The sequence below is a fragment of the Streptomyces sp. V4I23 genome (genome assembly GCF_030817975.1).
Taxonomy (GTDB): Bacteria; Actinomycetota; Actinomycetes; order Streptomycetales; family Streptomycetaceae; genus Streptomyces.
In genome coordinates, this window is sequence record NZ_JAUSZW010000004.1 from 6,045,903 (window position 1) to 6,157,669 (window position 111,767).

Annotated in this window: 107 protein-coding genes, 1 pseudogene and 1 riboswitch (2 of these 109 cut by a window edge); of the genes and pseudogenes, 53 read left to right on the forward strand and 55 right to left on the reverse strand. The window is 72.0% G+C overall.

Going from position 1 to position 111,767, the window contains the following annotated elements; translation table 11 throughout:
• The 3 genes in view from pgi to QFZ82_RS29745 are tightly spaced (at most 4 nt apart) and all read left to right on the forward strand, a layout consistent with a single transcriptional unit that may run on beyond the window.
• Positions 1-1,194, forward strand: the 3' portion of a protein-coding gene (gene pgi / locus QFZ82_RS29735; protein ID WP_373429346.1) for a glucose-6-phosphate isomerase. It extends 468 nt beyond the left edge of the window; the window shows 1,194 of its 1,662 coding nt (coding positions 469-1,662); its start codon lies off the left edge, out of view; its stop codon occupies positions 1,192-1,194.
• 4 nt (positions 1,195-1,198) lie between these two features.
• Positions 1,199-1,699, forward strand: a complete 501-nt coding sequence (locus tag QFZ82_RS29740) for a PH domain-containing protein (protein WP_307716067.1) — start codon at positions 1,199-1,201, stop codon at positions 1,697-1,699.
• Positions 1,696-3,216 (forward strand): PH domain-containing protein, encoded by a 1,521-nt coding sequence (locus QFZ82_RS29745; protein ID WP_307716068.1) that lies wholly within the window; start codon positions 1,696-1,698, stop codon positions 3,214-3,216. The genes QFZ82_RS29740 and QFZ82_RS29745 overlap by 4 nt, the downstream gene beginning before the upstream one ends.
• 215 nt (positions 3,217-3,431) lie before the next feature.
• Here the strand turns inward: QFZ82_RS29745 and pgl are convergent, their stop codons facing one another.
• Genes pgl through tkt form a run of 5 tightly spaced genes read right to left on the reverse strand, consistent with a single transcriptional unit; the run spans position 3,432 to position 10,048 of the window.
• Positions 3,432-4,214, reverse strand: a complete 783-nt coding sequence (pgl, locus tag QFZ82_RS29750; protein WP_307716069.1) for a 6-phosphogluconolactonase — start codon at positions 4,212-4,214, stop codon at positions 3,432-3,434.
• Positions 4,211-5,272 carry a glucose-6-phosphate dehydrogenase assembly protein OpcA gene (gene opcA / locus QFZ82_RS29755; RefSeq protein ID WP_307716070.1) on the reverse strand — a complete coding sequence of 354 codons (1,062 nt, stop codon included), beginning with the start codon at positions 5,270-5,272 and terminating at the stop codon, positions 4,211-4,213. Before opcA ends, pgl begins: the two co-directional genes overlap by 4 nt.
• A complete protein-coding gene (gene zwf / locus QFZ82_RS29760) occupies positions 5,269-6,792 on the reverse strand; it encodes a glucose-6-phosphate dehydrogenase (protein ID WP_373429451.1) in 1,524 nt (507 codons plus the stop codon). Before zwf ends, opcA begins: the two co-directional genes overlap by 4 nt.
• A 15-nt stretch (positions 6,793-6,807) precedes the next feature.
• Entirely contained in the window at positions 6,808-7,926 is a 1,119-nt protein-coding gene (gene tal, locus QFZ82_RS29765) for a transaldolase (protein WP_307716072.1), read from the reverse strand.
• Positions 7,927-7,960: 34 nt separating this feature from the next.
• Positions 7,961-10,048, reverse strand: coding sequence for a transketolase (gene tkt, locus QFZ82_RS29770; RefSeq protein WP_307716073.1), 2,088 nt, complete (start codon positions 10,046-10,048; stop codon positions 7,961-7,963).
• A gap of 350 nt (positions 10,049-10,398) precedes the next feature.
• On the opposite strand from tkt, the gene QFZ82_RS29775 reads away from it, so the two are divergent.
• The 3 genes from QFZ82_RS29775 (at position 10,399) to QFZ82_RS29785 (ending at position 12,942) form a co-directional block, all read left to right on the forward strand.
• Positions 10,399-11,346, forward strand: coding sequence for a heme o synthase (locus QFZ82_RS29775; RefSeq protein ID WP_307716074.1), 948 nt, complete (start codon positions 10,399-10,401; stop codon positions 11,344-11,346).
• A gap of 78 nt (positions 11,347-11,424) precedes the next feature.
• The gene (locus QFZ82_RS29780) at positions 11,425-11,781 is read left to right on the forward strand and encodes a hypothetical protein (RefSeq protein ID WP_307716075.1); all 357 of its coding nucleotides are present in this window, start codon (positions 11,425-11,427) and stop codon (positions 11,779-11,781) included.
• A 66-nt stretch (positions 11,782-11,847) separates the two neighbouring features.
• Positions 11,848-12,942: an amidohydrolase family protein gene (locus QFZ82_RS29785; protein ID WP_307716076.1), complete on the forward strand. Its 1,095-nt coding sequence runs from the start codon at positions 11,848-11,850 to the stop codon at positions 12,940-12,942.
• Between the two features lie 21 nt (positions 12,943-12,963).
• Here QFZ82_RS29785 and QFZ82_RS29790 read toward each other — a convergent pair whose 3' ends face one another.
• Genes QFZ82_RS29790 through QFZ82_RS29805 form a run of 4 tightly spaced genes read right to left on the reverse strand, consistent with a single transcriptional unit; the run spans position 12,964 to position 16,813 of the window.
• Positions 12,964-13,953 carry a heme A synthase gene (locus QFZ82_RS29790; protein WP_307716077.1) on the reverse strand — a complete coding sequence of 330 codons (990 nt, stop codon included), beginning with the start codon at positions 13,951-13,953 and terminating at the stop codon, positions 12,964-12,966.
• 4 nt (positions 13,954-13,957) lie between these two features.
• On the reverse strand, positions 13,958-15,073 hold the full coding sequence (locus QFZ82_RS29795) for a hypothetical protein (protein WP_307716078.1): 1,116 nt from the start codon (positions 15,071-15,073) through the stop codon (positions 13,958-13,960).
• A 49-nt stretch (positions 15,074-15,122) separates the two neighbouring features.
• A complete protein-coding gene (locus QFZ82_RS29800) occupies positions 15,123-15,890 on the reverse strand; it encodes an ABC transporter permease (protein ID WP_307716079.1) in 768 nt (255 codons plus the stop codon).
• Positions 15,887-16,813, reverse strand: coding sequence for an ABC transporter ATP-binding protein (locus QFZ82_RS29805; protein WP_307716080.1), 927 nt, complete (start codon positions 16,811-16,813; stop codon positions 15,887-15,889). The genes QFZ82_RS29800 and QFZ82_RS29805 overlap by 4 nt, the downstream gene beginning before the upstream one ends.
• A gap of 162 nt (positions 16,814-16,975) precedes the next feature.
• Here QFZ82_RS29805 and QFZ82_RS29810 point away from each other — a divergent pair, with 162 nt between their 5' ends.
• The 10 genes from QFZ82_RS29810 (at position 16,976) to QFZ82_RS29855 (ending at position 24,992) form a co-directional block, all read left to right on the forward strand.
• Entirely contained in the window at positions 16,976-17,782 is an 807-nt protein-coding gene (locus QFZ82_RS29810; protein ID WP_307716081.1) for a DUF72 domain-containing protein, read from the forward strand.
• A gap of 104 nt (positions 17,783-17,886) precedes the next feature.
• Complete coding sequence (locus QFZ82_RS29815) at positions 17,887-18,630, forward strand: metalloregulator ArsR/SmtB family transcription factor (protein ID WP_177148859.1); 744 nt, start codon at positions 17,887-17,889, stop codon at positions 18,628-18,630.
• Positions 18,627-20,048 (forward strand): Fe-S cluster assembly protein SufB, encoded by a 1,422-nt coding sequence (sufB, locus tag QFZ82_RS29820; protein WP_307716082.1) that lies wholly within the window; start codon positions 18,627-18,629, stop codon positions 20,046-20,048. Before QFZ82_RS29815 ends, sufB begins: the two co-directional genes overlap by 4 nt.
• Positions 20,049-20,208: 160 nt before the next feature.
• Positions 20,209-21,390, forward strand: a complete 1,182-nt coding sequence (gene sufD, locus QFZ82_RS29825) for a Fe-S cluster assembly protein SufD (RefSeq protein ID WP_307716083.1) — start codon at positions 20,209-20,211, stop codon at positions 21,388-21,390.
• The gene (locus QFZ82_RS29830) at positions 21,390-21,707 is read left to right on the forward strand and encodes a non-heme iron oxygenase ferredoxin subunit (protein ID WP_177148862.1); all 318 of its coding nucleotides are present in this window, start codon (positions 21,390-21,392) and stop codon (positions 21,705-21,707) included. The genes sufD and QFZ82_RS29830 overlap by 1 nt, the downstream gene beginning before the upstream one ends.
• 7 nt (positions 21,708-21,714) lie before the next feature.
• Entirely contained in the window at positions 21,715-22,479 is a 765-nt protein-coding gene (gene sufC, locus QFZ82_RS29835) for a Fe-S cluster assembly ATPase SufC (RefSeq protein WP_307716084.1), read from the forward strand.
• The gene (locus tag QFZ82_RS29840; protein ID WP_307716085.1) at positions 22,476-23,732 is read left to right on the forward strand and encodes a cysteine desulfurase; all 1,257 of its coding nucleotides are present in this window, start codon (positions 22,476-22,478) and stop codon (positions 23,730-23,732) included. The genes sufC and QFZ82_RS29840 overlap by 4 nt, the downstream gene beginning before the upstream one ends.
• A gap of 9 nt (positions 23,733-23,741) precedes the next feature.
• Positions 23,742-24,212, forward strand: a complete 471-nt coding sequence (sufU, locus tag QFZ82_RS29845; protein ID WP_307716086.1) for a Fe-S cluster assembly sulfur transfer protein SufU — start codon at positions 23,742-23,744, stop codon at positions 24,210-24,212.
• Positions 24,209-24,547 (forward strand): metal-sulfur cluster assembly factor, encoded by a 339-nt coding sequence (locus tag QFZ82_RS29850; protein ID WP_177148866.1) that lies wholly within the window; start codon positions 24,209-24,211, stop codon positions 24,545-24,547. Before sufU ends, QFZ82_RS29850 begins: the two co-directional genes overlap by 4 nt.
• A 79-nt stretch (positions 24,548-24,626) precedes the next feature.
• Positions 24,627-24,992: a VOC family protein gene (locus QFZ82_RS29855; protein WP_307716087.1), complete on the forward strand. Its 366-nt coding sequence runs from the start codon at positions 24,627-24,629 to the stop codon at positions 24,990-24,992.
• Positions 24,993-25,007: 15 nt separating this feature from the next.
• On the opposite strand, the gene QFZ82_RS29860 is transcribed toward QFZ82_RS29855, so the two are convergent.
• Positions 25,008-26,324, reverse strand: coding sequence for a CdaR family transcriptional regulator (locus tag QFZ82_RS29860; protein WP_307716088.1), 1,317 nt, complete (start codon positions 26,322-26,324; stop codon positions 25,008-25,010).
• Positions 26,325-26,597: 273 nt separating this feature from the next.
• Between QFZ82_RS29860 and QFZ82_RS29865 the strand changes: the two genes are divergently transcribed.
• Positions 26,598-27,560 (forward strand): triacylglycerol lipase, encoded by a 963-nt coding sequence (locus QFZ82_RS29865; RefSeq protein WP_307716089.1) that lies wholly within the window; start codon positions 26,598-26,600, stop codon positions 27,558-27,560.
• A gap of 58 nt (positions 27,561-27,618) precedes the next feature.
• Here the strand turns inward: QFZ82_RS29865 and QFZ82_RS29870 are convergent, their stop codons facing one another.
• On the reverse strand, positions 27,619-28,638 hold the full coding sequence (locus QFZ82_RS29870) for a hypothetical protein (RefSeq protein ID WP_307716090.1): 1,020 nt from the start codon (positions 28,636-28,638) through the stop codon (positions 27,619-27,621).
• A 300-nt stretch (positions 28,639-28,938) separates the two neighbouring features.
• Here QFZ82_RS29870 and dapD point away from each other — a divergent pair, with 300 nt between their 5' ends.
• Positions 28,939-29,940, forward strand: a complete 1,002-nt coding sequence (dapD, locus tag QFZ82_RS29875; RefSeq protein ID WP_307716091.1) for a 2,3,4,5-tetrahydropyridine-2,6-dicarboxylate N-succinyltransferase — start codon at positions 28,939-28,941, stop codon at positions 29,938-29,940.
• Between the two features lie 56 nt (positions 29,941-29,996).
• Here the strand turns inward: dapD and dapA are convergent, their stop codons facing one another.
• Positions 29,997-30,905 carry a 4-hydroxy-tetrahydrodipicolinate synthase gene (gene dapA / locus QFZ82_RS29880; RefSeq protein ID WP_307716092.1) on the reverse strand — a complete coding sequence of 303 codons (909 nt, stop codon included), beginning with the start codon at positions 30,903-30,905 and terminating at the stop codon, positions 29,997-29,999.
• Positions 30,906-31,054: 149 nt separating this feature from the next.
• Positions 31,055-32,893: an endonuclease/exonuclease/phosphatase family protein gene (locus QFZ82_RS29885; RefSeq protein WP_307716093.1), complete on the reverse strand. Its 1,839-nt coding sequence runs from the start codon at positions 32,891-32,893 to the stop codon at positions 31,055-31,057.
• Between the two features lie 358 nt (positions 32,894-33,251).
• Here QFZ82_RS29885 and QFZ82_RS29890 point away from each other — a divergent pair, with 358 nt between their 5' ends.
• Positions 33,252-34,802, forward strand: coding sequence for a hypothetical protein (locus QFZ82_RS29890; RefSeq protein ID WP_307716094.1), 1,551 nt, complete (start codon positions 33,252-33,254; stop codon positions 34,800-34,802).
• Positions 34,803-35,510: 708 nt separating this feature from the next.
• Positions 35,511-37,139 carry a TROVE domain-containing protein gene (locus tag QFZ82_RS29895; RefSeq protein ID WP_307716095.1) on the forward strand — a complete coding sequence of 543 codons (1,629 nt, stop codon included), beginning with the start codon at positions 35,511-35,513 and terminating at the stop codon, positions 37,137-37,139.
• Positions 37,140-37,184: 45 nt separating this feature from the next.
• Here the strand turns inward: QFZ82_RS29895 and QFZ82_RS29900 are convergent, their stop codons facing one another.
• The 3 genes from QFZ82_RS29900 to QFZ82_RS29910 are packed head-to-tail and all read right to left on the reverse strand — an operon-like array spanning position 37,185 to position 39,556.
• Positions 37,185-38,423 carry a TerD family protein gene (locus QFZ82_RS29900; protein WP_307716096.1) on the reverse strand — a complete coding sequence of 413 codons (1,239 nt, stop codon included), beginning with the start codon at positions 38,421-38,423 and terminating at the stop codon, positions 37,185-37,187.
• 45 nt (positions 38,424-38,468) lie between these two features.
• Positions 38,469-38,687: a hypothetical protein gene (locus QFZ82_RS29905; protein WP_307716097.1), complete on the reverse strand. Its 219-nt coding sequence runs from the start codon at positions 38,685-38,687 to the stop codon at positions 38,469-38,471.
• Positions 38,688-38,731: 44 nt separating this feature from the next.
• Positions 38,732-39,556 carry an NAD(P)-dependent oxidoreductase gene (locus tag QFZ82_RS29910; protein WP_307716098.1) on the reverse strand — a complete coding sequence of 275 codons (825 nt, stop codon included), beginning with the start codon at positions 39,554-39,556 and terminating at the stop codon, positions 38,732-38,734.
• Between the two features lie 240 nt (positions 39,557-39,796).
• Here QFZ82_RS29910 and QFZ82_RS29915 point away from each other — a divergent pair, with 240 nt between their 5' ends.
• From QFZ82_RS29915 to QFZ82_RS29930, 4 genes are all read left to right on the forward strand, one after another.
• Complete coding sequence (locus QFZ82_RS29915) at positions 39,797-40,756, forward strand: 5-dehydro-4-deoxyglucarate dehydratase (RefSeq protein ID WP_307716099.1); 960 nt, start codon at positions 39,797-39,799, stop codon at positions 40,754-40,756.
• Positions 40,753-41,907 carry a hypothetical protein gene (locus QFZ82_RS29920; RefSeq protein ID WP_307716100.1) on the forward strand — a complete coding sequence of 385 codons (1,155 nt, stop codon included), beginning with the start codon at positions 40,753-40,755 and terminating at the stop codon, positions 41,905-41,907. The genes QFZ82_RS29915 and QFZ82_RS29920 overlap by 4 nt, the downstream gene beginning before the upstream one ends.
• 273 nt (positions 41,908-42,180) lie before the next feature.
• A complete protein-coding gene (locus QFZ82_RS29925) occupies positions 42,181-43,008 on the forward strand; it encodes an FAD binding domain-containing protein (protein WP_307716101.1) in 828 nt (275 codons plus the stop codon).
• Positions 43,005-45,731, forward strand: coding sequence for a molybdopterin-dependent oxidoreductase (locus tag QFZ82_RS29930; protein WP_307716102.1), 2,727 nt, complete (start codon positions 43,005-43,007; stop codon positions 45,729-45,731). Before QFZ82_RS29925 ends, QFZ82_RS29930 begins: the two co-directional genes overlap by 4 nt.
• Positions 45,732-45,887: 156 nt before the next feature.
• Here QFZ82_RS29930 and QFZ82_RS29935 read toward each other — a convergent pair whose 3' ends face one another.
• From QFZ82_RS29935 to QFZ82_RS29960, 6 genes are all read right to left on the reverse strand, one after another.
• Complete coding sequence (locus QFZ82_RS29935) at positions 45,888-47,081, reverse strand: MFS transporter (protein ID WP_307716103.1); 1,194 nt, start codon at positions 47,079-47,081, stop codon at positions 45,888-45,890.
• A gap of 211 nt (positions 47,082-47,292) precedes the next feature.
• On the reverse strand, positions 47,293-48,741 hold the full coding sequence (locus QFZ82_RS29940) for a penicillin-binding protein 2 (protein WP_307716104.1): 1,449 nt from the start codon (positions 48,739-48,741) through the stop codon (positions 47,293-47,295).
• 102 nt (positions 48,742-48,843) lie between these two features.
• The gene (locus QFZ82_RS29945; protein WP_307716105.1) at positions 48,844-49,500 is read right to left on the reverse strand and encodes a response regulator transcription factor; all 657 of its coding nucleotides are present in this window, start codon (positions 49,498-49,500) and stop codon (positions 48,844-48,846) included.
• Positions 49,497-50,741 carry a sensor histidine kinase gene (locus QFZ82_RS29950; RefSeq protein WP_307717888.1) on the reverse strand — a complete coding sequence of 415 codons (1,245 nt, stop codon included), beginning with the start codon at positions 50,739-50,741 and terminating at the stop codon, positions 49,497-49,499. Before QFZ82_RS29950 ends, QFZ82_RS29945 begins: the two co-directional genes overlap by 4 nt.
• Positions 50,742-50,797: 56 nt before the next feature.
• Positions 50,798-51,784, reverse strand: a complete 987-nt coding sequence (locus QFZ82_RS29955; protein WP_307716106.1) for a hypothetical protein — start codon at positions 51,782-51,784, stop codon at positions 50,798-50,800.
• A gap of 173 nt (positions 51,785-51,957) precedes the next feature.
• Positions 51,958-52,728, reverse strand: coding sequence for an IclR family transcriptional regulator (locus QFZ82_RS29960; protein ID WP_307716107.1), 771 nt, complete (start codon positions 52,726-52,728; stop codon positions 51,958-51,960).
• A gap of 169 nt (positions 52,729-52,897) precedes the next feature.
• Here QFZ82_RS29960 and QFZ82_RS29965 point away from each other — a divergent pair, with 169 nt between their 5' ends.
• Both QFZ82_RS29965 and QFZ82_RS29970 read left to right on the forward strand, forming a co-directional pair.
• On the forward strand, positions 52,898-54,427 hold the full coding sequence (locus tag QFZ82_RS29965; RefSeq protein ID WP_307716108.1) for an aldehyde dehydrogenase (NADP(+)): 1,530 nt from the start codon (positions 52,898-52,900) through the stop codon (positions 54,425-54,427).
• Between the two features lie 169 nt (positions 54,428-54,596).
• A complete protein-coding gene (locus QFZ82_RS29970) occupies positions 54,597-55,064 on the forward strand; it encodes a GNAT family N-acetyltransferase (RefSeq protein WP_307716109.1) in 468 nt (155 codons plus the stop codon).
• On the opposite strand, the gene QFZ82_RS29975 is transcribed toward QFZ82_RS29970, so the two are convergent.
• Together QFZ82_RS29975 and QFZ82_RS29980 are read right to left on the reverse strand one after the other, a co-directional pair.
• A complete protein-coding gene (locus QFZ82_RS29975; RefSeq protein ID WP_307716110.1) occupies positions 55,061-55,981 on the reverse strand; it encodes a ketopantoate reductase family protein in 921 nt (306 codons plus the stop codon). The genes QFZ82_RS29970 and QFZ82_RS29975 overlap by 4 nt on opposite strands.
• Positions 55,982-56,050: 69 nt before the next feature.
• Positions 56,051-57,028: a zinc-binding dehydrogenase gene (locus tag QFZ82_RS29980; RefSeq protein ID WP_307716111.1), complete on the reverse strand. Its 978-nt coding sequence runs from the start codon at positions 57,026-57,028 to the stop codon at positions 56,051-56,053.
• 103 nt (positions 57,029-57,131) lie between these two features.
• Here QFZ82_RS29980 and QFZ82_RS29985 point away from each other — a divergent pair, with 103 nt between their 5' ends.
• The gene (locus QFZ82_RS29985) at positions 57,132-57,476 is read left to right on the forward strand and encodes a helix-turn-helix transcriptional regulator (RefSeq protein WP_307716112.1); all 345 of its coding nucleotides are present in this window, start codon (positions 57,132-57,134) and stop codon (positions 57,474-57,476) included.
• 122 nt (positions 57,477-57,598) lie between these two features.
• The gene (locus QFZ82_RS29990; RefSeq protein WP_307716113.1) at positions 57,599-58,309 is read left to right on the forward strand and encodes a DsbA family oxidoreductase; all 711 of its coding nucleotides are present in this window, start codon (positions 57,599-57,601) and stop codon (positions 58,307-58,309) included.
• Between the two features lie 27 nt (positions 58,310-58,336).
• Here the strand turns inward: QFZ82_RS29990 and QFZ82_RS29995 are convergent, their stop codons facing one another.
• On the reverse strand, positions 58,337-58,828 hold the full coding sequence (locus tag QFZ82_RS29995) for a GNAT family N-acetyltransferase (RefSeq protein WP_307716114.1): 492 nt from the start codon (positions 58,826-58,828) through the stop codon (positions 58,337-58,339).
• Positions 58,829-58,903: 75 nt separating this feature from the next.
• Here QFZ82_RS29995 and QFZ82_RS30000 point away from each other — a divergent pair, with 75 nt between their 5' ends.
• Entirely contained in the window at positions 58,904-59,962 is a 1,059-nt protein-coding gene (locus QFZ82_RS30000) for an aminotransferase class V-fold PLP-dependent enzyme (RefSeq protein WP_307716115.1), read from the forward strand.
• Between the two features lie 10 nt (positions 59,963-59,972).
• Here QFZ82_RS30000 and QFZ82_RS30005 read toward each other — a convergent pair whose 3' ends face one another.
• Positions 59,973-60,482 carry a MarR family winged helix-turn-helix transcriptional regulator gene (locus QFZ82_RS30005; RefSeq protein WP_307716116.1) on the reverse strand — a complete coding sequence of 170 codons (510 nt, stop codon included), beginning with the start codon at positions 60,480-60,482 and terminating at the stop codon, positions 59,973-59,975.
• A gap of 156 nt (positions 60,483-60,638) precedes the next feature.
• On the opposite strand from QFZ82_RS30005, the gene QFZ82_RS30010 reads away from it, so the two are divergent.
• The gene (locus QFZ82_RS30010; RefSeq protein WP_307716117.1) at positions 60,639-61,709 is read left to right on the forward strand and encodes an alkene reductase; all 1,071 of its coding nucleotides are present in this window, start codon (positions 60,639-60,641) and stop codon (positions 61,707-61,709) included.
• Between the two features lie 74 nt (positions 61,710-61,783).
• Here QFZ82_RS30010 and thpD read toward each other — a convergent pair whose 3' ends face one another.
• The 5 genes from thpD to QFZ82_RS30035 form a co-directional block, all read right to left on the reverse strand.
• On the reverse strand, positions 61,784-62,680 hold the full coding sequence (gene thpD, locus QFZ82_RS30015; RefSeq protein ID WP_307716118.1) for an ectoine hydroxylase: 897 nt from the start codon (positions 62,678-62,680) through the stop codon (positions 61,784-61,786).
• A 3-nt stretch (positions 62,681-62,683) separates the two neighbouring features.
• Positions 62,684-63,082, reverse strand: coding sequence for an ectoine synthase (locus tag QFZ82_RS30020; protein ID WP_177148896.1), 399 nt, complete (start codon positions 63,080-63,082; stop codon positions 62,684-62,686).
• A 33-nt stretch (positions 63,083-63,115) separates the two neighbouring features.
• The gene (gene ectB, locus QFZ82_RS30025) at positions 63,116-64,384 is read right to left on the reverse strand and encodes a diaminobutyrate--2-oxoglutarate transaminase (protein ID WP_307717889.1); all 1,269 of its coding nucleotides are present in this window, start codon (positions 64,382-64,384) and stop codon (positions 63,116-63,118) included.
• Between the two features lie 23 nt (positions 64,385-64,407).
• Positions 64,408-64,956, reverse strand: a complete 549-nt coding sequence (gene ectA, locus QFZ82_RS30030) for a diaminobutyrate acetyltransferase (RefSeq protein WP_307716119.1) — start codon at positions 64,954-64,956, stop codon at positions 64,408-64,410.
• Positions 64,957-65,303: 347 nt separating this feature from the next.
• The gene (locus QFZ82_RS30035) at positions 65,304-66,401 is read right to left on the reverse strand and encodes an alanine--glyoxylate aminotransferase family protein (protein ID WP_307716120.1); all 1,098 of its coding nucleotides are present in this window, start codon (positions 66,399-66,401) and stop codon (positions 65,304-65,306) included.
• Between the two features lie 105 nt (positions 66,402-66,506).
• Here QFZ82_RS30035 and QFZ82_RS30040 point away from each other — a divergent pair, with 105 nt between their 5' ends.
• Complete coding sequence (locus QFZ82_RS30040; RefSeq protein WP_307716121.1) at positions 66,507-67,592, forward strand: amidohydrolase family protein; 1,086 nt, start codon at positions 66,507-66,509, stop codon at positions 67,590-67,592.
• Positions 67,593-67,907: 315 nt separating this feature from the next.
• The gene (locus QFZ82_RS30045; protein ID WP_307716122.1) at positions 67,908-68,876 is read left to right on the forward strand and encodes an SCO1860 family LAETG-anchored protein; all 969 of its coding nucleotides are present in this window, start codon (positions 67,908-67,910) and stop codon (positions 68,874-68,876) included.
• A gap of 69 nt (positions 68,877-68,945) precedes the next feature.
• On the opposite strand, the gene cobC is transcribed toward QFZ82_RS30045, so the two are convergent.
• Both cobC and QFZ82_RS30055 read right to left on the reverse strand, forming a co-directional pair.
• Positions 68,946-70,046, reverse strand: coding sequence for an Rv2231c family pyridoxal phosphate-dependent protein CobC (gene cobC, locus QFZ82_RS30050; protein ID WP_307716123.1), 1,101 nt, complete (start codon positions 70,044-70,046; stop codon positions 68,946-68,948).
• 98 nt (positions 70,047-70,144) lie between these two features.
• Positions 70,145-70,558: pseudogene (locus tag QFZ82_RS30055) on the reverse strand (cobalamin biosynthesis protein); the annotation flags it as partial.
• A gap of 107 nt (positions 70,559-70,665) precedes the next feature.
• On the opposite strand from QFZ82_RS30055, the gene QFZ82_RS30060 reads away from it, so the two are divergent.
• Positions 70,666-71,385, forward strand: coding sequence for a ZIP family metal transporter (locus QFZ82_RS30060; RefSeq protein WP_307716124.1), 720 nt, complete (start codon positions 70,666-70,668; stop codon positions 71,383-71,385).
• Positions 71,386-71,396: 11 nt separating this feature from the next.
• Here the strand turns inward: QFZ82_RS30060 and QFZ82_RS30065 are convergent, their stop codons facing one another.
• The 7 genes from QFZ82_RS30065 to QFZ82_RS30095 form a co-directional block, all read right to left on the reverse strand.
• Complete coding sequence (locus tag QFZ82_RS30065) at positions 71,397-72,788, reverse strand: cobyrinate a,c-diamide synthase (protein WP_307716125.1); 1,392 nt, start codon at positions 72,786-72,788, stop codon at positions 71,397-71,399.
• Positions 72,782-73,390 carry a cob(I)yrinic acid a,c-diamide adenosyltransferase gene (gene cobO / locus QFZ82_RS30070; RefSeq protein WP_307716126.1) on the reverse strand — a complete coding sequence of 203 codons (609 nt, stop codon included), beginning with the start codon at positions 73,388-73,390 and terminating at the stop codon, positions 72,782-72,784. Before cobO ends, QFZ82_RS30065 begins: the two co-directional genes overlap by 7 nt.
• Positions 73,390-75,426 (reverse strand): putative cobaltochelatase, encoded by a 2,037-nt coding sequence (locus tag QFZ82_RS30075; protein WP_307716127.1) that lies wholly within the window; start codon positions 75,424-75,426, stop codon positions 73,390-73,392. The genes cobO and QFZ82_RS30075 overlap by 1 nt, the downstream gene beginning before the upstream one ends.
• Positions 75,427-75,683: 257 nt before the next feature.
• The gene (locus QFZ82_RS30080; RefSeq protein ID WP_307716128.1) at positions 75,684-77,216 is read right to left on the reverse strand and encodes a cobyric acid synthase; all 1,533 of its coding nucleotides are present in this window, start codon (positions 77,214-77,216) and stop codon (positions 75,684-75,686) included.
• The gene (locus QFZ82_RS30085) at positions 77,213-78,163 is read right to left on the reverse strand and encodes a cobalamin biosynthesis protein (RefSeq protein ID WP_307716129.1); all 951 of its coding nucleotides are present in this window, start codon (positions 78,161-78,163) and stop codon (positions 77,213-77,215) included. The genes QFZ82_RS30080 and QFZ82_RS30085 overlap by 4 nt, the downstream gene beginning before the upstream one ends.
• A gap of 91 nt (positions 78,164-78,254) precedes the next feature.
• Positions 78,255-78,391, reverse strand: a riboswitch (cobalamin riboswitch).
• A gap of 156 nt (positions 78,392-78,547) precedes the next feature.
• On the reverse strand, positions 78,548-78,769 hold the full coding sequence (locus QFZ82_RS30090) for a hypothetical protein (protein WP_177148928.1): 222 nt from the start codon (positions 78,767-78,769) through the stop codon (positions 78,548-78,550).
• A gap of 12 nt (positions 78,770-78,781) precedes the next feature.
• A complete protein-coding gene (locus QFZ82_RS30095) occupies positions 78,782-80,008 on the reverse strand; it encodes an inorganic phosphate transporter (RefSeq protein WP_307716130.1) in 1,227 nt (408 codons plus the stop codon).
• Between the two features lie 210 nt (positions 80,009-80,218).
• Between QFZ82_RS30095 and QFZ82_RS30100 the strand changes: the two genes are divergently transcribed.
• From QFZ82_RS30100 to QFZ82_RS30110, 3 genes are all read left to right on the forward strand, one after another.
• Positions 80,219-80,893, forward strand: coding sequence for a class II aldolase/adducin family protein (locus tag QFZ82_RS30100; protein ID WP_307716131.1), 675 nt, complete (start codon positions 80,219-80,221; stop codon positions 80,891-80,893).
• 112 nt (positions 80,894-81,005) lie between these two features.
• Positions 81,006-82,127 carry an alpha/beta hydrolase gene (locus QFZ82_RS30105; RefSeq protein ID WP_307716132.1) on the forward strand — a complete coding sequence of 374 codons (1,122 nt, stop codon included), beginning with the start codon at positions 81,006-81,008 and terminating at the stop codon, positions 82,125-82,127.
• A gap of 80 nt (positions 82,128-82,207) precedes the next feature.
• The gene (locus tag QFZ82_RS30110) at positions 82,208-83,656 is read left to right on the forward strand and encodes a hypothetical protein (RefSeq protein WP_373429347.1); all 1,449 of its coding nucleotides are present in this window, start codon (positions 82,208-82,210) and stop codon (positions 83,654-83,656) included.
• A 34-nt stretch (positions 83,657-83,690) separates the two neighbouring features.
• On the opposite strand, the gene QFZ82_RS30115 is transcribed toward QFZ82_RS30110, so the two are convergent.
• Positions 83,691-84,098: a VOC family protein gene (locus QFZ82_RS30115; protein ID WP_307716134.1), complete on the reverse strand. Its 408-nt coding sequence runs from the start codon at positions 84,096-84,098 to the stop codon at positions 83,691-83,693.
• A 367-nt stretch (positions 84,099-84,465) separates the two neighbouring features.
• On the opposite strand from QFZ82_RS30115, the gene QFZ82_RS30120 reads away from it, so the two are divergent.
• The 3 genes from QFZ82_RS30120 to QFZ82_RS30130 all read left to right on the forward strand — a co-directional run bounded on the left by QFZ82_RS30120 (position 84,466) and on the right by QFZ82_RS30130 (position 87,605).
• Positions 84,466-86,064, forward strand: coding sequence for an ABC-F family ATP-binding cassette domain-containing protein (locus tag QFZ82_RS30120; RefSeq protein WP_307716135.1), 1,599 nt, complete (start codon positions 84,466-84,468; stop codon positions 86,062-86,064).
• A 392-nt stretch (positions 86,065-86,456) separates the two neighbouring features.
• Positions 86,457-86,678, forward strand: coding sequence for a helix-turn-helix domain-containing protein (locus tag QFZ82_RS30125; protein ID WP_005319113.1), 222 nt, complete (start codon positions 86,457-86,459; stop codon positions 86,676-86,678).
• A gap of 135 nt (positions 86,679-86,813) precedes the next feature.
• Positions 86,814-87,605 (forward strand): enoyl-CoA hydratase/isomerase family protein, encoded by a 792-nt coding sequence (locus QFZ82_RS30130; RefSeq protein WP_307716136.1) that lies wholly within the window; start codon positions 86,814-86,816, stop codon positions 87,603-87,605.
• Between the two features lie 77 nt (positions 87,606-87,682).
• On the opposite strand, the gene QFZ82_RS30135 is transcribed toward QFZ82_RS30130, so the two are convergent.
• A complete protein-coding gene (locus QFZ82_RS30135; RefSeq protein WP_307716137.1) occupies positions 87,683-88,351 on the reverse strand; it encodes a hypothetical protein in 669 nt (222 codons plus the stop codon).
• A 90-nt stretch (positions 88,352-88,441) separates the two neighbouring features.
• Here QFZ82_RS30135 and QFZ82_RS30140 point away from each other — a divergent pair, with 90 nt between their 5' ends.
• From QFZ82_RS30140 to amaP, 5 genes are read left to right on the forward strand one after another with little or no spacing between them, the layout of a single operon-like run.
• Positions 88,442-88,936 (forward strand): Asp23/Gls24 family envelope stress response protein, encoded by a 495-nt coding sequence (locus QFZ82_RS30140; RefSeq protein ID WP_307716138.1) that lies wholly within the window; start codon positions 88,442-88,444, stop codon positions 88,934-88,936.
• A gap of 11 nt (positions 88,937-88,947) precedes the next feature.
• A complete protein-coding gene (locus QFZ82_RS30145; RefSeq protein WP_307716139.1) occupies positions 88,948-89,139 on the forward strand; it encodes a hypothetical protein in 192 nt (63 codons plus the stop codon).
• A 6-nt stretch (positions 89,140-89,145) separates the two neighbouring features.
• Positions 89,146-89,478 carry a hypothetical protein gene (locus tag QFZ82_RS30150; protein WP_307716140.1) on the forward strand — a complete coding sequence of 111 codons (333 nt, stop codon included), beginning with the start codon at positions 89,146-89,148 and terminating at the stop codon, positions 89,476-89,478.
• Positions 89,475-90,125 (forward strand): DUF6286 domain-containing protein, encoded by a 651-nt coding sequence (locus tag QFZ82_RS30155; RefSeq protein ID WP_307716141.1) that lies wholly within the window; start codon positions 89,475-89,477, stop codon positions 90,123-90,125. Before QFZ82_RS30150 ends, QFZ82_RS30155 begins: the two co-directional genes overlap by 4 nt.
• A gap of 19 nt (positions 90,126-90,144) precedes the next feature.
• Positions 90,145-90,726 carry an alkaline shock response membrane anchor protein AmaP gene (gene amaP, locus QFZ82_RS30160; protein ID WP_307717890.1) on the forward strand — a complete coding sequence of 194 codons (582 nt, stop codon included), beginning with the start codon at positions 90,145-90,147 and terminating at the stop codon, positions 90,724-90,726.
• A gap of 51 nt (positions 90,727-90,777) precedes the next feature.
• Here amaP and QFZ82_RS30165 read toward each other — a convergent pair whose 3' ends face one another.
• From QFZ82_RS30165 to QFZ82_RS30185, 5 genes are all read right to left on the reverse strand, one after another.
• The gene (locus tag QFZ82_RS30165) at positions 90,778-91,533 is read right to left on the reverse strand and encodes an SDR family oxidoreductase (RefSeq protein ID WP_307716142.1); all 756 of its coding nucleotides are present in this window, start codon (positions 91,531-91,533) and stop codon (positions 90,778-90,780) included.
• Positions 91,534-91,538: 5 nt separating this feature from the next.
• Positions 91,539-93,323, reverse strand: coding sequence for a glycoside hydrolase family 15 protein (locus QFZ82_RS30170; RefSeq protein ID WP_307716143.1), 1,785 nt, complete (start codon positions 93,321-93,323; stop codon positions 91,539-91,541).
• 30 nt (positions 93,324-93,353) lie between these two features.
• Entirely contained in the window at positions 93,354-94,142 is a 789-nt protein-coding gene (locus QFZ82_RS30175) for an SURF1 family protein (protein WP_307716144.1), read from the reverse strand.
• An 80-nt stretch (positions 94,143-94,222) separates the two neighbouring features.
• On the reverse strand, positions 94,223-94,456 hold the full coding sequence (locus tag QFZ82_RS30180; protein WP_005319131.1) for a hypothetical protein: 234 nt from the start codon (positions 94,454-94,456) through the stop codon (positions 94,223-94,225).
• Between the two features lie 64 nt (positions 94,457-94,520).
• On the reverse strand, positions 94,521-95,651 hold the full coding sequence (locus QFZ82_RS30185) for a DEDDh family exonuclease (RefSeq protein WP_307716145.1): 1,131 nt from the start codon (positions 95,649-95,651) through the stop codon (positions 94,521-94,523).
• Positions 95,652-95,788: 137 nt separating this feature from the next.
• On the opposite strand from QFZ82_RS30185, the gene QFZ82_RS30190 reads away from it, so the two are divergent.
• Complete coding sequence (locus QFZ82_RS30190; RefSeq protein ID WP_307716146.1) at positions 95,789-96,511, forward strand: VIT family protein; 723 nt, start codon at positions 95,789-95,791, stop codon at positions 96,509-96,511.
• A gap of 3 nt (positions 96,512-96,514) precedes the next feature.
• Here the strand turns inward: QFZ82_RS30190 and QFZ82_RS30195 are convergent, their stop codons facing one another.
• Complete coding sequence (locus QFZ82_RS30195) at positions 96,515-97,897, reverse strand: CoA transferase (RefSeq protein WP_307716147.1); 1,383 nt, start codon at positions 97,895-97,897, stop codon at positions 96,515-96,517.
• Positions 97,898-97,983: 86 nt separating this feature from the next.
• Positions 97,984-99,516 carry a S8 family serine peptidase gene (locus QFZ82_RS30200; protein ID WP_307716148.1) on the reverse strand — a complete coding sequence of 511 codons (1,533 nt, stop codon included), beginning with the start codon at positions 99,514-99,516 and terminating at the stop codon, positions 97,984-97,986.
• Positions 99,517-99,792: 276 nt separating this feature from the next.
• On the opposite strand from QFZ82_RS30200, the gene QFZ82_RS30205 reads away from it, so the two are divergent.
• The 3 genes from QFZ82_RS30205 to moaA all read left to right on the forward strand — a co-directional run bounded on the left by QFZ82_RS30205 (position 99,793) and on the right by moaA (position 102,918).
• On the forward strand, positions 99,793-100,158 hold the full coding sequence (locus QFZ82_RS30205) for a DUF485 domain-containing protein (RefSeq protein ID WP_307716149.1): 366 nt from the start codon (positions 99,793-99,795) through the stop codon (positions 100,156-100,158).
• Positions 100,155-101,777 carry a cation acetate symporter gene (locus QFZ82_RS30210; protein ID WP_307716150.1) on the forward strand — a complete coding sequence of 541 codons (1,623 nt, stop codon included), beginning with the start codon at positions 100,155-100,157 and terminating at the stop codon, positions 101,775-101,777. The genes QFZ82_RS30205 and QFZ82_RS30210 overlap by 4 nt, the downstream gene beginning before the upstream one ends.
• Positions 101,778-101,928: 151 nt before the next feature.
• Positions 101,929-102,918, forward strand: a complete 990-nt coding sequence (gene moaA, locus QFZ82_RS30215; protein ID WP_307716151.1) for a GTP 3',8-cyclase MoaA — start codon at positions 101,929-101,931, stop codon at positions 102,916-102,918.
• Here moaA and QFZ82_RS30220 read toward each other — a convergent pair.
• Positions 102,901-103,143, reverse strand: coding sequence for a hypothetical protein (locus QFZ82_RS30220; protein ID WP_307716152.1), 243 nt, complete (start codon positions 103,141-103,143; stop codon positions 102,901-102,903). The genes moaA and QFZ82_RS30220 overlap by 18 nt on opposite strands.
• Positions 103,144-103,334: 191 nt before the next feature.
• The gene (locus QFZ82_RS30225) at positions 103,335-103,697 is read right to left on the reverse strand and encodes a DUF3099 domain-containing protein (protein WP_307717891.1); all 363 of its coding nucleotides are present in this window, start codon (positions 103,695-103,697) and stop codon (positions 103,335-103,337) included.
• A 223-nt stretch (positions 103,698-103,920) separates the two neighbouring features.
• Here QFZ82_RS30225 and QFZ82_RS30230 point away from each other — a divergent pair, with 223 nt between their 5' ends.
• Entirely contained in the window at positions 103,921-104,199 is a 279-nt protein-coding gene (locus tag QFZ82_RS30230; RefSeq protein WP_307716153.1) for a GlsB/YeaQ/YmgE family stress response membrane protein, read from the forward strand.
• Positions 104,200-104,298: 99 nt separating this feature from the next.
• Here the strand turns inward: QFZ82_RS30230 and tyrS are convergent, their stop codons facing one another.
• Genes tyrS through QFZ82_RS30245 form a run of 3 tightly spaced genes read right to left on the reverse strand, consistent with a single transcriptional unit; the run spans position 104,299 to position 108,542 of the window.
• A complete protein-coding gene (gene tyrS / locus QFZ82_RS30235; RefSeq protein ID WP_307716154.1) occupies positions 104,299-105,567 on the reverse strand; it encodes a tyrosine--tRNA ligase in 1,269 nt (422 codons plus the stop codon).
• 54 nt (positions 105,568-105,621) lie between these two features.
• The gene (locus QFZ82_RS30240; RefSeq protein ID WP_307716155.1) at positions 105,622-107,019 is read right to left on the reverse strand and encodes a TldD/PmbA family protein; all 1,398 of its coding nucleotides are present in this window, start codon (positions 107,017-107,019) and stop codon (positions 105,622-105,624) included.
• The gene (locus QFZ82_RS30245) at positions 107,019-108,542 is read right to left on the reverse strand and encodes a TldD/PmbA family protein (protein ID WP_307716156.1); all 1,524 of its coding nucleotides are present in this window, start codon (positions 108,540-108,542) and stop codon (positions 107,019-107,021) included. The genes QFZ82_RS30240 and QFZ82_RS30245 overlap by 1 nt, the downstream gene beginning before the upstream one ends.
• A 247-nt stretch (positions 108,543-108,789) precedes the next feature.
• On the opposite strand from QFZ82_RS30245, the gene fabG reads away from it, so the two are divergent.
• The 3 genes from fabG to QFZ82_RS30260 all read left to right on the forward strand — a co-directional run bounded on the left by fabG (position 108,790) and on the right by QFZ82_RS30260 (position 110,844).
• Positions 108,790-109,509 carry a 3-oxoacyl-[acyl-carrier-protein] reductase gene (gene fabG, locus QFZ82_RS30250; RefSeq protein WP_307716157.1) on the forward strand — a complete coding sequence of 240 codons (720 nt, stop codon included), beginning with the start codon at positions 108,790-108,792 and terminating at the stop codon, positions 109,507-109,509.
• Between the two features lie 4 nt (positions 109,510-109,513).
• Entirely contained in the window at positions 109,514-110,281 is a 768-nt protein-coding gene (gene fabI, locus QFZ82_RS30255; protein ID WP_307716158.1) for an enoyl-ACP reductase FabI, read from the forward strand.
• A gap of 179 nt (positions 110,282-110,460) precedes the next feature.
• The gene (locus QFZ82_RS30260) at positions 110,461-110,844 is read left to right on the forward strand and encodes a hypothetical protein (RefSeq protein WP_307716159.1); all 384 of its coding nucleotides are present in this window, start codon (positions 110,461-110,463) and stop codon (positions 110,842-110,844) included.
• Here the strand turns inward: QFZ82_RS30260 and QFZ82_RS30265 are convergent.
• On the reverse strand, positions 110,807-111,493 hold the full coding sequence (locus QFZ82_RS30265; RefSeq protein ID WP_307716160.1) for a FadR/GntR family transcriptional regulator: 687 nt from the start codon (positions 111,491-111,493) through the stop codon (positions 110,807-110,809). The genes QFZ82_RS30260 and QFZ82_RS30265 overlap by 38 nt on opposite strands.
• Positions 111,494-111,608: 115 nt before the next feature.
• Between QFZ82_RS30265 and QFZ82_RS30270 the strand changes: the two genes are divergently transcribed.
• Positions 111,609-111,767, forward strand: the 5' portion of a protein-coding gene (locus tag QFZ82_RS30270; RefSeq protein ID WP_307716161.1) for an MFS transporter. 1,143 nt of this gene lie beyond the right edge of the window; 159 of the gene's 1,302 nt are visible here — the first part of the coding sequence; the start codon lies at positions 111,609-111,611; its stop codon lies beyond the right edge, outside the window.

The following is a 111,767-nucleotide window of genomic DNA, read 5'->3' on the forward strand; positions in this document are numbered from 1 at the left end:
AACATCGGCATCGGCGGCTCCGACCTCGGTCCCGCGATGGCGTACGAGGCGCTCCGCTCCTACACCGCACGTGACCTGACGTTCCGTTTCGTCTCCAACGTCGACGGGGCCGACCTCCACGAGGCCGTGCGCGACCTCGACCCGGCCGAGACGCTGTTCATCGTCGCGTCCAAGACCTTCACCACGATCGAGACCATCACCAACGCCACCTCCGCGCGCAACTGGCTGCTCACCGAGCTGGGCGCCGGCCAGGAGGCCGTCGCCGAGCACTTCGCCGCCCTGTCGACGAACGCGGAGAAGGTCGCCGACTTCGGCATCGACACGGCGAACATGTTCGAGTTCTGGGACTGGGTCGGCGGCCGCTACTCGTACGACTCCGCCATCGGTCTCTCCCTCATGATCGCCATCGGCCCGGACCGCTTCCGGGAGATGCTGGACGGTTTCCGCCTCGTCGACGAGCACTTCCGCACCGCCCCCGCCGAGGCCAACGCGCCGCTGCTGCTCGGACTGTTGGGCGTCTGGTACGGGGCCTTCTTCGACGCCCAGTCGCACGCGGTCCTGCCGTACTCGCACTACCTGTCCAAGTTCACCGCGTACCTCCAGCAGCTGGACATGGAGTCCAACGGCAAGTCCGTCGACCGCGACGGCAACCCCGTCGACTGGCAGACCGGCCCCGTCGTCTGGGGCACGCCCGGCACCAATGGCCAGCACGCCTACTACCAGTTGATCCACCAGGGCACGAAGGTCATCCCGGCGGACTTCATCGGCTTCGCCCGGCCCGTCGGCGACCTGCAGCCCGGTCTGGTCGCGCAGCACGACCTGCTCATGGCCAACTTCTTCGCGCAGACGCAGGCCCTGGCCTTCGGCAAGACGCCCGAGGAGGTGCGGGCGGAGGGTGTCCCGGAGGAGCTGGTGCCGCACAAGACCTTCCGCGGCAACCACCCCACCACCACGATCCTCGCGGACGAGCTGACCCCCTCCGTGCTGGGCCAGCTCATCGCCCTGTACGAGCACAAGGTCTTCGTCCAGGGCGCCGTATGGAACATCGACTCCTTCGACCAGTGGGGTGTCGAACTCGGCAAGGTCCTCGCCAAGAAGATCGAGCCCGTCCTGACGGAGGGCAGGGGCGGCGAGCAGCTCGACAGTTCGACCGCCACGCTGGCCGCCCGGTACCGGGCACTGCGCGGCCGCTGAGCCGATGCGGGGGGAGAACGCGGTGCGGCTGCGGCCGCCGGAGAACCGGCTGAACGAACGCGTCGTCGGCTGGTGGCGTACGCAGTGCCTGCTGACGACGGCCGTCCCCGTGGCCGTCATGGGCGTCCTGGGCGCGGTCATCGAGCCCGCACGCGCCTGGCTGTGGGGACCGGCCGCCGCGGTGGCCGTCATGGGCCTCACCGGCACCGCGTTCCTCCCCGCCTGGTGGTACCGGGTGCATCGCTGGGAGGTCACCGACGAGGCGGTGTACGTGCGCACGGGCGCCCTGTGGCAGGAATGGCGGATCGCCCCGATGTCCCGTATCCAGACAGTGGACACGGTCCGTGGGCCGCTGGAACAGGCGTTCCGGCTCGCCACGGTGACCGTCACGACCGCCTCCTCCAAAGGGGCGATCAGGATCGAGGGGCTCGACCACGAGCTCGCCGCGGACCTCGCCGAGCGGCTGACCCGGATCACCCAGGCGACGCCCGGGGACGCGACATGAGCGAGCCCGGCGGGCCGGACGGCGAGTGGCGCCGGATGGACGGGCGTACGGTCCTCGTCAGCGCCCTGGTGACGGCGGGCGTCGCCGGCGGAGCCGCACTGCCCGCCCTGTTCGGCCTGCTGGGCGGCATACCGCTGTGGCAGGCCCTCGGCTGGGTGTTGGCCGGCGCCGTCCTGCTCGTCGCCGTCGCCACCGGCGCCGACTACGTCCGCTGGCGCCGGACCCGCTACCGCGTCGGACCCGAACGCGCCGAGCTCCACACCGGCCTGCTGCTCGTCAAACGACGCTCCCTGGCCCGCGAGCGCATCCGCAGCGTCGACCTCACCGCCGGCGTCCTGCTGCGCGTCCTCGGCCTCGTCCGGGTACGGATAGGCACGGGCGAACAGACCGGCGGCGGCGAGTCCACGCTGGAACTGGACGCCGTCTCCCGGGCGGAGGCCGAACGGCTGCGCACGCACCTGCTGGCCCGCACCGCCGCGCCGGCGGCGGACCCCTCGGCCGACGGCGTCCTCGCCGCCCTCGACCCCGCCTGGATCCGGTACGCGCCGGTCTCCTTCGTCGCCCCGCTGCTCGGCGGCGCGGCGGCCGGCGCCGTGTTGCAGGTCAGCGAGTGGTTCGGTGCCCAGGCCGAGGTCATCCACTGGATATGGGGACGCTTCCGGGACACCCCGCTGGTCTGGATGATCGTCGTGCTCGCCGGTGCGGCGATCGTCACGGGCGTCGTGGGCGCGCTGGGCCTCTGGACCGAGATGTGGTGGAACTACCGTCTGGAGCGCGAACCGGGCGGGACCCTGCACGTGCGGCGGGGCCTGCTCACCGCCCGCTCGACGTCGATCGAGGAACGGCGCCTGCGCGGGGTCGACCTCGTCGAGCCGCTGGGCGTGCGGCTGATCGGAGCGGCCCGCCTGGACGCGGTGGCCACCGGGCTCGTCAAGGACGGCGAGGACGAACACGCCGACCGCCGGACCCTGCTGCCGGCGGTGCCGCGGGCGCTCGCCGACGAGGTGGCGGCGCGCGTGCTGCGCGAGCCCGTCGTCCCGACCGCCGCGTCGCCGCTGACACCGCATCCCCCCGCCGCCCGCGGCAGGCGGCTGCGCTGGGCCCTGACAGGGGCGCTGCTCCCGGCCCTCGTCCTGGCGCTGCTGGGGTGGTGGCTCACGCCGGTGCTGGTGTGGATCGCGGCAGGCTGGACGGCTGCGGCGGTCCCGGTGTCGCTGCTGCTCGCGCTCGACGCGTACCGGAGCCTGGGCCACGGCATCGCGGGGGCGTACCTGCTGACCCGCTCGGGCACGGTACGGCGCAGCACGGTGGCGCTGCAGAGGTCGGGGGTGATCGGCTGGACCGTCCGGCAGTCCGTCTTCCAGCGTCGCGCGGGCCTGATCACGCTGACGGCGACGACGGCGGCGGGCGCGGGGGCGTACGACGTGCGGGACGCGGGGGAGGGGGAGGGGCTGGTGTTCGCGGCGGAGGCGGTGCCGGGGGTGCTGGAGCCGTTCCTGCGCGGCGGGCCGGGCTGACGGGGGCGCGGCCCGAGAGTGCGGCGTGCTTGCGGGGCTCTGCCCCGGCCCCGCGCCTCAATCGCCGGCGGGGCTGGAAGCGTCCGCCGTGCCGCGACGCCGACGGGGCTGAGGCGGGGCGACGGGCTGGACTTGCCGTGCTGCGGCGAATCCAGCCCGTCCGGGGGCTCTCCCATGGCCGCGACACCGCGCGAAGCGCGGTGCGGGGCCCGGGGCTAGGCCGAGGCCGGTGGGTACAGCGCGCGCGGTAGTTGGGACGCCGCCGCCGCGTCCAGCAGCCACAGCGTGCGGGCCCTGCCGTACGCTCCCGCCGCCGGCGCCTGGATCTCGCCCGCGCCCGACAGCGCGATCTGGACCGCCTTCGCCTTGTCCTCGCCCGCCGCGAGCAGCCACACCTCGCGCGCCGCGCGGATCGCGGGGAGCGTGAGCGAGACACGCGTCGGCGGCGGCTTCGGCGCCCCGTGGACGCCGACCACCGTGCGCTCCGTCTCGCGGACCGCGGGCAGTTCGGGGAACAGCGACGCCACGTGAGTGTCGGGTCCCACCCCCAGCATCAGCACGTCGAACGTCGGCACCGGTCCGTGGTCCTCCGGCCCGGCCGCCGAGGCCAGTTCGGCCGCGTAGGCCGCGGCCGCGGCGTCCACGTCCGAGCCGTACGGCCCGTCCGACGCCGGCATGGCGTGCACCCGCGCCGGGTCCACCGGGACCCTGTCCAGCAGGGCCTCACGGGCCTGCGTGACATTGCGCTCCGGGTCGCCGTCCGGCAGGAAGCGCTCGTCGCCCCACCACAGGTCGAGCCGCGACCAGTCGATCGCGTCCCGCGCGGGGGACGAACTCAGCGCGGCCAGCAGGCCGTTGCCGTTGCGGCCGCCCGTCAGGACCACCGACGCCGACCCGCGGGCGGCCTGGGCGTCCACGATCCTCGTGATCAGCCGGGCCGCCGCGGCCTGCGCCATCAGTTCCTTGTCGCGGTGCACGACCAGCTGCGGCGCGCTCACTTCGCCGCCGCCTTCTTCGCCGGAGCGGCCTTCTTCGAGGGCGCCGCCTTCTTCTCCGCCGGGGCGGCCTGCTCGGCCGGGGCGGCCTGCTCGGCCGGGGCGGCCTCGGCCGCCGAAGCCACCTCCGCCACCGGATCGCTCAGCCGGTGCACCCCGTACCGCAGCGCCGACGCGTACGTGTCGTCCGGGTCGAGCCGCCGCAGTTCCTCCGCGATCAGCTCTGCCGTCTCACGCCGCTTGAGCGCCACCGCGCGGTCGGGCTGGCCGTGGATGGACAGGGTCGCGAGCGACCCGTCCGGCCGGTCCAGCACGATCGGCCCGCAGGTGGATTCCATCCGGACCGAGGTGAGGCCGGGACCCGCCGAAAGCGACCGCTTCACCGGGACGTCCAGCCGGTCCGCGAGCCACATGGCCAGCAGTTCGCAGCTCGGGTTGAACTCCTCGCCCTCCACCTCGACCGACGTCACCTTGCAGGTGACCTGGTCCAGAGCGGCCGCGAGCATCGAGCGCCACGGCGTGATCCGGGTCCAGGACAGGTCGGTGTCACCGGGGCTGTACGCATCGGCGCGGGCGGTGAGCTCGTGCACCGGGTGCTCGGCCGCGTACGTGTCGGTCACGCGACGCTGAGCCAGCGCGCCCAGCGGGTCGGACGCCGGGTCGGTCGGCGCGTTCACCGGCCACCAGACGACGACGGGCGCGTCGGGCAGCAGCAGCGGGAGCACCACGGACTGCGCGTGGTCGGTCACCTCTCCGTACAGGCGGAGGATCACCGTCTCGCCGGTACCGGCGTCGGCGCCGACGCGGACCTCCGCGTCGAGCCGTGCCTTGGCGCGGTCGCGCGGGGAGCGCGAGACGCGCTTGATGACGACGAGGGTGCGCGAGGGGTGCTCACGCGACGCCTCGTTGGCGGCCTTGAGCGCGTCGTAGGCGTTCTCCTCGTCGGTGACGATGACGAGGGTGAGCACCATGCCGACGGCAGGAGTGCCGATCGCGCGACGACCCTGCACCAACGCCTTGTTGATCTTGCTGGCCGTGGTGTCCGTGAGGTCGATCTTCATGGCCGGCGCCAGCTCCGTCCGTCTCGTGCGAGCATCTCGTCCGCCTCGGTGGGCCCCCAGGTACCCGCGGGGTACTGCGCGGGCTTGCCATTCGTGTCCCAGAACTGCTCGATCGGGTCGAGGATCTTCCAGGACAGCTCGACCTCCTCGACCCGGGGGAAGAGGTTGGAGTCGCCGAGCAGGACGTCGAGAATGAGGCGTTCGTACGCCTCGGGGCTGGACTCGGTGAACGACTCGCCGTAGGCGAAGTCCATCGAGACGTCCCGTACCTCCATGGAGGTGCCGGGCACCTTGGAACCGAAGCGCAGGGTCACGCCCTCGTCCGGCTGCACGCGGATGACCAGGGCGTTCTGGCCCAGCTCCTCCGTGGCCGTGGAGTCGAACGGGGAGTGCGGGGCGCGCTGGAAGACGACCGCGATCTCGGTGACGCGGCGGCCCAGCCGCTTGCCGGTGCGCAGGTAGAAGGGGACGCCCGCCCAGCGGCGGTTGTCGATCTCCAGCTTGATCGCGGCGTACGTGTCGGTCTTCGACGCGGGGTCGATTCCGTCTTCCTGGAGGTAGCCGACGGCCTTCTCGCCGCCCTGCCAGCCGGCCGCGTACTGGGCGCGGACCGTGCTGGCGGCCAGGTCCTTGGGCAGCTTGACCGCGCCCAGCACCTTGGTCTTCTCGGCCGCGAGCGCGTCCGCGTCGAAGGAGGCGGGCTCCTCCATGGCGGTCAGCGCGAGCAGCTGGAGGAGGTGGTTCTGGATGACGTCACGGGCGGCGCCGATGCCGTCGTAGTAGCCGGCGCGGCCGCCGATGCCGATGTCCTCGGCCATCGTGATCTGCACGTGGTCCACGTACGAGCGGTTCCATATCGGCTCGAACAGCGTGTTCGCGAACCGCAGCGCCAGGATGTTCTGGACGGTCTCCTTGCCCAGGTAGTGGTCGATCCGGAAGACCTCGTTGGGCGGGAAGACCTCGTGGACGACCTGGTTGAGCTCCTTGGCGGAGGCCAGGTCGTGACCGAACGGCTTCTCGATGACCGCGCGGCGCCAGGAGCCTTCCGTCTGGTCCGCGAGGCCGTGCTTCTTCAGCTGCTGCACGACCTTGGGGAAGAACTTCGGCGGCACGGACAGGTAGAACGCGAAGTTCCCACCAGTGCCCTGCACCTTGTCCAAGTCCTCGATGGTCGACTTCAGCTGCTCGAAGGCGTCGTCGTCGTCGAAGGTGCCCTGCACGAAGCGCATGCCCTGGCTCAGCTGCTGCCAGACCTCCTCACGGAACGGCGTGCGCGCGTGCTCCTTGACCGCGTCGTGGACCTCCTGGGCGAAGTCCTCGTCCTGCCACTCGCGACGGGCGAAGCCGATGAGCGAGAAGCCCGGCGGCAGCAGCCCCCGGTTGGCGAGGTCGTAGACGGCGGGCATCAGCTTCTTGCGGGACAGGTCCCCGGTGACGCCGAAGATGACCAGGCCCGACGGCCCCGCGATACGCGGGAGCCGTCGGTCTGCAGCATCACGGAGCGGGTTGGCTCCGCCAATACCGGACAAGGTAGGTCAGCCCTCCGACGGTGCGAGGCGCTTGAGCTCGGCCTCGGTCGACTTCAGCAGGTCGTTCCAGGACGCCTCGAACTTGTCGACGCCCTCGTCCTCGAGGAGCTGGACGACGTCGTCGTAGGCGATGCCCAGCTTCTCGACCGCGTCGAGGTCGGCGCGGGCCTGCTCGTAGGTGCCGCGGACCGTGTCGCCGGTGATCTGGCCGTGGTCGGCCGTCGCGTCGAGCGTGGCCTCCGGCATGGTGTTGACCGTGCCGTGCGCGACCAGCTCGTCGACGTACAGCGTGTCCTTGTACGCCTTGTCCTTGACACCCGTCGAGGCCCACAGCGGACGCTGCTTGTTGGCCTGCGCCTTGTCGAGCGCGGCCCAGCGGTCGCTGCCGAACACCTCCTCGAACGCCTGGTAGGCGAGGCGGGCGTTGGCCAGAGCGGCCTTGCCGCGGGCATCCTTGGCCTCGGGGGTGCCCAGGGCGTCCAGGCGCTTGTCGATCTCGGTGTCCACGCGGGACACGAAGAAGGACGCCACCGAGTGGATCCTGGACAGGTCCAGGCCGCGCTCCTTGGCCTTCTCCAGACCGGCCAGGTAGGCGTCCATGACCTCGCGGTAACGCTCCAGCGAGAAGATCAGCGTCACGTTCACGCTGATGCCGAGGCCGATGACCTCGGTGATCGCCGGCAGACCCGCCTTGGTGGCCGGGATCTTGATGAGCGTGTTCGGGCGGTCCACCAGCCACGCCAGCTGCTTGGCCTCGGCCACCGTCGCCTTGGTGTTGTGCGCCAGGCGCGGGTCGACCTCGATGGAGACCCGGCCGTCCTGGCCGTCGGTCGCGTCGAAGACCGGGCGCAGGATGTCCGCCGCGTCGCGCACGTCCGCCGTGGTGATCATGCGGATGGCTTCCTCGACCGTCACCTTGCGGGCGGCGAGGTCCTCCAGCTGCTGGTCGTAGCCGTGACCCTCCGAGATCGCCTTCTGGAAGATCGACGGGTTGGTGGTGACACCGACGACGTGCTGCTGGTCGATCAGCTCGGCGAGGTTGCCGGAGGTGATCCGGGTGCGGGACAGGTCGTCCAGCCAGATCGCCACGCCTTCGTCGGAGAGGCGCTTGAGTGCGTCTGTCATGAGAGTTGCATCTCCTACTTGTCGTATACCGGCGTCAGCGCGCGGCGGCTTCGATCGATTCCCGCGCGGCGGCGGCGACCGCGTCCGCGGTGAAACCGAACTCGCGGAAGAGGACCTTGCCGTCGGCCGAGGCACCGAAGTGCTCCAGCGAGACGATGCGTCCTGCGTCGCCGACGTAGCGGTGCCAGGTCAGGCCGATACCGGCCTCGACCGCGACGCGCGCCTTGACCGACGGAGGAAGCACCGCGTCCCGGTACCCCTGGTCCTGCTCCTCGAACCACTCGACGGACGGCATCGAGACCACCCGGGTCGGCACACCGGCGGCCTGGAGCTGCTCGCGGGCCTCGACGGCCAGCTGCACCTCGGAGCCCGTACCGATCAGCACGACCTGCGGCTCGCCGCCGTCCGCCTCGAACAGCACATAGCCGCCCTTGGCCGCGTCCTCGTTGCGCTCGTACGTCGGCACGCCCTGGCGGGTCAGCGCGAGGCCGTGCGGGGCGCCGACGCCGAACTCCTTGGTGTACCGCCTGAGGATCTCGCGCCACGCGATCGCGGTCTCGTTGGCGTCGGCCGGGCGCACGATGTTCAGGCCCGGGATGGCGCGCAGCGAGGCCAGGTGCTCGACCGGCTGGTGGGTCGGGCCGTCCTCGCCGAGACCGATCGAGTCGTGCGTCCACACATAGGTGACCGGCAGGTGCATCAGCGCGGACAGGCGCACCGCGTTGCGCATGTAGTCGGAGAACACCAGGAAGGTGCCGCCGTAGATGCGGGTGTTGCCGTGCAGCGCGATGCCGTTCATGACCGCGGCCATGGCGTGCTCACGGATGCCGAAGTGCACGGTGCGGCCGTACGGGTCGGCCTCCGGCAGCGGGTTGTCCGCGGGCAGGAACGACGACGTCTTGTCGATGGTCGTGTTGTTCGAACCGGCCAGGTCGGCCGAGCCGCCCCACAGCTCGGGCACGACCGCGCCCAGCGCCTGGAGGATCTTGCCCGAGGCGGCGCGGGTGGCGACACCCTTGCCCGTCTCGAACTCGGGCAGCTTCTCCTCCCAGCCCTCGGGCAGCTCGCCGGCCCGGATGCGGTCGAACTCCGCGGCGCGCTGCGGGTTGGCAGTGCGCCACGCGGCGAACGCCTTCTCCCACTCGCCGCGCGCCTCGCGGCCGCGGTCGAGCGCGCCCCGGGTGTGCGCGATGACCTCGTCGGAGACCTCGAAGTGCTGCTCCGGGTCGAAGCCCATGACGCGCTTGGTGGCCGCGATCTCGTCCTCGCCCAGCGCCGAGCCGTGCGCGGCCTCGGTGTTCTGCGCGTTCGGGGCGGGCCAGGCGATGATCGAGCGCATCGCGATGAACGACGGCCGGTCCGTGACGGCCTTGGCGGCCTCGATCGCCGCGTACAGGGCGGCCGGGTCCAGGTCGCCGTTCTCCTTCGGCTCCACGCGCTGCACGTGCCAGCCGTAGGCCTCGTACCGCTTCATGGTGTCTTCGGAGATCGCGGTCTCGGTGTCGCCCTCGATCGAGATGTGGTTGTCGTCCCACAGCAGGATCAGGTTGCCGAGCCTCTGGTGACCCGCGAGCGAGGACGCCTCCGCCGAGATGCCCTCCTGGAGGCAGCCGTCACCGGCGATCGCGTACACGAAGTGGTCGAACGGCGAGGTGCCCGGGGCGGCCTCGGGGTCGAACAGACCACGCTCGTAGCGGGCGGCCATCGCCATGCCCACGGCGTTGGCGACACCCTGGCCGAGCGGGCCGGTCGTCGTCTCGACACCGGTGGTGTGCCCGTACTCCGGGTGGCCCGGGGTCTTGCTGCCCCAGGTGCGGAACGCCTTGAGGTCGTCCAGCTCCAGGCCGAAGCCGGCCAGGTACAGCTGGATGTAGAGGGTCAGGGACGAGTGGCCCGCGGACAGCACGAACCGGTCGCGCCCGGTCCAGTCGGCATCCGCCGGGTCGTGCCGCATCACCTTCTGGAAGAGGGTGTACGCGGCCGGCGCCAGGCTCATGGCCGTACCCGGATGGCCGTTGCCGACCTTCTGTACGGAATCCATGGCCAGGACGCGGACGGTGTCGACTGCCCGCTGGTCCACTGCGGTCCACTCGAGGTCTGTGGTGGTCGGCTTGGTGCTCACCCTGGGTCAGGGCTCCTCTCCACATGTCGAATCCCGGTGACGAGGGGTGCACCGGGCGCTGTCGAGCCTACCTTCGCAGCAATGCGCTCTTCTGCGAGAGCGCGTCTCACGAGATGGGTCGGACATTGTCAGAGTGCGGGTCCGGCATGCCGTTCGCCTGTCGGGCCTGTATACGCGAGGCGTCGGGGACGGACTCAACACGTGCCCACCCCGGCGAAGATCGGCCTGTGGGCAACGTCTAGAGTGGCGTGGTACGCGCAAGTCTTCACGGGTCTTCACGCCCCCATCGCCCTTCGGACATGGGAGGTCCTCCCGGAGGCTTGCTGGGATTTTCTCTGTCAGGGGTGTGCGTGACGGCCGTCGAGTCCCGACCCGCAGGGGTCGTCTTGACTCCCAGCCCGGGGGGCCATCGGCCGTTCGGTGCCCGCGTCAAGGCATTCGTGGCGCTGACCAAGCCGCGGATCATCGAGCTGCTGCTGATCACCACCGTGCCGGTGATGTTCCTGGCCGAGCAGGGTGTGCCGGACCTGTGGCTGGTGCTCGCGACCTGCCTCGGCGGTTACCTCTCCGCCGGTGGCGCCAACGCGCTCAACATGTACATCGACCGCGACATCGACGCCCTGATGGACCGCACGTCCCAGCGCCCGCTGGTCACCGGCATGGTGTCGCCGCGCGAGGGGCTGGTCTTCGGCCTCGCCCTCGCCGTGATCTCCACGCTCTGGTTCGGGCTGCTCGTCAACTGGCTGTCCGCCGCCCTGTCACTCGGCGCGCTGCTGTTCTACGTCGTCGTCTACACGATGATCCTCAAGCGCCGCACCGCGCAGAACATCGTCTGGGGCGGCATCGCCGGCTGCATGCCCGTGCTGATCGGCTGGTCCTCCGTGACCGACTCGATGTCGTGGGCCGCCGTCATCCTCTTCCTCGTCATCTTCTTCTGGACGCCGCCGCACTACTGGCCGCTGTCGATGAAGGTGAAGGAGGACTACGCCCGCGTCGGCGTCCCGATGCTCCCGGTCGTCGCCGGGAACAAGGTCGTCGCCCGGCAGATCGTGGTCTACAGCTGGGTGATGGTCGCCGTCTCGCTGCTGCTGACCCCGCTCGGCTACACCGGCTGGTTCTACACGGCCGTGGCGCTGGCGACCGGCGGCTGGTGGCTGTGGGAGGCCCACGCGCTGCAGAACCGCGCGAAGAGCGGGGCGACGGGCGGCAAGCTCAAGGAGATGCGGCTGTTCCACTGGTCGATCACCTATGTGTCGCTGCTCTTCGTGGCCGTGGCGGTGGACCCCTTCCTGCGCTAGGTCGCGTCCGCGCGGCGTGGGGCAGACCACGTCGCCCCGCAGTCGCCAAGCGATCTACCCGCCGGTAGCATCCTGGCCATGGCAGACACCCAGATTGACGAGAGCGCGCAGGACGCCAAGCAGGCCGCGAAGGCCGAGCGCAAGGCGGCGAAGCTCGCCAAGCAGATCCGGTCGTTCTCCGAGGCGCACGGCGGCGCCGAGGGCCAGCTCGCGTACATCGGGCAGATGGGCACCCGTATCGTGCTCGTCGGCGAGGACGGCGGCTGGGGCGACCTCGTCGCGCCGAGTCACGCCGTCGCCGTGAGCGCGGCCGAGAAGTCCGGGATCACGCTCCACGAGTCCTTCGACGGCGACTTCGCGGCGAAGGTCCGCACCGGCCCGTACGAGTGGACCCGCATGGCGGGCATCCAGGTCGGCGGCCCGTCCGGCCGCTGAGCAACACCTCGCACGGGGCTCACCCGTTAGGACTGTGGAAGCACGGTCCTAGACAGGGAGCTCCCGATGATCGACGCCGCGTCCTCAGTGCGTCTGGTCGACCAGTACTGCCACGGGGTGCTCCGTACGGAACTGGGCCTCGGCACCTTCGAGGCACTGCTCGGCCCCGGGGCCGGGACGCCGGCCGCGGGCACCACGTTCTTCGACAGCCAGACCGGCTTCGCCGTGCGGCGCTGGTGCCCGCCCCTGCTCGGGCTCGAGCCCCACTGCCCGCCCGCCCACTACCTGGCCCGCCGACGCGAGCTGGGAGCGATCGAGGCGGGCAGACGGCTGCTCCGGGGCACCGGCATCGACACCTACCTGGTCGACACCGGTCCTCCCGGGGACCTCGCCGGGCCGGGGGAGGTCGCCGCGGCTGGCGCGGCGGACGCCCGCGAGATCGTCCGCCTCGAACTGCTCGCCGAGCAGGTCGCCGACACCTCGGGCACGGTGGAGTCCTTCCTCGCGAACCTCGCCGAGGCGGTGCACGGGGCGGCCGGCTCCGCCGTCGCCTTCACCACCGTCGCCGCCGCGTCGGGCGGCGCCGCACGCGATCCGGAGCCGCCGGGGGCGGGGGAGGTGCGCGGGGCCGCGGACGCCTGGATCGCCGCCCGTCAGGCGGGCGACCCGCTGACCGACCCGGTGCTGCTGCGCCATCTCCTGTGGATCGCGATCGCGTCGGGCCTGCCGGTGCAGATGCACCTGGGCGTCGGCGACCCGGTGCTGCTCGCGGGGTTCGCGGCGGCGACAGCCGGTCTCGGCACCGATCTGGTGCTGCTGCACGGCTACCCGCACCACCGCAGCGCCGCCCGCCTGGCGAGCGAGTACCCGCACGTGTACGCCGATCTGGGGCCTGCCGTGACCCGCACGGGAGCGCGGGCGGCCGGGGTGCTGGCCGAGATCCTGGAGCTGGCCCCGTTCGGGAAACTGCTGTTCTCGAGCGGGGCGCGGGGCCTGCCGGAACTGCACGTGGTGGGCGCCCACATCTTCCGCGACGCGATGAGCCGGGTGCTCGGAGGCTGGGTGGAGGACGGCGCGTGGGCGCGGTCCGACGCGCAGCGCGTGGCGGGGATGCTCGCGGCGGGCAACGCGCGGCGGGTCTACGGGCTCACCGCCGGGTGACGCCCCCGCGGCGTCGGCGCGTCACACGGTGGACAGCGCGCCGTCCGGCCGGGACGGCGTCGCCGCGTCCGAGGACTCCCGCTCCCGCAGGCTCAGCGCCAGTCGCAGCACCGCGATCCACATCAGCGACGAGCCCAGCATGTGCACGCCCACCAGGATCTCGGGGACGTGGGTGAAGTACTGGACGTAACCGATCGCGCCCTGCGCCAGCACCACCAGGAGCAGGTCGCGTGCACGGGCCCTGAGGTCGTCCGGGGCGTCCACCACCCGCAGCACCAGCCACATCGCCACGGCGAGCGCGCACACCACCCACGCCGCGATCGCGTGGACGTGCGCGGCGTCCGCCCAGTCCCACGGCATACGCGGCACGTCGCTGCTGTCGCCCGCGTGCTTCCCGGAGCCCGTCACCAACGTGCCCAGCACGATCAGCACCGCGGAGACCGCGACGATCGCCCACGACAGCTTGCGCACCGGGCGCGGCACCCGAGGACGCGGCGCCGCGTCCCCCTCGCCGGTGCGCACCCAGGTGACGGTCGCGACCGTCAGGAGCGCGTTGGCCAGCAGGAAGTGCCCGGCGACGGACCACGGGTTCAGGCCGGCCCAGACCGTGATGCCGCCGATGACGGCGTTGCCCAGGACGATCCAGAACTGCAGCCACGCGAGCCGGGTCAGCCCCCGGCGCCGCGGCTTGACGGACCGCACCGCGATGATCGCCCAGCCCACCGCGGCCGACAGCACGTACGTCAGCATCCGGTTGCCGAACTCGATCGCGCCGTGGAGGCCTTGCTCGGGCGTGGCGAAGAGGCTGTCGTCCGTGCACTTGGGCCAGGTGTCGCAGCCCAGACCGGAGCCGGTCAGCCGGACGGCACCGCCCGTGACGACGATGAGCACGGTCATCAGGACGGCGGAGAGCGCCGCACGTCGCAGGATTGTGGGCGACGGTGTCCAGCGCTGGGCGATATAGGCGAGGGGGGTCTGCACGGGCCCTATCGTAGGCGGGGGCTTGTGCACCGATTCACGAGGGGTCGGGCGCGGGCGGGAACGTCATCCGCAAGCGTGCCCCGTCCAGGTGGTCCTCCTCCTCCCACCACAGGGCGAACCGCCACGGCACCCCGTCCGGCGGCCGGTCCGGCGAGTGCTGGAACGCATCGGTCAGATCGGCGGCGACCGCATCCGCCGTGCGGTCCGTCACCGCGTCCGTCCCGCGCCACGGACACGCCAACGGCGTCCACGTCCCGTCGTCCGCGCGCAGGTCGAACCGCCACACCGCCCGCCACGAGCGGGCCCGCAGGATGCGCCGCACCTCGGTCCGCTCCAGCGCCAGCCCCTCCGCGATCGCGTCCTTGGCCACGCCCTCGATCCGAGCGGCCAGGACCGCGAGCGGTACCAGCCGCTCGGGCAGCAGTTCGCGCTTGTGCAACTGCGTGAGTCCACCCTCGAAGGGGCAGCGCCGCAGCCTGCGCTCCAGCTGGTCCCCGAGATGGCCCAGCACGGCCGCGTGCGCGCGCTCGGCCGGCTCGGGCGTCCACACGGCGTGGAACGCCCGCTCGGCCCGTACCGCCCACTCCGCCGCGTCCACCGGCCGGCCGAGCTCCTCCAGCCGGTCGCCGAGAAAGGCGTACGCCTGGGCGAGCCCCTCCCGGTTGCGCGGCTCGTCCCGGTCGAGGCCCTCCCACACGGCGATGGCCCGGTGGGTGGCCTCGACGGCGGCGAGGCCCGCGAGCCGGTCCTCGGCCGGCGGCTGCTCACCGTGCGGACGGAAGGCGTAGCGCGGCAGCCCGAGCTCGTCGCTGAGCGGCTCCGCGAGGTAGACGGCCTGGCTGATGAGGGCCCTGGCGTACCAGCGGGCGTGCTCGTCGTCGTGCCGCGCGGGCTCCGCGCAGTGCCGTACGGCCTGGTCGACCGCGGCCAGCGCGTCCGTGCGGCTGCCGGTGTCGAAGTGGTGCCGCGCCAGATCGCCGTACCGAAGGCTCAGTCTGGCGGTCAGGGACAGATCGTCCGCCGCGTGCGGGGCGAGGGCGGCGATGAGATCCGTCAGCATGCGCTCGCGTGCGCGGGGCGAGGCGCCGGGCCGGCCGGCCCTGATCTTCGCCCACTCGGCATCCAGCCGCAGTGCGGCAGTCCGCTCCATCCAGACCTCCAGTCGTGCGGGTCCCGACGGGAGCATCCTGGCGCGCGCCTCACTCCCAGCGGAAGAGCCGGGCGGCCGCCCCGAGTCCGAGCAGTGCCCATACGGAGAGGATTCCTAGATCGCCCCAGGGCATGCCCGCGCCGTTCTGCAGAACGTCACGGAGTCCGTCGGACAGCGCCGAGATCGGCAGCAGGGCGAGGGCGGAGGCGACGGCGCCCGGGAACCTGTCCAGCGGAACGATCACGCCGCCGCCCACGAGGAGCAGCAGGAACACGAGGTTCGCGGCGGCCAGGGTCGCCTCCGCCCTGAGCGTCCCGGCCATCAGCAGCCCGAGCCCGGAGAAGGCCGCGGTGCCGAGGACGAGCAGCAGGAGCACGGCGAACGGGTTGCCGTGCGGGGACCAGCCGAGCGCGAAGGCGATCACGGTCAGCAGCACGATCTGCAGGATCTCGGTGACCAGGACCGAGAGCGTCTTGGCGCACATGAGCGCCCAGCGCGGCAGGGGCGAGGCGCCCAGCCGCTTGAGCACCCCGTACCGCCGCTCGAAACCGGTCGCGATCGCCTGGCCGGTGAAGGCCGTGGACATCACGGCGAGCGCGAGGACGCCGGGGGCGAGGAAGTCGACGGGCTCGCCGTCGCCGGTGTCGACGATGTCGACGGTCGAGAAGAGCACCAGCAGCAGCGACGGAATGACCACGGTGAGCAGCAGCTGTTCGCCGTTGCGCAGCAGCATCCTGGTCTCGAAGGCGGCCTGCGCCGCGATCATGCGGGTCAGCGGCGCCGCGCCCGGCCTCGGCGTGTACGTACCGGCGCTCATCCGCGCAGCTCCTTGCCCGTCAGCGTGAGGAAGACGTCCTCCAGCGTGTGGCGTTCGACCGAGATGCCGTCCGGCATCACGCCGTGCTGGGCGCACCAGGTCGTGACCGTCGCCAGCAGTTGCGGGTCGACCTGGCCGCTGATCCGGTACGCGCCCGGCGTCAGCTCGGCGGCTGCCGTGCCGTCCGGGAGCGCCTTGAGGAGCGAGCCGAGGTCGAGCCCGGGGCGACCGGTGAAGCGCAGGGTGTTCTCGGCGCCGCCACGGCACAGCTCCTCCGTGGTGCCCCGGGCTATCACCCGGCCCGCGTCGACGATCGCGACGTCGTCCGCGAGCTCCTCGGCCTCGTCCATGAAGTGCGTGGTCAAGACGGTGGTGACGCCGTCGGCGCGCAGTTCGCGCACCAGCTCCCAGGTGGCCCGGCGGGCCTGCGGGTCGAGCCCGGCGGTCGGTTCGTCGAGGAACACGAGCTCCGGCCGGCCGACGACGGCCAAGGCGAGCGCGAGCCGCTGCTGCTGGCCGCCGGACAGGCGGCGGTAGGTCGTGCGGCCGCAGCTGCCGAGTCCGAGCCGTTCGATCAGGGCGTCCACGTCCAGTGGGTGGGCGTGCAGCTTCGCCATGTGGCGCAGCATCTCGTCGGCGCGGGCGCCCGAGTACACGCCGCCGGACTGGAGCATCACGCCGATCCGGGGGCGCAGCCGGGCCGCGTCGGCGACGGGATCGAGGCCGAGGACGCGCACCGTGCCGGCGTCGGCGCGGCGGTAGCCCTCGCAGGTCTCGACCGTGGTGGTCTTGCCGGCTCCGTTGGGGCCGAGCACGGCGGTCACGGATCCGGTGGCGACGTCGAGGTCCAGGCCGTCCACCGCGGTCTTCGATCCGTACCGTTTGACCAGGCCCCGGATCTGGACGGCGGACTCGTTGCTCATGCGGGAAGTCTAAGGACCCGCCCGGACCGCTCGGGCCGCGGCCCCGGACCCCGCCGACGCGCACCGGCCGCGGCCGGGTCACGGGCCGGCCTGACCGGGGCCGTGGCTTTCCCTGACCGGGCCGGCCACGGTGAGGCGGCCGGAACGGGGAAGGATCACCGTATGCCCGTGCTCATCGGCACCTCCGGGTGGCAGTACAGGGACTGGCGCGGCGTCCTCTATCCCGAGGGCGTGCCCCAGCGGCTCTGGCTGGAGGAGTACGCGCGCCGCTTCGTGACCGTCGAGAACAACAACGCCTTCTACCGGCTGCCCGAGCGCAGGACCTTCGCCGAATGGCGTGAGCGCACGCCCGACGGCTTCGTCATGGCGGTGAAGGTCAGCCGGTTCCTCACCCACATCAAGCGGCTGAAGGATCCCGAGGAGCCCGTCGAGCGGCTCATGGGCCGCGCCGAGGCGCTGGGGGAGCGGCTGGGGCCCGTCCTGCTGCAGCTGCCGCCCACGCTCCGCGCCGACGCCCGGGCGCTGGACGCCGTGCTCGCCTGCTTCCCGCGCGGGGTGCGCGTGGCCGTCGAACCGCGCCACGACTCGTGGTGGACGGACGAGATCGCCGGGGTGCTGGCGGCCCGGGGCGCCGCCCTGTGCTGGGCGGACCGCGGCTCGCGGCCGGTGACCCCGCTGTGGCGGACGGCCGACTGGGGCTATCTGCGCTTCCACGAGGGCCGGGCGAGGCCGTGGCCGGGGTACGGGCGGCAGGCGCTCGCGTCCTGGGCGGACCGGCTGGCCGACGCCTGGCCCGACCGGGCGGACGTGTACGCGTTCTTCAACAACGACCAGGGCGGCGCGGCCGTCCGGGACGCGGCCGCGTTCACGCGGGCGGTGGTCGCGCGGGGCCGGACGGCGGTCCCTCCGGCGGCGGAGGGGGCGGGGCGCGAGCACCCCGGCGGACCTGCGAAGCAGGCGTCCGAGTGATCATTTCCGCAGGTCAGATTAGGTATACCTAAGTGACGCACGGCACCGTGCGGTGATCCGGACGCGGCTTGTCACTCTCTGAGGAATTACGCAACAATGGCGTTGTGAAAAACGTAGGCGAGGCTCCCCACGAGGAACTCGCGACCGGTGAGCGCTCCACGCGCAACCGCGTCGCGCGGTCCATCCTGGACCACGGCCCGTCCACCGTGGCCGACCTCGCGGGCCGTCTCGGACTCACGCAGGCAGCCGTCCGCCGTCACCTCGACTCGCTCGTCTCCGACAATGTCGTCGAGGCACGCGAGCAGCGCGTCTACGGCGCGCGCACGCGCGGGCGCCCCGCCAAGGTGTTCGCCCTGACCGACTGCGGCCGCGACGCCTTCGACCAGTCGTACGACACGCTGGCCGTCGACGCCCTGCGCTGGATCGAGCAGCACGCCGGAGGAGAGTCGGCCGTCGCCGCGTTCGCCCGGGACCGGATCGAGGCCCAGGCCGACGCCTATCGCGCCGCCGTCGAGGCCGCGGCCCCCGAGGAGCGCACCGAAGCGCTGGCCAAGGCTCTCAGCGCCGACGGGTACGCTGCTACGGCCCGTACCGCGCCGGTCGGCGAGCAGCTCTGCCAGCACCATTGCCCGGTCGCCCACGCGGCCGAGAAGTACCCGCAGCTGTGCGAGGCGGAGACCGAGTTCTTCTCGAAGCTCCTCGGGACGCACGTGCAGCGGCTCGCCACGATCGCCCACGGCGACGGCGTCTGCACGACGTTCATCCCGCGCGGCTCTCCCCAGAGCGGCGCCGCACAGACCACCACATCACCAGCATCTGCAAGCACGGCCGGGAGGAACCCCGCATGACTCTCCCCACGGAGACTGCCCACCCCGAACTCGAGGGTCTGGGTAAGTACGAATTCGGCTGGGCCGACTCCGACGAGGCCGGCGCCGCTGCCAAGCGCGGTCTCAACGAGGACGTCGTCCGGGACATCTCCGCGAAGAAGAACGAGCCGGAGTGGATGCTGAAGCTGCGGCTGAAGGGTCTGCGGCTGTTCGACAAGAAGCCGATGCCGAGCTGGGGCTCGGACCTGTCGGGCATCGACTTCGACAACATCAAGTACTTCGTGCGCTCCACCGAGGCCCAGGCCGCCTCCTGGGAGGACCTTCCCGAGGACATCAAGAACACCTACGACAAGCTCGGCATCCCCGAGGCGGAGAAGCAGCGCCTGGTCGCCGGTGTCGCCGCCCAGTACGAGTCCGAGGTCGTCTACCACCAGATCCGCGAGGACCTGGAGGCGCAGGGCGTCATCTTCCTCGACACCGACACCGCGCTGAAGGAGCACCCGGAGCTCTTCCAGGAGTACTTCGGCACGGTCATCCCGGTCGGTGACAACAAGTTCGCGTCGCTGAACACGGCGGTCTGGTCCGGCGGGTCGTTCATCTACGTCCCCAAGGGCGTCCACGTGGACATCCCGCTGCAGGCCTACTTCCGTATCAACACGGAGAACATGGGCCAGTTCGAGCGGACGCTGATCATCGTCGACGAGGACGCCTACGTCCACTACGTCGAGGGCTGCACCGCTCCGATCTACTCCTCGGACTCGCTGCACAGCGCCGTGGTCGAGATCATCGTCAAGAAGGGCGGCCGCTGCCGCTACACGACCATCCAGAACTGGTCGAACAACGTCTACAACCTGGTCACCAAGCGCGCCGTGGCGTACGAGGGCGCGACGATGGAGTGGGTCGACGGCAACATCGGCTCCAAGGTGACGATGAAGTACCCGGCCGTCTACCTCATGGGCGAGCACGCCAAGGGCGAGACCCTGTCCATCGCCTTCGCGGGCGAGGGCCAGCACCAGGACGCCGGCGCCAAGATGGTCCACATGGCCCCGAACACCTCGTCGAACATCGTCTCCAAGTCGGTGGCGCGAGGCGGCGGCCGCACCTCGTACCGCGGTCTGATCGAGATCGGCGAGGGCGCCCCGGGCTCCAAGTCCAACGTGCTCTGCGACGCGCTGCTGGTCGACACGATCTCGCGCTCCGACACCTACCCGTACGTCGATGTCCGCGAGGACGACGTCTCCATGGGCCACGAGGCCACCGTCTCCAAGGTCTCCGAGGACCAGCTCTTCTACCTGATGAGCCGCGGTCTGTCCGAGGACGAGGCGATGGCGATGATCGTGCGCGGCTTCGTCGAGCCGATCGCCAAGGAACTCCCCATGGAGTACGCGCTGGAGCTCAACCGGCTGATCGAGCTGCAGATGGAAGGCGCGGTGGGCTGAGGCGCCCCGCCGACCCGATCACGTCCCTGGGGCTCACGCGGTGAGCCCCGTGAGCGGACCCCGGGCAGACCGGCCGCAGCCGGAGCCACAGGCTCCGGCCCGCGGCGGCCCCGCGGGCGAGCACACGCACTGAACGCAGAAAGCGAGCAGACCGACAGCCATGGCTGAGGCTCAGAATATCCCGGTGGGCTCCACCACCGCCGGCTCGATCGCGGTGGCCGCCGAATCGACCGTCGCCACCCGCATGAGTGCGCCCCCGTCGTTCGACGTGGCGGACTTCCCGGTTCCGCACGGCCGCGAGGAGGAGTGGCGCTTCACTCCCCTGGAGCGCCTCGCCGGACTGCACGACGGCACCGCCGTCGCCACCGGCACCGGCGTCAAGGTCGCGATCGACGTCCCCGACGGCGTCGTCGTCGAGACCGTCGGCCGCGACGACGCGCGGCTCGGCAAGGCGGGCACCCCGGTGGACCGCGTCGCCGCCCAGGCGTACTCCTCCTTCGAGCAGGCCTCGGTCGTCACCGTGCCCAAGGAGACCGTGCTCGCCGAGCCGATCCGCATCGCGGTGCACGGCGAGGGCGGTGTCGCCTTCGGCCACCAGGTCGTCGAGCTCGGCGCGTTCGCCGAGGCCGTCGTGGTCATCGACCACACCGGCGACGCGGTGCTCGCCGCCAACGTGGACTACGTCCTCGGCGACGGCGCCAAGCTCACCGTCGTCTCCGTCCAGGACTGGGACGACAAGGCCGTCCACGTCGCCCAGCACAACGCGCTGGTCGGCCGCGACGCCTCCTTCAAGTCCGTCGTCGTCACCTTCGGCGGCGACCTCGTGCGCCTCCACCCGCGGGTCGCCTACGCCGGCACCGGCGGCGAGGCCGAGCTCTTCGGTCTGTACTTCACCGACAAGGGCCAGCACCAGGAGCACCGCCTCCTCGTCGACCACAACACCCCGCACTGCAAGTCCAACGCGGTGTACAAGGGCGCTCTCCAGGGCGACGACGCCCACGCGGTGTGGATCGGCGACGTCCTCATCCGGGCCGCGGCCGAGGGCACCGACACGTACGAGATGAACCGCAACCTCGTCCTCACGGACGGCGCGCGCGTCGACTCCGTGCCGAACCTCGAGATCGAGACCGGCGAGATCGCCGGCGCCGGCCACGCCTCCGCCACCGGCCGCTTCGACGACGAGCAGCTCTTCTACCTGATGGCCCGCGGCATCCCGGAGGCCGAGGCCCGCCGCCTGGTCGTCCGCGGCTTCTTCGCGGAGCTCGTCCAGCAGATCGGTCTGCCGGACGTCGAGGAGCGCCTCATCGCCAAGATCGAGGCCGAGCTGGAGGCTTCCGTCTGATGGCCTTCGTCCGAGCCTGTGGGCTGAGCGAGCTGGAGGAGGACACCCCGAAGCGGGTGGAACTCGACGGCACGCCGGTCTCCATCGTCCACACCGAGGGCGAGGTGTTCGCGATCTACGACATCTGCTCGCACGCGAACGTCTCGCTGTCGGAGGGCGAGGTGGAGGACTGCCAGATCGAGTGCTGGCTGCACGGATCGGCCTTCGACCTCCGCACCGGCAAGCCGTCCGGCCTTCCGGCGACGCGCCCTGTGCCCGTATACCCCGTAAAGATCGAAGGGGACGATGTTCTCGTCTCCGTCACACAGGAGAACTGAAGTCCCCATGGCAACGCTTGAAATCCGCGACCTGCGCGTCTCCGTCGAGGCCGACAACGCCACCAAGGAGATCCTCAAGGGCGTCGACCTGACCGTGAAGCAGGGCGAGACCCACGCCATCATGGGCCCGAACGGCTCCGGCAAGTCGACCCTCGCGTACTCCCTCGCGGGCCACCCCAAGTACACGATCACCGGTGGCACCGTGACCCTGGACGGCGAGGACGTCCTGGAGATGTCCGTCGACGAGCGCGCCCGCGCCGGCGTCTTCCTCGCCATGCAGTACCCGGTCGAGGTCCCCGGCGTCTCGGTCTCCAACTTCCTGCGCACCTCCGCCACCGCCATCCGCGGCGAGGCCCCCAAGCTGCGCACGTGGGTGAAGGAGGTCAAGGAGTCCATGGAGCGTCTGCACATGGACCCGGCCTTCGCCGAGCGCAACGTCAACGAGGGCTTCTCCGGCGGTGAGAAGAAGCGCCACGAGATCCTCCAGCTGGAGCTCCTCAAGCCGAAGATCGCGATCCTCGACGAGACCGACTCGGGTCTCGACGTCGACGCCCTGCGCATCGTCTCCGAGGGCGTCAACCGCGTCCGCGAGACCGGCGAGGTCGGCACCCTGCTGATCACGCACTACACGCGCATCCTGCGCTACATCAAGCCCGACTTCGTCCACGTCTTCTCCGGCGGCCGCATCGTCGAGTCCGGCGGTGCCGAGCTGGCCGACAAGCTGGAGGCCGAGGGGTACGAGTCCTACACGAAGGGTGGCGTATCCGCGTGACACATCTGCCGGGCCTCCTCGACACCGAGGCGATCCGCAAGGACTTCCCGATCCTCGACCGGGTGCTCCACGACGGCAAGAAGCTCGTCTACCTGGACAACGCGGCGACATCCCAGACGCCGCGCCAGGTGATCGACGTGCTCAGCGAGTACTACGAGCAGCACAACGCCAACGTGCACCGCGGCGTGCACGTGCTGGCCGAGGAGGCCACGGCGCTGTACGAGGGCGCGCGCGACAAGGTCGCCGCCTTCATCAACGCGCCGAGCCGCAACGAGGTGATCTTCACCAAGAACGCCTCCGAGGCGCTCAACCTCGTCGCCAACATGCTCGGCTGGGCCGACGAGCCCTACCGGGTGGACAGCGACACCGAGGTCGTCATCACCGAGATGGAGCACCACTCCAACATCGTTCCGTGGCAGCTGCTCGCGCAGCGCACCGGCGCGAAGCTGAAGTGGTTCGGCCTCACCGACGACGGCAGGCTCGACCTGTCGAACATCGACGAGGTCATCACCGAGAAGACGAAGATCGTCTCCTTCACGCTGGTCTCCAACATCATGGGCACCGTCAACCCGGTCGAGGCGATCGTCCGCCGCGCCCAGGAGGTCGGCGCGCTGGTCCTGATCGACGCCTCGCAGGCCGCCCCGCACATGGTGCTGGACGTGCAGGCGCTGCAGGCCGACTTCGTGGCCTTCACCGGCCACAAGATGTGCGGTCCGACCGGCATCGGTGTGCTGTGGGGCCGGCAGGAGCTGCTGGAGGACCTGCCGCCGTTCCTCGGTGGCGGCGAGATGATCGAGACCGTCTCGATGCACTCGTCCACGTACGCTCCCGCGCCGCACAAGTTCGAGGCGGGTACGCCCCCGATCGCGCAGGCCGTCGGCCTCGGCGCGGCCGTGGACTACCTCACCTCGATCGGCATGGACAAGATCGCCCAGCATGAGCACGTGCTCACCGAGTACGCGGTGAAGCGGCTCCTGGAGGTGCCCGACCTCCGGATCATCGGCCCGACCACGGCCGAGGACCGCGGCGCCGCGATCTCGTTCACGCTCGGTGACATCCACCCGCACGACGTGGGCCAGGTCCTGGACGAGCAGGGCATCGCGGTCCGGGTCGGCCACCACTGCGCGCGGCCGGTCTGCCTGCGGTACGGAATTCCTGCGACCACGCGGGCGTCGTTCTATCTGTACTCCACGCCGGCCGAGGTCGACGCCCTGGTCGACGGCCTGGAGCACGTACGGAACTTCTTCGGGTAGGGGTTGGTCGTGAAGCTGGATTCGATGTACCAGGACGTCATCCTGGACCACTACAAGCACCCGCACGGCCGGGGCTTGCGGGACGGTGACGCCGAGGTGCACCACGTCAACCCCACCTGCGGTGACGAGATCACGCTGCGGGTGAAGTACGACGGGTCGCGCATCGCGGACGTGTCGTACGAGGGCCAGGGATGTTCGATCAGCCAGGCCTCCGCCTCCGTGCTGAACGAGCTCCTCGTCGGCAAGGAGCTCGCCGAGGCGCAGAAGATCCAGGGCACCTTCCTGGAGCTGATGCAGTCCAAGGGCCAGATCGAGCCGGACGACGCGATGGAGGAGGTGCTGGAGGACGCGGTCGCGTTCGCCGGTGTCTCCAAGTACCCGGCTCGCGTGAAGTGCGCGCTGCTGAGCTGGATGGCGTGGAAGGACGCGACCGCCCAGGCGCTGGGCGACGGCACCGACGCCGAGAGGAAGACGGCATGACCGAGAACGCTGGGGCGGCGCTGAAGCCTGCCTCCGAGGAAGAGATCCGCGAGGCGCTGTACGACGTCGTCGACCCCGAGCTGGGCATCGACGTCGTCAACCTGGGCCTGATCTACGGCATCCACATCGACGACTCCAATGTCGCGACCCTCGACATGACGCTGACGTCGGCGGCCTGTCCGCTGACGGACGTCATCGAGGACCAGGCGAAGGCCGCGACGGACGGCATCGTCAGCGAGCTGAAGATCAACTGGGTCTGGATGCCGCCGTGGGGTCCGGACAAGATCACGGACGACGGCCGCGAGCAGCTGCGCGCGCTCGGCTTCAACGTCTGATCCGGGCGATCTCCCGGGAACGGCCATGCCCTCCCCCGAGCTCTGCGAGCAGGGGGCACCCCCCAGCAGACTGGAGGGCATGGCCGTTTCTCTGTACCAGATCGCGATCGACTGTCATGACGCCGCCGCGCTCGCCCGGTTCTGGACGCGGGTCCTCGACTGGCAGATCGTCTACGAGGATCCCGAGGAGATCGTCATCGGGGCCGACCCGAGCGCGCTGCCGGGAATCGTGTTCCTCACCGTGCCCGAGACCAAGACCGTGAAGAACCGGCTGCACATCGACCTCACCCCCGACGACCAGGGTGCCGAGGTCGAGAGGATCATCGCGCTCGGAGCGCGGCGTGCGGACGTCGGGCAGGGGGACGACATCACCTGGGTGGTCCTCACCGACCCCGAGGGCAACGAGTTCTGCGTGCTGCGGCCGAAGAAGACCCTGCTCGACTGACGCCAGGGCGTCACGTCATCGCGCCTCGGTGCCGCCGTCCGCGGCCCCGTCCGCCGCCCCCGGCCGGGCACTCAGCGCGTCGTAGGCGCTGAGCGCCGCGCGCACCCGCATGATGTCGGCGCCCGACGTGGCGTCCAGCCCGGTCGCCTCCGCCGCGCGGCGCAGCCGGTAGTCCACCGTGTTCGGGTGCACGCGCAGCCGCTCGGCGGTCAGCTGGCGGCTGAGTCCGCTGTCCAGAAACGCGCGCAGCGTGCCGAGCAGTTCGGGGCGGTCGGCGAGCGGGCGCATCAGTTCGGCCAGGGCGTCGCGGGCCGGGCCCGGCTGCATCAGCTGGTATTCCAGCAGCACGTCCCCGAGCCGGTGGACACCCGGCTCCCGGCCCGCCGACACCGCCACCCGCCGCACCTCCTCCGCCAGCCGGACCGCCGCTTTCACGTCCTCCGGGGCGGCCGCCGCCGCGCCGGCCACGATGTCGACCCCGGCCACGCGGCTCATGTGTGACACCGCGGTGGCCAGCCGGTTCCAGTCCCGGTCGGCCAGCAGCGCGACGTCCGTGCCGTACGGGATGAGCGCGAGCCCGCCGTCGCCGGTGAGGGCCGACAGCACCTGGCCCTCGGCGTGGCGTTCCAGCTCCACCCGCAGCCGCCGCAGCTTCCGCTGCCTGGCGATCACGGGACTGACCCCCGGGGCCCGCTCGTCGGGGTGGGTGCCCACGGCCAGGGCCAGGACCAGATAACAGGCGGGGAGCCCGATGCCCCAGCGGGCGGCCGTCACCCGTACGTCCTCCCCGTCGACGAGGGCCGTGAGCATCGCCTGCCGGGCCGACTGCTCCTCGCCCGCGGCCGCCTGGCGCTCCGCGAAGTAACCCGCCACCACGTTGGCCGTCATCCGCTCCAAAAACCGCAGCACCAGCTGGTTCGCGGTCCTCACCTGCGACAGGTCCTCGGGCGTCGCGTGCGCCGACATCCGCTCCAGGCACTCCTGCGCCCCCACGTGGTAGGCGCTGATCACCGCCTCCACCGGAACGCCCTCCTCGGCCCGCTTGGCGGCGGACTGCCGCAGGACCTGCAACTGCGTCTCGTCCGGCAGTTCGCCGGTGCGCAGGACGCCGATGAAGGCGCGTATGCCCTGGCAGATGACCCGCTGGGTCTCACTGCGCAACTGCTCGGCCGGCAGTGTGCCGTAGACGGGCACATGGTCGACGAGGCGTGCGAGGACACGGGCGGCCAGCTCGTCCACCGATCCGGCCAGGCGCTGGTGCACCGGAACCCCGCCGAAGGCGAGCGGCACGTACGCCTCACGGTCCATGGTCACGTACCCCTCACTGTCCACGGTGGCGACCTCGTCGACGCCGCTGACCTTACTTACCGGTAATAAAGGTCGCCGCAGGACGCGCGGGGTGTCAATGCCGACGCGCGGGCGACGGGCGAGTACCCCGGGAGGGTGTTGTGACGGCTCACAAGCCCCCGGCGGATTGTTTGGACGCCGCCCGGGACGGGGCGCGCCGAACTCGCGGCAGGCTGCTCCCGGGCATCCCCGTGCCCCGTACGACTCCGCCGACATCAGCCCCGGGACGGGCTGATCGACCCCCCACAGGAGCAACCGATGTCAGGGATCGAGTGGTCCGCCCGTCGCCTGCGCACCGCACTGGCCACAGCCGCCGTGTCCGCGGCCGCCGTCGTCACCTGCGCCGCCGCCCCGGCGCAGGCGGCCGAGGAGAAACCGCTGCGCGAGGGCGGCGTCCCGCAGGCGCTGTGGAACTACGCGGTCTCCCCGGGGGCCGTGCCGGGCGCCAACGACTGGTCGTGCAGGCCCGGCGCCGAGCATCCCGACCCGGTGATCCTCCTGCCGGGCACCTTCTTCAACATCGGCGCCAACTTCGTGAAGGCCGCCCCGCGCCTGAAGAACAACGGCTACTGCGTCTACGCCATGAACTACGGCTTCACCCCGCTGTCCTTCCAGCGCGTCGGCGGGCTCGGCTCCAACCGCGAATCGGCCGCGCAGCTGGACGCCTTCGTGACGCGGGTCCAGCAGGCGACCGGTGCCGGGAAAGTGGACATCGTCGGCCACTCGCTCGGCGGCAGCGTGCCGATGTGGTGGATGAAGAAGATGGGCGGCGCGAAGAAGGTCGACGACTATGTCGGCTGGGCCCCCAGCTCCCACGGCACCGACCTCAACGGGATCGTGGACCTCGGCGACAAGCTGAACCTCATGGGCTTCGGCACCGGCCTGTCGAACACGGCACGGTTCCCCGGCGTCGTCGAGCAGACCCGCACCAGCGACTACACCAGACAGATGTGGGCCGACGGCGACCGGGTGCCGGACGGACCCGAGTACACCGTCATCATGACCAGGTACGAGAAGGTCGTCACCCCGTACGCCACCCAGGCCCTGACCGGCAAGAACGTGAACAACATCGTCCTGCAGGACCTGTGCCCCGACGACAGGGCCGGCCACATGGGGCTGTTCAACGACGACCCGACGCTCCAGATGACCATGAACGCCCTGGCCGACGGGCCCGACGACTTCCGGCCCACGTGCACGGGATACGGCATGCAGTTCCTGTGAGCGCGCACGCTGCGCGGAGCCCCGCGGCCCGGCTCCCCGGGCCGCGGGGCTCCGCGTCTCAGGCCCCGTACGCGGCCGGCGGCTGCTGCGGCGGCAGCCCGGCGGCCTCGGCGAGCGCGGGCGCCAGGTTCTCCTTGCGGATGCGCTGGTCGACGTAGAGCAGAGCGACGACCAGTTGCGGGAAGGCCGAGGTGAGGATCTGGCCCACCAGCGTGGTCAGCAGTCCGAACACCATCGTCGTGAGCACGATCGTGACGGCCACACCGCCGTTGGCCGCCTCGTCCGACAGGGAGGCCGGTCCGGTGGGGATCAGGCTCAGCAGCTGGAACACCAGCTGGATGAGGTAGCTTGCCGCGGCCGCCATCACGAAGGCCAGCAGCGAGATGCCGAACACCCGCCACCACGCGCCCCGCACCAGCTGCGCCGAGCGCGTCATCGCGCCGATGGTGCCCTGCCCCTCGAAGACGGCGACGGCCGGCGCGAAGCTGAACCGCACCCACAGCCAGATCGCCACGGGCCCGGTGGCCAGCATTCCGAGGAAGCCGACCAGGGCCAGCCAGCCCCACTCGCCCGAGCCGTCGACGGCCAGCGCGATCATCGTCACGATCATGCCGATGAAGGCCAGGGTCATCAGCACCAGCGGGACCGCGGCGATCAGCGCGGTGATCACGACGGTGCCGAGCACCGCCCCGACCCGCGGCCGCACCCGGCGCCAGATGATCCCGATGCTCGACGGGCGCCCGAGCACCGCGTCCTGCAGGACCGCGGGGCAGGAGGCGTAGACGACGGCGTTGGCCACCAGCAGCACGACGATGCCGAAGACGTACACGCCCGCGAAGGTCGCCACCAGCGGTACGACCTGGTCGCTGCCCGGTGCGCTCTCCCCGGACCAGTCCAGCAGCCGGTGCAGCTCCTCCTTCATCGACAGGTAGGCGAGCGCGAGCGCCCCGCCGAACACCGCAAGGGCGACGCCGTAGACGGCGAGCGCGAAGCCGAGCAGCTGCTTCCAGTGCCGGCCGATCGTGGCGAACGCCCCGCCGAGGATCTCGCCGAGGCCGAGCGGCCCGAGTGGTATCACCCCCGGCTTGGGCGGCGGCGGTGCCCAGGCGCCCCACGCGGGCGGCCCCGGGTAAGGCGTGTTGCCCCCCGGATAAGGCGTGTTTCCGTAAGCCATTGAAGTCCCCCCATGTCAGATGACGGCGGGACGGCCGCCGCGGCGGCCGTCCGGACGAACAAGGTAGCCGGGGCCGCCGGAGTGACAGACTCCGCCCCCGAGCGCCCTGTCCCCCCTCTTCCCCGTCCCGTCCCGCGCGACGCGGACGCCCGGCACCTGAGACCGGTTCGCCGATGCGGGCCCCGGCCGGTTAGGTTTCCTGTCATGACTGACTCGTCCGACAGCACCACTGCTCAGCGCACCACCGGTGCCGTGGCCGCAGGCCTGGCCACCGTCACCGCCGAGGGCGTCGTCCTCGACACCTGGTACCCCGCCCCCGAGCTCACCGCCGAGCCCGGCCCCGCAGGCACCGAGCGGCTGACCGCCGAGCGTGCCGTGGAGCTCCTCGGCGACGGCGCCGCGCGGGCCATCGGCCCGGACGCCCGCCGCGGGGTCGAGGTCGTCGCCGTCCGCACGGTCATCGCCTCGCTCGACGACAAGCCGCTGGACGCCCACGACGCGTACCTGCGCCTCCACCTGCTCTCCCACCGGCTGGTCAAGCCGCACGGTCAGAGCCTGGAGGGCCTCTTCGGGCTGCTCGCGAACGTCGCCTGGACCAGCCTCGGCCCCGTCGCGGTCGACCAGCTCGAGACCGTGCGCCTCAACGCCCGCGCCGAGGGGCTGCACCTGCAGGTGACCTCGATCGACAAGTTCCCGCGGATGACCGACTACGTGGCTCCCAAGGGCGTGCGGATCGCCGACGCCGACCGGGTCCGGCTCGGCGCGCACCTCGCCGAGGGCACCACCGTCATGCACGAGGGCTTCGTCAACTTCAACTCCGGCACCCTCGGCACCTCGATGGTCGAGGGCCGTATCTCCGCGGGCGTCATCATCGGCGACGGTTCCGACATCGGCGGCGGCGCCTCCACCATGGGCACCCTGTCCGGTGGCGGCAACGTCATCATCTCCGTCGGTGAGCGCTGCCTGATCGGCGCCGAGGCGGGCGTCGGCATCGCGCTCGGCGACGAGTGCGTCGTCGAGGCCGGCCTGTACGTCACGGCCGGCACGCGCGTCACGATGCCCGACGGCCAGATCGTCAAGGCCCGGGAACTGTCCGGCGCGTCGAACATCCTCTTCCGCCGCAACTCGGTCACCGGCACCGTCGAGGCCCGCCCGAACAACGCGGTCTGGGGCGGCCTCAACGAGGTGCTCCACAGCCACAACTGATCTTCGGGGTTCCTCCTCGAGGACGTGCTCGAAGACGTCGCCGTGCTCGGCGGCATCTACGCAGTCGGCTGACCGGCCGCGCGCTCCAGCCGCCGGTACGCCTCCAGCAGCCCGTCGGTCGCCTCGCGGCCGGCGGGCTGCAGCGGTTCACGGACCGGCCCGGCCGGCTGACCGAGCGCGCCGAGCAGCGCCTTGGCGGTCACCGTGCCCGGCAGCCCCGAGGCCATCATCGACTCCGAGAGCGGCAGGGCGAGCTGGTTGAGCCGGGCGGCCCGGGCGGTGTCCCCGGCGTCGTAGGCGTCGAGGACCGCGCGTAGATGGGGCGCGGCGACGTTGGCCACCGTCGAGACGAATCCGGCGCCGCCCACCGCGTACAGCGGCAGGTTCATCTCCTCGCAGCCCGAGTAGTACGCGAGCCCGCTGCCGGCGATGACCTTGGTGCTGCCCAGCAGGTCGTACGCGCAGTCCTTCACCGCCGCGACTCGGGGGTGGTCCGCCAGCCGCAGCATCGTCTCCGGCTCGATGCGCACGCCCGTGCGGCCGGGGATGTCGTACAGCATCAGCGGAACACCGACGGCGTCGGCCACCCGGCGGAAGTGCGCCTCGATCGCCGGCTGGGGCGGGCGGCTGTAGTACGGGGCGGTCACGAGCAGCCCGTCGGCGCCCGCCCGTTCGGCCTCGCGCGCCAGTTCCACGGTGTGGCGGGTGTCCGCGGTGCCGACGCCCGCGACGATCGCGGCCCGGTCGCCGACCTCCTCGGCCACCGCCCGCACCAGGGCCGCCTTCTCGGCGTCGGACGTCGTGGGGGACTCACCGGTGGTGCCGGAGAGCACCAGTCCGTCGCAGCCGTCGTCGACCAGCCGGGCGGCGAGCTTCCGCGCGCCGTCGGCATCCAGGGCGCCGTCGTCGGTGAAGGGCGTGACCATGGCGCACAGGGCGCAGCCGAAAGGGCGGGAAGATGACATGTCCGCAGTGTGGCCGCAGGGCCGGTAAAGCTCCAGTTACATCTGCTTCGTGTGAAAGTGAAGCAGCGCTGAGCGGTCCCCGGTGTGCCTGGTCACAGCGGTGCCGGCCGGTGCGCGGGCCGCGGGGCCCGCACACCGGCGGCTGCTCCTTACGGGCGGAAGCGCAGCACCTGCGGGTCGTGGTCGCTGTTCTGCTCCGCGAACTCCGCGTTGATGTGCACGCTGTCGTACGAGAAGTCGTCGATCGAGGGGCTCGTCAGGATCTGGTCGAGGACCTGGCTGTTGCCCTGGAAAACGTACGAGTAGCGCTCCGAGCGCGGCAGGGACGTGATGGCCGGGTGCAGGGCGCCGTCGTCCGTCAGGGCCTTCGTCGTCGCCGAGAACTCGAAGTCGTTGATGTCGCCGAGGACCACGACGTCGGCCCTGCGGTCGGTCTTGAGGATGTCCTTGACGAAGGCGTTGACCGACTGCGCCTGGAGGAGGCGCTTGGCCTCGGAAGAACGATTCGGCGGCTGGTGGTGCGAGGTCAGGCCCTCGTCGCCGCCCTTGGAGCCGAAGTGGTTGGCGATCACGAAGACCGTGCGGCCGCGGAAGGTGAACTCGCCGGCCAGCGGCTTGCGGCTGTTCTCCCAGGCGGAGTTCGCCGGGTCGACGCGGCCGGGCGAGAGCGTCAGGGCCGCCCGGCCGTGCTCGCGCACGACACCGGTCGCCGTCGTGGCGTCGCCGCCCGCGCGGTCGGTGAAGGAGACCCGGTCCGGGTTGAACAGGAAGACCTGACGGATGTTGCCGCCGGGCTCGCCGCCGTCCTTGTTGTTCTGCGGGTCCACGGACCGCCACGCATACGCCGGACCGCCGGCCGTGACGATCGCGTCCGTGAACTTCTTCAGCGTCTGCCCGGCCGCGACCGTGCCGTCGTTCTTCGCGCCGTTGTCGTCCTGGATCTCCTCCAGCGCGAGGATGTCGGGCGACGAGAGGTTCTCGACGACGGCCTTCGCCAGCGCGTCGAACTTGGACTGCGGGTCCGACGGGTCCAGGTTCTCCACGTTGTACGTGGCCACCGCCAGTTCGCCGTTCCGCTGCGGGCGCGTGCTCTCGCGCTCGAGGCCGCGGTCCGTCACCGTCCCCAGGGTGCGGGCGGTCAGGGTGTAGCCGCCGAACTGGTTGAAGTCCAGCGGGCCCTCGGTCGTGCCGGCGAGCACGTCACCGACGTTCGCCTTGGGGAACGGCTTCTCGGCGAGGGGCGTCAGCGACTGGATCTGCAGGCGCCCGGTGTTCTGCGAGGTGTACGAGCCGTAGACCGTGCCGCCGCGGCGGTTGTCGTTCTCGTACGGCTTGACCGTCACCCACAGCTCCGCGTACGGGTCGGTGGCGCCGACCACGCGGGACGTGCCGATGCGGACGTTGGCGCCCTCCAGTGACTCGTAGTAGTCCAGGGCGTACGTACGCGGCCGCAGGGGAAGGGCGTTGATGCTGTTGCCGGCCGCCGGGTCGCCGTCGGGGGCGTACGCGCCGGGGACGGACCAGGCCGAGACCGTGACGGGCGCGGGGAGTTCGTTGCCCCGCGAGACCACCGTGACGGCCGGCCTGGCTATCTGCGTCAGCGACTGGTTGCCCGAGTTGGTGCCGCCCGGTATGTACTCGCCGACCGTGCCCGAGACCAGCACCTGGTCGCCGACGGCGACGGTCGGGACGGAGCCGGTGTAGACGAAGACGCCCTCGCTGGTGGCGTCGTTGTCGTCGGCCTGCGGGTCCTGGAACCAAAAGCCCCGGGAGCCGTACGTCCGAACGCCCGTGACGATGCCCGGCACATCGGTGACCTGGCGCCCCACGAGCGGGGACGTCCGGGTGGTGCCCTGGATGTCGTGGATCCGCGCCTGGGCGGTCTCGGCCGCGGTGGCGCCGGTGGAACCGGCGAGCAGGCCGGCGGCCAGCGCGGCGGCGACGACAGCGGCGACGGCGGGCGTTCTCGGTACGACGGAGGAAGGCATCGGGGTTTCTCCGGAGGTGTGAGGGATGAGGGGTGCCGGCGGCGCCGGCGGGGTCCTGCGTGTTCTACGCGCGTCAATCTCTTGGCTCGACAGGGCAGTTGTCAAGAGTCGCCGGATGTACGGGGGCGGGCGCGTGGGTGAACACGGCGGCGTGACGGCTTTCCACGGCCGGGGGCGTCCCAGTCGCACCATGTGCCCCACAGGCACCCTTGGAGGTCGCCTCTTCCCGGTGCGCCGCGAAACCTCCTCGAATGCGTCTACGCTGGCACCGCCCGGGTCCCCCTGCGTCCGGGTCCCTTACGTCCGGGGGCCCGTGAGCCTGCCCCGGATCCCGTACGCCGCGGAGGAGAACCAGCACATGCCCGAAGACCGCCCCACCCTTCCGCCGGTCCGGCTGCACTCGGACGCGGAGCTGGCTCGGGCCGCGCTCGGCGCCCCGCTGCTCGCGCGGGCCGTCAGGCTCGCCCGTTGGGCGGGCCCGGGGACGCGGGTCGGCGCCGGCGGCGAACTTGTCGACGAGCAACTGCCCGACGCGGCCGCCGTGTTGGGCCTCGCCGGGGACGAGGAAGGGGCCGCGTACGCGAGCGAGGCGTGGCGCGTGGCCGTCGACACCGGGCTCGTCGAGGTCGAGGACGCCGATGATGCCGCCGACGCCGACGCCGACGCCGACGCCGACGCCGACGCCGCCGCCGCTGGTGCCGGTGCCGGTGCCGGTGCCGGTGACGCGACCGGCGGCGACGTCGCCGATGACGACGTCGCGGGCGGCGCCGGCGCCGGGGCCAACCTGGCGCTGGTCACCGGAGGTTCGCCGCAGGACGTGCTCGGCCTGTGGCTGGACGCCCTGGACGTCGTCCTCGCGGACGCGAGCGCGCCCTTCTTCGACGACATCGCCGACGTCGTCGGGGCGGACGGCGGAGTCGACTTCGAGGCGCTCGGCTGGGACCCGGAGGCGGAGGCCGAGTTCCTGGAAGGCGTCCTCGGCAACCTCTACCTGCTGACCGTCTCCGACGGCGGCGCCGGTGACCATCCGGTCCCGCTGCCCGTGCTCGCGGCGTCGATGATCGTGCCCGAGGACATGGGGGAACCGACGGACGACGTGCTGGAGCAGGTCTCCGAGGCGATGATGCGCCTCGACGACCAGTTCCGTCTGCTGGAGCCCATCGGGCTCGTCGAGTACCGGCCGGTCGACGAGGCGCTGATGGCGGAGGAGACCGAGGACGCGGCGACCCAGACCCCGGCCGACGACGAGGACGTCTCCCGGTACGGGATGGTCAGGCTCACCCCGCTCGGCCTGTACGGCATCCGGGCCCGGATGCTGGAGGCGGGCGTCGACGCACCCGCCGTGGGGGAACTCGCGGACAAGGGCGCGGAGGTCCTGCTCGACCGGCTCACGCACTTCCCCGAGCCCGCCGCGCGTGCCGAGACCGAGCAGTGGCTGGCCCGGCGCGCACCAGCCGCAGCCGCCCGCGACCTGCTCGCCGCGGCCCGCGGTGCCGACGGCGGGGCGCCGCTGCGCCGCCTCCACTGTCAGCAGGCCCTCACGCTGGTCGGCCCGCACGCCGAACCGGAGGTCCGCGCGGTCCTCGACGACGCCGAACTCGGCGGCCTGGCCCGGGTGTGGCTCGCTGAGCGCGGCGCGTCCGACGTGCCGCCGCCGCCGGAATCGATGATCTTCTGGCTCGCGATCGACACCATCGCGGCGCAACTGGACGCGGACGGCGAGGTCGAGGAGCTCCAGGGCCTGGTGGAGGGCCTGGTCGGCCAGCACAGCGGGTTCTTCGACGCGGCGTGGCGGGTGGCGCATCCGCGGACGGCGGACGTGCTGGAGGCGATGGGCAGGCTGCACGGGGACAAGCGGGTGGCGAAGGATGCCCGCAAGGCGGCCTTCAAGTCCCGCTCGTCCCACTGACACCCGGGGTCTCCCAGTCCTCGCGGACGTCCGTGCGGGTACCGGACGTTGCGGTCCCCAACCCCCGCCGGTGGAGGCGATGGTGGAAGCCGGTGGTACCGCGGGGACGGTGGCCGCGGCCCGTCTCGGGGCACGCGGCGCGGAGCCGCCGCGGCCGGGTGTCTGGGGCGTCAGCCCCCATGAGTCCCCGCCCCTGCTGGGGCGCAGTCCTCAGGTGGGGGAGGGGCGGGGCGCCGGAGGCGCCGCGGCGGCAGTCCCGTGTTCTACCCCGCCCCGCAGGGGCTGGGGCCGAGCCCCGGTTCCGGGCAGAGGGCGGAGGGGAGAAGCCCCGTGGCGCGAAGCGGCGGGGGGTGTGGGGGCGTTGGCCCCAGGTGCGCCTTCCGCCCGGCAGGGGCCCGGGGCGCAGCCCCAGGTTTCGGGAAGGGGCGCGAAGCCGCCGCCCCGGGGGTAGGGGGCGTCAGCCCTCATGATTCCCTGCGCCGGAAAATACGTGGCGCGCCCGGCGTCCCGTTTTCTAGAGTCGTCACCACGAGCTGCACCTCCCGGTGCGCCGGCCGCGGCTACTTCCTCTGACAAAAAGACGCCGCTGCCATCCTGGATCTCGGGAGGCGCAGTTTCGTGAGGCGCCCGTTTCCCGTGCGCCCGGTGTACATCTCCGGAAATTCGGGGGGATTTCCTATCACTCGCTTCAACAGCGCCGCGGCCCGCATGGAAGCCGCACCGTATTCCTACGTCGGCCCCGGCGGCCGCGTTCTCTATCTGGACGAGGAACCCGCACCGCATTCCCACGTGCGCTCCAGTCGGCCCGCCCCGGCCGCGTTTCCCGTCCTTCGCACGTACGAGGGAGCCGCCGGGTTCCAGCGGGACCCGCACTCCGAGCTCTATCTGCTCGCGCTGGCCGACTTCGTGGGCCAGCGGACCTTTTACGAGGCGGCCGGCGACCGCGACGACCGGTTCGCCGCGCTCGTGCGCAGGCTCGCCGTCGAGGACCCGCAGTGGACCGCCGAGCTGCTCGGCTGGCTGCGGAGCCGCGCCCACATGCGGACCGCGTCGATCGTGGGCGCCGCCGAGTTCGTGCACGCGCGACTCGCGGCGGGCGCCACCCGGGGCGGGTACAACCGCCGGGTCGTCGACTCCGTGCTGCAGCGCGCCGGCGAGCCCGGCGAACTGCTCGCGTACTGGACGTCGCGGTACGGCCGCACCGTGCCCAAGCCCGTCAAGCGCGGTGTCGCGGACGCCGTGCGGCGGCTGTACGGGGCCCGGTCGCTGCTCAAGTACGACACCGCGAGCAAGGGGTACCGCTTCGGCGACGTGCTCAATCTGGTGCACGCCTCGCCGGATCCCGCGAAGCCCTGGCAGGGCGACCTGTTCCGGTACGCGCTCGACCGCAGGCACCACGCCGACCGCGCCGAGCCGCCCGCCTCACTGCCGGTGCTCACGGCGCACCAGGAGCTGATGGAGCTGCCCGTGGGGGAGCGGCGGGCCGCCGTCGTCGCGCCCGGCGGTGCGGAGCGCCTGGCCGCGGCGGGCATGACGTGGGAGGCGCTGGCGGGCTGGCTCCAGGGACCGATGGACGCGGCGGCCTGGGAGGCCGTCATCCCCTCCATGGGGCCGATGGCACTGGTCCGCAACCTCCGGAACTTCAACGAGGCCGGTGTCTCGGACGAAGTGGCCGCACAGGTCGCGGCGCGGATCTCGGACCCCGAAGCGGTCGCCGGGTCACGGCAGTTCCCCTTCCGCTACCTCGCCGCGTACCAGCACGCCCCGTCGCTCCGCTGGGCGTACCCGCTGGAGGTGGCCCTCGGACACTCGCTGGCGAACGTGCCCGCGCTGCCGGGGCGGACGCTGGTACTCGTCGACCGCTCGGGGTCGATGTGGTCGCCGCTGTCCGACCGCTCGGAGCTCAGCCGCGCCGACGCGGCGGCGATCTTCGGCACGGCCGTCGCGATGCGCGCCGAGAAGGCGGACCTCGTCCAGTTCGGCACGGGCCACAGCCCGGTGGCGTACACGAAGGGTGAGTCGGTGCTGAAGGTGCTGGAGCGCTTCGGCATGCTCGGCGGCACCAACACCACCGCAGCCGTGCGGGCGCACTACCGGAGCCACGACCGCGTACTGATCGTCACCGACGAGCAGGCCGCGTACCACCACTGCGGCGATCCCACCGCCCAGGTCCCGGCCCGTGTCCCCGTCTACACCTGGAACCTGGCGGGCTACCAGGTGGGCCACGGTCCCTCGGGCGGCGCCAACCGGCACACCTTCGGCGGGCTGACCGATGCCGCCTTCCGGATGGTGCCCCTCATCGAGCAGGGGATGTCGGCCGACTGGCCCTGGAGGTGAGCGGCCGCCGGGGACGCCGCGAGGACGTCCCCGGTGGTGCGGGCGTCACAGAGCCTGTGCCGCCGGCTTGACCATGCCGCGCACCGTGCGGGACTTCACGAAGTCGCCCATCGCGGTCATCTCCCACTCCCCGGAGAACTGCTTGATCAGCTTGGCCATCATCACGCCGGTCTGCGGCTCGGCGCTCGTGAGGTCGAAGCGGACCAGCTCCTCCCCGGTGGCGGCGTCGATCAGGCGGCAGTAGGCCTTGGCGACCTCGGTGAACTTCTGCCCGGAGAAGGAGTTCACCGTGAAGACGAGGCCCGTCGCGTCGGCGGGCAGCCGGCCGAGGTCGACGACGATGACCTCGTCGTCCCCTGCGCCCTCGCCGGTCAGATTGTCGCCGGAGTGCTTGATGGAGCCGCCCAGGATGGACAGCTTGCCGAAGTAGCAGCTGTCCAGGTGATTGCGGCTGGGGCCGTAGGCGATGACCGAGGCGTCGAGGTCGATGTCCTTGCCGCGGAACGCGGGCTCCCAGCCGAGGCCCATCTTCACCTGCGAGAGCAGCGGGCGGCCGCCCTTGACGAGGGAGACGGTCTGGTTCTTCTGCAGGCTGACGCGGCCCTTGTCGAGGTTGATCTTCCCGGTGGCGGCCGGTGCGGCGGGGGCGGGCGGCGCTGCCGGCGGCGGCGGTGCGGCGGCGGCGATGCGCGGGTCGGGAGCCGCGGGGGCGGGCATGGGGGGCGCGGCGGGGGCCGGAGCGGGAGCGGGCACCGGCGCGGGGGCCGGGGCGGCCGCGGGCTCCTCGTCGACCGAGACGCCGAAGTCGGTGGCGATGCCGGCCAGGCCGTTCGCATAGCCCTGGCCGACCGCGCGGGCCTTCCAGGCGCCGTTCCGCAGGTAGATCTCGACGACCACCAGCGCGGTCTCGGCGCCCAGCTGCGGCGGCGTGAAGGTGGCGATCGCGCTGCCGTCGTCCGCGTTGCGGATGGTCGCGGTCGGCTCGATGCCCTGGAAGGTCTGTCCCGCGGCATCCGGGCTGGCCGTCACGACGATCTTCTCGATGCCGGGCGGGACGGCCGCGGTGTCCACGACGATCGCGTCCGGGGCGGTGCCCCCGCCCGAGCGGTAGGTGACGCCGGGGCCCTGCGGCTGGTTGTAGAAGATGAAGTCGTCGTCGGAGCGCACCTTGCCGTCGGCGGTGAGCAGCAGGCCCGATACGTCGAGCCGCACCGGGGCGGCGACGTCCACCGCCACACGGGCGGTGGCCAGGGGAATGTTCGAGCCGGGGGTCATAGCTGTCATGCCAGGGGTAACGAGCGAGACCGCTTTACCGTTCCCTTACCGTCGTCACCGGTTACGGGGGTGGTTGCGCGCGGCCCGCTCGTTGCCGAACTTGTACGCGCCCGTCCAGCGGGCCATGACCAGCTGGGCGTCCCCGGCCGTCACCTCGGCGAGGAACGCGGCGGCGCGGTCACCGCGCAGCGTGCCGGCGGTGCGGCCGCGGTGGGTGATCACGACGGTGCCGTCGGCGCGCTCGGTGTGGACGAATCCGAAAGGTTTGGCCATGACCGACATCCCGGCGGGCACCGGCCCGGCACCGCACGCCGATTTCAGCGCGGCCACACCGGCGGGTCGGTCACGAAGTGGCCGCCGAGGAAGGCGTGGTCGCGCCTGTCCGGGTCCAGTTCGCCCTGCTCGGCCACCAGCTCGGCGGCGTACTCCTCCGAGTCGTCCTGCGGTGTGTAGCCCAGCGCCCGGGCCGTCGACAGGTCCCACCACAGGCGGGTGTTGGCCGAGGAGCCGTAGACGATCGTGTGGCCGACGTTCTCGGCGGTCAGCGCGGCGTGGAAGAGGCGGGCGCCGTCGGCGGGGCTCATCCACACCGACAGCATCCGGACGGAGGTCGGCTCCTCGAAGCAGGAGCCGATGCGCACGGAGACGGTCTCCAGTCCGTGCTGGTCCCAGTAGAGCTGGGCGAGGTCCTCGCCGAAGCACTTGGAGAGGCCGTAGAAGGTGTCGGGGCGGTGGGGTGTCGCGACCGGGATCAGCGCCTCCGGGCCGACGGGCGCGTCCTGGAGGGGGCGGGGGGTGAAGCCGACCGCGTGGTTGCTGGAGGCGAAGACCACCCGGCGCACGCCCTCCTCGCGGGCTGCCTCGTAGAGGTGGTACGTGCCCTGGATGTTGGCCTTGAGGATCTTGTCGAACGACGACTCCAGTGAGATGCCCGCCAGGTGGAGGATCGCGTCGACGCCCCGTACGGCCTCCCGCAGCGCCTCGGTGTCGGCGAGATCGGCGACGACGGCGTCCGGCTCTCCCTCGACGGGCGCGATGTCGAGGAGGCGCAGTTCGTAGCCGTAGGCGGGCAGGAGTCCGCGCATCAGCGTGCCGAGGCCGCCGGCCGCGCCGGTGAGCAGGACGGTACGGGGAGCGGGCATGGGCGGTTCTCCTCGAATGCTCAGATGCGTGGGCGGTATTCACATGCGTGGACACGCTAGGGAGGCCGCGCGTGCAGCGTCAAGTCGCTCGTGACGAGCGCAATCGCGTCCCTGGGTCGCGGGTTGGCGTCTTGACCGGCGCACTTTCGCTGTCCTAGCGTGGCAGCGTTCAGAAATATGGACATCGAACATAATGATGCACGGAGCTGTCGGGCTCGGTGCACGGCCCAGGGAGCGCCCGTGACCTCAGATCCGCTCGCCGCCGACGCCCTCGCAGCCCGGCTCAGCCGGGGTCGGGGCCCGCTGTTCTTCCCCGTCACCGCGTACGCGCCGGACGGCGGCATCGATCTCGGTGCGTTCCGTGCCCATGTGCGGGGCGGCATCGACGCCGGTGCCGCCGCGGTCTTCGCCTGCTGCGGCACCGGGGAGTTCCACGCCCTGTCCCCGGACGAGTTCCGTCTGTGCGTCGAGGCGGCCGTCGAGGAGAGCGCCGGAGAGGCCCCGGTCCTCGCCGGCACGGGATACGGCACCGCGCTCGCCGTCCAGTACGCGCGCATCGCCGAGGACGCGGGGGCGGACGGGCTGCTCGCCATGCCGCCCTACCTCGTCGTGGCCGGCCAGGACGGTCTCGTGCGCCACTACACCGCGCTCGCCGCCGCCACCGCCCTCGACGTGATCGTCTACCAGCGCGACAACGCCGTCTTCACCCCCCGGGCCGTCGTCGAACTCGCCCGAGTGGAGCGGATCATCGGCCTCAAGGACGGCCACGGCGACCTCGACCTGATGCAGCGCATCGTGAGCGCGGTGCGTGCCGAGGTGCCCGAGCGCGACTTCCTGTACTTCAACGGGCTGCCCACCGCCGAGCTCACGGAGCCCGCCTACCACGCCATCGGCGTCCCCCTCTACTCCTCCGCCGTCTTCGCCTTCGCCCCCGACATCGCGGTCGCCTTCCACCGGGCCCTGGCGAGCGGCGACGCCAAGACCGTGAACCGGCTGCTCGACGGCTTCTTCGCGCCCCTCGTCGAACTGCGCAACCAGGGCCCCGGCTACGCCGTCTCGCTCGTCAAGGCGGGCGTACGGCTCGAGGGGCTCGCCGTCGGCGAGGTCCGGCCGCCCCTGTCCGAACCCTCCGCCGACCACGTCGCCGCGCTCGCGGCGCTGATCGCGCGCGGCCGCGCGCTGCTGGAGGAGCGGGCGTGAGGGCCTCCGCGTTCCTCTACCCCTGGGACGTGACCGGCGACCCCCACGCCGCGGCCCGCATCGTGGACCTCGGCGTCCGGCAGGTGACGCTCGCCGCGGCCTACCACTCCACCCGGGCCCTGACCCCGCGCCACCCGCGTCACCGGATCGTCACCGCCCCGCACGCGGCCGTCCTCTACCCGCCGGACCCGGCGTACTGGGCGGGGCGCGGGCTGCGGCCCTACGGGCCCGGGGACTGGGCTCCGGGCGACGCGTTCGGCGAGGCGGCGGCCGCCCTCGCGGACGCCGGCCTCGACGTCCACAGCTGGGTGGTCCTGGCGCACAACTCCCGCCTGGGCGCGGAGCAACCGGACACCTCCGTCGTCAACGCCTACGGCGACCGCTATCCCTGGGCGCCCTGCATCGCGCAGCCCGCCGTGCGCGACCACCTCGTCGCCCTCGCGGCCGAGGCGGCGCCGCGGCCCGGCGCGCGCGGCACCGAGCTGGAGTCCTGCGGCTGGTACGGCCTCGCGCACCTGCACGCGCACGACAAGATCGCGGGGGTGGGGCTCGGGGACGCGGCGCAGTACCTCATGTCGCTCTGTTTCTGCCCGTTCTGCCGACAGGGTTACGCGGACCGCGGGATCGCGCCGGACCGACTGGCCCGGGCCGTGCGGCAGGCGCTCGAACCGGTCTGGCGGGGTGCGGCGCCGCCCGGCGACCGCCTTCTCGGCCCCGAACTGGCCACGCCCGTCCTTCAGTTCCGTACGCACACGGCCCGTACGTTCCAGGAGTCCGCGATCGCCGCGGTGCGCGCGGCGGCGCCGCCCGGATTCCAGGTCCTGCTCCACGCCGACCCGGTGGCGCACCACTGCGGGGCCAACGCGGGGGTCGACGCGGCGCACATCCTGTCGGTGGCGGACGGTGTGGTGGTGCCGTGCGCCCAGGGTCCCGGCCTGCTGGAGCCGTTCGCGCGCCACGCGCCGGACGGCGCCGTGCTCGCGGCGAACCTGACCGTCGTCGCGGGGATGGGCGGCTCCCCGGCGACCCTCGCGGCGGACGCCGCGAGGGCGGCCGCGTCGGGGGCGACCGAACTGCGCCTGTACCACGCGGGGCTGGCGTCGGACGCGGACCTGACGGCGGTCCGCACCGCCCTGGCCGACCTCACCTGACGCGACCTGACGCGCCCACGCTCCGGGCGGATCAGGTCGCATGGGAAGGTATCGGCCCGATGGAAAATGCTACCCACGTTCGCATTGATGCGCGTGCGAGGGTGCCGGCCACCTCCGGCCGGACGAGCGCGCGCCCTTCACACCGAGGTCCTGACTTGGCGAGGCCGGCCCATTCTGCGATATCCTCGAATGGAATTGATGCGCCCGCCGGTCCGAGTTCGAGCAGTTCGGCCGCAGCGGCCGACATTTCGTTTCCGCGGGAGATCAGTTCCCATGGACCTCAACACCATCACCGAAGTCATCCGGCGGCCGCCCGATCGGCCAGGCATGGACTGGCGCGAGGGTGACGCCTGGCTCGCAGGCGGAACGTGGCTGTTTTCCGCCGAACAGCCGAGCCTGCGCCGCCTGATCGACCTGACAGCGTTGCGCTGGGATCCCCTGGTCCCGAGCGGCGCGGGCCTCGAAATCGGCGCAACATGCACCATCCGCGACCTGCATGCCTTCGAGCTGCAAGGTGATTGGATCGCGGGCCCCCTTTTCGCGAGAAGCTGCGAGGCGTTCCTTTCCTCGTTCAAAGTCTGGAACTCGGCGACCGTCGGCGGCAATATCTGCATGTCTCTGCCCGCCGGCCCATTGATCACGCTGACCGTCGCACTCGAGGCGACGTACGAGCTGTGGGCCCCTGACGGGTCCACGCGTATCGTCGATGCCCTCGACTTCGTGACCGGAGACCATCGGAACATTCTTACTCCCGGAGAAGTCCTTCGGCGCATCGATATTCCGGCGCGCGCCCTGCGCAAACGCACCGCGCACCGCCGCTTCACGCTGACCCGCCTCGGCCGTTCGACCGTATTCCTCATCGGTACGCAGACGCCGGGGACCAGCGACCTGCTGCTCACCGTCACAGCCGGCACCGCACGGCCTGTGCGCATTGCTTTCGACACCATGCCCGATGCCCGGACTCTGCAGGAGAGCATCGACGCCATCCCCGCCGACGTCTGGTTCGCCGATCCCAACGGGACCCCGGGCCACCGTCGCCACCTGACGAAGCACTTCGCCGAAGAGATGCGTCGCGAACTCATGGCCGGGGGGTCGGCATGACCTGCATCGTGAACGGCAAAGCCTTCGACGAAGAACCAGACCCCGGCCAGTGCCTGCGCACCTTCCTCCGCTCGCTCGGCCACTACGGTGTCAAAAAGGGCTGCGACGCAGGCGATTGCGGCGCGTGCACGGTGTGGTTGGACGGCATTCCGGTACACAGTTGCATCACCCCCGCTTTCCGCGCGGACGGCCATGAGGTGACGACGATCGAGGGGCTCGGATCACCCGGCGACCTGCATCCGATGCAGCGGCAGTTCCGCGACGCCCCGGGGTTCCAGTGCGGTTTCTGTACCGCAGGGATGATCATGACGTCGGCGACGTTCACCGAGGCCCAGAAAGCGGACCTGCCACGGTCGCTGAACGGCAACCTCTGCCGCTGCACCGGCTATCGGGGGATCGAGGATGCCGTGAAGGGCCTCGTCGGTGTAGAGGCAGCGGCGCCGGGAAAGGCTGTCGGGGCGAGCGTCAGCGCGCCGGCAGCGAACGACGTGGTAACCGGTCGCGCCGAGTTCACGATGGACACCCATATCGAAGGCATGCTGCACCTCAAAGTGCTGCACTCACCACACGCGCATGCCCGGATCGTCTCGATCGACAAGACCGCCGCACTCGCGGTTCCCGGTGTGCATCGGGTCTACACCTGGGAAGATGTGCCGCGCAGGCGTTTTACCACGGCGATCCACACCGACCATCTTGTCGATCCGGACGACACCTTCATCCTCGACAACACGGTCCGTTTCGTCGGCCAACGCGTTGTTGCGGTGCTGGCCGACACCGTCGGGGCGGCAGAAGAGGGCTGCCGAAGGGTCGCCGTCGAGTACGAGTCGATGCCGGCGGTATTCGACCCCGAAGAGGCGATGGCCGAGGGGGCGCCCCAACTGCACGGTACGTACGATCCATTCGTCCGCGATCCCGTGCGCAACATCCTGCTCGAGGTCCACTCGCACATCGGCGATGTCGACACAGGGTTCGCCGAAGCCGACGTGGTCCACGAAGGCACGTTCTCGTCACCCCGAGTGCAACACGCGCATCTCGAGACGCACGGATCGATTGCCTGGATGGAGGACGGTCGTCTCCACGTCCGCACCAGTTCGCAGTCGCCTTCGATCGCGAAAGCCAAACTCGAGTATCTGTTCCGGCTGCGCCCGGACCAGCTCCGCGTGTTCTGCAAACGCGTCGGCGGTGGCTTCGGCGGCAAACAGGAAGTGATCTCGGAGGATCTGGTCGCGCTCGCCACCCTGGACACCGGGCGACCTGTCTGCCTCGAGTACACCCGCGAGGAGGAGTTCACCACGGCCTCGCCACGGCATCCGATGACAGTGACGGTCAAGCTCGGTGCGAAGGCGGACGGAACGCTCACGGCGATCCACGTCCACAATGTGTCGAACACCGGCGCCTACGGCAACCACGGCGGCGAAACGCTGTACGCAGGCGGCGCCGCGGTCATGCTCTACCGCTGCCCCAACAAGAAGTACGACGGGTTCTCCGTCTATACGAACACCGTTCCGAGCGGGGCACTGCGCGGTTACGGGATGACGCAACCGGCGTTCGCCATGGAATCGGCCATGCATGAACTGGCACTCGCACTGCACATCGATCCGCTCGAACTGCGACGACGCAACATCGTGCGACCGGGTGATCCGCTCGTCGCCATGCATGACGGGCCCGACGACGTGACGTTCACCGAGGACGGGCTCGCGCAGTGCATCGATCTCGTGGACGAGGCCATGGCCCGTACAGCCGGTGAGCCGTCCCCCGGGCCCGAATGGCTCGTCGGGGCCGGCGTCGCGAGTTCCTTGCACGCGACCGCGCCCCCGACCGAACACATCTCAGAGGCCTGGGTCACGCTTGGTGACGACCTCATGTACGAGGTGGCCGTCGGAACAGCGGAATTCGGCGAGGGTACCTCGACCGCCCATGTCCAGATCGCGGCCGACCAGCTGGGCACGACGCCGTCGCGGATTCGCCTGGTGCAGTCCGACACCGACCGCACGGGATTCGACACCGGCGCCTTTGCGAGTGCGGGGCTTTTTGTGGCGGGCAACGCAGTGCTTCGAGCGGCCAATGCTGTGCGTGACCGCATCCTGGAATTCGCTGCCGCGCACACGGGTGTCCATGTGGTGATGTGCTCCACGGACGACGAGGGCGTCGTCTGCGGCGAGCAGCGCGTGTCGTTGGCCGAGCTCGTCGCACTGGCCCGAGCGCGCGGAATCCGGTTCACCGCCGCCCGCAAGGCCTACGGCTCGCCCCGAAGCGTCACCTTCAATACGCAGGGGTTCCGGATCGCCGTCCACCGGGTGACGGGTGAGATCCGTGTCCTTTACAGCGTTCAGGCGACCGACGCGGGCGGAGTCGTCAACCCCGCGCAGGTCCGGGGACAGGTCGAAGGCGGTGTCGCCCAGGGAATCGGCTTCGCGCTGACCGAGAACTACCAGGTCGACGCGGAGGGTGGCATGGTCAACCCGAACTTCCGCAACTACCGCATCCCCGCGTACGCCGATATCCCCCGCACCGACGTGCTCCTGGTGGACTCGTCGGATTCCGTTGGGCCCATGCGGTCGAAGGGGATGGCGGAATGCTGCATCAACCCGGTAGCCCCCGCGCTGGCCAATGCGCTCCATGACGCCACGGGCGTCCGCTACCGTGCGCTGCCCCTGACGCCGGAACGGATCTACAGCCGGCTCCCCGTATACCGTTCGGCGCCGACGGGCTTGAGCAAATGAACACAAAAAGCTCGAAGAAGCCGCTGCGACGGCAATCATCGGCGGCGTGGCCGCGGTGACCGTGTTCTGGGTCGTTGTCTTCTACGTCGTGACGACCCTGACCCGGACGCTGCCCTGACCTGGCGACGCCCGAGCGCCATCGGTCCCGCCCATAGATCACGAAGCCGCACTGGGGTACTGGGTTCGGCGGGTCAGGAGCAGGGCCGTGAGGAGGCCGAGGGCGCCGATCGCGAGGAGCAGGGCGCGGACGTCGAGGAACGCCACCAGCCCCGCGCCCACCGCGAGTGTCACCGCGTTCGGGACGAACATCAGGGTGCTCGCCGTCGCCGCCGTGCGGCCCACGACGGTGTCCGGCGTCTCCCGCTGGACCGCCGTCATCGCCGCGATCAGCACGGACGGCAGCCCCAGGCCGATCGCCGCGCTGCACACCAGGGCCGCCGCGTCGTACGGCAGCATCCGCAGCGCGGCCGCCGTCGCGAACACCGCGACACCGGCTGCCGCGAAGCCCCGCTCCCCGAGCCTGCGCAGCAGCGGTCCCGCCAGCAGCCCGCTCAGCACCGAGCCCACACCCTGCGCCGTGTACAGCACGCCGACGAACGCGGGGGAGCGGTCCAGCACCGTGTCCGCCACGGCGAAGACCAGTGCGCCGTTCAGGCCTGCCAGCCCCATCGCCGCCGCACCGCCGAGGACCAGCGGCCGCAGCGCCGGCGAACCCCACACCCGGCGCGCCCCTTCGAGCAGTCCGTCCCCGGCCGCCCGCCGTACCGGCTTCTCCTCATGCACCCGCAGCAGCGCGAAGATCCCCGCCGCCACGGCGAACGACACCATGTCCAGCACCGCCACCGAGGGGCCCCCGAAGCTGGTGAACAGCGCCGCGCCCGTCAGCGGCGCGAAAAGTTTCATGCCCTCGTTCGCGGTCGTCCGCAGGCCGTTGAAGTCGCCGAGGAGCCGGCCGTCCACGGCGGCCGCGATGAGCCCGGCCTCGGCCGCGTCGTGCACCACCGAGCCCGCCCCGTACAGGACAAGTACCGCGAACAGGATCCACACGCGTTCCGCCGAGTCCACGGCGAGCACCGGGAGCAGCAGGACGGCCGTTGCGAGGTTCGAGCAGATCAGCAGCGGCCGGCGGCGGAACCGGTCGGCCACGGTGCCGAGCAGCGGGCCGATCAGCGTCGGCGCCCACATCATGAACGTCGTGAGCGCCGCCAGGGAGTCGGACCCCGTGAGCGACTTGACCCAGATTCCGGCGGCGAGCCACATCGCGGACGAGCCGAAACCGGAGACGACCACTCCGGACAGATACAGCCTCGCGGTGCGGTCACGGAGCACCGCTCCCCCCGTCCAGCGCACGTACGCCCTCCGCTTCCCGGCCGCCGCTCGGCCCCCGCGGTCACGGTGACACCTGAGGCCCTCCCGCGACATGGGGCAGTCGCCGTAGGAGGCGTCTTTTCCGCGAGCCCCCGTCACAGCCCTCGCGGACGTGACGCACCACGCCCTGTATCGATCCGCGCCGGCGCGCAGACGGCGAGCAGCTGCTGGGCGTCGGCTGACGTTCCGGCGCCTACCTCAGCGCCGCCTCCATCATCTTCTGCGCGACCGGAGCGGCCAGGCCGTTGCCGCTGACCTCCGAGCGCTCCGCGCCCGAGTCCTCGATCACCACGGCCACCGCGACCTGCTTGCCCGTGTCCGAGGACTTGGCGTAGGAGGTGAACCAGGCGTACGGCGTCTTGCTGTTGTTCTCGCCGTGCTGGGCGGTGCCGGTCTTGCCGCCGACCTCGGCGCCGGGGATCCGCGCGTTGGAGCCGGTGCCGTCCTCGACGACCGTCACCATCGCGCTGCGCAGCTGCTCCGCCGTCGACGACGACACGATCCGCCGCGCCTCACCGTCCTCGTAGGACCGGAGGGTGTCGCCATCGGCGGAGACGACCTTCGAGACCATGTGCGGCGAGGCCAGCACCCCGTCGTCGGCGATGGCCGAGGACACCAGCGCCATCTGCAGCGGCGTCGCGGTCACGTCGAACTGGCCGATGCCCGTCAGCGCGGTCGAGGACTCGTTCATCCCCTTCGGGTACACACTGGCCGACGCCCGCACGGGCACATCCTGCTCGTCGTCGTTGAAGCCGAACTTCTCCGCCATCGCCCGGACCTTGTCCTGCCCCAGGTCCACCGCCATCTTGCCGAAGACGTTGTTGCACGAGTACTGCAGCGCCGTGCGGATGGTGGCGTTCTCGCAGGGAGCGGACGGGTTCTCGTTCTCGAGGTCGGTGACCGTGCCGGGCAGGCGGTACGGGTCCGGGCTCTCGGTCCGCTCGTCCACCGAGGCGTACAGGCCGTCCTCCAGCGCGGCCGCCGCGACCACCAGCTTGAACGTCGAGCCCGGCGGCAGCGGCTGCCGCAGCGCGCGGTTGACCAGCGGTTTGTCCTCGTCGGCCGTCAGTGTGCGCCAGGTGTCGCCGTCGTTCGTGCCGCTGATCGACGACGGGTCGTACGAGGGCGTGCTGACCATGCCCAGGATCTCGCCGGTTTCCGGGTCGATCGCGACGGCCGCGCCCTTGGCGTCGCCGAGCGCCTCGAACCCGGCCTTCTGCACGGCCGGGTCGATCGTCGTGAGCACGTCACCCGGCTCCTGGTGCGCGCGCGTGAGCGCGTCCAGGGGGTTCTTCAGACGGTCGTCGGTGCCGTCCAGGACACCGGAGTAGATGCCCTCCAGCTGGGTCGCCCCGTACGCCTGCGAGCTGTAACCCGTGACGGCCGCGTAGAGCGCGCCGTCGGTGTACGTGCGCCGGTGGGCGAGATCGCCGCTGTCCGTCCTCTCCGAGCCGGTGACCGGGGAGCCGGCCACGATGATGTCACCGAGCGGCTGCGCGTACTGCGCGATGACCTTCCGCCGGTTGCGTTCGTCGTTCGCGAGCGCCTTCGCCTCGTACGCCTGCACCCAGGTCGCCCGCACCAGCAGGGCGAGGACCAGCAGCAGGCTGAAGACGGCGGCGCGCCTGATCGTCTTGTTCATCCCGTGGGAGGACGAGCGGCGGACCGGCCGGTGTTCCGCGTATGCCGTTTTCTCAGGACTTCCTCATGCGGCGCTCTCTCAGGAACCGGCCCCGCCGTCCGGTCACCGCGGTGAGATGAACCCCGACTCGTACGCCGCGATCACCGCCTGCGTACGGTCCCGCACACCCGTCTTGGCGAGGACCGAGGCCACGTGCGTCTTCACCGTGGCCGCGCCCACGCCCATCCGTCCGGCGATCTCCGCGTTGGTCAGGCCCGTGGCCATCAGCCGCAGCACCTCCGCCTCCCGCTCGGTCAGCCGGCCCGCCCAGGCGGGCAGGTCCGCCGGAGCGCGGCGGCCGTACTCGGCGGCCAGCGAACGCACCGCCGCGGGGAACAGCAGCGAATCGCTGCTCGCGACCAGCCGCACCGCCTGCACCAGTTCCTCGGCGGCGGCACGCTTGAGCAGGAACCCGGACGCGCCCGCGCGCAGCGCGTCGTACACGTACGCGTCGTTCTCGAAGGTCGTCACCACCACGATCCGCGGCGGCGCGTCCATCGTGCCGAGGATCTGCTCGGTGGCCCGGATGCCGTCGATCTCCGGCATCCGCACATCCATCAGGACCACGTCCGGCCGCCGTTCGCGCACCATCGACACCGCCTCGGCGCCGGTGGCCGCCTCGCCCACCACCTCCAGGCCGGGCTCGGCGTCGAGGATGACGCGCAGCGCCGTGCGGACCATCCGCTCGTCGTCGGCGAGGGCGATGCGGACCGCGCTCATCGGCCGGCTCCCAGCGGCAGCAGGGCCGACAGCCGCCACACCGCGCCCTGCGGCCCGGCACCCGCCCGGCCGCCGAGCAGCGCGGCGCGCTCGGTGATGCCGCGCAGGCCGCGTCCGCCGCCCGGGCGCGCCACGGGGGCCCGGTCGGGCAGGGGGTTCTCCATCGTGATCTCCAACTCCTCGCCGCGTACGGCGATCCGCAGGGACACCGGGACCGCCTCGGCGTGCCGCAGGGCGTTGCTCAGCCCCTCCTGGACGATGCGGTACGCCTCGCGGGAGACGTGGGCGGGCACCGAGGCCGGATCGCCCTCGGTGTGCACGGCGACGCGCACCCCGCTGCGGGACACCAGACCGTCCAGCGTGTCCAGCGTCGGACCGGTGGCGCGGTCCGCTCCCTCGCCGTCCTGCCGCAACAGGCCGAGGACGGCGTCGAGTTCGCCGACGGTGCGCCTCGTCGTCTCCTCGATCGCGGTCAGCGCCTCCCGGACGAACTCCACGTCGCGATCCAGCACCCTGCGTGCGGCGCCCGCCTGCAGGGTCACCGCGCTGAGGGCATGGCCGACCGAGTCGTGCAGCTCGCGGGCGAGGCGGTTGCGTTCGGCGAGCTCGGCGGCCCGCTGCTCGGCCGCGGCGAGCCGGTCGGCGGGGGTCGGGCCGAGCAGTACCGGCGCCTGGCGCGCGAGCAGCGCCCCGGCCCCCGCCGAGCACGCGGCGAGGGCGAGAAGCATGGCGAACCCCGCGGGCGGCAGCAGCAGGAGACGGTCGAACGGGCGCATCGACCACGGCACATGGAGGAAGTCCTGCACCGAGCGGCTGAGCGGCGCGACGATCAGCGTGACCGCGAACGGGGGCAGCGCGAGCGACGCGCCGCTGACCAGCGCGCCGATGCCCAGGTGCAGGGTGAGCCAGGCCGAGGTGCGCAGGCGCGCGGCCCAGGTGTGCGCGGGTCCGTCCGCGAACAGCTCGGCGGGCACCCCGGTGAGCGCCCGGGCCACGCCCACCGACAGCGGTCTGGCCAGCGGCAGCAGCGCGGCGACAGCGGCGAGCGGCAGGGCGACGAGGTACGCACCGAACTGCACGACGAGCGAGGTCGTGAAGAGGTTTCCCGTCTCGCCCAGCGGCCCGACCACGGTCGTCCCGACGAGCCAGAACGGCATCAACAGCGCGCCGCCGAGCACGAGATGGACCCAGCGGAGCCGCGCCCGCCTCCCGAACAGGCCCCGCAGCACGACGCGCCACATCCCGCCGGACCCCCTCCCGCCGGTGCTCCTTCCGCGGCCCGCCGCGCGCGGGTCGCTCACGCGCCGCGCCTGCGCAGCAGCAGGGCGACGGCGGCGCTGAGCAGCAGGCCGGAGATCATCTCCCCGGCGTAGGTCAGCGTCAGCAGGGCCGTGGTCTGCTCGGCGTCATCGGGCTGGGGCATCGCGGCGGTCGTGGCCAGCCAGGCGCCCCAGGCGCCCAGTCCGCTCGCCCCGATCCAGGCGGCGCCGAGCGGCAGCTTCACCGGCAGTGCGGGGGCGGCACGGAACGCGAGCAGCAGCGTTCCGGCGACGGCGACGGCCACGAAGGCGACGCGCACACCCTCCAGGACAGAGAAGTCGCTCGTGCGCTGCGCCACGCGGGCGGCGGGCAGTGCCACGGTCGATCCGGCCGCCCACATCACGTGCATGACGGCCGGGAACAGCGCGAGGAGGGCGCCGGCCGCGGTCAGGGCGCGTACCGGCCGGCCCGTCACGGCGGAGGGCAGGTCCCACACCCGCCCCTGCCACAGGTGGCTCCAGCGGTCCCTGGCATACAGCAGGAAGAGCGTGCCGAGAGAGAGGCCCTGGAGGATGAAACCGCCGTAGACGACGTTGAACACCCAGCCGTCCAGGAACGGTTCGCCAGCGTCCTGCGTCGTGGTGCCGCCCGCCGCGGAGGCCGCCAGCTGCACCGGGAAGCCGATCATGATCGGCGTGAGCAGCCCGGTCGCGCCCCACATCGGGACGCCGAGCAGCCAGGCGCGCACGCGCATGCCCCACGGCTGTGTGAGCAGCAGCGCGAGGACGACCACGGCCGCGTCCATCAGCACGGTGACGCTGTTGACGACGGCGATCAGCGCGGGGTGTTCCAGCAGGATGCTGCCCTCGGGGATGCCGATGCGGCTGCCAGAGATCCAGGCGATCTTGAGCCCCAGGTACGGCAGGCAGGCGGCGATCGCGACGGCACGCAGAGCGGACCGCAGCGGGCTGCGCCGTACGGGACGGAGGGTGTCGGCGTCGGCCGGGAGCGATGTCGGTGTCATGACCCCCACACTCCCGGCGCGGGCGCCCGGACACCTCCTGCGTCGCGACGATCCGCCTCCGCCGCACGGCGGAGACCGGTCTTCGGAGAGGACGCGCCGTACGGCGGAGACCGGGCACGGACAGGACGCCGCCCCGCCCACCGGGTCACCCGGTCGTCGCGCCGCCCGGTGTGTCACAGGCGCCTGGTCGCCAGCGTCAGGCGGTCGCGGGCGTCGAAGAGGGCATCCTTGATCATCTGCTCGTGCGCGGGCGTGAGCCGGGCCACCGGCACCGAGCAGCTGATCGCGTCGCGCGCCGGCGTGCGGTAGGGAATCGCGATGCCGAAGCAGCGCAGACCGAGGGTGTTCTCCTCGCGGTCGACCGCGTAGCCCCGTTCGCGGACGACGTGCAGCTCCTCGATGAGCTTCTCGCGGTCGGTGATCGTGTGCTCGGTCAGCGACGCGAGCGTCTCCGGCAGCATCTTGCGCACCTGCTCGTCGCTGTACGTGGCGAGCAGCGCCTTGCCGAGCGAGGTGGAGTGCGCGGGGAGCCGGCGGCCGACGCGCGTGAAGGGGCGCAGGTAGTGCTGCGACTGCCGGGTGGCGAGGTAGACGACGTTGGTGCCGTCGAGGCGGGCGAGGTGGATCGTCTCCGTGGTGTCGTCGGAGAGCCGGTCCAGGGTGGGCCGGGCCGCCGCCACGACCTCGTCGCCGTCGATGTAGGAGGTGCCCACCAGCAGGGCCCGCACACCGATGCCGTACCGGGTGCCGGTGGCGTCGGTCTCGACCCAGCCGAGCTCGACCAGTGTGCGCAGGAGCATGTAGAGGCTGGACTTGGGATAGCCCACGGCCTCCTGGACGGCGGCGAGGGAGTGCATGCCCGGGCGGCCGGCGAAGTACTCGAGCAACTCGACCGTCCGCACCGCGGACTTGACCTGCGCTCCACCGGAATCGACTGCTGACATCGCTCTTCGCCCCTCTCGACCGCTCTCCGGCGCCCGTCCTGACCGCGCGGAACGCCTTGACCCCGCGGAACGCCCGGAAATAGAGTCCCCAGAAGATTCATCACCAGGAACACTGTTCAGAATACCGAACAAATCCTGGGGGATGGCAGAGACCGGGAAGGAATGCGCGGTGGCAGCAGCACAAGTCTGGAGTGTCGACCCCCGAACCGGGAAGCAGCGCGAACAGGTTGCGGTGGAAGCCACAGCCGAGGAGGTCGACACCGCGGTACGAGCCGCGCACGCCGCCCGCGCCGCACTCGCCGACCGCACGGTCCGCGCCGCCTTCCTGCGCACCGCCGCGGCCGTCCTCGACGGCGCGGGGGACCGGCTCGTCGAGGCGGCCGACGCCGAGACCGCGCTCGGCCCCGTACGCCTCACCGGGGAACTGGCCCGCACCTGCTACCAGTTGCGCGCCTTCGCGGACATCGTCGACGAGGGCGCCTTCCTCGACGTGATCATCGACCACCCCGACGACACCGCCACCCCGCCGGTTCCCGACCTGCGCCGCTACAAGGTGCCGCTCGGGGTCGTCGCCGTCTACGCCGCGTCCAACTTCCCCTTCGCCTTCTCCGTGCCCGGCGGCGACACCGCGAGCGCCCTCGCCGCGGGCTGTCCCGTCGTCGTCAAGGCCCACCCCGACCACCCGGCGACCTCCGAACTGGTCGCCGCCCTCCTGCGCAGGGCGGCGGCCGAGCACGGCCTCCCCGAGACGGTCGTCGGCCTGGTCCACGGCTTCGACGCGGGCGTCGAGCTGGTGAAGCACCCGCTGGTCGCGGCTGCGGGCTTCACCGGTTCCGTACGCGGCGGCCGCGCCCTCTTCGACGCGGCGGCGGCCAGGCCCGTCCCCATCCCCTTCCACGGCGAACTCGGCTCGCTGAACCCGGTCGTGGTCACCGAGGCGGCCGCCGCCGAGCGCGCCGAACAGATCGGCACCGGCCTCGCGGGCTCCATGACGCTCGGCGTCGGGCAGTTCTGCGTCAAGCCCGGTCTGGTGTTCGCGCCCGCGGGGCCGGCGGGCGACCAGCTCGTCAAGACGCTGACCGACGCGGTGAGCGACACCGCCGCGGGTGTCCTGCTCGACCACCGCATGCGCGACAACTTCGTCGCCGGAGTCGCCGAGCGCGCCGCCCTGCCGGACGTGGACACCCCCGTGACCCCCGGCGCGGCCTCCGAGCACACCGTCAGCCCCGGTTTCCTGACCGTCCCCGTCGCGCGGCTCGCCGCGGACGGTGCGCACGACATCCTCCTGGAGGAGTGCTTCGGACCGGTCACCGTCGTCGCCCGCTACGACAGCCACGACGACGTCACCGCGGTCCTGTCCCGCCTCCCCGGCAACCTCACCGCCACCGTCCACCTGTCCGGCGAGGAGGCCGAGGGCAACGGCAACGGCGCCGCGATCCTCGCCGAACTCACCCCGCTCGCCGGCCGCGTCCTCGTGAACGGCTGGCCGACCGGTGTCGCCGTCGCCGCCGCCCAGCACCACGGCGGCCCCTACCCGGCGACCACGTCCACCTCGACCTCGGTCGGCGGCACCGCGATCGAGCGCTGGATGCGCCCGGTCACGTACCAGACCACCCCCGAGGCGCTGCTGCCGCCGGAGCTTCGCGACGACAACCCGCTCGGCCTGCCCCGGCGCGTCGACGGCCGCCCCGAGCACTGAGCACCCTCCCGGAGGGCTGATTTCGGACATGGTCCCGGACAGCCGGGCTCGGCGCCCCTGCCGAGCCCGGCGCCCTGCGGGCGGCCGAGGACGCCCCGGGCGGGCAGCCGCATCGGCGGTCGCCACCGCGCCCCGCAACCGCGCGTGAGCCGTCCGCGTCCCCCGGCACATGATCAGGAACGCCGTACCGGCCGATCTCGACGCCATCGCCGCCCTGCACGCCGAGGCGCGCGCCAGTTACTACCGCGGCCACATCGCCGACGAACTGTTCGACAGCCCCGCCGAACACGCCCGCATGCGAGGGGGCTGGGAGGCGGGCATAGGGCGCGGCGCCGTGCTGTGCGCCGAGCGGGACGGCACGGTCGCGGGCGTCGCCGCCTCGCGCGAGATCGACGGCGTCATGCACCTCACCCAGTTCCATGTCGACCCCGCACGCTGGCGCGCGGGCATCGGCACCGAACTGCACGCCGCCTGCGTCGCGTCGTGGCGGCGCGCAGGTGTGACGACGGTGCGCCTGGAGGTGTTCGCGCACAACACCCGCGCCCAGCGCTTCTACGCCCGCCAGGGCTGGTCCCCGGATCCTGACGAACCCCGCTCCGGGAACCACCTGGTGCTGCGGCTGGTGCTGAACGGCTAACCGTTCAGCCGGTGTTCGTGGACGCGCAGGTGGAGCGCCGCCAGGTCGAGGAGCGGCGTGGCCACGCCGTGCGCGCGGGCACGGGCGACCAGGTCCCCGAGGACGTGCTCGGCCTCGGTGGGAAGGCCGGCCACCACGTCCCGGTACAGGGACGACGAGAACGGCACGCCGCTGCGGGTCACCGTCTCCTTGGTGAAGGCCAGTTCGTCGTCCGGTACGGGGAAGCCGGCCGCCGCCGACACGGCGGCGGCCTCGGCCAGGACGGCCGGGCCGAGCTCGTGACCGCCGGGGACGGCGTTGATGTCGCCGACCGTGCCGCGCATGAGGCAGGTCAGCGCGCCGACGGTGCTGACGAACACCCACTTGTGCCACATCGCGGCGATGATGTCCGCGGGTGCATCCGAGTCCACTCCCGCGTCCCGCAGCAGGGTGCGCGCGGCGTCCACGCGGGCGGACGGGCGGCCGTCCTGCTCGCCGAGGTTCAGCAGGGCGCGCGGCGCGAGCCTCACGATGTCCCCCCGGCCGTCGAGGGTCGTGGCGACCTTGGCGACACCGCCCAGCACCCGGCCGGCGCCGAAGCGGGCGTTCAGCTCGTCGAGATGCGCCATTCCGTTCAGGAGCGGGACCACGGCGGAGCCGGCTCCGACCGCGGGCGCGAGATCGTCCAGGGCGCCGCTCAGCGCGGTGGCCTTCACGGACAGCAGCACGAGGTCGTAGGGACCGGACAGCCCGTCCGCCGTCACGAGCCGGGGAGTGATCACCTCGTCCTCGCCCGCCCCGGTGAGACGCAGCCCGCGCTCGCGCAGGACCTCGGCACGCCGCGGACGGACGAGGAAGGTCACGTCCGTGCCGGCCTGAGCGAGGCGCGCGCCGTAGAGACCTCCGGTGGCACCGGCTCCGACGACGAGAACATTCATGGGAATCCTTGCGGTTGCAGTGAGGTGGATGCGGCGGGGGGAAGCCCCTGGGGCCTGTGCCCCGCGGACCTAGTCGGCGATGCGCAGCAGCAGCTTGCCGGTCGAGGTGCGTCCGCCCATCAGCGTGTGCGCGGCCGCGGCCTCGGCGAGCGGGAACTCGGCGGTCACCGGAAGCCTCACGGTGCCGTCCGACACCCGGCTCAGGGCGCGTTCGGTGATCAGGCGCAGGGTGCCGGGGGAGGACTGGGCGAGCGCGAGGACGGAGAACGCGGCCACGGAGCGACCGCTTCCGATCAGGTCGGCCTGGCCGAGCTGCCACGGCTCGTCCCCGGAGGCGTTGCCGAAGGACACCAGCCGCCCGAAGGCCGCCAGCGCGCCGAGGCCGCGCCGGAGGGTGTCGCCGCCGACGGGGTCGAGGATCAGGTCGACGCCGCGTCCGTCCGTGACGCGCAGCGCGTCGGCGGCGAAGTCGCCGCCCGTGAACACCTCGTCGTAGCCGTGCGCGAGGGCGTGCTCCGCCTTGGCGGGCGAGGACACCACCCCGTACACCGCTCCCGCGCCGGCCGCGCGGGCCAGCTGTCCCGCGACGGTGCCGATGCCGCCGGCCGCGCCGTGCACCAGCACGCTCTCCCCGGCCCGCAGCCGGCCGACCTCGTGCAGCAGGGCGTGCGCGGTCGGCAGCACCGTGGGCAGGGTCGCCGCCGTGCGCGGGTCGATGACGTCGGGCAGCCGGAAGGCCGTGGCCGCGTCCGCGACGACGACGTCCGCGTAGGCGCCGGACGGGGTGAGCGCGGCGACGGCCTGCCCCGGCAGGAATCCCTCGACGCCGGGGCCGACGGCCCGGACGCGGCCCGAGACCTCAAGGCCGGGGACGAACGGCAGGGACGGGACGCGATAGCCGTCGGAGCGGGCCTTGAGGTCGGCGAAGTTCACGCCCGCGTAGGCGGCGTCGACGGTGATCTGTCCCGGCCCCGGTTCGGGGACCTCCGCCTGGACGAGCCGCAGTACCTCGGGGCCGCCGAACTCCGTGATCCGGATCGTACGCATGGCGGGGTGCCACCCTTCGACGAGACGAGTGTTCAACGGAAAGCGAACACTCGGAGTGTAAGATCGCGGTCGAACACTCGGCAAGAGGATGGAGGGGAACGGCATGCCGGACCAGTCGCCCACCGCCGGTCACCGTCCCGCGCCGGTGCACACCCACCCCGACGACGTGTCCGTCCTGACGGCCCTCGCCGCCCTCGCGGACCCGGTCCGCCTCCGGCTCGTCCGCGAAATGGCCGGCTCCCCGGTGTGGACCCGCAGCTGCGGCAGCTTCGACGTCCCGGTCGGCAAGGCGGCCCTGAGCCACCACTTCACGGTGCTGCGTGCGGCGGGCCTGGTCGAACAGCGAGACCAGGGCCCGAAGCGGGTCAACCGCCTGCGCCGCGAGGAGTTCGACGCACGATTCCCGGGGCTGCTGGAGCTGGTGCTGCGGCCCGACGACGGGGCGTAGCGGAGACCCGCCCTCCGCTCCTGCGCCTCGTCCGGAATGGGGAGGCGTCCGTGAGCGTTGACTCTGGCGCGGAGGTGGCCTCCGCATGCCCCGAGCCGCACGACCTGGAGTGATGAGAAGACATGCGCGTCGAGATCTGGAGCGACATCGCCTGCCCCTGGTGCTACATCGGCAAAGCCCGGTTCGAGAAGGGGCTCGCCGCCTTCGCGCACCGCGACGGGATCGAGGTCGTGCACCGCTCCTTCGAGCTCGACCCGCGCCGCGCCAAGGGCGACACCGCCCCCGTGATCGACATGCTCGCCGCGAAGTACGGGCGCACCCGAGAGGAGGCGCGGGCCATGGAGGAGCACGTCGCCTCCAACGCCCGCGCGGAGGGCCTCGCTTACCGCACCGAGGGACGCGACCACGGCAACACCTTCGACATCCACCGCCTGTTGCACCTCGCCAAGGCCCGCGGTCGCCAGGACGAGCTCCTCGACCTCGCCTACCGGGCCAACTTCGCCGAGGAGCGGTCGGTCTTCGACGCCGACGTCCTGATCGCGCTCGGCGTCGAGGCGGGGCTCGACGAGGACGAGGTGCGCGCGGTCCTGGCCGACGAGAGCGCCTACGCGGACGACGTACGGACCGACGAGCGCGAGGCCGCCGAGCTGGGCGCGACCGGGGTGCCGTTCTTCGTCATCGACCGGCGCTACGGCGTCTCCGGCGGGCAGCCCGCGGAGGTCTTCACGCAGGCGCTGGAGCAGGCGTGGCAGGGCCGGGCGCTCACCCCGGTCGGCGCCGACGACTCCCCGGCCTGCGACGCCGACGGGTCCTGTGAGGTCCCCTCCCCCTGAGGCCTTCCCCGGTGCCGCGCGCGGCTCCTACAGGGGCCGTACGAACGCGATGCCCGGCCGGCCGTCCACCACGAGATCGCCCGTGGCCGTGAAGCCGGTACGGGCCAGCACCGCGCGCGAACCGGCGTTGTCCACCGTGGTCACCGCGCGCAGCTCGGTCAGTCCGTACTCCGCCGCCGCCAGCGCGCAGACCTCTCGCACGGCGGCGGTCGCCAGGCCGCGGCCCGCCGCGCTCTTCGCCACGCGGTAGCCGAGCTCGGCTCTGCCGTCGGCCACGTCGACGAGGTTGACCCGCCCCAGCACCCGCCCGTCCTCGTCGACGAGGACGTGGAAGTGGCACAGTCCGGTCGCCTGTTCGGCGAGCAGCGCCGCGTGCCGCTCGTCGAACCGCGCGAAGTAGTCGTCGCCCCGGTCGGGAACCGACGCGGCGAAGTAGTCCCGGTTCTCCCGCTCGAACGCGAGGAGGGCGGGGGCGTGATCGGCACGGAGGCGCTGGACGGCCGGAGTGAGTGCGGGCATGACACGACCGTACCGGCCGGGGCCGGCGCCCGGGGCGTTGTTGACCAGGCGTCCCGATCATCGGAGGGTGGCCCCATGGAGAGACTTCACGCCCTCGGCGGCGGCGAGTTCGCACCCGCGTCGACCTACCTGAACACCGCGGTGTGCGGGCTGCTGCCGCGCCGCACGGTCCGTGCGGTGACCCGGCTCGCCGAGGAGCTGGCCGAGGGGCGCCCGGGCGGCTCGGGGGAGTCGGGCGCGGTGGACGCCACGCGCCGCTCGTTCGCCCGGCTCACCGGCGTGGACGAGGGACGCGTCGCCGTCGGCGGCTCGGTCTCGGTGCACGTCGGGCTGATCGCCGCGTCGATGCCGCCGGGCGCCGAAGTCCTCTTTCCCAAGGGGGAGTACGCGTCCGTCATCACCCCGTTCACGGTGCGCGGCGACCTGAAGCTGCGGTACGCGCCGCTGGACGCGCTGGCCGAGGCCGTGCGGCCCGGGACGGCGCTGGTGGCCTTCTCGTCGGTGCAGTCGGCGGACGGGAGGATCGCCGACATGGCCGCCGTACGGTCGGCCGCGGCGGCGCACGGCGCCCGTACGCTGCTGGACGCCAGCCAGTCGGCGGGCTGGCTGCCGCTGCGCGCGGGGGAGTGGGACTTCACCGTCACAGGTGGCTTCAAGTTCCTGCTGTGCCCGCGGGGCGTCTCGTTCCTGACCGTGACGCAGGAGGCGCAGGACGCGCTGGCGCCGATGCACGCGGGCACGTTCGCGGCCGAACGGCTGTGGGAGACGACGTACGGCCCGATCGACGAGCTCGCACATTCGGCCCGCCGCTACGACGAGCCCCCGGCCTTCCTCGCCTACCACGGCGGCGAGCAGTCGCTCGCGCTGCTGGAGGAGATCGGCATCGACGCGGTGCACGCGCACGTGGTGGCGCTGGCGCGGCGTTTCCGGGCGGGCCTCGTGTCCCTCGGGCACGAACCGGTGCCGGGCGACTCGGCGATCGTCGCGGTCCCGGGCCTCGGCCCCCGCGCGGCGGAGCTGGCCGCGGCGGGCATCGTCGTCTCGGCGCGGGCGGGCCGGCTGAGGGCGGCGTTCCACCTGTACAACACGGGCGAGGACGTGGACCGCGCGCTGGAGCGCATCGGCCCGCGCTAGCGCGCGGCCCTCACGCCTTTGCTTCTCCGCAGTCCGCCGTCTCGGTGCACAGGCCGGCCTCGACCTTGCCCAGCAGGCGGGCCAGTTCGCTGCGCTCGTCCGGGTCCAGGCCGGCCAGCGTCTGCTCCTCCAGCGCGGTCCAGGCCGCCGACATGTCCGCGAGCAGCGCGCAGCTGCGCTCCGTCGCCTCGACGACGACCGCGCGGCGGTCGGCGGGGTCGGGGCTGCGGCTGACGTGGCCCGTCTGTTCCAGGCGCTGGAGCATCTTGGTGACCGTCGAGGGGTCCAGCCCCACTTCCCTGATCAGCTCCGACTGCCGTACCGGGCCGGCGCCCCACAGGCGCATCATCAGGAACTCCTGGCCGGGGTAGAGGTCCAGCTCCCTGAGCAGCTTTCCCGCGGCGATGCGGTGCAGCCTCGCCACCCGGGACAGCGCGTGGCTCACGGGGCCGCCGCGTGCGGCGTGGGGGAGCGCTTCCGCACAGGCGGCGTAGCCCTGCGTCTCGGGCGCGGCGGACATGGCGACCTCCTCGGACACCCCCTGGGGGCTGCGGCTGCGGGCCGGTCCGGCCCGTGTTCACGATGCTGTCACAGATATTACCTTGGTCGGCCAATGAATGAGGTACAGTGACGTCGCACTCGTTAGTTGGCCGACCACATAAGTTTGGGGACGATCATGACCACCGCATTCGACCCGATCCGCCTCGGCGGCAGGCAGCTCGCCAACCGCATCGCCATGGCGCCGATGACCCGCAGCCGCGCCCACGGCCCCGGCCTGACGCCCACGCCGTCCGTGGTGGAGTACTACGCGCAGCGCGCCTCCGCCGGCCTGATCGTCACCGAGGGCATCCAGCCCTCCGTCGTCGGCCAGGGCTATCCCGACACCCCCGGGCTCCACAGCCGCGAACAGATCGCCGCCTGGCGCAAGGTCACCGACGCCGTGCACGCCGCGGGCGGCACGATCTTCGCCCAGCTGATGCACGCCGGCCGCATCGGCCACCCCGTGCTGCTGCCCGACGGCCTCGTTCCGGTCGGCGCCTCCGCCGTCGCCGCGCAGGGCCAGGTCTACACCCACGAGGGCCCGAAAGACTTCGTCACGCCCAAGGAGCTGAGCACCGAGGAGGTACGGGCGACGATCGCCGACTTCGCCGCCGCCGCGCGAGGCGCCGTCGAGGCGGGCTTCGACGGGGTCGAGCTGCACGGCGCCAACGGCTACCTGATCCACCAGTTCCTGGCGCCCAACACCAACCTGCGCACCGACGAGTGGGGCGGTTCCGACGAGAACCGGATCCGTTTCGCCGTGGAGGCGGTCAAGGCCGTGGCCGACGAGATCGGCGCCGAGCGCACGGCCATCCGGCTCTCGCCCTCCAACCCGTACAACGACATCGAGGAGCCGGAGCCCGAGGCCGTCTACACCGCCCTCGTCCAGCGGCTCGAACCGCTCGGACTCGCCTACCTGCACCTCATCGAGGCGACCCCCGACCAGCGGGAGTTCGTCCAGACGCTGCGCAAGGTGTTCGGCGGCACGGTCGTGCTCAACGCGGCCACCGACGGCCCGACCGGCCCGGGGGAGCTGGCCCTGATCGAGGACGGCGTCGCCGACCTGATCTCGTACGGCGCCCTGTTCCTCGCCAACCCCGACCTGCCGGCCCGTCTCCGGGCCGGCGGGCCGTACAACACCCCCGACCCGTCCTCCTTCTTCGGCGGCGGCGACCAGGGCTACATCGACTACCCGGCCCTCGTCTGAGCGGCCGGACACGCGGGCGGGGCCGGTCTCCGGAGGGGGAGGAGACCGGCCCCGCCGTTGCTCGGGGTGTCCGGCTAGCGCACCGGGGTGAAGTCCCGGGCCCCGATGAACTCCGGCCGCCGCACCGGAGCGGCGAACGGCTCCACCGCCGCGTTCTCCACGCTGTTGAACACGATGAAGACGTTGCTGCGCGGATACGGGGTGATGTTGTCGCCCGACCCGTGCATGCAGTTGCAGTCGAACCAGGTCGCCGAACCGGCGCGGCCCGTGAACAGCCGGATCCCGTGGGCGTCGGCGAAGCGCGTCAGCGCCTCGTCCGACGGCGTCCCGGCGTCCTGCATCTGCAGCGACTTCTTGTAGTTGTCCTTCGGCGTCTCACCTGCGCAGCCGAGGAACGTCCTGTGCGACCCCGGCATGATCATCAGGCCGCCGTTGGTGTCCAGGTTCTCGGTCAGCGCGATCGACACGGACACGGTCCGCATGTTCGGCAGTCCGTCCTCGGCGTGCCAGGTCTCGAAGTCCGAGTGCCAGTAGAAGCCCGAGGCGCCGAAGCCCGGCTTGACGTTGATACGCGACTGGTGGACGTACACGTCCGAGCCGAGGATCTGACGGGCTCTGCCCACCACCCGTTCGTCGCGCACCAGCGCGGCGAAGACCTCGCTCAGCCGGTGCACCTCGAACACCGACCGCACGTCCCGGGACTGCGGCTCGATGATGGAGCGTTCGTCGGCCCGTACCGCCGGGTCGGCGATCAGCCGGTCCAGCTCGGCACGGTAGAGCGCCACCTCATCGTCACGGATGAGCTGGTCGACGGCGAGGAAGCCGTCGCGCTCGTAGCCCATCAGGTCGGCCGTGGCGATCGGGCCGGGTGTGCCCGGAGCGGACCAGACGACCGGGTCCTTTCGCGGGGTCGTCACCTCGGTCGCGCCACGGGTCGGGTACAGGTCGGTGCGTGCGGGTGCGGTGGTCATGTCTCAGCCCTCCTCCGTCAGCAGCGGGTACACGCCGTTCTCGTCATGGTCCTCCCGTCCGGTCACGGGCGGATTGAAGACGCAGACGCAGCGGAAGTCCGTCTTGGGGCGCATGGTGTGCTTCTCGTGACCGTCCAGCAGGTACATGGTCCCCGGCTCGATCCAGTGGGTCTCGCCCGTCTCGTCGTTGGTCAGCTCGGCCTCGCCCTCCACGCAGAGGACGGCCTCGATGTGGTTCGCGTACCACATCGACGTCTCCGTGCCCGCGTACAGCACGGTCTCGTGCAGCGAGAAGCCGACCTTCTCCTTGGCGAGCACGATGCGCTTGCTCTCCCAGGTGCCGGACGCGGCCTTCACATGGCGGTCGGTGTTCTCGATGTCCTTGAACGATCGGACGATCACGGTGAGTCGTTGCCTTTCTGGTCTCTGCGGTGGTCAGGCGGTCTCGCGGACGGCGCGCGCCAGGATGCGCAGGCCCTCGTCCAGTTCGTCGGCGGAGACGGTCAGCGGCGGCAGCAGCTTCACGACCTCGCTCTCGGGGCCCGACGTCTCCAGGAGCAGTCCCAGCTCGAAGGCGCGGGCGCACACCCTGCCGGCGCGTGCCTTGTCGTCGAACTCCATGCCCCACACGAGCCCGCGGCCGCGGAAGCCGACGCCCTCGCCGCCGAGTTCGTCGACGATCGCGAGCAGCGCGCGCTCGACCTGCTCGCCGCGCGCGATGGTCTGCTTCTCCATCTGCCCGTCGGCCCAGTAGGTGCCGAGCGCTGCCGCGGCCGTCACGAACGCCGGGTTGTTGCCGCGGAAGGTGCCGTTGTGCTCGCCCGGCTCCCAGATGTCCAGCTCGGGCTTGAACAGGCAGAGCGACATGGGCAGTCCGTAGCCGCTGATCGACTTGGACAGCGTGACGATGTCCGGGGTGATCCCGGCCTCCTCGAACGAGAAGAACCCGCCCGTGCGGCCGCAGCCCATCTGGATGTCGTCGACGATCAGCAGCATGTCCTGGCGCTCGCACAGGTCCGCCAGCGCGCGCAGCCACTCGGGCCGGGCCACGTTGATGCCGCCCTCGCCCTGGACCGTCTCGACGATCACGGCAGCCGGCTTGTTGAGGCCGGAGCCCTGGTCCTCCAGCAGGCGCTCGAACCACAGGAAGTCCGGGACCTGGCCGTCGAAGTAGTTGTCGAACGGCATCGGGGTGCCGTGCACCAGCGGAATGCCGGCGCCGGCGCGCTTGAAGGCGTTGCCCGTGACGGCGAGCGAGCCCAGCGACATGCCGTGGAAGGCGTTGGTGAACGAGACGATCGCCTCGCGCCCCTTCACCTTGCGGGCCAGCTTCAGCGCGGCCTCGACCGCGTTGGTGCCCGTCGGGCCGGGGAACATGACCTTGTACGGCAGGTCGCGCGGGCGCAGGACCACGTTCTGGAACGACTCCAGGAAGGCGCGCTTCGCGCTCGTCGCCATGTCCAGGCCGTGCGTGATGCCGTCCCGCTCGAGGTAGTCGATCAGCGCCCGTTTCAGGACGGGGTTGTTGTGCCCGTAGTTGAGCGATCCGGCGCCGGCGAAGAAGTCCAGGTAGGTGTGTCCGTCCTCGTCGTGCAGGTAACTGCCCTGCGCGCGGTCGAACACGGCGGGCCAGCCGCGGCAGTAGCTGCGCACCTCGGATTCGAGGGTCTCGAAGACGCTCAGGGCGGGCGGGGTGATGGTCACAGCGGTCTCCATGGGGGTGGGGGTCAGGCGGCGAGGGGGCCGATGCGGTAGAGCACTTCCGGCTGGTGCGTTCCTTCGGGGAACAGGCCGCCGTCGAAGAGGACTTCGCGGCGCAGCTCCGCGTCGTGACGCCGGGCGTAGGAGGTGAACAGGCGGTCGGACGCCGTGTTGTCCGGCGTGATCGTGGTCTCGATCTCGCGCACCCCGCGGCCGCCGGTGACCTTGGCCGTCAGGGCGTCCAGCAGGACGCCGGCCAGCCCCCGGCCGCGGTGCTCGCGGTCGACGGCGACCTGCCAGACGACGAGCGCCTCCGGACGGTCGGGCCGCACGTAGCCGGTCACGAAGGCGATCGGCTCGCCGTCGGGGCCGCGTGCCACGACGGAGGTGGCCGCGAAGTCGCGACACCACAGCAGATAGCTGTACGAGGAGTTGAGGTCCAGGACCTCGGAGTCGCGGGCGATGCGCCAGATCGCGGCTCCGTCCTCCACTCGCGGGGTGTCGATCTCCAGCAGGTCCGGTGAATCGGTCAATTCTTCTCGGGCTCGTACAAGGTCTTCTTGTGCGGCGGTCATGCGAATTGAATTTACCGAGCAAATTCCGAGATTGCATCGGGCCGGGGGGTTGGGTCGGAGGGCCTTCTGTGTTATCGCGCGGGCGCGAGCCGTCCCGCCGATCGCCGGGCGATCGCGCTGGTTTGCCCGTATTTAAGCGGGCAAATCGCGTCCGATGTGGGGTCGGTCACATGTCCGTAACCACGTTGACACCCCCGCGAATCGCCTCTGGAAGTCGATCGGAATCCGTGCGTTTAGATGCGGAGATCGGGGGCAGCAGAATGCGGGGAGCTGTTCACTTGAATTTGCTCCCCGCATTTACGGGTCCTGCTGTGAATATGTTTTACGGGATGAGGGGCGGGCAGGTGCTACCAGTTCTCGCCGACCGCCCGCCGCGCACCTTCCAGGTCCACCTGGCGGCCCTGCTCGGCCAGCGCGCCGCCGAGCGCCGCGAGCGACGACTGCACGACACCGCGCGCCGCGTCCACACCGTAGTGGTTGACCCGGATCATCTCCTTCGCCAGCGCCCCTCCACCGGCGATCAGCGGCAGCGAGGGATCGGCGGCGAGCGCCGCCGCCACCAGATCACGCGCGTCCAGGCCGTCCGGCGCGCGCAGCGTCGTCGCGACCGGAGCCGCGTCCTTCACCTCGTGGACGTACGGGGTCAGACCGCCGCCGAGCGCCAGCGCGCCCGCGCGCGTGGCCGCCGCGGCCGAGGCGTGCCGCGCCATCACCGCATCGAGCCCCTCCGCCTCGATGCGCTCGACGCACGCCTCCAGCGCCAGCATCTCCAGCTGGGCGGGCGCGTGCAGCAGGGCCCGGCGCCCGCCGTCGATCCAGCGCTCCTTCCAGTCCATCAGCGACAGGTACGAACGCCGGGGCGCGGCCGGGTTCGCCGCCATGCGCTCCCAGGCGCGCTCGCTGACCGACACCGCGGACACGCCCGCCGGGCCGCCCATCGCCTTCTGCGCACCGATCACGCACAGGTCCACGCCCCAGGCGTCCGGCAGCAGGGGCTCCGCCCCCACCGAGGCGACCGCGTCCAGCATGAACAGCGCACCGTGCGCCCGGACCACCTCGCCGATCTCCGCGACCGGGTTGGTGTTGCCGGTCGCGGCCTCGGCGTGCACCAGCGAGACGAAGTCGATCTCCGGGTGCGCCGCCAGAGCCTCCTCCACCTGCCCGGCCGTCACGGCGGTGTGGAACGGCACGTCGAGGTCGACGACACGGGCGCCGCAGTCGCGCAGCCAGTCGCCGAAGGTCTGCCCGTAGGGGCCGGTCACCACGTTCAGCGCGGTCGAGCCCGCCCGCGCGCCGCCCCGGATGCAGCCCTCCAGGGGCAGCAGCGCCTCGCCCTGCATGATCACCACGTCCTGGCCGGTGCCCAGCAGCGCGGCGACCCTGCGCTCGATCGAGGCGAAGCGCGAGGCGGTCAGCGGGGCCAGGTCGAGCAGGGGGTGTGTCACGGCGAGCTCTCTTCGATCAGCGGTGCCGGCCCGGCGCCCGGGCCTCCCGCCGAGCCTACCGAGGCCCTGGGCGCCCGCCTTTGTACGCCTCGTACAGTGCTGGGCATGAGCGATGACACGGTGCTGCACGTGAAGGGGCGGGTGCTCGTCGGACCCGAGGACGTACGGGACGAGGTGTGGGTCGTGGAGGGCCGCATCACCTACGACCGTCCTCGCGCCGAGGCGGTCACCGTGCACGGCTGGGCCCTGCCCGGACTCGTCGACGCCCACTGCCACGTGGGACTCGACCACCAGGGCCCGGTCGACGCCGCGACCAGCGAGAAGCAGGCGCTCACGGACCGGGACGCGGGCACCCTGCTGCTGCGCGACGCGGGGTCCCCCTCGGACACTCGGTGGATCGACGACCGCGAGGACCTGCCGAAGATCATCAGGGCCGGCCGTCACATCGCGCGCACCCGCCGCTACATCCGCAACTACGCCCACGAGATCGAGCCCGCCGACCTCGTGGCCTACGTCGCCCACGAGGCCCGGCGCGGCGACGGCTGGGTCAAGCTCGTCGGCGACTGGATCGACCGCGACGCGGGCGACCTGACCGCCTGCTGGCCGCGCGACGCGGTGGAGGCCGCGATCGCCGAGGCGCACCGGCTGGGCGCGCGGGTGACGGCCCATTGCTTCGCCGAGGACTCGCTGCGCGACCTCGTGGAGGCGGGCATCGACTGCATCGAGCACGCGACGGGACTCACCGAGGAAACGATCCCGCTGTTCGCCGAGCGCGGCGTCGCGATCGTCCCGACGCTGGTCAACATCGGCACGTTCCCCGCGCTGGCGGCGGGCGGCGAGAGCAAGTTCCCGCGCTGGTCGGCCCATATGCGAAGGCTGCACGAGCGCCGGTACGACACCGTGCGCGCCGCCTACGACGCCGGGATCCCCGTCTTCGTCGGCACGGACGCGGGCGGCTCGCTGGCGCACGGGCTGGTCGCCGACGAGGTCGCCGAGCTGGTGAAGGCCGGTATCCCGCCGGTCCGGGCGCTGTCGGCGACCACGTGGGGCGCGCGGGAGTGGCTCGGCCGCCCGGCGCTGGAGGAGGGCGCCCCGGCGGACCTGGTCGTGTACGACGAGGACCCGCGTGCCGACGTCCGGGCGCTCGCGGGCCCGCGGCGGGTGGTGCTGAACGGACGGGTCGTCGGCTGACGCGGTCCCGCCGGCCGCCCCCGGGCGGCGTGTTGACCCGGCGTGACCCGGCCGTGCCGCACTCGTTGAAGCACTTTCCCGTGCGCCGGTCGGTGGACCGGCGCATCTCACGCGGGAGGTGAGGGGCGGGGCCACGAGGAACACCCGTGCCCCAAGAATCGAATACTGACGCGGAAACCTCACTTTAGGGTGAACTCGCCTCGGTTGACTGTCAGTTCACTCTCCGTGCGTAAAGGATGCGGGTGTCTTCGCCACCGCGTCCACGTGTCCCCGTGGACGCGGTGGCGCCATGTCTCCTGTGGGGGTTCCACCACCGTGAACAGCAACACCTTCCGCCTGCCCGCCGCCCGTGTGCCCGCACGCAAGGCCGTCGCGGGGGCGGCCGCCGCCGCACTGGCCGCCGTGCCGCTGGCCCTCGCGACACCCGCGCACGCCACCGGCGGCGACGGAAAGGCGGAGGCGGTCGTCCTCCGTACCGCTCTCGACGTCTCCCTGATCGACAAGACCGCGCACGTCCCGCTCAAGGCCACTCTCAACGAGGTGCGGGCCCCCGGCAGCGCCGAGAAGACCGCCTTGAGCGTCCGGTTGGACGGCGTCGACGAGGGGCGTCCGTTCCAGGTGCTGCGTGCCGACGTGGCCACGGCCAGGGCCACTGTCGAGGACGGCAGGGCCGCCGCGTACAGCAACCTGGTCCGTGCCCGCGTGCACGTGCCCGGACTGCCCCTGCTGTCGCTCGTCGAGGTCGAGAAGGCCACCTCCGAGGCCGTGTGCGCTGCGGGGAGCAAGCCCGTCGCCACCTCCAACGTGCTCGGACACGTCAAGGTGCTCGGCAAGAAGGTGACGCTCGGCGCGGGCGGACAGACGCGCGTCGCGGTGCCCGGCGTCGGCGAGGTCACCCTCGATCTGTCGAAGACGCAGACCACGTCCCGCACGGCCGCGGCGACGGCCCTGCGCCTCACGGTGTCGGTCGACCCCCTGGACCTCAACGTCGCCGCGGTCACCGGCGAGGTGACCCTCGTCGAAGCGGCCTGCGAAGCGCCCGACGCCCCGACGAAGCCGTCCGAGAAGCCCACGGAGAAGCCCACGGAGAAGCCCACGGAGAAGCCGTCGAAGGCCCCGGACGGCAATATCGCGCCGCAGACCGGGAAGGAGCCCGAGGAGAACCTGGCGGAGACCGGCGGCAGTTCCAGCACCCCGTACATCGCGGGCGGCGCCGGTCTGCTGCTCGCCGCCGGCGCGGCCACGATCGTCCTGTCGCGCCGACGCTCCGGCTCCCGGGGCTGACCCGCTCCGGTCCGGCCGGGCCCCACCGAGGGGGAGGGGCCCGGCGGGACCGGGAGGCCGGGCCGTGCGTCAGCCCACCATGACCAGGGCCTGGTCCAGGGCCTGCAGGAAACGATTCGTCGTCACCCTGTCCCGGACCGCGAGCCGCAGCCAGTCGCCGTCCAGCCCCGGGAACGTGTCCCCGCGCCGGACGGCGAAGCCCAGCCCCCGCAGCCGCTCCCGCACCTCCTGCGCACGACGGACCCGGACGAGCACGAACGGGCCCTCGGCGCTGTCCACCGCCCGTACCTCGTCGAACTCCGCGAGGCCGGCCAGCAGATGGGCGCGGTCCGCGGCGATCTGGCGCGCCGCGTCCTCGGCCTCCGCCAGCGCGGCGCCGCCCATGCACGCCTCCGCAGCGGCCAACGCGGGCGTGGACACCGGCCACAGCGGCTGGGCGCGCTCCAGCGCGGCGATCGTGGCCGGCTCCGCCAGCACGTACCCGATCCGCAGGCCCGCGAGTCCCCACGTCTTGGTGAGACTGCGCAGCACGACGAGGCCCGGTACGTCGGTGCGGCCCGCGAGCGCCTCCACCTCTCCCGGCACCGCGTCCATGAACGCCTCGTCCACGACCAGCAGCCGCCCCGGACGCGCCAGTTCGGCGATCTGCGCGGCCGGGTGCAGGACGGACGTGGGATTGGTCGGATTGCCGATCACGACCAGATCGGCCGACTCCGGCACCGCCTTCGGATCCAGCCGGAAGCCGTTCTCCTCCCGCAGCAGGACGCGCCCCACGTCGTGGCCCGCGTCCCGCAGAGCCGCCTCCGGCTCCGTGAACTGCGGATGCACGACGACCGGCCTGCGCACCGGCAGCGCCCGCGCGAGCAGCACGAACGCCTCCGCCGCACCCGCCGTCAGCAGCACCCGCTCCATCGGCAGCCCGTGCCGGGCCGCGACGGCGGTCCGCGCGGCGCGCCCGTCCGGGTAGGCCGCCAGCGAGTCCATCGATGCGGCGATGCGCTCCCGGAGCCACCGCGGGGGCGTGCCGGTACGGACGTTGACCGCGAGGTCGACCAGGTCCGAGCCGCCGTCCCTGACCTCGGCGTCCCCGTGGTGGCGCAGGTCGTGCCCGGACGGCTCGGAACGCTCCGGGTGTTCGGGATGGCCCCGGTCGTCAGTGCGCGTGTACATGGCCGCCGCGCAGCGGTACGGGAAGACGGTTCACAGGGGTCTCCTCGATGTGTGGGGGGTGGAAGAACGCACGACGGTCATCATGTCTCCTGCCGCCGGATCCCGGCAGAGGCAGGGGACGTTCGCGTGGAGCTCCGCGCGATGGCGCACGTCACACCCGCGGGCCGCCCCACGGGACACGACGTGCGCTTGGGCACCAGCAGTTCGCCGCCGCCCGCCAGGGCCGCCGCCTCGGCGACCGACGGCGTCCCGACCGCCGCCAGCGCCGCCCCGGACGGGCCGGGCACCGGCACGGCGGCGAGCCGTGCGGCGGAGTACGCCACCAGGGGAACGCCCAGCCGCCCGGCCACGCCCACGATCCCCGGCTCGCCGGCCTTCACATCGAGCGTGGCGACCTCCACCACGTCCGCCGCCGCCAGGCCCGCCTCGCGCAGCGCCGTCAGGACGAGCTCCACCACCTCGTCGACGGGCACACCCCTCGACGCGCCGACGCCGACGACGAGAGCGGGCGGACCGGTCATGGGGCACTCCTCGGAGTCGGGGCACAGGCGGGGCGGCGAAGTCAATCCGGTGCGGCGGCGATGTGCACGGGGGCGGGTCGATGGGCTAGCAAGGGCGCATGGCGGTGTTCGTCGCGCTCGGCGCGTTCCTGATGACGCTGTTCGGCGGCTGGATGGCGCACCGCGTCACCGACCGCCGCCACCTCGTGCTGGGCCTCGCGGGCGGCCTCATGCTCGGCGTCGTCGGGCTCGACCTGCTGCCCGAGGCGGCGGAGGCGGCGGGCCGGCCGGTGTTCGGCGTACCGCAGGCGCTGCTGCTGTTCGCCGGCGGCTTCCTCACGGCCCACTGCGTCGAACGGCTGCTGGCCGTACGACAGGCCGCGCACGGCGGGGAACGACGCGTACCGCAGGTGGGGCTGACGGCGGCCGCGGCGATGGTGACCCACAGCCTCATGGACGGCATCGCCCTCGGCGCCGCCTTCCAGGTGGGCGGCGGCATGGGCGCCACCGTCGCGCTCGCCGTCGTCACCCACGACTTCGCCGACGGCTTCAACACGTACACGATCACCAGCCTGTACGGGAACACCCGCCGCAAGGCGGTCGTCATGCTCGTCGCCGACGCGCTCGCGCCCGTGGTCGGCGCGGCGTCCACGCTGCTGTTCACTCTTCCTGAGGAACTTCTCGGCAGCTACCTCGGGTTCTTCGGCGGCGCGCTGCTCTACCTCGCCGCCGCCGAGATCCTGCCCGAGGCGCACCACGAACACCCCGCCCGTTCCACCCTGTTGTGCACGATCGGCGGTGTCGGCTTCATCTGGCTGGTGGTCGGCCTCGCCGAATGACCCGGCCCCCGTCATGCCCGGCAGGCCTCGACGAACCGGGCGGCGACCTCGGGCCGCGACGCCCAGTGGGTGTGCAGATAGCTGGCATGCACGCCCTGGTGCACGAAGCCCTCCACCCTGCGCTCCGGACGCACCATGCCCCACGCGGGCGTGGCCCCGGCCCCCGGCTCCAGCACCGTGCGGTGGAACTCGTGGCCGCGCATGCGCGTCCCGGCCGCGGCGAGCGGGCTGTCGCCCACGGCCACGGCCTCCCGGTAGCCGAGCGTGAGCCGCCCGGTCATGCGCGCGTCCGCGTCCAGCACACCGCACATGGGCTTCCCGTCCAGGGAACGGGCGAGGTACAGCAGCCCGGCGCACTCGGCGGCGACCGGCGCCCCGGACCGGGCCAGCTCGGCGACGGCCTTGCGCAGCGACTCGTTCGCCGACAGCTCGGGGGCGTACACCTCGGGGAATCCGCCGCCGACGACGAGCCCGCGCGTCCCGTCCGGCAGTTGCTCGTCCCGCAGCGGGTCGAAGGTCACGACCTCGGCACCGGCGTCCTTCAGCAGTTCGACGTGCTCGGCGTACGAGAAGGTGAACGCGGGCCCGCCGGCGACGGCGACGACGGGGTGGGGACCATCGTCCCGCAGGGCGGGACCGGTGGGCACGACCCCACCACCACCGGCGTGCGGCCGCTTCACGACATCCGGCTCCCACGGAGCGTGCGACAACACCGGCGCGCTGCGGGCGAGGGCCAGCAGCGCCTCCAGATCGCACCCCGCCCGCACCTGCTCCGCCTGCGCCCGCACGGCATCGACGGCCTCGGCCTGCCGCTCGGCCACCGGCACGAGCCCGAGGTGCCGCGACGGCGTCGCCACCGCAGGCGCCCGTCGGAGTACGCCCAGAACCGGCACCCCCGACTCCTCCAGCGCCTCCCGCAGCAGCCGCTCGTGCCGGTCGGTGGCGACCTTGTTCAGGATCACCCCGCCGATCCGCACCTGAGGGTCCCAGGACGCGAACCCGTGCACCAGCGCCGCCACCGACCGGGACTGCGACGACGCGTCCACCACCAGCACGACGGGTGCCCGCAGGAGTTTCGCGACCTGTGCGGTCGACGCGAGTTCACCCTGGCCCGCGGCTCCGTCGTACAGGCCCATCACGCCTTCGACGACGGCCAGTTCGCAGCCGCGCGCGCCGTGCGCGAAGAGCGGAGCGATCAGCTCCGTGCCGCACAGGTACGCGTCGAGGTTGCGGCCGGGCCGCCCGGTGGCCAGCGCGTGGTAGCCGGGGTCGATGTAGTCCGGGCCGACCTTGTGCGGCGAGACCGCGAGACCGCGGTCGGCGAACGCGGCCATCAGGCCCGTCGCGACCGTGGTCTTGCCCGCGCCGGAGGACGGCGCGGCGATGACGAGACGTGCTACCACTCGATGCCCCGCTGGCCCTTCTGCCCGACGTCCATCGGGTGCTTGACCTTCGACATGTCGGTCACCAGATCGGCGAAGTCGATGAGTTTCTGCGGGGCGTTGCGACCGGTGATCACCACGTGCTGGGTGCCGGGCCGCTCGCGCAGCACATCGACGACCTCGTCGGTGTCGATCCATCCCCAGTGCATGGGGTAGGCGAACTCGTCCAGCACGTAGAGCTTGTACGTCTGCGCCGCCAGGTCCCGCTTGACCTGCTCCCAGCCCTCACGCGCCTTGTCCTCGTTGGACAGCTCGCCCTCGGCGGTGGGGCGCTGGATCCACGACCAGCCCTCGCCCATCTTGTGCCAGGCGACCGTGCCGCCCTCGCCGCTCGCGCCGAGCACCTTGAGCGCGTTCTCCTCGCCGACCTTCCACTTGGCCGACTTCACGAACTGGAAGACCCCGACCGGCCAGCCCTGGTTCCAGGCCCGCAGCGCGAGCCCGAACGCGGCGGTCGACTTGCCCTTGCCGATGCCCGTGTGCACGAACACGAGCGGGCGGTTGCGGCGCTGACGGGTGGTGAGTCCGTCGTCCGGTACGACGGTCGGCTGTCCCTGCGGCATTAGGCGGCCCTTCTGCTGATGGCGTGTACGGAGCGGACGTCCTTGACGAGACCGGCGATCGAGTCGGCGCGCAGCTCGTCGAGGGTGACGGCGGTGCCGCCGAGTTCGCCGGCGAGGGCGCCGGCCAGACCGAGCCGTACGTGTCCCGACTCGCAGTCCACGACGACCGACGCGGTTCCTTCGGCGGCGTGCAGCCGCGCGGCGCGCAGGGCGAGCGCGAACGCGTCGCCCGCACCCCGAGCCGTGGCGCGGCCGTCCGTCACCACGACGAGCAGCGGGCGGCGCGACGGGTCGCGCAGGCGCTCGACGCGCAGCACCTCGTGCGCCTTGAGCAGCCCCGCAGCCAGGGGCGTACGGCCGCCCGTCGGCAGCTGCTCCAGCCGTGCCGCGGCCGCGTCCACCGACGACGTCGGCGGCAGCGCCAGCTCCGCGTCCTTCCCGCGGAACGTGACCAGGCCGACCTTGTCGCGCCGCTGGTACGCGTCCAGCAGCAGCGACAGGACCGCGCCCTTGACGGCGCTCATCCGCTGCCGTGCCGCCATCGAGCCCGAGGCGTCCACCGCGAACAGCACGAGGTTGCCCTCGCGCCCCTCGCGGGTCGCCTGCCGCAGATCGTCCCGGCGGACCACCAGGCCGGGACCGCTGCGCCCGCGAGCGCGCTGGTGCGGGGCCGCGGCCTGCACGGTGGCGGCCAGGTGGAGCTTGGTGAGTGCGCCCCGGGGCCGGCGGGATCCGGTCGTCCGCCCGTGGTCGGTACGCGCCCGGGACCTGCGGCCCGCCGCGCCCTCGCCCAGGCCGGGCACGCTGAGCACCTTCGCGCGGAACGGCTCCGAGGCCCGTACCGGCTGCTGCTCACCCCGCCCGGCGCCGGGGGCCGGTGCGGGCGGCGTCTCCGCCTCGGCGGGCTCGGACGAGGCGTCCGGGCCCTGGCCCTGCGGCGGCACCCCGCCACCGTCGGGACCGCCCCCGCCGGGGCCGCCTCCGTCGGGACCGGGATCGGGGTCCGGATCGGGGTCGGGCTCGTCGTCGCCGAACTGTTCCAGGGTCTCGTCGAGCCGGTCCTCGTCGAGGCCCGGCGCGTCGAAGGGATTGCGCCGCCTGCGGTGCGGCAGCGCGAGCAACGCCGCCTGGCGCACGTCGTCGGTGGTGACCTCGTCGCGGCCCGCCCAGGCCGCAAGCGCCGTCGCCGTACGGGCCATCACGATGTCCGCGCGCATGCCGTCCACCTCGAAGGCCGCGCACGTGGCCGCGATCTGACGCAGCACCGCGTCGCCGAGGACCACCCGCGGCAGCAGCTCCCGCGCCGCCACGATCCGCTCCCGCAGCGCCGCCTCCTCGTCCGCCCAGCGGGCCGCGAAACCGGCCGGGTCGTCGTCGTACGCCAGCCTGCGCCGTACGACCTCCACCCGCTGGTCGGGGTCCCGGGAGGCCGCGACCTCCACCGTGAGGCCGAAGCGGTCCAGCAACTGGGGCCGCAGTTCGCCCTCTTCGGGGTTCATGGTGCCGACGAGCAGGAAGCGCGAGGCGTGCCGTACGGACACGCCTTCCCGCTCGACGTACGAGGCGCCCATGGCAGCGGCGTCCAGCAGCAGGTCGATCAAGTGGTCGTGCAGCAGGTTGACCTCGTCGACGTACAGGATCCCGCGGTGCGCGTCCGCGAGCAGGCCCGGCTCGAAGGCCTTCACGCCCTCGGCGAGGGCCCGTTCGATGTCGAGCGCGCCGACGAGCCGGTCCTCGGAGGCGCCGACGGGCAGCTCGACCAGGCGCATCGGCCGCGCCGATGCGGCCCCGCCCTCGTGCGGACCGTCCGGGCACGCCGGGTCCGGCGCCGCGGGCGCGCAGGAGAACCGGCACCCGGCGACGACGTCGACATCCGGCATCAGCGACGCGAGCGCCCGCACGGCGGTCGACTTGGCGGTCCCTTTCTCACCGCGCACGAGCACGCCGCCGACCGCCGGACTGACCGCGTTGAGCAGGAGGGCCAGCCGCAGGTCGTCCATTCCGACGACCGCGGTGAACGGATAGGGGGTGCTCATCCTTTGATCACTCCTTTGCTGGGGAAAACCAGCCCCGCTGGGGCACTCCCGCTGGCTTCGCCGGGGGGGACGCCCACCCACGGCCGCCAGGCCGTAGGGGGAGGTTGAGGTGCGGGGGTCTGGGGGCGGAGCCCCCGAAACGGGGTCTGGGGCGGAGCTCCGGTTCGGGATGGGGGGTACCACCCACGCCGCCAGGCGGAGAGGGAGGGCGGAGTGGGGAACAAGCCCCCCGCAGGCGCTCCCGGCGGCCTCGCCCCTCACGGCGCACCCGGCGGGACGAACGGCAGCCCGGCAGGCGGGCCCTGTTCGATCAGCCGCAGCAGCGCGTCCGTGTCCGCGTGCTCCTCGATCAGATCCCCGAGGCGGTCCAACTGCTCCTCGCGCAGCGCGCCGAAGCTCGTGTCCGGCGCCGGCACGAACCGGCGGCCCGCCTGCGCGGCGACCTCCCGCAGGAACGCCCGGCGGAAGCCGTCGCTCTCCAGCGAGCCGTGCCAGTGCGTGCCCCACACGGACCCGACCCGGCAGCCTTCCGGGCTGTGTCCTCGGTCGTCGGAGATGAACCCCTCCCCGCCCAGCACCTCGGCGACGCCGTGGTGGATCTCGTACCCCTCAACCCGCTCGCCGAGCGCCTCGCCGACGGGGCGCGCGAGGGTCTTCTCCCGCGCGAACCGCACCCGTACCGGCAGCAGCCCGAGTCCTTCGACCTCGCCCGCCTTCGACTCCACGTCGTCCTCGATGCGTTCGCCCAGCGCCTGGTAACCACCGCAGATGGCGAGCACCGGCCCGCCCTCCGCGGCCCGGCGGACCAGGGCCTGCGCCAGCCCGCGTTCCCGCAGCCACGCCAGCGCCTTCACCGTGCCGCGCGTGCCGGGGACGACCACCAGGTCGGCGTCGGCCAGTTCCTCGGGCCGGTCCACGAACCGGACGACGACGCCCGGTTCGGCGGCCAGCGCGTCGACGTCGGTGAAGTTCGACATCAGCGGCACCGCGCACACCGCGACCCGCAGCACGTCCTCGCCGACCGGCGGGGCGACGACCGACTCGCGGACCGCGCCGCGCAGGGACACCCTCAGGCCGTCCTCCTCGTCGATGCCGAGCCCGTGCGCGTACGGCAGGACGCCGAACGTCCGCCGCCCGGTGAGTCCGTGCAGCATGTCGAGTCCGGGCTCCAGCAGTGTCACGTCCCCGCGGAACTTGTTGACCAGATAGCCGGCGACGAGTGCCTGGTCCTCGGGGGCGAGCAGTGCCGTCGTCCCGAAGAACTGTGCGAACACCCCGCCGCGGTCGATGTCCCCGACCACGAGGACGGGCAGCCGCGCGGCCCGCGCGATGCCCATGTTCACGATGTCCGTGCGCCGCAGGTTGATCTCGGCCGGACTGCCCGCCCCCTCGCAGATCACGGCGTCATACGTGCCCCGCAGCTCCTCCAGGCACGCCATGACCGGTTCGAACAGCTCGCGCTGCCGGTTCCCGTGGTAGCCCTTCGCACTCATCTCGCCGATGGGCTTTCCCATCAGGACGACCTGGCTGGAGCGGTCGCCGCCGGGCTTGAGCAGCACCGGGTTCATCAGCGCGGTCGGCTCCACACGGGCCGCCTGCGCCTGCATCGCCTGGGCCCGCCCGATCTCCGCGCCCTCGCGCGTCACGAACGAGTTCAGTGACATGTTCTGGCCCTTGAAGGGCGCGACCTTCACACCCCGCCGCACCAGCCACCGGCAGATCCCGGCGGTCACGACGCTCTTGCCCGCGTCCGACGTGGTCCCCGCGACCAGCAGTCCGCCGCCGCTCATGTACGTCTCCCCCTCATGGCCCCCCAGGCCAGTCGCGCGCCCGCGCATGTCGCGAGCGTCAGCACGCCGATCCGCCGCGACAGCCGCACGGCCCTCCCGATGTCCCCGAACTCCACGGCCCGCCCGGTTCCGTTGAGCACCGGCCGGTGCTCGACGCGGCCCCCGTACGACAGGGTCCCACCCAGCCGGACGCCGAGCGCCCCCGCGAACGACGCCTCCACCGGGCCCGCATTGGGGCTCGGGTGCTTCGCCGCGTCGGCCCGCCAGGCGCGTACCGCCCCCCGCGGGTCGGGACCCGCGATCGCGGCGAGTGCCGCGGTGAGCCGTGCGCCGGGCCAGCCCGCCACGTCGTCGAGGCGTGCCGAGGCCCAGCCGTAGCGCCGGTGGCGCGGCGACTTGTGGCCGACCATGGCGTCCAGCGTGTTCACGGCACGGAAGCCGAGGAGCCCGGGAACGCCCGCGACAGCGCCCCACACCAGGGCGCCGACGACGGCGTCCGAGGTGTTCTCGGCGACCGACTCGACGACGGCGCGGGCGATCTGCTGCTCGTCGAGGGACTGCGGGTCACGCCCGCACAGATGGGGGAGCCGCGCGCGGGCCGCCTCGACGTCCCCCGTGGCCAGCGCCTCGCCGACGAGGCGCGCCTCCCGGCCGAGCGTGGTGCCCCCGATCACGGCCCAGGTGGCGGCGGCGGTCAGAGCGACGGACGCGGCGGGGGAGCGGCGCACAGCACGGGACGCCAGCGCGCCCACGGCGACGGCGCCGCCGGCGCAGAGGGCCGTGTGCAGGGCGCCCCGGCCCCGGTGGTCACGCCACAGCAGTCGCTCGACGGCGCCCGCGGCCCGCCCGAAGGCGGCGACGGGGTGCCCGCGGCGTGGGTCGCCGACGAGCTGGTCGACGACGAGGCCCGCGGTGGCGCCGTACACGAATACGCGATCGGCACGCACGGGGTCAGTGATCCCGCAGGCGGGGTCCGACGGAGAGGGCTGAACGGCAGCCGGGCATGGCAGAAGTCCTCACTCAGGGTCCGCGCCCTGGTTCGACGTGACCGGCGGCGAGAGTTCCTGGCTCCCCAGGGTGTGATCTTCCCGGGTGACAGTGGCGGGACCGCGCCGGATTCGCACCGGACTTCCTCTTCTGCCGCCGTAGATGGCCCCGGCAGTCCACCACGCCCGCGAACGCCCGTCAACTCACCCTTGACCTGCGGAAGGACAGTGTGCGAAGCCCCACACCCCGGACGCGCCGGAGCCGGGCCGGAGGCACGCGGGGTGCCTCCGGCCCGGCTCCGGGCGGGTCTGCGTCGTCAGCGGACGAAAGGACTCTAAGGGGAGTCAGGTGACGATCAGATAGATGCCGTACGCCACGGCCGCGGCGCACAGGGCGAAGCAGGCGTAGGCGCCGGTGCGGACCATGGTGGCCGATCCGCCGTCGGCGGCCGCCGCCTCGTGCTTGGTCAGGCCCACGATGCCCAGGGTGAACAGGCCCACCAGGGCGACGGTGGCGACGAGGCTCACGCCGAACACGGAGCCGAGAGCTGCCCAGTCGATCTTCATGCTGATGATTCCTTACACCGTGGCCGGACGGGCCGGCTCGGGCTCGGCCGGGGCCGGGATGGTGGTCTTGAGCTCGCCCGCGGGCGGCGGGGTGACGGCCGCGATGGCGGTGGTGACGACGCCGGCGGGCTCCTGGTCCTCGGTGTCGTTGACGTTGGTGTGGTCGACGACCTGGCGGCGGGAGACGAACCAGATCGCGGCGCAGGACGCGACCAGGAAGACGGCGACGGCCGCGACGCCCCAGTCACCCTGCTGGGTGACGAACTCCGAACCCGCGGCGACCAGACCGGCGGCCGGCAGGGTCAGACCCCAGGCGACGAACATCCGGGTCGCGGTGGACCAGCGCACGACACCGCCCTTGCGGCCGAGACCCGCGCCCATCACCGCGCCGGAGCACGAGTGGGTGGTCGACAGGGAGAAGCCGAGGTTGGAGGAGGCGAGGATGACGCTCGCCGCGCCGGTCTGGGCGGCGAAGCCCTGCTGCGGCTGGAGGTCGGTCAGGCCCTTGCCCATGGTGCGGATGATGCGCCAGCCGCCGAGGTAGGTGCCGAGGGCGATGGCGACACCGGCGGAGACGATGACCCACAGGGGAGGGTTGGAGCCGGGGGCGATGACGTTCCCGGCGACCAGGGCCAGGGTGATGATGCCCATCGTCTTCTGTGCGTCGTTGGTGCCGTGCGCCAGGGAGACGAGACCGGCGGACGCGATCTGCCCGGCGCGGTAGCCCTTGGAGGTGGCCTTCGAGTCGGCGTTCCGGCCGATCTTGTAGGTCAGCCGGGAGGCCAGGAACGCGGCGAGACCGGCCACGAGCGGCGCGGCGACCGCGGGGATCAGCACCTTGGTGACGACGACGCCGCCGTTGACCGCGTCGAAACCGACGGACGCGACGGTGGCACCGATGAGGCCGCCCATCAGGGCGTGCGAGGAGCTGGACGGCAGACCGATGAGCCAGGTCAGCAGGTTCCAGAGGATGGCGCCGACGAGCGCCGCGAAGATGACTTCAGGTGAGATGCCTGATTCGTCGACGAGGCCACTGGAGATCGTCTTCGCGACCTCCACGGACAGGAAAGCGCCGACGAGATTCAGAACGGCGGACATGGCCACCGCGGTCTTGGGCTTCAGGGCGCCGGTCGAGATGGTCGTCGCCATCGCGTTGGCGGTGTCGTGGAAACCGTTCGTGAAATCGAACACGAGAGCTGTCACGATCACAATCGCGAGCAGCAGCGTGATGTGTTCCATTTACCCAGGCAATCGTTTGACGTCATTGACTCGGCGACCGTAGGCAACCTGGGTGAACGGAAGATGAACTGGGCCCGGCTCTGCGGTGTCCGTAAGTAGGTACCGCGCATTCCGCTTGCCCCTTTTCGGCCCTTGCGACAGCACCGGGCATCCACTCGAACACACTCCGTCGCCTGTCGCCCGAAGAGGCGCGCCTGACAGGATCTCCGCATGACGGATCACGCGGAGACGGACACGATCGAACGGGCCTGGCGGGACGTCGTCACGACGGCCCGCAGAACCGCGGCGGAGGGTCTCGTGGTCGGCACGTCCGGCAACGTCTCCGTCCGCGTCGGCGACCTCGTGCTCGTCACCCCGAGCGGGGTGCCCTACGACCGGCTCGGACCCGACGACACCGTCGCCGTCGACCTCGACGGCCATCAGGTCATCGGCACGCTCGCCCCCACCAGCGAGCTGCCGCTGCACCTGGAGGTCTACCGCGGCACACCGGCCGGGGCCGTCGTGCACACCCACGCCGTACACGCCACCGCCGTCTCCACGCTGGTGCCCGAGCTGCCGCCGGTCCACTACATGACGGCGGCACTCGGCGGCCCGGTCCGCGTGGCGCCCTACGCGCTGTACGGCACACCCGAACTGGCCCGCAACATGCTCATGGCCCTGCGCGAGCGCACGGCCTGCCTCCTCCAGAACCACGGCACCGTCGCCTACGGGGCGACCCTGCCCCAGGCGTACGACCGCACGGCCCAGCTGGAATGGATGTGCCAGGTCTGGCTGAAGGCGTCCTCGCTCCCGTCGCTGACCCCCCGCCTTCTCTCGGAAGCGGAACTCTCGGCGGCGGCCGCCCGGCTCCACACCTACGGCCAACCCCACCGCGACGCCCCTTGACCGGCCCCTCCGCCCGTCCCCCGGCGCTTCGAGCGCCGGGGGAACGCCCCCGCGCGAGCGGCCCCCGCCGTGCCCACTGGCACCCCCGCCCGCCCCCGCCGACACTGGATCCGTGCGCCCCGCTACAGCGACGGCAGCGGCCGTCACCACACTCATCGGCGTCGGCGCGGCCACGGTCGCCGCCGGCCGCCACGCGAGCAGCGCCGCCCTGGGAGCGTCCCGCCCCCTCCCGGGCGACCCGAGACTCACCGTGCACGGGACCGGTTCCGGCCGCGTGACGCTCACGCGCAGCCTCGCCTCCCTGCGACGGGGGACGTACGGGCTGGAGGGCTCCGGCGTCCACGCCGTCGTCGGTCCCGTCCTCGACGACGTCACGCACTCCGCGGACACCGTGGTACGCCGCCTGGAACGCGTCGTCGCAGGCGGCCTCCGCCCCGGCAGCCGGGTCCGCTTCACCCCGCAGGTGCACAGCGGCGACCCGGCCGGCGCCCTCGGCATCCCGCACGCCGACGTCCTCGTCCCCGGCGAACTCGGCGCCCTCCCGGCATGGTTCGTCCCCGGCAGGCGCTCCACCTGGGTGATCACGGTCCACGGCATCGGCACGACCCGGGAGCACCCGCTGAACCTGCTCCCCTTCCTGCGCGACCAGCAGTTCCCCGTGCTGAACGTCGCCTACCGCGGCGACGAGGGCGCTCCCCGCCCGCCGGACGGCCTGAGCCACCTCGGGGACTCCGAGTGGCGCGACCTGGACGCGGCCGTACGGCACGCCGTGCGGCACGGCGCCGAGCGCGTCATCGTCCACGGCTGGTCCACAGGCGCCGCGATGGCGCTGCGGGCCGCCGCCAACTCCGGCCTGCGCGACCGCATCAGCGGGCTCGTGCTGGACTCGCCGGTCCTCGACTGGGAGACGACCCTGCGCGCCCTGGCCGCCGCCCGCCACACCCCGGGCCCGCTGCTTCCCCTCGCCGTGCGCGCCGCCCTCGGCCGCACCGGCCCGCACGGCGACCGGATCGCCGAGGCCGCCGACCCGTCGGCCGTCCGCGTCCCGGTGCTGATCTTCCACGGGCCGGACGACACCATCGCCCCCTGGCAGTACTCGCGGCGACTCGCGGCCGAACGCCCCGGTCTGATCGGCCTGCACACCGTGCCCGGCGCCCCGCACGCCGCGATGTGGAACGCCGACCCCAAGGCGTACGAAGAGGCCCTCCGCCGCTTTCTCACCCCTCTCATGTAACCGCAGGCGAGAGCCGTGTCCGGCCCGGCCTCCCGCCTTCCGTTTGGGCTTTCGGGCCGTCAGCGGGAAGACTGCTCCCCGTGACGTCCCGAAAGCCTGATGAGCAATTGGCGCGCAACTCCAGACTCCGTCTTGTCCGCCCGCGATCCCTGGCCACCGCACGACGGGCCGTGACGACCCGGCGCACCCGTCCGGCGCCCCGTCCGCCGGAGGGCACGCCCGCCCCCGCCGAGCTGGCACGACAGGCCCGCGCGGTCCTCGCCGACGCCGTTCGCATCGCCCGCTGGGCCGCCGCGGGAGCCGCCGCGTCCCTGCCCGAAGGACGCTCCGGCGGCGACCCGGCCGCCGCCCCGCCCGTCGTCGGCGCGCGGGAACGGGCCGCGGCCGCACTCGACCTGACGCCGGACCAGGTCCGCGCGGGATGGGACCGCGCCCGCCTCGCCGGCCTGATCGAACTGCACGGCGGCACCGCACGCCCCGGTTGGCGGCTGCGCGCCTGGGACCGTGACGACATGGCCGTGCTGCGCGGCTGGGTCGCTCTGTTCGACGCATGGTCGCTCGCGCACCCCGCTCCCGAGGACGTCGCACCCACCGTCGTGGCCGAGGTCGTGGAGGCCGTGCCCCAGGTGCTCTCCCTCCTTCAGCTCTCGGCCGGCCCCGTGCTCGTACCGGCCCTGCTCGATCTGCTGCAGCAGCGCGTCGCCGAACTGCGCGAGGAACGCTGCGAGGTCCCGTACGGCCCCCGCGGCGACACGCAGCCCACCGCCGGTGAGCCCGGGGCCCCTGTCGACGGCGACCGCGACGACGTCCCCCTCTCCGTGCTGCTCGACTGGGCCCTCGAAGGACTCGCCGCCGTCGGCGCCCTGACTCTCGAGCGCGGCCAGGCCACGCTCACCCCCCTCGGCAACTGGGCGGTGTGGGTCAAACTCGAGCAGATCTGCGTCGCCGCGCAGAGCCCCGCGGGCAACATCGAGCAGTCCGCCGAGGACATGCTCCGTGGATGCGCCCGTCTCACCCCCGGCCCCGCACGCGCCGAATACCGCGCCTGGCTCGCCGCCCGCACCGTCTCCAGCGCGGTCGCCGAGCTCCTCGCCGTCGCGCGGGGCGAGGACGCCCTGCTGCGCGGACTGGCCTTCGAGGCGCTCCGTGTCGTCGGCGCCCCTGCCGAGCCCGAGGTCCGCGCGGCCGCCGTCGAACCGTCCCTGCGCCCCTACGCCCTGCTGTGGCTCGCCGAGTACGAGGGGGCCGATCCCGAGGACGCCGCCGAGGTCCTCACTCGGGAGGAAGCCACCTGGCTCTGGGTGGACACCGCAGCCGCCGTCGCGGACCACGGTGAGCCCCAACTGCTGCTGCGCCACCTCGATTCCGCGGTCCAGGGCACGGTCCCGGCGCTCATCGAGGAGGTCCGGGTCGGCGGCCACCCCCGTACGGTCCAGGTCCTCGTCGCCCTCGCTGCCGCGCACCCGGACCCGGCCCTGGCCAAGGCAGTCCGGAGGGCTGCCTTCCAGGTGCACACCGGCGGCGTCTGACACGCGGCACACGCACCCCCGGGGGCGGCGCGGGCTACGACGATTCCGCCACCCCCGGGGTGTACGTGCCGAAGCTCCAGATGTTGCCCTCGACGTCCCGGGCCATGTAGTCCCGTGCCCCGTAGTCCTGATCGGTCGGCGGCATGACGATCTCGGCGCCGTGCTCGACCGCCGTGCCGTGATGCGCGTCCACGTCGTCGACATGGACGAACACCCCGGACGGGCCCGCCCCCTGCATCAGCTTGTCGAACTCACTCCCGGTGCCCTTGCTGCCCAGCATCACCATGCCGTTGCCATACGTCAGCTCGGCGTGCAGCACCCCGCCGTTTTCGTCCTCGTACACCGCGTGTTCGGTGAAGCCGAAGGCTTCGGTGAGCTGTCTGATCGCGGCCTTGGCGTCCTTGTAGACCAGCGTGGGACAGATGCTCGGCGACTGCGTCATCCCGATCACTCCTCACTCGCTCGACGACAGGATGGTGATCTGCGTCTCAGTCTGGCACCGCCCACCGACAATCCCGGGCCGCGTCGGCCCCGCACGTCAACACCGCGCGGAAAGGCTCAGCCGAACGTGTCGCACCGGGCCGTCCAGGTCGACCCTGGTACGCCCTTTCGACGCCACTGTGTCGCGGCCCTCCCGGCGCGCCGCGGACCCGCGGGACCGATCGCCCGGGCTGCGGCCGCAGCCGGAAAAGCACTTGCCATGCCCCGTTAGACTGAGCCGTATGGCAATTCTCCTTGTGCATTAGACGGCGTCGAAGCGTCGCTCGCCCGTCCCTTCCGCCGTCCAACCGCCCTGGAGTATTTCCCCCGTGATCACCGCATCCGGTATCGAGCTGCGCGCAGGCGCGCGCGTCCTCATCGAGTCCGCCTCCTTCCGTATCGCCAAGGGCGACCGCATCGGCCTCGTCGGCCGCAACGGAGCGGGCAAGACCACGCTCACCAAGTGCCTCGCCGGTGAGGGCATCCCCGCCGCCGGCACGATCTCCCGCTCCGGCGAGGTCGGCTACCTCCCGCAGGATCCCCGCACCGGCGACCTCGACGTCCTCGCCCGCGACCGCATCCTCTCCGCCCGTGGCCTCGACGTCCTGATCCGCAAGATGCGCCAGAACGAGGACCGCATCGCCAACGGGCTGGGCGCGACCCGGGAGAAGGCGCTCAAGCAGTACGAGCGCCAGGAGACGGAGTTCCTGACCAAGGGCGGTTACGCCGCAGAGGCCGAGGCCGCCACCATCGCCGCCGCGCTCGGCCTGCCCGACCGGGTCCTCGGTCAGCCGCTGCACACGCTCTCCGGTGGTCAGCGCCGCCGCGTGGAGCTCGCCCGCATCCTCTTCTCGGACGCCGACACGCTCCTCCTCGACGAGCCCACCAACCACCTCGACGCCGACTCGATCGTCTGGCTGCGCGACTACCTGAAGACCTACCGCGGCGGATTCATCGTGATCTCCCACGACGTCGACCTCGTCGAGACGGTCGTCAACAAGGTCTTCTACCTCGACGCCAACCGTTCCGTGATCGACGTCTACAACATGGGCTGGAAGCTCTACCAGCAGCAGCGCGAGGCCGACGAGAAGCGCCGCAGGCGCGAGCGGCAGAACGCCGAGAAGAAGGCCGCCGCCCTCAACTCCCAGGCCGACAAGATGCGGGCCAAGGCCACGAAGACGGTCGCCGCGCAGAACATGGCCCGCCGCGCCGAGCGCCTGCTGTCCGGCCTCGAGGAGATCCGGGTCGCCGACAAGGTCGCCAAGCTGCGCTTCCCCGAGCCCGCACCGTGCGGGAAGACGCCGCTGACCGCCGAGGGCCTGTCCAAGTCCTACGGCTCGCTCGAGATCTTCACCGACGTCGACCTCGCCATCGACAAGGGCTCGCGCGTCGTCATCCTCGGCCTCAACGGCGCGGGCAAGACGACGCTGCTGCGTCTCCTCGCCGGTGTCGAGAAGCCCGACACCGGTGCGGTCACCCCCGGCCACGGCCTCAAGCTCGGGTACTACGCCCAGGAGCACGAGACCCTCGATCCGGACCGCACGGTCCTGGAGAACATGCGCTCCGCCGCGCCCGACCTCGACCTCGTCGAGGTCCGTAAGACGCTCGGCTCGTTCCTCTTCTCCGGTGACGACGTCGACAAGCCGGCCGGGGTGCTCTCCGGCGGTGAGAAGACCCGTCTCGCGCTCGCCACGCTGGTCGTCTCATCGGCCAACGTCCTGCTGCTCGACGAGCCCACCAACAACCTGGACCCCGCCAGCCGCGAGGAGATCCTCGGCGCGCTGCGCACGTACAAGGGCGCCGTCATCCTCGTCACCCACGACGAGGGCGCGGTCGAGGCCCTGGAGCCGGAGCGGATCATCCTGCTCCCGGACGGCGTCGAGGACCTGTGGGGTGCGGACTACGCGGACCTGGTGGCGCTCGCCTGACGCGCGCGGGCGCCTCCGGGCGCTCCTCCGTGCTCGCCAAGCGGCGCGGGTGTCCCCGCGCGCCCGTTGATCCACTCCGTATGGATCATTCGGCCTACGCGTGATCCATCATCTGCGTGAGGGCGTCTCGTACCCCGGCGTGGCGGCTCGCCGGCCGCCCCCACCCGCCCTCCGGTCCGCCTGCACCCCTCCCTGCCCCGCTGACCAGGCATTTCCGCGAACGGCCAGGCGATACGTTCCCTCTCGTACGACCGGAGGGATTGATTCCGGTCATGGTGGCCGCATATCGCATGACCAAGCGTTCCGGACTGACCTTGTCGAATGGGTGGCCAGGACGCCCGTGAGGGGTGATCATGAGAAGTCCAGAGCGCACTTCCCATGAGGAGGCACGGGTGGCCGAGACTCTGAAGAAGGGCAGCCGGGTGACCGGCGCCGCGCGCGACAAGCTCGCGGCAGACCTGAAGAAGAAGTACGACTCCGGTGCGAGCATCCGGGCGCTGGCCGAAGAGACCGGCCGCTCCTACGGATTCGTCCATCGGATGCTCAGTGAGTCCGGAGTCGTTTTGCGTGGACGCGGCGGAGCGACGAGGGGCAAGAAGGCCGCCTCGGCCTGACACAGCCCGTCGTAAGGACTCCTTCGGCCCATCGGTTCCGCGGTGGCCACCCGGGCGGTCGTCCGACCGGTCCGGGTGGTTACTGTGCAGTCGCTTATCTTCGTAGGCACCACTGCACCGAACCGGAGGCGTCCCATGACTTCGCTCGACCCTGTGCTCGACAAGGACGGTGTGCGACTCACCGTCGACGGCGCCGTTGCCACGGTGACCCTGACCAAGCCGGACAAGCGCAACGCCCAGGACTTCGCGCTGTGGCGGGCATTGACGCAGGCCGGCCGGTCACTCCCTGGCGACGTGCGTGTCGTGGTGCTGCGCGGTGAGGGCAAGTCCTTCTCCGCGGGACTCGACCGTCAGGCCTTCACCCCTGAGGGCTTCGAGGGCGAGCCGTCGTTCATCGACCTCGCGCGCAGCAGCGACGCGGAGGTCGACGCGGCCATCGCCGAGTTCCAGGAAGCGTTCACCTGGTGGCGCCGCAGTGACATCGTCACCATCGCGGCCGTCCAGGGCCACGCGATCGGCGCGGGCTTCCAGCTCGCCCTCGCCTGTGACCTTCGCGTGGTGGCCGAGGACGTCCAGTTCGCCATGCGGGAGACCAGCCTCGGCCTCGTCCCGGACCTCACCGGCACGCATCCCCTCGTGTCGCTCGTCGGCTACGCCCGCGCGCTCGAGATCTGCGCGACCGGCCGGTTCGTCCACGCCGAGGAGGCCGAGCGCACCGGCCTGGCCAACCTCGTCGTGCCCGGCGCCGAACTGGACGCTGCCGTACGGGACCTCGCCGCCGCGCTCGTCGGCGCGCCCCGCGACGCCGTGATCGAGACCAAGGCCCTGCTCCAGGGCGCCTCGGGACGCTCCTTCGAGGAGCAGTGCGCGGCCGAGCGCGCCGCCCAGGCCCGCAGGCTCCGGGACCTCGCCGGTCTCGGCGACTGACCGGGCACCACACGCGTACGTCGCACACCGGCCGAGCCCTCGGGAACGGCCGGTGTGCGACGTACTGCCCAGGGGCGTCAGGCGACCGACGAGATCAGGACCGCGACCGGGCGGCCGTCAGCGAGTGCGGCGGACACCGCCGTACGCACCGCACGGCCCACGTCCAACGCCCGGAATCCCTCGGCCGTGGCGACCTCGACCCGTACCCGGTCCGCGGCCGTGTGCACGGCGCCGCCGCCCAGTTCCGCCGTCAGGCACGCCACGCCCGCCGTCGCCGCGGCGGCCTCACCCGCCGCGTCCGAGGGCGTCACGGGCGAGGGGACATGGGCCGGAGCCGGTGGCAGGGGACTTTCCGGCAGAGCTGCCACTCGCAGATCCACCTCGGTGACCACCAGGCCCAGCCGGTCCGCCGCCGCCCTGGCCAGCGCCGACCGCAGGGCCGCCGTCACCGCCGGCAGCGGCTCCCCGCTCCACACCGCGAGCTCTGCCGCGAGCCGGTGGGCCCCCGGCGGAAGAGCGCTCGGCGGCGGGGGCACCGCGGGCTCGCCTGCCGCTGCGGGGTCCGCGAGCCTCACGTCGAGCCGGGTCACGGCCGCGCCCCGTACCGCCTTCGCGGCGGCCTTGACGAGCACCGACGCGGCCGCGCGTTCAGCGAGCCAGGTGCCGTCCTCGGGCCCTCCGAGCGCCACCAGCCTGCCGAGGCCCAGCACCTGCCGCATCCGCCGCATCGCTTCCGCAGTCGTCATTCCTCCAGCCTGCCGCATCCACGCCGCGAGACGGGGAAATCGCACTTAATGTGGGCAAAGGGAGGTCACCACCACCCGAAAGGAACCGCGATGACCGAGACAGGTGAGCGCAACCGGCCCCAGAGCACGGGGAACGAAACGGCCGGCGGCGAGCCGTCGTCCCGCAGGACTTCCATCGGCAAGCGGGTCGACCCCGGCGTCCGCGGGCGCACCACGATCGCCGACGGTGTCGTGGAGAAGATCGCCGGACTCGCCGCGCGGGACGTCGTCGGCGTCCACGCGATGGGCAGCGGCATCTCCCGCACCTTCGGCGCCGTACGCGACCGGGTTCCCGGCGGCAGCAGCAGGTCCAACGTGACGCGAGGCGTCAAGGCCGAGGTCGGCGAGGTGCAGACGGCCCTGGACCTGGAGATCGTCGTCGACTACGGCGTCGCCATCGCCGACGTCGCGCGCGACGTCCGGGAGAACGTGGTCGCCGCTGTCGAGCGGATGACCGGTCTGGAGGTGGTCGAGGTCAACATCGCCGTGAGCGACGTCAAGCTGCCCGATGAGGAAGAGGACGAGCCGGAGCAGCGTCTCCAGTAGAGGAGCTCAGAATGGGCATGGCCGTGGTCGGCATGGTGGCCGGCATGGCGCTCGGATTCGCCGGGTACTTCGGTGGATTCGGAGCGTTTCTGCTGGTCGCCGCATTGGGAGCGGTCGGTTTTGTGGTGGGCAGGCTGCTCGAGGGAGATCTGGAGGTCGGGGACTTCTTCCGGGGTCGCGATCGTGGCGTAGGGCCTCGGTGACGCGCTGTGGCGGCCGATCGTGTTGCCCCCGCCGAACGCGGGGCGACCACTGTCGCCGACCGCGTCGTGGCCAAGATCGCCGCGCATGCGGCACGGGAGGCGCTCGAGCGCCTGCCCGAGGGCGTCTCGCCACCCCACGCGATGGTCGTCGTGCACCACGACACGGCCCGGGTCCGCATCAGCCTCGAACTCGACTACCCAGGTGACATCGGCCGCCAGTGCGGCGCGGTGCGTCGTCAAGTAGCCCACCGGGTAAGGACATTGGCGGGGATGGAGGTGCCCGAGGTGGCGGTGCAGGTCGAGCGCCTGCACTCATCGGCGCAGGGGAGGATTCGATGACCGAGCCCGAACAGACCCACCGGCCCGTCCGCGAACTGGACCAGTCCGCCTCCGCCGCGGCCTACGACCCCGCGCCGGTCCCGGCGGAAGGGGAGCACGGCAGGGCGGGGCGCTTCTGGTCGGCGCGCCGCGTCCCCGCCGCGCTGCTCGCCCTGGTGGCCCTCGCGGGATCGGGGCTGTTGCTCTACGACGTCGCCGCCGTACGGGCAGACCGGCCCGCCATGTACTGGCGGCGAGCCCTGGCCGACCACCTCGACCGATGGCGTCTCGACGAGGTTGCGGTCCTCGTGGTCGCCGGAGCGGTGGTGCTCGTCGGCGTCTGGCTGATCGTTCTCGCGGTGACGCCGGGGCTGCGCGGGGTGCTGCCCATGCAGCGGGACCGCGCGCACGTACGGGCCGGGCTGGACCGGAAGGCGGCGGCGCTCGTGCTGCGCGACCGCGCGATGGAGGTGTCCGGAGTGCAGTCCGTACGCGTCCGGATGGGACGCACCAAGGCCACGGTGCGTGCCCGCTCTCACTTCCGCGAACTCGACGACGTACGCGCCGATCTGGACACCGCGCTCGGAATCGGCCTCAAGGAACTGGGCCTGGCCAGACCTCCGGCCCTGGCCGTACACGTCGGCCGGCCTCCGGCCGGGAAGCGGTGAGGGGCGAGGGGTGAGACGGATGCTCGGAACGGTCAACCGGATCGTGCTCGGCCTCGCCGGGCTGGTGCTGGTGTGCGCGGGCGGCGCCGTACTGGCGGTCGGGACCGGGCTGTCCGTGCCCTCGTGGTGGCCCTGGAGCGGACGGCATGACGTGCTGCTCAGCGATGCCGACCGGATGAGGTGGCGGGACGAGGGCTGGTGGTGGCCGGTCGTCATCGCCGTCCTCGCGCTGCTGTTGCTGCTCGCGCTGTGGTGGCTTCTCGCACAGCTGCGCCGCGCCCGCCTCGCCGAGGTCCTCGTGGACACCGGCGACGGAGAGGGCGCGCTGCTGCGCGGCCGGGCGCTGGAGAGCGTGATGACGGGAGAGGCGGAGTCGCTGGAGGGCGTCTCCCACGCACGGGTCATGCTGACGGGCCGCAGCCGCAGGGCTCCGCAGGCGCGGGTCCTCCTGCAACTGGAGCCACACGCGGCCCCGGCCGAGACGGTGTCCCGGCTGGCCGACGAGGCGGTGGCGCATGCGCGGGAGTCGGCGGGGCTGTCGTCGATGCCGACCGAGGCGAGGCTGCGGGTGTCGAAGCACAAGGCGCAACGCGTGACATGAGGAAGGTGCGGAGGCTTCGCCCCCGCACCCCGCGTCCCCTTCGGGAGACCGTCAGAACCCGTGCCGCGCCCCGCCGTCCACCGGGAGCATCACGCCCGTCAGGTACGACGCCGCCGGCGACAGCAGGAACGCCGCGACCGCGCCGAACTCCGCCGGCGTACCGTAGCGCCGCAGCGGAATCCGCGACTCGTTGCCCGCGCGCGCCGCCTCCGCGTCGCCGGACAGCGCGTCGAGCTCCCGCACCCGGTCCGTGTCGATGCGTGACGGGAGCAGGCCGATCACGCGGATGCCGCGCGGCCCCAGTTCGTCGGCGAGGGACTTGGCGAAGCCCGCGAGACCCGGGCGCAGGCCGTTGGAGATCGTCAGGCCGGGGATCGGTTCGTGGACCGACCCGGAGAGGACGAAGCCGATCACGCCGCCCTCGTTCAGTTCCGCCGCCGCGGTCCGCGCCAGCCGCACCGCGCCCAGGAAGACCGAGTCGAACGCCGACTGCCACTGCTCGTCCGTGTTGTCCGCGACGAAGCCCGGCGCCGGGCCGCCCACGCTGATGAGAATGCCGTCGAAGCGGCCGAAGTGCGCCCGGGCGGCCGCTACCAGGCGCTCCGCGCCCGCCGGGTCGGCGTTGTCCGTCGCCAGGCCCACCGCGGTCGGTCCCAGTTCGGCAGCCGCTTCCTTGACCGTCTTCTCGTCCCGGCCGGTGATGACGACCTTCGCGCCGTCCGCCACCAGGGCCCGCGCGGAGGCGTTGCCCAGCCCGCGGGAGGCGCCGGTGACGATGTAGACGCGGTCCTTCAGTCCAAGATCCATGGGTCCTATCCTGCCGCCTCGTGCCGACCCAGCGCGAGGGCGGTGTGCACCAGGCCGATATGGCTGAACGCCTGGGGGAAGTTGCCGAGCTGGCGTCCGGCCACCGGGTCGTATTCCTCGGACAGCAGGCCCACGTCGTTGCGCAGTGCCAGCAGACGTTCGAACATCTCGCGTGCCTCCTCCGTACGCCCTGTCATGCACAGCGCGTCCGTCATCCAGAACGAGCACGCCAGGAACGCGCCCTCGCCGCCCGGCAGGCCGTCGACGGAGACGCCCTCCGTGCTGTAGCGCCGCACCAGCGGGCCGTTGCCGAGCTCGGCCTGCACCGCCTTGACCGTGCCGAGGACTCGGGGATCGTCCGGGGGCAGGAAGCCGACGTGCGGGATCAGCAGCGTCGCCGCGTCCAGGCCCGTCGAGCCGTACGACTGCGTGAACGTGTTCCGCACCGGGTCGAAGCCCCTCTCGCACACCTCCCGGTGCACCTCGTCGCGCATCGCACGCCAGCGCGCGGCGTCACCGCGCAGCGTCGGGTCGGCCTCCAGGGTGCGTACGGCGCGGTCGGCCGCGACCCACGCCATGATCTTGGAGTGCACGAAGTGGCGGCGCGGCCCGCGCACCTCCCACAGCCCCTCGTCCGGTTCGCGCCACTTCGACTCCAGGAACCCGAGGAGGCTCAACTGGATGTTCCACGCGTGCCGCTCGGCCTGCAGGCCTGCCCCCCTGGCCAGGAAGAGCGAGTCGATGACCTCGCCGTAGACGTCGAGCTGGAGCTGGTAGGCCGCGTCGTTGCCGACGCGGACCGGGACGGACCCGGCGTAGCCGCCGAGCCAGCCCAGCTCCGTCTCGGCCATCCGGCGCTCGCCCGCGAGCCCGTACATGATCTGCAGGTCGGCGGGGTCGCCGGCCACCGCCCGCAGCAGCCAGTCGCGCCAGGCCGCGGCCTCGTCGAGATAGCCCGCCGCGAGCAGGGCGCCGAGCGTCAGGGTGGAGTCGCGCAGCCAGCAGAAGCGGTAGTCCCAGTTGCGCACACCGCCGATCTCCTCGGGGAGCGATGTCGTCGGGGCGGCGACGATGCCGCCCGTGGGCGCGTACGTGAGCGCCTTGAGGGTGATCAGCGAGCGCAGGACCGCCTCCCGGTACGGGCCCTCGTACCGGCACCGGGACGACCACTCGGCCCAGTCCTCCAGGCAGTGGCGCAGCGCCTCGTGGGGGTCGACCAGAGCGGGGCGCGGCTTGTGCGAGGGGTGCCAGGTGAGGACGAAGGCGACCTTCTCGCCCGCCCCGACCGTGAACGCCGAGCAGGTGCTGAACTGCTGGCCCCACGTGTGCACCTGCGGTTCGCTGCGCAGCCAGACGGAATCGGGACCCGCCACCGCGACCCGGTGGCCGTCGGAGCGCCGCATCCAGGGCACGATGTCGCCGTAGTCGAAGCGCAGCCGCAGGGTGGAGGCCATCTCGACGGTGCCGCTGACGCCTTCCACGATGCGCATCACATCGGGGGCTTCATCCCGTTGCGGCATGAAATCGAGCACTTTGACGGTTCCGGTGCGGGTCCGCCACACCGTCTCCAGTACCAGTGATTCATCGACATATCGACGACTCGTGCACCGGGCGGCACCCTTGGGGGCGAGGCGCCAGTGCCCGTTCTCCTCGTTGCCGACGAGCGCCGCGAAGCAGGCCGCGGAATCGAACCGGGGCAGGCAAAGCCAGTCGATCGAACCGTCCGCACCGACCAGTGCCGCGGTCTGCAGATCACCGATGAGGGCGTAGTCCTCGATACGTTGGGTCACGCTCTGGCGTGTTCCCGGCCCGGTTGGCCGCTAAGCGGCCGCGTGGGCCGGTTCCGGCGTGCCGTTCGCGACCGCCGCCGCCCTGTCCCGCTTCTCCCGCCGTACGAGAATCACCCAGCCGACGGGCACGGCCGCGGCGAACAGCCACCACTGGACGGCATACGCCATGTGCGCGCCGATGGAGTCGTGCTCGGGGTCGGGGATCTGTTCCGGGCCGGCCGCGGCCGGCTTCGGCTCCGTCTGCTCCAGATAGCCGCCGAGCACCGGGCGGTCCAGCAGCTTCGCCTGCTGCCCGCTGTTGATCAGCATCACCTGGCGCGGCGGCAGACCCGCCAGGTCCTTGATGCCGCTCGCACCGGTCGTCTCGTCCGCCTTGAGCCGGCCGGTGACGGTGATAGTGCCCTTGGGCGCGGCCGGCACCTCGGGGAACGCCTTCTGGTCGGCGGCGGCCGGCACCCAGCCGCGGTTGACGAGCACCGCTGAGCCGTCGGCCAGCAGCAGGGGAGTCAGAACATGGAAGCCGACGCGGTCGTCGGCGTTGGTGCGGCGGCGTACGACGACCTCATGGGCCGGGTCGAACGTGCCCTGCGCGGTGACCTGCCGCCAGTAGTCGTCCCGCGGGACCGTGTGCCCCGGGGAGGTCAGCTCGGCCACCGGCACCGGCTCGGCGTCGACGTTCCGGGCGATGAGGGAGTTCTGCGCGACGCGGCGCTCGTGGCGGTGCAACTGCCAGAAGCCCAGCTCGACCATCGTGGGGATGAGGACGAGGGCGATGAGGGTGAGGATCACCCACTGCCGGGACAACAGGAAGCGGTACACGGCTTCGACCGTACCCGTAGTGCCCCGGCGCCGGGACGCGGGGTCCCGGTGGCGCCCCGTCCCGGCCGCCGGGGCACGGGTCAGACCCTGTCGACGATGCCGGCCCTCCCCTCGGCGCGGGCGCAGTGCGCGCCGCAGTACCAGTGGCCCTCGGCCTCGACACCCTGGCCGATGATCTGGACCCGGCAGTGCTCACAGATGGGCGCCATGCGGTGAATGGCGCAGGAGAAGCAGTCGAAGACGTGCACCGCGCCCTGCGCGTGCACCTCGAAGGACATGCCGTAGTCGTTTCCGCAAACCTCGCAACGTGCCATGCGCCACAGGGTGGGACGCGAGGCGGGCGGGGGGCGAGCGGGCGGCGGGCGAGTCGCGCGGGGTTCACTCCGATGCGGGTGCCATGCCCGGCAGCATTCCCTGCTCCGCTCCCTGCTCCGCTCCCTGGTCCGTCTCCGGCTCCGTCGCGTGGTCCGGGCCCTGCTCGGGCAGGCCCGCCGGGCGGCCCGGCGCCGGGACGCCTCCCGTGGCCGCGGCCGTGCCCGCCGCCGGGACCACGTGCCCCAACAACTGGGTGAACGCCGCCTCGTCGACGACCGGTGTGCCGTACGAAGCGGCCTTGACCGCCTTCGACGTCGACGCGTGCGGATCGTTGGTCACCAGCAGGCTCGTCAGCCGCGACACGCTCGTGGCGACGTGCAGGCCCTCCTCGGTGGCCCGGTCCTCCAGCAACTCGCGCTCTATGGAGGTGTCGCCGGAGAACGCCACCCGCATGCCCTGCTTCAGCTGCCCGCCCGGCTCGTACCTGCCCGGGTTGGGGTAGGGGCACGGGGGACGCCTGCGCGACGGCCGCCAGCTGCTCCGCCCGTACGACGGCTGGTAGCCGACGCGCGGGGCGGGCGGGGTGTCTGACCACTCGGTCAGCGGGCGGCACTCCAGCAGCGGCAGCCGTACGCCGTCGCGCGCCGCCGAGTGCAGACTCGGCCGGAACGCCTCGGCCAGCACCCGCGCGTCGTCCAGCGCGTGGTGGGCCCGCTGCTGCACGACGCCGTAGTGCGCGGCGAGGGTCTCCAGCTTGAAGTTGGGCAGCGGCAGCGCGAGCTCCCTGGCGAGCGCGATGGTGCACAGACGCTGCCGGGTCGGCGCGGTCCGCCCCGAGCGCGCGTACTCCCGGGCGAGCATGCCCCAGTCGAACTTGGCATTGTGCGCGACCAGGACGCGGCCCTCCAGGCGCTCGGTGAGCTCACCGGTGATGTCACCGAAGAGCGGCGCGCCGCGGAGCATCTCACTCGTCAGACCGTGGATCTCCACCGGGCCGGGATCGCGCTCCGGATCGACGAGGGTGTACCAGTGGTCCTCGATGTTGCCCCGGGAGTCCAGGCGGTAGACGGCAGCGGACACTATCCGGTCGTAGTGGAACAGGCCGGTGGTCTCCACGTCGACGACCGCGTATCCCTCGGGGTACGCGGTCGGCCACGTCGTCGCTGCGGTCGTACGGTCGTCGAGCATGGTCACAGAGAATACGGGCCGGGACCGACAACGCAGGATGGCCCCGTGCTCCCGGCGCCTCGCACCGGGCGCCGCCCGATCTGCGGTCCCGTTCCGGCGGGTTGTCCGGGCGCGGTTCACGGCTCGGGTGAGACGCTCCCGGAATGAGTGACCAGACTTCGCGGCAGGCGCACGACGAACCGCACGGCGGCGGACTCGGCACGCGTCTCAACTGGCTGCGCGCCGCGGTCCTCGGCGCCAACGACGGAGTCGTCTCCACCGCCGGCCTCGTCGTCGGCGTCGCCGGAGCGACCGACGAGCGCGGGACCCTGCTCACCGCGGGCCTTGCCGGACTGCTCGCGGGCTCCATGTCGATGGCCGCGGGCGAATACGTCTCCGTGTCCACGCAGCGGGACTCGGAGAAGGCCGCCCTCGCCGTCGAGAGGCGCGAGCTGCGCGAGCAGCCCAAGGCCGAACTCGACGAACTCACCCAGCTGTTGGCCGAGCGCGGGCTGTCCCGCGAGGTGGCCAGGGAGGCCGCCGAACAGCTCACCGAACGGGACGCACTGCGCGCGCACGCGCGCGTGGAGCTCGGGATCGACCCCGACGAGCTGACCAATCCCTGGCACGCGGCGGGCGCGAGCTTCCTCGCCTTCACGGCGGGCGCGTTGCTGCCGCTGCTCGCGATCGTCCTGCCGCCCTCCTCGGTCCGCCTGTACGTCACGGTCCTGTCGGTGCTCGCGGCCCTGGGGCTCACCGGCTGGTGGAGCGCCCGTCTGGGCGCGGCGCAGCCGGGCCCCGCCGTGCTGCGCAACACCGCCGGCGGGGCGCTGGCCATGGCGGTGACGTACGCGGCCGGGACGCTGCTGGACGCGGCGGGGGTCTGAACGTCAGTCGCGCCACCGGGGCGTGTCCGTGCCCCAGAGCCCGGCCGGGCGGGCCCAGTCGAGGGGGCCGCCGTCGAACGCGACCGCGGGCAGGGCATGGCGCAGCCGGCCCATGGGGCTGTCCGTCTCGGTGAGCCACCGCTCGGCGTCGTACTCGCCCGGGGCGGTGTCCGGGGTCCTCTCCAGGCCGTTCACCAGCCACGCGGCCGTCTGCGCGAGGGCCAGGTCGACCAGCCTCGCGCCGCCCGTCCCGTGCTGCTCGGTCAGCGCCCGCAGCACTCCGGCGGCGAGCAGGTACCCGGTGCCGTGGTCCAGGGCCTGCGCGGGAAGTGCCCCCGGCCGTTCCCCGTCGCCCTCGGTCTCCGCGATACCGGAGGCGACCTGGACCAGGCTGTCGAAACCGCGCCGGCCCGCCCACGGCCCGTACCGCCCCCACGCCGAGAGCCGGGCCACGACCAGGCCGGGGCGTCGTGCCGCGAGCTCCTCGGGTGCGAGACCGAACCGGTCCAGGGCGCCCGGCCGGTAGCCGGTCACCACCACGTCCGCGGAGGCGAGCAGTTCCCCGAACGTGTCCCGGTCCGCGGCGACGGCCAGGTCGAGCCGGGTGGACCGCTTGCCCATGCCCGTGTCGTTGTGGGCCTCCTGACTCTCCGGCAGGCCGGGGGAGTCGATCCTCAGCACATCGGCGCCGAGCAGGGCCAGGGTGCGGGTCGCGACCGGGCCCGCCAGCACCCTGGTCAGGTCGAGCACGCGCAGCCCCGCACAGGGCAGCGCCGCCGAACCGCCCGCCGCCCTCGGTGCGGGGCCGTCCCCGATGCGCCGCACGACCAGCAGCGGGTGCGCGGCTGCGGCGGCGCCCTGCGGATGCCCGGCCCACTCCTTCGGCCCGCGCGCGGCGACGGCCAGGCCGCCCGCCGCGTACACGGTCTCCTCGACGTCCAGTGCCTGCCGCTCTCCGACGGCGGCCGCGACGGCGTCCTCGCCCGCGTCGCCGGGCAGGCCGAGCGCGGCGAGCAACCGGGCCCGGTGGTGCGGGTAGTTGGCGTGTGTCCGCACCCACCCGTCGGCCGCGCGCCAGAAGCGGGACAGCGGGGCGAACGTCACCGGGGCCGCCCCGTCCACCCGCACCAGCCGGTCGCTGAGGAACGCCGCCGTCACGGCGCCGTCGTCCACCCGGACCGCGGGGACGGGGCCGCCGGTGCGGCGGGCGGCGAGCTCCGCGGCGGCCAGCGAGCACACGGCCACGGTGGAACGCGCGAGCTCCATGACCGGCAGACGGGCCGGCAGCGCGCCCCGGCCCTCGTACGTCACGCGGTCCACCAGGGCGGGATCGCCGCCCAGCGCGGCCCAGGCAGCGGCCGTACCGCTCGAAGATGTCTGACCCATACAGCCACTATGGCACCGAGTGCCACCTGAAGGGGCCCGGTGCGGACATCCGCACCGGGCCCCGAAAAGCGGTGGATCAGGGGTGATTACCGGCGAACGGCGTCGAGAGCGTCCGCGACGCCCTCACCGTAGAAGCCGTTCTTGTCCTCGTCGCCCTCGCAGACCGCGTCGACCGTCCCGTTCTTGTCGATGTCGTACGGGTTGGTGCACGCGGTGTCGTCGGCCTGCACGGAGAGCAGGGCCTTCACCATCGCCGGCGACGCGTACGGGTGCGTCGACTTGATCAGCGCGGCGACACCCGCGACGTGCGGGGAGGCCATCGACGTACCGGCCTTGTAGCCGAAGCCGCCGCCCGGCAGGGTCGACAGGATCCGGCCGTCGACGGCCGGCGCGTCGGGCGCCTGGAAGCGGGTGGCGTCGCCGCCGGGGGCGGAGATGTCGATGACGCCGTTGCCGTAGTTGGAGTACGAGGACTTCAGGTTCTTCGCGCCCAGCGCGGAGACCGTGACGACGCCCGGGATCTGCGTCGGGATGTCCAGGCACTCGGCCGGGTTGACCTTGCGCTCGACCGGCGTGGTGTCGTTCGGGCTCGAGGTGTCGGTGAGCTCGTCGGACGCGAGGTCCATCCGCGAGTTGCCGGCGGCGGCGACGTTCACCGCGCCCTTGCTCTCCGCGTACCGGATGGCGCGCCGGTGCGACTCGATCAGAGCCTTCTGGTCGGCGTCGTTCTTGCAGTTGAACAGCCACGGGTCGGTGTAGTAGCTGTTGTTGGTCACGTCGACACCGTGCTCGGCGGCCCACACGAAGCCGCAGACGACGGCCTCGGTGTAGAAGAAGCCGTCGGGCTGCGAGACCTTGATGCCGGAGACCTTCACGCCCGGCGCGACACCCGTGATGCCGGTGCCGTTCTTCGCCGCCGCGATCGTGCCCGCGACGTGCGTGCCGTGGTCGCTCTCCGTCGGGCCCGGGCGCCAGGCGCCGTCCGCCGTGTCGGCCACACCGCCGACACAGCTGACGGATGCCTCGCGGTCGAAGTTGGGCGCCAGGTCCGGGTGCGTGTCGTCGACACCTGTGTCGATGACCGCGACCGTGACCTTCTTGCTGCCGAGCGTCTTCTCGTGCGCCTTGTCCGCCTTGATGGCGGGCAGGTCCCACTGCAGCGGCTCGAGCGCGTCCTGGCCCGCCGCCGCCTGGCCCGCCGCCGCCTTGGCCTCCTCGGCGGTGAGCGGGCGCTCCGACTCGATGGCCGTGTCGGCCACGGGGGCCAGCGGGGCGGTGCGCGTGGCACCGGCCGACTCGACACCGCGGACCTGACGGATCGTCTCCGCGAACGCAGGGTTCTGCGAGTGGACGACGATGACGCCTATCTGGTCGTACACGTGGACTATCGACCCGCCGGCCTTGGCTATCGCCTTCTTGACGGCCTTCGAGGTGCCGTGACCGCCCGTGACGTTGACCACGTAGGACAGCTTCGGACCGTCCGCCTGGACCGCTGCCGGAGCGTCGTCGGTGATTGCTGCCGACGCCGTACCCGCCGGCAGGAATCCGAGGGAGGCCGTGAGCGCCAGACCGGCGGGAAGCGCGAGTGCGCGCCGACGTCTGGATCCCAGATGAGCCATGGGTTCTCCACATCATCCGTGAAAAAACCGCCCAAACACCCCTTGCGAATGGGCGGGTTATGCCGGGTGAAGCTATCGCTGATCAAGGCGGCTCTTCAATGGATCCGCGCAGATGTACGACAACAAGTAGGACAAGAAGTGCGGAGGAAAAAGACCGAAGGTGAACCGGTTCGGCGTGTACTCCGTGCCGTTGTCAGGGAGTGGAACAACATCAAACAGCTCCCGCAAGGCAACATCCCCATGACCACCACCGAACCCGCGTCGCGAGGAGTCTCCGTGGCCACCGATGCACCGCCGCCCCCGGGCGGTAAGGGCGCCAGCCCCGCCCAGCCCACGACAGAGTCGTTCGTCCAGGTGCAGGAGAGTGCGGAATTCGGCGAACTGCGCCGCGCCTACCGCTCCTTCGCCTTCCCCCTGACCGTCGCGTTCATCGCCTGGTACCTGCTCTACGTCCTGCTCTCGAACTACGCGGGCGGCTTCATGGGCACGAAGCTCTTCGGCAACATCAACGTCGCCCTGGTCTTCGGCCTCGCCCAGTTCGCGACCACGTTCCTCATCGCCTGGTTCTACTCGCGGCACGCCGCCGCGAAGCTCGATCCGAAGGCGGACGCCATCAAGTCCCGTATGGAGGCCGACGCATGAGCCCCACGCTCCAGCTCGCGGCGTCGAGCGCGACCACCGAGCACAGGCCGCTCATCATCACCCTGTTCGCCGCTTTCGTCGTCGCCACCCTCTTCATCACGGTGTGGGCGGGCCGGCAGACCAAGGACGCCTCCGACTTCTACGCGGGCGGCCGCCAGTTCACCGGCTTCCAGAACGGCCTCGCCATCTCCGGCGACTACATGTCGGCCGCATCGTTCCTCGGCATCGCCGGCGCCATCGCCCTCTTCGGCTACGACGGGTTCCTCTACTCGATCGGCTTCCTGGTCGCCTGGCTCGTCGCCCTGCTGCTCGTCGCCGAACCGCTGCGCAACTCCGGGCGCTACACGATGGGCGACGTCCTCGCCTACCGCATGCGCCAGCGCCCCGTACGCACCGCGGCGGGCACGTCCACGATCGTCGTCTCGATCTTCTACCTGCTGGCCCAGATGGCGGGCGCGGGCGTCCTCGTCTCCCTGCTGCTCGGCATCACCAGCGACGGCGGGAAGATCGCCATCGTGGCCCTCGTCGGCCTGCTGATGATCGTGTACGTCACCATCGGCGGCATGAAGGGCACCACCTGGGTGCAGATGGTCAAGGCCGTCCTGCTCATCGCGGGCACCCTGCTCATCACGTTCCTGGTGCTGCTCAAGTTCAACTTCAACATCTCCGAACTGCTCGGCCAGGCGGCCGAGCAGAGCGGCAAGGGCGCGGCGTTCCTGGAGCCCGGCCTCAAGTACGGCGTCACCGGGACGTCCAAGCTGGACTTCATCTCGCTCGGCATCGCGCTCGTCCTCGGCACCGCCGGCCTGCCGCACATCCTGATCCGCTTCTACACCGTGCCCACCGCCAAGGCCGCCCGTAAGTCCGTCAACTGGGCCATCGGCATCATCGGCGCCTTCTACCTGATGACCATCGCGCTCGGCTTCGGGGCGGCGGCGCTCGTCGGACCGGCGGAGATCACCGCGTCCAACAAGGCGGGCAACACGGCGGCGCCCCTGCTGGCCCTGCACATCGGCGGTGTCGACTCGGCCGGCGGCGCGATCCTCCTCGCCGTGATCTCCGCCGTCGCCTTCGCCACCATCCTGGCCGTCGTCGCGGGCCTCACCCTCGCCTCCTCGTCGTCCTTCGCGCACGACATCTACGCGAACGTGATCCGCAAGGGGCAAGCCACCGAGAAGGAGGAGGTCCGCGCGGCCCGCTGGGCGACCGTCGCCATCGGCATCGTGTCCATCGGGCTCGGCGCCCTGGCCCGCGACCTGAACGTCGCCGGCCTGGTCGCCCTCGCCTTCGCGGTCGCCGCGTCCGCGAACCTGCCGACGATCCTCTACAGCCTGTTCTGGAAGAGGTTCACCACCCAGGGCGCCCTGTGGTCCATCTACGGCGGCCTGACGGCCTCGGTCGTCCTGGTGCTCTTCTCGCCGGTCGTCTCCGGCAAGCCCACCTCGATGTTCCCCGACGCCGACTTCTCCTGGTTCCCGCTGGAGAACCCCGGCCTGATCTCCATCCCCGTCGGCTTCCTGCTCGGCTGGATCGGCTCCCTGCTGTCCGGGGAGGAGCCCGACAAGGGCAAGTACGCCGAGCTGGAGGTCAAGTCCCTCACCGGCGTCGGCGCCCACTGAGTGAGCCCGCCGACACCTCGCCGTAGCGGCCGCGTCGTAGAGTCATACGACGCGGCCGTGCCGCGCCTCGTGCCAAATGGGCCACACGCGGTGTCGGTGCCCTGACGTAGGCTCGGAAGAGTCAGATCCGCGAATGGGGAGGGGGCCCACAGTGCTCATCGACACCTACGGCCGAGTGGCTACCGACCTGCGGGTTTCCTTGACCGACCGGTGCAACCTGCGATGTACGTACTGCATGCCCGAAGAGGGCCTGCAGTGGCTGAAGAAGCCCGATCTGCTCACCGACGACGAGATCGTGCGCCTGATCCGCGTCGCCGTCACCGACCTCGGCATCACCGAGGTCCGCTTCACCGGCGGCGAGCCCCTGCTGCGCCCCGGCCTCGTCGGCATCGTCGAGCGTGTCGCCGCCCTCGAGCCCCGCCCCAAGATGTCCCTCACGACCAACGGCATCGGGCTCAAGCGCACCGCGGAGGCCCTCAAGACCGCCGGCCTCGACCGGGTCAACGTCTCCCTCGACACCCTGCGCCCCGACGTCTTCAAGACCCTCACCCGCCGCGACCGCCACCACGACGTGCTCGACGGCCTCGAGGCCGCCCGCGCCGCCGGACTCACCCCGGTCAAGGTCAACGCGGTCCTCATGCCGGGGCTCAACGACGACGAGGCCCCCGACCTGCTCGCCTGGGCCGTCGAGAACGACTACGAGCTGCGGTTCATCGAGCAGATGCCGCTGGATGCCCAGCACGGCTGGAAGCGTGATGGGATGATCACGGCCGGTGACATCCTCGCCTCTCTGCGTACGCGCTTCTCGCTCACCCCCGAAGGCGACAGCGCCCGCGGCTCCGCGCCCGCGGAGCGATGGGTCGTCGACGGCGGATCGCACCGCGTCGGCGTCATCGCCTCCGTCACCCGCCCCTTCTGCCGGGCCTGCGACCGCACCCGCCTCACCGCGGACGGCCAGGTGCGCACGTGCCTGTTCGCGACCGAGGAGACCGACCTGCGGGCGGCGCTGCGCTCGGACGCGCCGGACGAGGAGATCGCCCGCATATGGCGGCTGGCGATGTGGGGGAAGAAGGCCGGATCCGGTCTGGACGACCCCTCGTTCCTCCAGCCCGAGCGCCCCATGTCAGCGATCGGCGGCTGATCCTCCCTCCGGCCGCTGCGCGCGCTCCCAGTCCTCCAGGGTCACGACGTCCTTGAGGAATCCGCGTACGCCGAGGAACTGCGACAGGTGCTCCCGGTGCTCCTCGCAGGCCAGCCAGGTCTTGCGGCGCTCGGGGGTGTGCAGCTTCGGGTTGTTCCACGCGAGGACCCAGACGGCGTCGGCGCGGCAGCCCTTGGCGGAACAGATCGGGGTTTCGTCACTCACCCGAACATTGTCCCCGCATGGCGACGCCGGGCAGCCACGGGGGGAGCTGCCCGGCGTCGGTCCGTCGCTCCGACGGGGGATGCGGAGCGCCTAGGCAGTATGTCACGGGTAACGGGCCCCCGGGCACAGGAACTTCATGATTGATCTGAGGTTTTCCTGAGGTTCGCGGACCCCGTCGCGGGCGGTCGTCATCAGCCCTGTTCGGACTTGGGGCGCTCCTGCGCGAAAGATCCGCCGGCTGTCGTGGAGTCCTCGGGCGCCGGCTCGATCATGGGCCGCGACGGCGGGGGGACGAGCGTCGACGGCAGAGACGGCGCGTTCTCCCGGCCCGCATTGGCGATGACCACGGAGATGTACGGCAGGACAACGCCGAGCACCAGGGCGACGACGGCCACATGACGTTCCACGTTCCACAGGACCGCGGCCAGGATCACGGACACCGTGCGCACCGACATCGAGATCACGTAGCGTCGCTGCCGACCGCGGACATCGTCGGCGAGCCCCTGCCGGGCCCCCGTGATCCGGAAGACCTCCGTGCCGCCCCGCCTGCGCATCTGCTCCACCACCCGAATCCCGCGCCGGACGATCCCGGACATCCCGCGCTGACCACATCAACGGTACGCCGCGACTGCGCCGCCTTCGAGAGCGGGGCGCCGCCGGTCTGCGTGCCCTGTCTGCGCCGGGACGCGTATGGGTGTCTCCGACATGCGCCGTACGGCCCACGGGCCGAGACTGGCAGGCGTAACTGCTCGTCGGGAGCCGTACAAGGAGGCAGCCATGGGCTGGTTGTGGGCGATCATCGTGGGATTCGTGCTCGGCCTGATCGCGAAGGCGGTCATCCCGGGCAAGCAGCACAGTCCCCTCTGGCTGACCACCATCTTCGGCATCCTCGGAGCCGTCATCGGCAACGCCGTCGCCCGGGGCTTCGGCATCCAGGAGACCCCTGGCATCGACTGGGGCCGGCACGCACTTCAGCTCGCGGCGGCCATCGTCATCGTGTTCCTGGGCGACATGGCGTACACCGCGGCCCGCGGCGGCAGGAAACGGCGCGCGTGACGGGCCGACGCCGCAACGGGACGAGGGCGTAACCGGATCCCCGGACGACGGCGGCGGCCAGGGCAGAGCCGCCCGGCCGCCGCCGTCCGTCCTGTCCGGTCAGCCCGCCGTGACCTCGACCGCGGCCAGGTTCTTCTTGCCGCGGCGCAGCACCAGCCAGCGCCCGTGCAGCAGCTCCTCCGGCGTCGCCACGGCGTCCTCGGCGGTGACCTTCACATTGTTCACGTAGGCGCCGCCCTCCTTCACCGTGCGCCGGGCGGCCGACTTGCTGGCGACCAGGCCCACCTCGGCGAACAGGTCGACGACCGGGGCGAGCTCGGTGACCCGCGCCTGAGGCAGCTCCGACAGCGCCGCCCGCAGCGTCGGCTCGTCGAGCTCGGCGAGCTCGCCCTGTCCGAACAGCGCCTTGGACGCGTTGATCACCGCTGCGCACTGGTCGGCTCCGTGCACCAGGGTCGTCAGCTCCTCGGCCAGCGCGCGCTGCGCGGCACGGGCCTGCGGACGCTCTGCGGTCTGCTTCTCCAGCTCCTCGAGCTCCTCGCGGCTCTTGAAGCTGAGGACGCGCAGGTACCGGTTGATGTCCCGGTCGTCCGTGTTCAGCCAGAACTGGTAGAACGCGTACGGCGTGGTCATCTCCGGGTCGAGCCAGAGCGTGCCGGTCTCCGACTTGCCGAACTTGGTGCCGTCCGCCTTGGTCATCAGCGGGGTGGCCAGCGCGTGCACCTCGGCGTCGGGCTCCAGGCGGTGGATCAGGTCCAGGCCCGCCGTGAGGTTGCCCCACTGGTCGCTGCCGCCCTGCTGCAGGGTGCAGCCGTACCGCCGGTACAGCTCCAGGAAGTCCATGCCCTGCAACAGCTGGTAGCTGAACTCCGTGTAGCTGATGCCCTGTTCCGACTCCAGGCGCCGGGCGACGGAGTCCTTGGTGAGCATCTTGTTGACGCGGAAGTGCTTGCCGATGTCCCGCAGGAACTCGATCGCGGACATGCCCGCGGTCCAGTCCAGGTTGTTCACCATGATCGCGGCGTTGTCGCCCTCGAAGGAGAGGTACGGCTCGATCTGCGCACGCAGCCGGTTCACCCACTGCGCGATCGTCTCCGGATCGTTCAGCGTGCGCTCTGCGGTAGGCCGCGGGTCACCGATCTGACCCGTGGCCCCGCCCACCAGCGCCAGCGGCCGGTGCCCGGCCAGCTGGAGCCGGCGCACGGTGAGCACCTGCACCAGGTGTCCGACGTGGAGGCTCGCCGCGGTCGGGTCGAAGCCGCAATAGAAGGTGACGGGACCGGCCGCGAGCGCCTTGCGCAAAGCGTCCTCGTCAGTGGACTGGGCGATCAGCCCGCGCCACTTCAGCTCGTCGACGATGTCCGTCACGGTTCTTCCGTCTCCTCGTACGTGAATGGATCGGTGGGAGCCAGTCTAGGCGGGTCACACACCCCGGCTGACCGAGCTCATGTTGAAGTCCGGCACCCGCAGCGCCGGCATCGCGGCCCGGGTGAACCAGTCGCCCCATTCGCGCGGCAGCGTCTTCTCCGTCCGGCCGGCCTCCGTCGCGCGCCCCAGCAGGTCGACGGGCGACTCGTTGAAGCGGAAGTTGTTCACCTCGCCCACGACTTCGCCGTTCTCCACCAGGTACACGCCGTCCCTGGTCAGGCCGGTCAGCAGCAGCGTCGCGGGGTCGACCTCGCGGATGTACCAGAGGCAGGTCAGCAGCAGACCGCGCTCGGTGGATGACACCATCTCCGCCAGGGAGCGCTCGCCGCCCGCGTCCAGGATCAGGTTGTCCGTCCCCGGTGCGACCGGCAGCCCGGTCAGGCCGGCGCTGTGCCGGGTCGTGATCAGGTGTTCCAGTTTCCCGTCGCGCACCCAGTCCGTCGGCGACAGCGGCAGACCGTTGTCGAACACCGAGGCGTCGTCGCCGGACGAGTGCGCGATCACGAAGGGTGCCGCCTCCAGCCCGGGCTCGTGCGGATCGCTGCGCAGCGTCATCGGCAGCGAGGACAGCGCTTCGCCGATACGGGTGCCGCCGCCGGGCTTGGAGAAGACCGTACGGCCCTCCGCCGCGTCCCGGCCCGCCGACGACCACATCTGGTAGATCAGCAGGTCGGCCACGGCGGTCGGCGGCAGCAGCGTCTCGTAGCGGCCGGCCGGCAGGTCGAAGCGGCGCTCCGCCCAGCCGAGCCGCTCCGCCAGCCCGGCGTCCAGAGCCGCCGGGTCCACGTCCGTGAAGTCCCGCGTGGAACGGCCCTCCCAGGCCGAGCGCATACGGTCGGGCGACTTGGCGTTGAGCTCCAGCGTGCCGGTCGGCTGGTCGTGGCGCAGCCGCAGCCCCGTCGATGTGCCGAGGTACGTCGAGGTGAGCTCGTGGTTGGCGAAGCCGTACAGTTCCCGCCCGCCCGCGCGGGCCCGGGCGAACGCCTCGCCGAGCGCCGGTGCGAAGTCCGCGAACACCGCCGACGACGTCTCCGCCGGCGCGTCCGTGAAGTCGGGGGAGGGGGCCACGCCCTCGACCAGCGGCCGGGCGTCCTCGGCCGGCCCGGCGGACCGCGCGGCGTCCTCCGCGGCGCGCACCAGCCGCTCCAGGTCGTCGGAGGTCACGGCGGACTGCGAGACCACGCCGGACGCCGTGCCCTCGGAGCCGTCGACCGTGGCGACGACGGTGAGCGTACGGCCGCGGGTCACGCCGTTGGTGGTCAGCGCGTTGCCGGCCCAGCGAAGATTCGCCGAGGAGTGCTCGTCGGCGATGACGACGCAACCGTCGGCCGTCGACAGCTCCAGCGCCCGCTCGACGATCTCGTGCGGCGGGGTCACGTGACTCTGCGACATCAGCGTCCTGCCTCCTGCGTCGTGTTCAGAATGTTGACGCCCCGGAAGAGGGCGGAGGGGCAGCCGTGGGAGACCGCAGCGACCTGGCCCGGCTGGGCCTTGCCGCAGTTGAAGGCGCCGCCCAGCACGTACGTCTGCGGCCCGCCGACCTGCTCCATCGAGCCCCAGAACTCGGTCGTCGTCGCCTGGTAGGCGACGTCCCTCAGCTGACCGGCCAGCCGGCCGTTCTCGATGCGGAAGAACCGCTGACCGGTGAACTGGAAGTTGTAGCGCTGCATGTCGATCGACCACGACCGGTCGCCGACCACGTAGATCCCGTGCTCCACCCCGCCGATCAGGTCCTCCGTCGACAGACCTCCCGGGTCCGGCTTGAGGGACACGTTCGCCATCCGCTGCACCGGCACATGGGCGGGCGAGTCGGCGAAGGCGCAGCCGTTGGAGCGGCCGAGGCCCGTCAGCTTCGCGATGCGCCGGTCCAGCTGGTAGCCCACCAGCGTGCCGTCCCTGACCAGGTCCCAGCTCTGCGCCTCGACGCCCTCGTCGTCGTACCCGATCGTCGCCAGCCCGTGCTCGGCGGTCCGGTCACCGGTCACGTTCATCACGGAGGAGCCGTACGCCAGCTTTCCGAGCTGGTCGAAGGTCGCGAACGACGTCCCCGCGTAGGCCGCCTCGTAGCCGAGCGCGCGGTCCAGCTCCGTGGCGTGGCCGATCGACTCGTGGATCGTCAGCCACAGGTTCGACGGGTCGACGACCAGGTCGTAGCGCCCGGCCTCGACGCTCGGCGCGCGCATCTTCTCCGCGAGCAGCTCCGGGATGCGCTCCAGCTCCGAGTTCCAGTCCCAGCCGGTGCCGGTCAGGTACTCCCAGCCGCGTCCCACGGGCGGCGCGACGGTGCGCATGGAGTCGAACTCGCCGGTCGTCTCGTCGACGGCGACCGCCGTGAGCTGCGGGTGCAGCCGTACCCGCTGCTGCGTGGTGACCGTCCCCGCGGTGTCCGCGTAGAACTTGTTCTCCTGCACGGTCAGCAGCGAGGCGTCCACATGCGCCACACCCGCCGCCCGCAGCAGCCGGGAGCTCCAGTCGGCGAGCAGCGCGCTCTTGTCCTCGCCCGGCACATCGAAGGGGTTGACCTCGTACGAGGAGACCCAGGTCTTCTCCGCGTGCACCGGCTCGTCCGCCAGCTCCACGCGCTCGTCCGAGCCCGCCGCCGCGATCACCTTCGCGGACAGCTTCGCCATGGCCACCGCCTGCCCGGCCACCCTGGCCGCGGCGTTCATGGTCATGTCGACACCGGAGGCGAACCCCCAGGCGCCGCCGTGCACCACCCGCACCGCGTACCCGAGGTCCGTGGAGTCGGACGATCCGGCGGGTTTGGCGTCCCGCAGCCGCCACGAGGCGCTGCGGACGCGCTCCAGGCGGAAGTCGGCGTGCTCGGCGCCGAGCGCACGCGCCCGGGCGAGCGCCGCGTCGGCGAGCGCCCGCAGCGGCAGCGCCGTGAAGGCCGCGTCGATGGAATGAGGCACGGATGTCTCCTGTCGTCGAGACGTGGTCGCCCCGATCATGTCGCGCCGGACGGGCCCCTCGCCAGCCAGTTCGGAGGGACGGTGGCTCGTTGCCTTCGAGGGGACTTTGCGCGGCGGCTTTGCGGGGAGTTTCTGTAGGGATCCGACAGCGACGGGTGGAAGGCGCTGTCAGGCCCCGATTCTCCGTACGCCGTGCCGTACCGATAGTTTGCAGACGTACCAGACCGCATAGGGAAAGGGTGATCCGTTGAGCCGCTCGGTTCTCGTCACCGGAGGAAACCGGGGCATCGGCCTCGCCATCGCCCGCGCGTTCGCCGAGAACGGCGACAACGTCGCGATCACCTACCGCTCGGGGGAGCCCCCGGCCGCCCTGGCGGAGCTGGGCTGCCTGGCGGTCAAGTGCGACATCACCGACGCCGAGCAGGTGGAGCAGGCGTACAAGGAGATCGAGGAGAAGCACGGTCCCGTCGAGGTGCTGGTGGCCAACGCCGGTATCACCAAGGACCAGCTGCTGATGCGCATGTCGGAGGAGGACTTCACCTCCGTCCTGGACACCAACCTCACCGGCACCTTCCGCGTCGTGAAGCGCGCCAACCGCGGCATGCTCCGCGCCAAGAGGGGCCGCGTCGTCCTGATCTCCTCCGTCGTGGGGCTGCTGGGCTCCGCCGGGCAGGCCAACTACGCGGCCTCCAAGGCCGGTCTCGTGGGCTTCGCCCGCTCCCTCGCGCGTGAGCTCGGCTCGCGCAACATCACTTTCAACGTCGTCGCGCCCGGCTTTGTCGACACCGACATGACCCAGGCGCTCACGGACGAGCAGCGCGCCGGGATCGTTTCCCAGGTACCCCTCGGCCGTTACGCGCAGCCGGAGGAGATCGCCGCCACCGTGCGCTTCCTCGCCTCCGACGACGCCTCGTACATCACTGGAGCCGTCATTCCCGTCGACGGCGGATTGGGCATGGGTCACTGATCACATGAGCGGAATTCTCGAGGGCAAGCGCGTCCTGATCACCGGTGTGCTGATGGAGTCCTCCATCGCCTTCCACACCGCGAAGGTGGCCCAGGAGCAGGGCGCCGAGATCATCCTCACGGCCTTCCCGCGGCCCACCCTGACCGAGCGCATCGCCAAGAAGCTGCCGAAGCCGGCCAAGGTCATCGAGCTCGACGTCACCAACGACGAGCACCTGGCCCGGGTCGAGGACGTGGTGCGCGAGGAGCTCGGCGGCCTCGACGGCGTCGTCCACTCCATCGGCTTCGCCCCGCAGGACGCGCTCGGCGGCAACTTCCTCAACACGCCGTTCGAGTCCGTGTCGACCGCGATGCACGTCTCGGCGTTCTCGCTGAAGTCGCTGACCATGGCCTGCCTGCCGCTGATGCAGAACGGCGGCTCGGTCGTCGGCCTGACCTTCGACGCGCAGTTCGCCTGGCCGCAGTACGACTGGATGGGCCCGGCCAAGGCCGCGCTGGAGGCCACCAGCCGCTACCTCGCCCGTGACCTGGGCAAGCAGAACGTGCGCTGCAACCTGATCTCGGCGGGCCCGCTCGGCTCGATGGCCGCCAAGTCCATCCCGGGCTTCTCGGACCTCGCGAAGGTCTGGGACGAGCGCTCCCCGCTCCAGTGGGACATGTCCGATCCGGAGCCGGCCGGCCGCGGTGTCGTCGCCCTGCTCTCGGACTTCTTCCCGAAGACCACCGGTGAGATCGTCCACGTCGACGGCGGCGTGCACATCATGGGCGCCTGACCAGGCACGACGTACAAGAGCGACGCCCCGTTCCCCGCACCGCGCGGGGGGCGGGGCGTCGCCCGTTCGGCCCCACGGGTGGGCGGTGCGACCGGGCCGCGGCGATGCTGGAGGGGCAACTCTTCCTTGTGGTGCTTTTGCGGCGCTCGCGCCGCAGCTCGGCCGAGGGGGTACTGCTTGTGCGTACGAACTGGCGTCAAGCCGCCGTACTCGCCACAGTGACGGTCCTGCTGTGGGCGACACCGACGGCGTCCCAGACCGGCAGTCGTCAGGAACGGCAGAGCCCCCGGCAGCACACGCGGGAGCAGCCCCCCGACTACCGGGCCGACTGCGGCACGGTGATCGAGGGATCCCAGGTCACCGCCTACTGCCACAACCCCTATCCCGCCGCCGACCGCGTGCAGCTGCACGTCGAGTGCGCACGCTGGTGGGACGTCGACGCCGACTCGGAGCCGGTCGAGCTGCGCCCCGCCGGGTACGCGGAGCTCACCCAGCGGTGCTGGAAGGAGATTCGGTCCGCCTGGATCAGCCACCAGCCGCAGCGGGCCGCCGCAGGCACATGAACGGGTAACCCGCCGCCTCCGCGGCGGCCGCCTCGCCGTCCCCGGCCCGGATCGCCTCCACCATCCGCGCGTGGTCCATGTAGTTCTCCTCGCGCAGCTCGCCGCCGACGTCGCCGCGCAGCCAGTCGCGCAGCAGGTCCGCCAGGTCCGCGTACAGCTCGGTCATGACCTCGTTGTGGGAGGCGGCCACCACGGCCAGGTGGAAGGTCCCGTCGGCCGCGACGAACTGCTCCGCGTCGCCCGACGCCCACGCCTCCTCGCGGCGGGCCAGCAGCGTGTCCAGCTGCTTCAGGTCCTTCGCGGTGCGCCGCTCGGCGGCGAGCCGGGCCGCCGACGACTCCAGCGTGGAGCGCAGCTCGGCGACATGACGGGGGTCGGCGTCGGCGAACCGGCGGTGCATCACGCCGGCCAGCTCGCTGGTGGCGATCACATAGGTGCCCGAGCCCTGGCGGATGTCCAGGAGGCCGTTGTGGGCGAGTGCGCGCACCGCCTCACGGACGGTGTTGCGGGCCACGCCCAGCTGCTCGACCAGTTCCGGTTCGGTCGGGATACGCGAGCCGACCGGCCACTCGCCCGAGGTGATCTGGTTCCGCAGCTCGGCGATCACCTGGTCCGAGAGCGCGGAACGCCGGGGAGAGGACAGCGCCATGGTGCTCCTTGTCGTGGAAGTCGCCCACTCATGGTCGTACGCGGACCCGGCCGCGGGGAAACCGGGTTCGTACGGGATTGGACAACCAATCATCCCATGATTCTATGATGGTCCTATGCCCGACGAGACCCGGACCCTCCGCCACGCCGCCACGGCGCTCCCCTCCTCCGCCGCATCCCTGGAAGCCGCCGCGCCGGAGGCCGCGGCGCGGCGGGCGGTGTGGACCACCCGGCTCGTCGTCGTCGGCATCGTCCTCGCCGCCCTCAACCTGCGG

Bases quoted from the DNA above. Each gene is read 5' to 3' on its own strand.
- QFZ82_RS30265 (WP_307716160.1), bottom strand. From the start codon at position 111,493: ATGGCGCTGTCCTCTCCCCGGCGTTCCGCGCTCTCGGACCAGGTGATC.
- QFZ82_RS29995 (WP_307716114.1), bottom strand. From the start codon at position 58,828: ATGCCCGCACTCACTCCGGCCGTCCAGCGCCTCCGTGCCGATCACGCC.
- QFZ82_RS29780 (WP_307716075.1), top strand. From the start codon at position 11,425: ATGGCAGACACCCAGATTGACGAGAGCGCGCAGGACGCCAAGCAGGCC.
- sufD (WP_307716083.1), top strand. From the start codon at position 20,209: ATGGCTGAGGCTCAGAATATCCCGGTGGGCTCCACCACCGCCGGCTCG.
- tal (WP_307716072.1), bottom strand. From the start codon at position 7,926: ATGACAGACGCACTCAAGCGCCTCTCCGACGAAGGCGTGGCGATCTGG.
- QFZ82_RS29950 (WP_307717888.1), bottom strand. From the start codon at position 50,741: ATGTGGCGCGTCGTGCTGCGGGGCCTGTTCGGGAGGCGGGCGCGGCTC.
- QFZ82_RS30005 (WP_307716116.1), bottom strand. From the start codon at position 60,482: ATGTCCGCCGCGCCCGAGACGCAGGGCTACGCCGCCTGTGCGGAAGCG.
- thpD (WP_307716118.1), bottom strand. From the start codon at position 62,680: ATGACCACCGCACCCGCACGCACCGACCTGTACCCGACCCGTGGCGCG.
- QFZ82_RS30140 (WP_307716138.1), top strand. From the start codon at position 88,442: ATGACCGAGACAGGTGAGCGCAACCGGCCCCAGAGCACGGGGAACGAA.
- QFZ82_RS29800 (WP_307716079.1), bottom strand. From the start codon at position 15,890: ATGAGCGCCGGTACGTACACGCCGAGGCCGGGCGCGGCGCCGCTGACC.
- QFZ82_RS29795 (WP_307716078.1), bottom strand. From the start codon at position 15,073: ATGGAGCGGACTGCCGCACTGCGGCTGGATGCCGAGTGGGCGAAGATC.
- QFZ82_RS30195 (WP_307716147.1), bottom strand. From the start codon at position 97,897: ATGGGTCAGACATCTTCGAGCGGTACGGCCGCTGCCTGGGCCGCGCTG.
- QFZ82_RS29905 (WP_307716097.1), bottom strand. From the start codon at position 38,687: ATGGCCAAACCTTTCGGATTCGTCCACACCGAGCGCGCCGACGGCACC.
- cobC (WP_307716123.1), bottom strand. From the start codon at position 70,046: ATGTACACGCGCACTGACGACCGGGGCCATCCCGAACACCCGGAGCGT.
- cobO (WP_307716126.1), bottom strand. From the start codon at position 73,390: ATGCCGCAGGGACAGCCGACCGTCGTACCGGACGACGGACTCACCACC.
- QFZ82_RS29990 (WP_307716113.1), top strand. From the start codon at position 57,599: ATGCGCGTCGAGATCTGGAGCGACATCGCCTGCCCCTGGTGCTACATC.
- dapA (WP_307716092.1), bottom strand. From the start codon at position 30,905: ATGTCATCTTCCCGCCCTTTCGGCTGCGCCCTGTGCGCCATGGTCACG.
- sufC (WP_307716084.1), top strand. From the start codon at position 21,715: ATGGCAACGCTTGAAATCCGCGACCTGCGCGTCTCCGTCGAGGCCGAC.
- QFZ82_RS29885 (WP_307716093.1), bottom strand. From the start codon at position 32,893: ATGCCTTCCTCCGTCGTACCGAGAACGCCCGCCGTCGCCGCTGTCGTC.
- QFZ82_RS30155 (WP_307716141.1), top strand. From the start codon at position 89,475: ATGACCGAGCCCGAACAGACCCACCGGCCCGTCCGCGAACTGGACCAG.
- QFZ82_RS30200 (WP_307716148.1), bottom strand. From the start codon at position 99,516: ATGGCTCATCTGGGATCCAGACGTCGGCGCGCACTCGCGCTTCCCGCC.
- sufB (WP_307716082.1), top strand. From the start codon at position 18,627: ATGACTCTCCCCACGGAGACTGCCCACCCCGAACTCGAGGGTCTGGGT.
- QFZ82_RS29980 (WP_307716111.1), bottom strand. From the start codon at position 57,028: ATGCGTACGATCCGGATCACGGAGTTCGGCGGCCCCGAGGTACTGCGG.
- QFZ82_RS29945 (WP_307716105.1), bottom strand. From the start codon at position 49,500: ATGAGCGCGGTCCGCATCGCCCTCGCCGACGACGAGCGGATGGTCCGC.
- QFZ82_RS30135 (WP_307716137.1), bottom strand. From the start codon at position 88,351: ATGACGACTGCGGAAGCGATGCGGCGGATGCGGCAGGTGCTGGGCCTC.
- QFZ82_RS30165 (WP_307716142.1), bottom strand. From the start codon at position 91,533: ATGGATCTTGGACTGAAGGACCGCGTCTACATCGTCACCGGCGCCTCC.
- QFZ82_RS29930 (WP_307716102.1), top strand. From the start codon at position 43,005: ATGACCTGCATCGTGAACGGCAAAGCCTTCGACGAAGAACCAGACCCC.
- QFZ82_RS29970 (WP_307716109.1), top strand. From the start codon at position 54,597: ATGATCAGGAACGCCGTACCGGCCGATCTCGACGCCATCGCCGCCCTG.
- QFZ82_RS30075 (WP_307716127.1), bottom strand. From the start codon at position 75,426: ATGAGCACCCCCTATCCGTTCACCGCGGTCGTCGGAATGGACGACCTG.
- QFZ82_RS29810 (WP_307716081.1), top strand. From the start codon at position 16,976: ATGCCCGTGCTCATCGGCACCTCCGGGTGGCAGTACAGGGACTGGCGC.
- fabI (WP_307716158.1), top strand. From the start codon at position 109,514: ATGAGCGGAATTCTCGAGGGCAAGCGCGTCCTGATCACCGGTGTGCTG.
- QFZ82_RS30010 (WP_307716117.1), top strand. From the start codon at position 60,639: ATGACCACCGCATTCGACCCGATCCGCCTCGGCGGCAGGCAGCTCGCC.
- QFZ82_RS29830 (WP_177148862.1), top strand. From the start codon at position 21,390: ATGGCCTTCGTCCGAGCCTGTGGGCTGAGCGAGCTGGAGGAGGACACC.
- ectA (WP_307716119.1), bottom strand. From the start codon at position 64,956: ATGACCGCCGCACAAGAAGACCTTGTACGAGCCCGAGAAGAATTGACC.
- QFZ82_RS29985 (WP_307716112.1), top strand. From the start codon at position 57,132: ATGCCGGACCAGTCGCCCACCGCCGGTCACCGTCCCGCGCCGGTGCAC.
- QFZ82_RS30190 (WP_307716146.1), top strand. From the start codon at position 95,789: ATGAGTGACCAGACTTCGCGGCAGGCGCACGACGAACCGCACGGCGGC.
- QFZ82_RS29895 (WP_307716095.1), top strand. From the start codon at position 35,511: ATGGAAGCCGCACCGTATTCCTACGTCGGCCCCGGCGGCCGCGTTCTC.
- QFZ82_RS30100 (WP_307716131.1), top strand. From the start codon at position 80,219: ATGACGGATCACGCGGAGACGGACACGATCGAACGGGCCTGGCGGGAC.
- QFZ82_RS30095 (WP_307716130.1), bottom strand. From the start codon at position 80,008: ATGGAACACATCACGCTGCTGCTCGCGATTGTGATCGTGACAGCTCTC.
- QFZ82_RS30115 (WP_307716134.1), bottom strand. From the start codon at position 84,098: ATGACGCAGTCGCCGAGCATCTGTCCCACGCTGGTCTACAAGGACGCC.
- QFZ82_RS30180 (WP_005319131.1), bottom strand. From the start codon at position 94,456: ATGGCACGTTGCGAGGTTTGCGGAAACGACTACGGCATGTCCTTCGAG.
- QFZ82_RS30130 (WP_307716136.1), top strand. From the start codon at position 86,814: ATGACTTCGCTCGACCCTGTGCTCGACAAGGACGGTGTGCGACTCACC.
- dapD (WP_307716091.1), top strand. From the start codon at position 28,939: ATGACTGACTCGTCCGACAGCACCACTGCTCAGCGCACCACCGGTGCC.
- QFZ82_RS29910 (WP_307716098.1), bottom strand. From the start codon at position 39,556: ATGCCCGCTCCCCGTACCGTCCTGCTCACCGGCGCGGCCGGCGGCCTC.
- QFZ82_RS30060 (WP_307716124.1), top strand. From the start codon at position 70,666: ATGGCGGTGTTCGTCGCGCTCGGCGCGTTCCTGATGACGCTGTTCGGC.
- QFZ82_RS29855 (WP_307716087.1), top strand. From the start codon at position 24,627: ATGGCCGTTTCTCTGTACCAGATCGCGATCGACTGTCATGACGCCGCC.
- QFZ82_RS30145 (WP_307716139.1), top strand. From the start codon at position 88,948: ATGGGCATGGCCGTGGTCGGCATGGTGGCCGGCATGGCGCTCGGATTC.
- QFZ82_RS30210 (WP_307716150.1), top strand. From the start codon at position 100,155: ATGAGCCCCACGCTCCAGCTCGCGGCGTCGAGCGCGACCACCGAGCAC.
- QFZ82_RS29955 (WP_307716106.1), bottom strand. From the start codon at position 51,784: ATGACACCGACATCGCTCCCGGCCGACGCCGACACCCTCCGTCCCGTA.
- QFZ82_RS30000 (WP_307716115.1), top strand. From the start codon at position 58,904: ATGGAGAGACTTCACGCCCTCGGCGGCGGCGAGTTCGCACCCGCGTCG.
- QFZ82_RS29940 (WP_307716104.1), bottom strand. From the start codon at position 48,741: ATGAACAAGACGATCAGGCGCGCCGCCGTCTTCAGCCTGCTGCTGGTC.
- QFZ82_RS29900 (WP_307716096.1), bottom strand. From the start codon at position 38,423: ATGACAGCTATGACCCCCGGCTCGAACATTCCCCTGGCCACCGCCCGT.
- QFZ82_RS29975 (WP_307716110.1), bottom strand. From the start codon at position 55,981: ATGAATGTTCTCGTCGTCGGAGCCGGTGCCACCGGAGGTCTCTACGGC.
- QFZ82_RS29740 (WP_307716067.1), top strand. From the start codon at position 1,199: ATGCGGGGGGAGAACGCGGTGCGGCTGCGGCCGCCGGAGAACCGGCTG.
- QFZ82_RS29925 (WP_307716101.1), top strand. From the start codon at position 42,181: ATGGACCTCAACACCATCACCGAAGTCATCCGGCGGCCGCCCGATCGG.
- QFZ82_RS30230 (WP_307716153.1), top strand. From the start codon at position 103,921: ATGGGCTGGTTGTGGGCGATCATCGTGGGATTCGTGCTCGGCCTGATC.
- QFZ82_RS30080 (WP_307716128.1), bottom strand. From the start codon at position 77,216: ATGAGCGGCGGCGGACTGCTGGTCGCGGGGACCACGTCGGACGCGGGC.
- QFZ82_RS29745 (WP_307716068.1), top strand. From the start codon at position 1,696: ATGAGCGAGCCCGGCGGGCCGGACGGCGAGTGGCGCCGGATGGACGGG.
- QFZ82_RS29805 (WP_307716080.1), bottom strand. From the start codon at position 16,813: ATGAGCAACGAGTCCGCCGTCCAGATCCGGGGCCTGGTCAAACGGTAC.
- QFZ82_RS29890 (WP_307716094.1), top strand. From the start codon at position 33,252: ATGCCCGAAGACCGCCCCACCCTTCCGCCGGTCCGGCTGCACTCGGAC.
- QFZ82_RS29960 (WP_307716107.1), bottom strand. From the start codon at position 52,728: ATGTCAGCAGTCGATTCCGGTGGAGCGCAGGTCAAGTCCGCGGTGCGG.
- QFZ82_RS30040 (WP_307716121.1), top strand. From the start codon at position 66,507: ATGAGCGATGACACGGTGCTGCACGTGAAGGGGCGGGTGCTCGTCGGA.
- QFZ82_RS29785 (WP_307716076.1), top strand. From the start codon at position 11,848: ATGATCGACGCCGCGTCCTCAGTGCGTCTGGTCGACCAGTACTGCCAC.
- QFZ82_RS30240 (WP_307716155.1), bottom strand. From the start codon at position 107,019: ATGTCGCAGAGTCACGTGACCCCGCCGCACGAGATCGTCGAGCGGGCG.
- amaP (WP_307717890.1), top strand. From the start codon at position 90,145: ATGCTCGGAACGGTCAACCGGATCGTGCTCGGCCTCGCCGGGCTGGTG.
- QFZ82_RS30090 (WP_177148928.1), bottom strand. From the start codon at position 78,769: ATGAAGATCGACTGGGCAGCTCTCGGCTCCGTGTTCGGCGTGAGCCTC.
- QFZ82_RS29865 (WP_307716089.1), top strand. From the start codon at position 26,598: ATGTCAGGGATCGAGTGGTCCGCCCGTCGCCTGCGCACCGCACTGGCC.
- QFZ82_RS30225 (WP_307717891.1), bottom strand. From the start codon at position 103,697: ATGCGCAGGCGGGGCGGCACGGAGGTCTTCCGGATCACGGGGGCCCGG.
- QFZ82_RS29850 (WP_177148866.1), top strand. From the start codon at position 24,209: ATGACCGAGAACGCTGGGGCGGCGCTGAAGCCTGCCTCCGAGGAAGAG.
- opcA (WP_307716070.1), bottom strand. From the start codon at position 5,272: ATGAAGATCGACCTCACGGACACCACGGCCAGCAAGATCAACAAGGCG.